At 52.9% G+C, this 115,343-nt stretch carries 87 protein-coding genes, 2 pseudogenes and 1 riboswitch (2 of these 90 running past the window's edge); of the genes and pseudogenes, 72 read left to right on the top strand and 17 right to left on the bottom strand.

Annotated features, from left to right (window positions below; translation table 11 throughout):
* The 3 genes from ACFQI7_RS03375 to ACFQI7_RS03365 all read right to left on the bottom strand — a co-directional run.
* On the bottom strand, positions 1-656 hold the 5' portion of the coding sequence (locus ACFQI7_RS03375; protein WP_218097478.1) for a right-handed parallel beta-helix repeat-containing protein. Its footprint begins 418 nt before the window's first position; the window shows 656 of its 1,074 coding nt (coding positions 1-656); its start codon is at positions 654-656; its stop codon lies off the left edge, out of view.
* 100 nt (positions 657-756) lie between these two features.
* Positions 757-2,655 carry an ADP-ribosylglycohydrolase family protein gene (locus ACFQI7_RS03370; protein WP_218097479.1) on the bottom strand — a complete coding sequence of 633 codons (1,899 nt, stop codon included), beginning with the start codon at positions 2,653-2,655 and terminating at the stop codon, positions 757-759.
* A 384-nt stretch (positions 2,656-3,039) separates the two neighbouring features.
* Complete coding sequence (locus ACFQI7_RS03365; protein ID WP_218097480.1) at positions 3,040-3,255, bottom strand: hypothetical protein; 216 nt, start codon at positions 3,253-3,255, stop codon at positions 3,040-3,042.
* A 119-nt stretch (positions 3,256-3,374) separates the two neighbouring features.
* On the opposite strand from ACFQI7_RS03365, the gene ACFQI7_RS03360 reads away from it, so the two are divergent.
* On the top strand, positions 3,375-3,473 hold the full coding sequence (locus ACFQI7_RS03360) for a YjcZ family sporulation protein (protein WP_230414650.1): 99 nt from the start codon (positions 3,375-3,377) through the stop codon (positions 3,471-3,473).
* Between the two features lie 185 nt (positions 3,474-3,658).
* Positions 3,659-4,243, top strand: coding sequence for a DUF421 domain-containing protein (locus ACFQI7_RS03355; protein ID WP_218097481.1), 585 nt, complete (start codon positions 3,659-3,661; stop codon positions 4,241-4,243).
* Between the two features lie 136 nt (positions 4,244-4,379).
* Here the strand turns inward: ACFQI7_RS03355 and ACFQI7_RS03350 are convergent, their stop codons facing one another.
* Positions 4,380-4,868 (bottom strand): hypothetical protein, encoded by a 489-nt coding sequence (locus ACFQI7_RS03350; protein ID WP_218097482.1) that lies wholly within the window; start codon positions 4,866-4,868, stop codon positions 4,380-4,382.
* Positions 4,869-4,949: 81 nt separating this feature from the next.
* Here ACFQI7_RS03350 and ACFQI7_RS03345 point away from each other — a divergent pair, with 81 nt between their 5' ends.
* Together ACFQI7_RS03345 and ACFQI7_RS03340 are read left to right on the top strand one after the other, a co-directional pair.
* A complete protein-coding gene (locus tag ACFQI7_RS03345; protein WP_218097483.1) occupies positions 4,950-5,666 on the top strand; it encodes a DUF1906 domain-containing protein in 717 nt (238 codons plus the stop codon).
* Between the two features lie 355 nt (positions 5,667-6,021).
* A complete protein-coding gene (locus tag ACFQI7_RS03340) occupies positions 6,022-7,368 on the top strand; it encodes an ABC transporter substrate-binding protein (RefSeq protein ID WP_218097484.1) in 1,347 nt (448 codons plus the stop codon).
* An 83-nt stretch (positions 7,369-7,451) separates the two neighbouring features.
* Here ACFQI7_RS03340 and ACFQI7_RS03335 read toward each other — a convergent pair whose 3' ends face one another.
* The gene (locus tag ACFQI7_RS03335; protein WP_218097485.1) at positions 7,452-8,216 is read right to left on the bottom strand and encodes a DeoR/GlpR family DNA-binding transcription regulator; all 765 of its coding nucleotides are present in this window, start codon (positions 8,214-8,216) and stop codon (positions 7,452-7,454) included.
* A gap of 158 nt (positions 8,217-8,374) precedes the next feature.
* Here ACFQI7_RS03335 and ACFQI7_RS03330 point away from each other — a divergent pair, with 158 nt between their 5' ends.
* From ACFQI7_RS03330 to ACFQI7_RS03320, 3 genes are read left to right on the top strand one after another with little or no spacing between them, the layout of a single operon-like run.
* Entirely contained in the window at positions 8,375-9,529 is a 1,155-nt protein-coding gene (locus tag ACFQI7_RS03330) for an alginate lyase family protein (RefSeq protein ID WP_218097486.1), read from the top strand.
* Positions 9,530-9,578: 49 nt separating this feature from the next.
* Positions 9,579-10,346 (top strand): SDR family NAD(P)-dependent oxidoreductase, encoded by a 768-nt coding sequence (locus ACFQI7_RS03325; RefSeq protein WP_218097487.1) that lies wholly within the window; start codon positions 9,579-9,581, stop codon positions 10,344-10,346.
* A 31-nt stretch (positions 10,347-10,377) separates the two neighbouring features.
* Positions 10,378-12,993 carry a heparinase II/III domain-containing protein gene (locus tag ACFQI7_RS03320; protein WP_218097488.1) on the top strand — a complete coding sequence of 872 codons (2,616 nt, stop codon included), beginning with the start codon at positions 10,378-10,380 and terminating at the stop codon, positions 12,991-12,993.
* A 163-nt stretch (positions 12,994-13,156) separates the two neighbouring features.
* On the opposite strand, the gene ACFQI7_RS03315 is transcribed toward ACFQI7_RS03320, so the two are convergent.
* Complete coding sequence (locus tag ACFQI7_RS03315) at positions 13,157-14,662, bottom strand: NTTRR-F1 domain (protein ID WP_218097489.1); 1,506 nt, start codon at positions 14,660-14,662, stop codon at positions 13,157-13,159.
* A 271-nt stretch (positions 14,663-14,933) separates the two neighbouring features.
* A riboswitch (ZMP/ZTP riboswitch) is annotated at positions 14,934-15,012 on the top strand.
* 50 nt (positions 15,013-15,062) lie between these two features.
* On the opposite strand from ACFQI7_RS03315, the gene pabB reads away from it, so the two are divergent.
* The 11 genes from pabB (at position 15,063) to ACFQI7_RS03260 (ending at position 23,680) form a co-directional block, all read left to right on the top strand.
* Entirely contained in the window at positions 15,063-16,205 is a 1,143-nt protein-coding gene (gene pabB, locus ACFQI7_RS03310; RefSeq protein WP_218097490.1) for an aminodeoxychorismate synthase component I, read from the top strand.
* Positions 16,206-16,646: 441 nt separating this feature from the next.
* On the top strand, positions 16,647-16,742 hold the full coding sequence (locus tag ACFQI7_RS03305; protein WP_329958204.1) for a putative holin-like toxin: 96 nt from the start codon (positions 16,647-16,649) through the stop codon (positions 16,740-16,742).
* 440 nt (positions 16,743-17,182) lie between these two features.
* On the top strand, positions 17,183-17,668 hold the full coding sequence (locus ACFQI7_RS03300) for a DUF402 domain-containing protein (protein ID WP_218097491.1): 486 nt from the start codon (positions 17,183-17,185) through the stop codon (positions 17,666-17,668).
* A gap of 580 nt (positions 17,669-18,248) precedes the next feature.
* Entirely contained in the window at positions 18,249-18,710 is a 462-nt protein-coding gene (locus ACFQI7_RS03295; protein WP_377516609.1) for a hypothetical protein, read from the top strand.
* 204 nt (positions 18,711-18,914) lie between these two features.
* Entirely contained in the window at positions 18,915-19,505 is a 591-nt protein-coding gene (locus tag ACFQI7_RS03290) for a hypothetical protein (protein ID WP_218096966.1), read from the top strand.
* A 328-nt stretch (positions 19,506-19,833) separates the two neighbouring features.
* Positions 19,834-19,929: a putative holin-like toxin gene (locus tag ACFQI7_RS03285; RefSeq protein ID WP_329958196.1), complete on the top strand. Its 96-nt coding sequence runs from the start codon at positions 19,834-19,836 to the stop codon at positions 19,927-19,929.
* Positions 19,930-20,211: 282 nt separating this feature from the next.
* Positions 20,212-20,814, top strand: coding sequence for a hypothetical protein (locus ACFQI7_RS03280; RefSeq protein ID WP_218096965.1), 603 nt, complete (start codon positions 20,212-20,214; stop codon positions 20,812-20,814).
* Positions 20,815-21,254: 440 nt separating this feature from the next.
* Positions 21,255-21,824, top strand: coding sequence for a DJ-1/PfpI family protein (locus tag ACFQI7_RS03275; protein WP_218096964.1), 570 nt, complete (start codon positions 21,255-21,257; stop codon positions 21,822-21,824).
* A gap of 413 nt (positions 21,825-22,237) precedes the next feature.
* Complete coding sequence (locus ACFQI7_RS03270; protein WP_268966795.1) at positions 22,238-22,372, top strand: hypothetical protein; 135 nt, start codon at positions 22,238-22,240, stop codon at positions 22,370-22,372.
* Positions 22,373-22,376: 4 nt separating this feature from the next.
* Entirely contained in the window at positions 22,377-22,970 is a 594-nt protein-coding gene (locus ACFQI7_RS03265; protein WP_218096963.1) for a GyrI-like domain-containing protein, read from the top strand.
* Entirely contained in the window at positions 22,967-23,680 is a 714-nt protein-coding gene (locus ACFQI7_RS03260; RefSeq protein WP_218096962.1) for a nucleotidyltransferase domain-containing protein, read from the top strand. The genes ACFQI7_RS03265 and ACFQI7_RS03260 overlap by 4 nt, the downstream gene beginning before the upstream one ends.
* Before the next feature lie 503 nt (positions 23,681-24,183).
* Here ACFQI7_RS03260 and ACFQI7_RS03255 read toward each other — a convergent pair.
* Complete coding sequence (locus ACFQI7_RS03255; protein ID WP_230414604.1) at positions 24,184-24,825, bottom strand: cell wall hydrolase; 642 nt, start codon at positions 24,823-24,825, stop codon at positions 24,184-24,186.
* Between the two features lie 256 nt (positions 24,826-25,081).
* Here ACFQI7_RS03255 and ACFQI7_RS03250 point away from each other — a divergent pair, with 256 nt between their 5' ends.
* From ACFQI7_RS03250 to ACFQI7_RS03195, 12 genes are all read left to right on the top strand, one after another.
* The gene (locus ACFQI7_RS03250) at positions 25,082-26,344 is read left to right on the top strand and encodes an MFS transporter (RefSeq protein WP_218096961.1); all 1,263 of its coding nucleotides are present in this window, start codon (positions 25,082-25,084) and stop codon (positions 26,342-26,344) included.
* A 167-nt stretch (positions 26,345-26,511) separates the two neighbouring features.
* Complete coding sequence (locus ACFQI7_RS03245; protein ID WP_218096960.1) at positions 26,512-28,242, top strand: copper amine oxidase N-terminal domain-containing protein; 1,731 nt, start codon at positions 26,512-26,514, stop codon at positions 28,240-28,242.
* Between the two features lie 30 nt (positions 28,243-28,272).
* Positions 28,273-30,036 carry a stalk domain-containing protein gene (locus ACFQI7_RS03240; RefSeq protein ID WP_218096959.1) on the top strand — a complete coding sequence of 588 codons (1,764 nt, stop codon included), beginning with the start codon at positions 28,273-28,275 and terminating at the stop codon, positions 30,034-30,036.
* A 151-nt stretch (positions 30,037-30,187) separates the two neighbouring features.
* Positions 30,188-30,664: a hypothetical protein gene (locus tag ACFQI7_RS03235; protein WP_218096958.1), complete on the top strand. Its 477-nt coding sequence runs from the start codon at positions 30,188-30,190 to the stop codon at positions 30,662-30,664.
* A 33-nt stretch (positions 30,665-30,697) separates the two neighbouring features.
* Positions 30,698-31,471 (top strand): SDR family oxidoreductase, encoded by a 774-nt coding sequence (locus ACFQI7_RS03230; protein WP_218096957.1) that lies wholly within the window; start codon positions 30,698-30,700, stop codon positions 31,469-31,471.
* Positions 31,472-31,539: 68 nt separating this feature from the next.
* Positions 31,540-32,337, top strand: a complete 798-nt coding sequence (locus ACFQI7_RS03225; protein ID WP_218096956.1) for a helix-turn-helix domain-containing protein — start codon at positions 31,540-31,542, stop codon at positions 32,335-32,337.
* 131 nt (positions 32,338-32,468) lie between these two features.
* A complete protein-coding gene (locus tag ACFQI7_RS03220) occupies positions 32,469-34,139 on the top strand; it encodes a DUF4091 domain-containing protein (protein WP_218096955.1) in 1,671 nt (556 codons plus the stop codon).
* Between the two features lie 616 nt (positions 34,140-34,755).
* A complete protein-coding gene (locus ACFQI7_RS03215; protein ID WP_218096954.1) occupies positions 34,756-36,693 on the top strand; it encodes a chondroitinase family polysaccharide lyase in 1,938 nt (645 codons plus the stop codon).
* Between the two features lie 9 nt (positions 36,694-36,702).
* Positions 36,703-37,974 (top strand): polysaccharide lyase family 8 super-sandwich domain-containing protein, encoded by a 1,272-nt coding sequence (locus tag ACFQI7_RS03210; protein ID WP_218096953.1) that lies wholly within the window; start codon positions 36,703-36,705, stop codon positions 37,972-37,974.
* Between the two features lie 51 nt (positions 37,975-38,025).
* Positions 38,026-39,381 carry an ABC transporter substrate-binding protein gene (locus tag ACFQI7_RS03205; RefSeq protein ID WP_218096952.1) on the top strand — a complete coding sequence of 452 codons (1,356 nt, stop codon included), beginning with the start codon at positions 38,026-38,028 and terminating at the stop codon, positions 39,379-39,381.
* A 122-nt stretch (positions 39,382-39,503) separates the two neighbouring features.
* A complete protein-coding gene (locus ACFQI7_RS03200) occupies positions 39,504-42,692 on the top strand; it encodes a chondroitinase family polysaccharide lyase (protein WP_218096951.1) in 3,189 nt (1,062 codons plus the stop codon).
* A 154-nt stretch (positions 42,693-42,846) separates the two neighbouring features.
* Positions 42,847-44,163, top strand: a complete 1,317-nt coding sequence (locus ACFQI7_RS03195; protein ID WP_218096950.1) for an ABC transporter substrate-binding protein — start codon at positions 42,847-42,849, stop codon at positions 44,161-44,163.
* Between the two features lie 153 nt (positions 44,164-44,316).
* On the opposite strand, the gene ACFQI7_RS03190 is transcribed toward ACFQI7_RS03195, so the two are convergent.
* Both ACFQI7_RS03190 and ACFQI7_RS03185 read right to left on the bottom strand, forming a co-directional pair.
* Positions 44,317-47,658 carry a DEAD/DEAH box helicase gene (locus ACFQI7_RS03190; protein ID WP_218096949.1) on the bottom strand — a complete coding sequence of 1,114 codons (3,342 nt, stop codon included), beginning with the start codon at positions 47,656-47,658 and terminating at the stop codon, positions 44,317-44,319.
* Between the two features lie 75 nt (positions 47,659-47,733).
* The gene (locus ACFQI7_RS03185) at positions 47,734-49,110 is read right to left on the bottom strand and encodes an extracellular solute-binding protein (protein WP_218096948.1); all 1,377 of its coding nucleotides are present in this window, start codon (positions 49,108-49,110) and stop codon (positions 47,734-47,736) included.
* A gap of 198 nt (positions 49,111-49,308) precedes the next feature.
* Between ACFQI7_RS03185 and ACFQI7_RS03180 the strand changes: the two genes are divergently transcribed.
* The 12 genes from ACFQI7_RS03180 (at position 49,309) to ACFQI7_RS03125 (ending at position 66,701) form a co-directional block, all read left to right on the top strand.
* Positions 49,309-51,051, top strand: coding sequence for a polysaccharide deacetylase family protein (locus ACFQI7_RS03180; protein WP_218096947.1), 1,743 nt, complete (start codon positions 49,309-49,311; stop codon positions 51,049-51,051).
* On the top strand, positions 51,032-52,300 hold the full coding sequence (locus tag ACFQI7_RS03175) for a DegT/DnrJ/EryC1/StrS family aminotransferase (RefSeq protein ID WP_218096946.1): 1,269 nt from the start codon (positions 51,032-51,034) through the stop codon (positions 52,298-52,300). The genes ACFQI7_RS03180 and ACFQI7_RS03175 overlap by 20 nt, the downstream gene beginning before the upstream one ends.
* A 34-nt stretch (positions 52,301-52,334) precedes the next feature.
* Positions 52,335-53,576, top strand: coding sequence for a DegT/DnrJ/EryC1/StrS family aminotransferase (locus ACFQI7_RS03170; protein ID WP_218096945.1), 1,242 nt, complete (start codon positions 52,335-52,337; stop codon positions 53,574-53,576).
* Between the two features lie 225 nt (positions 53,577-53,801).
* A complete protein-coding gene (locus ACFQI7_RS03165; protein WP_218096944.1) occupies positions 53,802-54,923 on the top strand; it encodes a GerAB/ArcD/ProY family transporter in 1,122 nt (373 codons plus the stop codon).
* A 214-nt stretch (positions 54,924-55,137) separates the two neighbouring features.
* On the top strand, positions 55,138-56,697 hold the full coding sequence (locus ACFQI7_RS03160) for a glycoside hydrolase family 28 protein (protein ID WP_218096943.1): 1,560 nt from the start codon (positions 55,138-55,140) through the stop codon (positions 56,695-56,697).
* Between the two features lie 2 nt (positions 56,698-56,699).
* Entirely contained in the window at positions 56,700-57,788 is a 1,089-nt protein-coding gene (locus ACFQI7_RS03155; protein WP_230414603.1) for a pectinesterase family protein, read from the top strand.
* A 197-nt stretch (positions 57,789-57,985) separates the two neighbouring features.
* Positions 57,986-59,305: an ABC transporter substrate-binding protein gene (locus tag ACFQI7_RS03150; RefSeq protein ID WP_218096942.1), complete on the top strand. Its 1,320-nt coding sequence runs from the start codon at positions 57,986-57,988 to the stop codon at positions 59,303-59,305.
* A gap of 90 nt (positions 59,306-59,395) precedes the next feature.
* Positions 59,396-60,508 (top strand): glycoside hydrolase family 88/105 protein, encoded by a 1,113-nt coding sequence (locus ACFQI7_RS03145; RefSeq protein WP_218096941.1) that lies wholly within the window; start codon positions 59,396-59,398, stop codon positions 60,506-60,508.
* Between the two features lie 236 nt (positions 60,509-60,744).
* Positions 60,745-61,761 (top strand): helix-turn-helix domain-containing protein, encoded by a 1,017-nt coding sequence (locus tag ACFQI7_RS03140; RefSeq protein ID WP_218096940.1) that lies wholly within the window; start codon positions 60,745-60,747, stop codon positions 61,759-61,761.
* Positions 61,758-63,602, top strand: coding sequence for a sensor histidine kinase (locus ACFQI7_RS03135; RefSeq protein WP_218096939.1), 1,845 nt, complete (start codon positions 61,758-61,760; stop codon positions 63,600-63,602). The genes ACFQI7_RS03140 and ACFQI7_RS03135 overlap by 4 nt, the downstream gene beginning before the upstream one ends.
* A 114-nt stretch (positions 63,603-63,716) precedes the next feature.
* Positions 63,717-65,255: an extracellular solute-binding protein gene (locus ACFQI7_RS03130; protein ID WP_218096938.1), complete on the top strand. Its 1,539-nt coding sequence runs from the start codon at positions 63,717-63,719 to the stop codon at positions 65,253-65,255.
* 132 nt (positions 65,256-65,387) lie between these two features.
* Complete coding sequence (locus tag ACFQI7_RS03125; protein WP_218096937.1) at positions 65,388-66,701, top strand: ABC transporter substrate-binding protein; 1,314 nt, start codon at positions 65,388-65,390, stop codon at positions 66,699-66,701.
* An 87-nt stretch (positions 66,702-66,788) separates the two neighbouring features.
* On the opposite strand, the gene ACFQI7_RS03120 is transcribed toward ACFQI7_RS03125, so the two are convergent.
* A complete protein-coding gene (locus tag ACFQI7_RS03120) occupies positions 66,789-66,983 on the bottom strand; it encodes a PLDc N-terminal domain-containing protein (RefSeq protein ID WP_218096936.1) in 195 nt (64 codons plus the stop codon).
* A 182-nt stretch (positions 66,984-67,165) separates the two neighbouring features.
* Here ACFQI7_RS03120 and ACFQI7_RS03115 point away from each other — a divergent pair, with 182 nt between their 5' ends.
* Complete coding sequence (locus tag ACFQI7_RS03115) at positions 67,166-69,589, top strand: HAD family hydrolase (protein WP_218096935.1); 2,424 nt, start codon at positions 67,166-67,168, stop codon at positions 69,587-69,589.
* Between the two features lie 42 nt (positions 69,590-69,631).
* On the top strand, positions 69,632-70,351 hold the full coding sequence (locus tag ACFQI7_RS03110; RefSeq protein WP_218096934.1) for a glycerophosphodiester phosphodiesterase: 720 nt from the start codon (positions 69,632-69,634) through the stop codon (positions 70,349-70,351).
* Positions 70,352-70,490: 139 nt separating this feature from the next.
* Here ACFQI7_RS03110 and ACFQI7_RS03105 read toward each other — a convergent pair whose 3' ends face one another.
* Positions 70,491-71,324 carry an SDR family NAD(P)-dependent oxidoreductase gene (locus ACFQI7_RS03105; RefSeq protein ID WP_218096933.1) on the bottom strand — a complete coding sequence of 278 codons (834 nt, stop codon included), beginning with the start codon at positions 71,322-71,324 and terminating at the stop codon, positions 70,491-70,493.
* A gap of 237 nt (positions 71,325-71,561) precedes the next feature.
* Here ACFQI7_RS03105 and ACFQI7_RS03100 point away from each other — a divergent pair, with 237 nt between their 5' ends.
* The 13 genes and pseudogenes from ACFQI7_RS03100 (at position 71,562) to ACFQI7_RS03040 (ending at position 87,231) form a co-directional block, all read left to right on the top strand.
* Positions 71,562-72,938, top strand: coding sequence for a GGDEF domain-containing protein (locus tag ACFQI7_RS03100; protein ID WP_230414602.1), 1,377 nt, complete (start codon positions 71,562-71,564; stop codon positions 72,936-72,938).
* Positions 72,939-72,959: 21 nt separating this feature from the next.
* Positions 72,960-73,826: a sugar phosphate isomerase/epimerase family protein gene (locus ACFQI7_RS03095; protein ID WP_218096932.1), complete on the top strand. Its 867-nt coding sequence runs from the start codon at positions 72,960-72,962 to the stop codon at positions 73,824-73,826.
* Positions 73,827-73,888: 62 nt separating this feature from the next.
* A complete protein-coding gene (locus ACFQI7_RS03090) occupies positions 73,889-74,668 on the top strand; it encodes a glucosamine-6-phosphate deaminase (RefSeq protein ID WP_218096931.1) in 780 nt (259 codons plus the stop codon).
* Between the two features lie 6 nt (positions 74,669-74,674).
* Complete coding sequence (locus ACFQI7_RS03085; RefSeq protein ID WP_230414601.1) at positions 74,675-75,835, top strand: N-acetylglucosamine-6-phosphate deacetylase; 1,161 nt, start codon at positions 74,675-74,677, stop codon at positions 75,833-75,835.
* A 36-nt stretch (positions 75,836-75,871) separates the two neighbouring features.
* Positions 75,872-76,888, top strand: a complete 1,017-nt coding sequence (locus ACFQI7_RS03080; protein WP_218097000.1) for an NAD-dependent epimerase/dehydratase family protein — start codon at positions 75,872-75,874, stop codon at positions 76,886-76,888.
* Positions 76,888-77,955: a dihydrodipicolinate synthase family protein gene (locus ACFQI7_RS03075; protein WP_218096930.1), complete on the top strand. Its 1,068-nt coding sequence runs from the start codon at positions 76,888-76,890 to the stop codon at positions 77,953-77,955. Before ACFQI7_RS03080 ends, ACFQI7_RS03075 begins: the two co-directional genes overlap by 1 nt.
* Before the next feature lie 21 nt (positions 77,956-77,976).
* Positions 77,977-78,654, top strand: coding sequence for an L-serine ammonia-lyase, iron-sulfur-dependent subunit beta (gene sdaAB / locus ACFQI7_RS03070; RefSeq protein WP_218096929.1), 678 nt, complete (start codon positions 77,977-77,979; stop codon positions 78,652-78,654).
* Positions 78,651-79,559 (top strand): annotated as a pseudogene (gene sdaAA / locus ACFQI7_RS03065) (L-serine ammonia-lyase, iron-sulfur-dependent, subunit alpha); the annotation flags it as partial. The gene sdaAB and the pseudogene sdaAA, both read left to right, overlap by 4 nt.
* A 273-nt stretch (positions 79,560-79,832) precedes the next feature.
* The gene (locus ACFQI7_RS03060; RefSeq protein WP_218096927.1) at positions 79,833-81,014 is read left to right on the top strand and encodes a M20 metallopeptidase family protein; all 1,182 of its coding nucleotides are present in this window, start codon (positions 79,833-79,835) and stop codon (positions 81,012-81,014) included.
* A 100-nt stretch (positions 81,015-81,114) separates the two neighbouring features.
* Positions 81,115-81,894 (top strand): alpha/beta hydrolase, encoded by a 780-nt coding sequence (locus tag ACFQI7_RS03055; RefSeq protein WP_218096926.1) that lies wholly within the window; start codon positions 81,115-81,117, stop codon positions 81,892-81,894.
* A gap of 158 nt (positions 81,895-82,052) precedes the next feature.
* Positions 82,053-83,378: an ABC transporter substrate-binding protein gene (locus ACFQI7_RS03050; protein WP_218096925.1), complete on the top strand. Its 1,326-nt coding sequence runs from the start codon at positions 82,053-82,055 to the stop codon at positions 83,376-83,378.
* Positions 83,379-83,467: 89 nt separating this feature from the next.
* Complete coding sequence (locus tag ACFQI7_RS03045; protein WP_218096924.1) at positions 83,468-84,178, top strand: SGNH/GDSL hydrolase family protein; 711 nt, start codon at positions 83,468-83,470, stop codon at positions 84,176-84,178.
* Between the two features lie 89 nt (positions 84,179-84,267).
* Positions 84,268-87,231, top strand: a complete 2,964-nt coding sequence (locus tag ACFQI7_RS03040; protein WP_218096923.1) for a hypothetical protein — start codon at positions 84,268-84,270, stop codon at positions 87,229-87,231.
* Between the two features lie 81 nt (positions 87,232-87,312).
* On the opposite strand, the gene ACFQI7_RS03035 is transcribed toward ACFQI7_RS03040, so the two are convergent.
* A complete protein-coding gene (locus tag ACFQI7_RS03035; RefSeq protein ID WP_218096922.1) occupies positions 87,313-88,713 on the bottom strand; it encodes an extracellular solute-binding protein in 1,401 nt (466 codons plus the stop codon).
* 311 nt (positions 88,714-89,024) lie between these two features.
* Here ACFQI7_RS03035 and ACFQI7_RS03030 point away from each other — a divergent pair, with 311 nt between their 5' ends.
* The 7 genes from ACFQI7_RS03030 to ACFQI7_RS03000 all read left to right on the top strand — a co-directional run bounded on the left by ACFQI7_RS03030 (position 89,025) and on the right by ACFQI7_RS03000 (position 97,682).
* Positions 89,025-90,410: a hypothetical protein gene (locus ACFQI7_RS03030; protein ID WP_218096921.1), complete on the top strand. Its 1,386-nt coding sequence runs from the start codon at positions 89,025-89,027 to the stop codon at positions 90,408-90,410.
* A gap of 48 nt (positions 90,411-90,458) precedes the next feature.
* Positions 90,459-92,237: a hypothetical protein gene (locus ACFQI7_RS03025; RefSeq protein ID WP_218096920.1), complete on the top strand. Its 1,779-nt coding sequence runs from the start codon at positions 90,459-90,461 to the stop codon at positions 92,235-92,237.
* On the top strand, positions 92,215-93,231 hold the full coding sequence (locus ACFQI7_RS03020) for a zinc-dependent alcohol dehydrogenase (RefSeq protein WP_218096919.1): 1,017 nt from the start codon (positions 92,215-92,217) through the stop codon (positions 93,229-93,231). Before ACFQI7_RS03025 ends, ACFQI7_RS03020 begins: the two co-directional genes overlap by 23 nt.
* Before the next feature lie 14 nt (positions 93,232-93,245).
* On the top strand, positions 93,246-94,151 hold the full coding sequence (locus ACFQI7_RS03015) for a Gfo/Idh/MocA family protein (RefSeq protein WP_218096918.1): 906 nt from the start codon (positions 93,246-93,248) through the stop codon (positions 94,149-94,151).
* A 32-nt stretch (positions 94,152-94,183) separates the two neighbouring features.
* The gene (locus tag ACFQI7_RS03010) at positions 94,184-95,212 is read left to right on the top strand and encodes a Gfo/Idh/MocA family protein (RefSeq protein ID WP_218096917.1); all 1,029 of its coding nucleotides are present in this window, start codon (positions 94,184-94,186) and stop codon (positions 95,210-95,212) included.
* Positions 95,199-96,482: an AGE family epimerase/isomerase gene (locus ACFQI7_RS03005; RefSeq protein WP_218096915.1), complete on the top strand. Its 1,284-nt coding sequence runs from the start codon at positions 95,199-95,201 to the stop codon at positions 96,480-96,482. The genes ACFQI7_RS03010 and ACFQI7_RS03005 overlap by 14 nt, the downstream gene beginning before the upstream one ends.
* A 168-nt stretch (positions 96,483-96,650) precedes the next feature.
* The gene (locus ACFQI7_RS03000; protein ID WP_377516597.1) at positions 96,651-97,682 is read left to right on the top strand and encodes a ComEC/Rec2 family competence protein; all 1,032 of its coding nucleotides are present in this window, start codon (positions 96,651-96,653) and stop codon (positions 97,680-97,682) included.
* A 122-nt stretch (positions 97,683-97,804) separates the two neighbouring features.
* On the opposite strand, the gene ACFQI7_RS02995 is transcribed toward ACFQI7_RS03000, so the two are convergent.
* On the bottom strand, positions 97,805-98,680 hold the full coding sequence (locus ACFQI7_RS02995; RefSeq protein ID WP_218096913.1) for an AraC family transcriptional regulator: 876 nt from the start codon (positions 98,678-98,680) through the stop codon (positions 97,805-97,807).
* 136 nt (positions 98,681-98,816) lie between these two features.
* On the opposite strand from ACFQI7_RS02995, the gene ACFQI7_RS02990 reads away from it, so the two are divergent.
* Positions 98,817-99,590, top strand: a complete 774-nt coding sequence (locus ACFQI7_RS02990; protein ID WP_218096912.1) for a phytanoyl-CoA dioxygenase family protein — start codon at positions 98,817-98,819, stop codon at positions 99,588-99,590.
* A 99-nt stretch (positions 99,591-99,689) separates the two neighbouring features.
* Here ACFQI7_RS02990 and ACFQI7_RS02985 read toward each other — a convergent pair.
* Positions 99,690-99,821 (bottom strand): annotated as a pseudogene (locus ACFQI7_RS02985) (MFS transporter); the annotation flags it as partial.
* A 122-nt stretch (positions 99,822-99,943) separates the two neighbouring features.
* Positions 99,944-100,234, bottom strand: coding sequence for an ArsR/SmtB family transcription factor (locus ACFQI7_RS02980; RefSeq protein ID WP_218096911.1), 291 nt, complete (start codon positions 100,232-100,234; stop codon positions 99,944-99,946).
* Positions 100,235-100,480: 246 nt separating this feature from the next.
* On the opposite strand from ACFQI7_RS02980, the gene ACFQI7_RS02975 reads away from it, so the two are divergent.
* The 4 genes from ACFQI7_RS02975 (at position 100,481) to ACFQI7_RS02960 (ending at position 108,364) form a co-directional block, all read left to right on the top strand.
* Positions 100,481-104,386 carry an OmpL47-type beta-barrel domain-containing protein gene (locus ACFQI7_RS02975; protein ID WP_218096910.1) on the top strand — a complete coding sequence of 1,302 codons (3,906 nt, stop codon included), beginning with the start codon at positions 100,481-100,483 and terminating at the stop codon, positions 104,384-104,386.
* 215 nt (positions 104,387-104,601) lie between these two features.
* Entirely contained in the window at positions 104,602-105,510 is a 909-nt protein-coding gene (locus tag ACFQI7_RS02970) for a LysR family transcriptional regulator (protein ID WP_218096909.1), read from the top strand.
* A 119-nt stretch (positions 105,511-105,629) separates the two neighbouring features.
* The gene (gene metE, locus ACFQI7_RS02965; RefSeq protein ID WP_218096908.1) at positions 105,630-107,912 is read left to right on the top strand and encodes a 5-methyltetrahydropteroyltriglutamate--homocysteine S-methyltransferase; all 2,283 of its coding nucleotides are present in this window, start codon (positions 105,630-105,632) and stop codon (positions 107,910-107,912) included.
* Between the two features lie 116 nt (positions 107,913-108,028).
* Entirely contained in the window at positions 108,029-108,364 is a 336-nt protein-coding gene (locus ACFQI7_RS02960; RefSeq protein WP_218096907.1) for a VOC family protein, read from the top strand.
* A 125-nt stretch (positions 108,365-108,489) separates the two neighbouring features.
* Here ACFQI7_RS02960 and ACFQI7_RS02955 read toward each other — a convergent pair whose 3' ends face one another.
* Together ACFQI7_RS02955 and ACFQI7_RS02950 are read right to left on the bottom strand one after the other, a co-directional pair.
* On the bottom strand, positions 108,490-109,551 hold the full coding sequence (locus tag ACFQI7_RS02955; RefSeq protein ID WP_218096906.1) for a Gfo/Idh/MocA family protein: 1,062 nt from the start codon (positions 109,549-109,551) through the stop codon (positions 108,490-108,492).
* Between the two features lie 129 nt (positions 109,552-109,680).
* A complete protein-coding gene (locus ACFQI7_RS02950; protein WP_218096905.1) occupies positions 109,681-111,456 on the bottom strand; it encodes an ABC transporter ATP-binding protein in 1,776 nt (591 codons plus the stop codon).
* 268 nt (positions 111,457-111,724) lie between these two features.
* Here ACFQI7_RS02950 and ACFQI7_RS02945 point away from each other — a divergent pair, with 268 nt between their 5' ends.
* The 3 genes in view from ACFQI7_RS02945 to ACFQI7_RS02935 are tightly spaced (at most 19 nt apart) and all read left to right on the top strand, a layout consistent with a single transcriptional unit that may run on beyond the window.
* Complete coding sequence (locus ACFQI7_RS02945; RefSeq protein ID WP_218096904.1) at positions 111,725-114,070, top strand: glycosyl hydrolase family 28-related protein; 2,346 nt, start codon at positions 111,725-111,727, stop codon at positions 114,068-114,070.
* An 18-nt stretch (positions 114,071-114,088) separates the two neighbouring features.
* Positions 114,089-115,120, top strand: coding sequence for a Gfo/Idh/MocA family protein (locus ACFQI7_RS02940; RefSeq protein WP_218096903.1), 1,032 nt, complete (start codon positions 114,089-114,091; stop codon positions 115,118-115,120).
* 19 nt (positions 115,121-115,139) lie between these two features.
* Positions 115,140-115,343, top strand: partial view of a Gfo/Idh/MocA family protein gene (locus tag ACFQI7_RS02935; protein WP_218096902.1) — the start only. The gene runs 801 nt beyond the window's last position; the window shows 204 of its 1,005 coding nt (coding positions 1-204); the start codon lies at positions 115,140-115,142; its stop codon lies beyond the right edge, outside the window.

The following is a 115,343-nucleotide window of genomic DNA, read 5'->3' as shown; positions in this document are numbered from 1 at the left end:
CCCGGGTGGTCGTTCACGGTGCATCCGTCGACCGTGCTATGCTCCGGAAGCCGCAGCACGGCGCCGTGGACGGAGCTGTTCAGCACGCAGCCCTCCAGCTTGAGATGATGGGCGCGCCGCGCGGAACTGACGCCGATCAGGCAGCCGGCGGTGGTGACATGCTCCAGCGTGATGCGACCTTTGCCCGCGGCGACGGAAACCGCATTTTCATTCGCTTGAAGCGGGTTTCCCGCCACTTTCAAGCCGTAGACGAACACGTCATCGCTTTGAATCGATAATACGTTTTGCTGCGTATGGCCCGCTTGAAGCGCGGCGCCGTAGCCGACGAGCACGACGGGGGAGGAAATCACGACAGTGGACGAACATACAAGCTGCGTGCCGAAAGGAACAATGACGACGCCCCCTGCAGGGAGGTTTTGCAGCAGTTGTATCAGCTCCGCTCCGCCGTCCGCGCCGTCCGATTGCACGACGTAGGCGCCGCCCGCAGGACCGCTCATCGCTTCGACGGGCGAGGTGTGAGCGAGCGGAGGGAGGGCAAGCAGCGATAGCGCCGCCAGCCCGAGCCCTCCGATCAAATGCCGACGGCTTACAGTGGACTTGCCGCTGACTAGATCTTTTTCACCTTGCCATTCGAACTTTTTGTCCTCTTGATCCAATAACCTCACATCCTTTTCCACAAATGAATAGTGCTTGCTTAGCTAGTGTCATAAGTTATGCCCTGCTGCACCCGTCGAATGATAGCGGCTTGCGCTGAGTTCAGCTTTCCCCGTCGGTCTTTGCGATAAATAAAACATCGGAATAGTAATAGAACGATCCGGGCGTACCGGTCGTCCGCTGCGACACGGCCAACACGTAGAGTTCCGGAGGATCCTCACTCTGCGCCACTTCGATCTCCAGCAGATGCTCGCCCCGAGGGAGTGTAAGTTCTGCCAGCTGCTTCGCAGGAGCACGATGGAAAGCAGGCATGAACGGCTGCTTCACCGGACTATTGATGATCAAGCGGCCGTTCAGCCAGGCTTTGACGGGCTCTACCGTTGCTGTAATCAGGCGGACGTCTCTGTCGCTGGGGATGATCATGGTCGTCGACGCTCGATAGGAGCCTGTTTGACCGAGCTTGGGCAAATCCTCGAAATGAATCCGGTTGCCTTGGAACACGGCTCGCTTCGGCTTTCCGCCATCCGCCCCGATCGACCACTCGGTTGCGGCTACAAGCCGGAAATCGACCGTTTCCGTGTTCCACTCGTGTCCGTCATGCAGACGAACGATATGTGCGGACAGCCGATACACCGGTTCCGTTTTCGCATCGGATCGAATCGTCCAATTCCCTTCCATCTCGGCGCCGGGGGGCAAAGAAAAGCGTTGCTCATCCGACCCTTGCCATCCCACAGGCGTATCGAGTCTTACTACGCCTTCCCATGCTTCCTTCGAACGGTTCATCAACCGATAACCGATCGTTTTGCGCTGCTCCAGACCGATCGCAGGTCCCTGCAAGCCGTAATCGACGGTCAGCTCCAGACCGAGATTGCGGCTTGTTCCTTTGGGCAAATAATATACATTCGCGCTTGATTTGCGATTCCATAATCTTTTTACGTCGTATTCGTCGTCATCGGCTTGCCACTCGCCTGCAGCAGCCCAGTGCGTAACAGCGTCCTTGTCGATGATCAGCGGCAAGTTCCATTCCGCCGCGACGCGCTTGCCGATCCGCACGGTCCGCTCCGTCAGCTCATCCAGGGTGCGGGGAGCGGGGAACCCTTTGATCGGCGGACTGACCGCCACCCCATCGCCAACCGGCTTCACCCAATACTCGGGCAATTGATCCGCCCCCTGAATAATGCCCAGAATCGCTCCCAGCGTCGCGCCGGTACAGTCCGTATCGTAGCCGCAATTGACCGCCTTCAAAATGGCGTCGCCGAAATCTTCGCCGTACAACCACCCGAGTACCGTGAAGGCGATGTTTTGCGGCGCATCGGTGAAGTTGGAGCTGCCGTGCCGCTCAAGTATAAGCTCGCGCGCCTCGAGCCATGTTTTGCCTTCCGCATGCCAGACGAGCAAGTCTTTCACCGCCCGAGCCGTCCGGCAATGATCCGGTATATATTGCAGGCCGGTCCGGATGAGACGATCCCGGTTGGAATCGGTAAAGGCCGCGCTCTCGATAGCCGCGAAAAACATTTCCCCGTATACGCCTTCGCCCCCGGCATGGTCGACTATGGCGTCCTGGTAAGCGTAGTATGCGGCGAGCTGCGGCGAGCCCGGCGTCACCATCGCCCATATTTCCGAGCGAATGGGCGAGCCCATGCAATGGGTGAACGGATTGTTGAACCATCCGGCAACCGGGGCGACAAGCCCCCTACGCAAGTTGGCCAAAGCATACCCGTACTCGTCATACGGGAAAAACACATGCTCCACCCATTCCTGCCCAAGCTCCGCTGCGGTAAGGCGGACTCCGTACTGCTCCAGCGCGTGCAGCCATACGAGCTGGAGATCCAAGTCGTCATTGGGCAGTGGCCCGTCCGGAAGACTCGGATAATAGGTAAGGTTCAGCAGTTCCTTTTTGCCTTCCATCGGCGCGCCTAACGTGCCTCCGATATTTTTGCCGAGCCACCCCCCGTATATTTTTTTATAGTATTCGCGCTCGTTTAACCGGCTGATTGCCATGCATTTCGTCCTCCTAGCGATAAGATATCGTTCAATTCAAGGGTATCAGCGGAGGGAGGACGATTCCATGAAGTATCCTTAGATCGGCATCCGTTTTTTTGCGGCAATTTTACAGGTAATGGGGGATCGGGCGGACGTTCGCCGGGCAGAACATTCGCCCTCGAGGAGCGCGTTAGTCAGCAGCTTGTCTTATATGGGAACTATGACAGGGAGGGAGGGAATACCCGGAGCATGGACAATTACTGATGGGGGTGCATCGAATTTTCCATGCCTGATAAACCGGGATGTGTGATTTTGTGCGGACATCGAATCAAAGGGGGTTGTACCACGCTCGATGGTGACGGGCTTCATGCCGGAAGCGGAATTCTTAATGCACAGCGCAAGTTAACGTTTTCTCATGCTGAAAAATTCGCATGACGTACGTGAATGATAGGCGATCTCGCTCACGCCCGATTGAATGACAACGAACTTTTCGTCGAACCGAATCACGATCCCGCCTGCATCGACGACATGATCGTTTTGAAATACGCGGATCGGAGCTTGCCGTTCCATCGCCTCTTGAAAATCTTGGTCGCTCACTAATTTGCGGATATGTGCCACATTAATCTCTCCTCAAGAAAAAATAAATTCATTCGGTATTTTCCCGGCTCCGGAACAAACGCACAGACACTTTGTCGATCATGACATAAACTGATCAGGTAAACAAGGAGGTGAAAAGCATGAGCTGTGCAGCGGGATTTGGCGGTTTTACTTCGACTGGAGTGATCCTTGTTTTGTTTATCCTTCTGGTTATCGTATCGCGTGCTTTTGTAATCTAATTATACCAAACAACTAATAAGCCGAATTCCGTTTTCGAACGGAATATCGGCTTATCCATTACATACCAACGCGAGGGTTCCAGTCAAGCGCTCTTGTTGCGAAATTTTCGCAGCGTTTGCTGTATAAATATGGTTGGTTCCGCAAAAAATGAAGTTGCAAAGCACTGCAAGGAGGACGCTGTCGGATGAGTTACATATGGGAAGCACTGGTCATTTTACTTATCGGCTTTGGCTTGATGCGGATCGCCGGCAAAAAAACGGTATCTGAAATGAACGGGCCGGAAATCATTACGCTGCTCGCAATTGCGTCCGTGATCGGTGATGCGGTCTCCATGAAAGGGTTCTGGGCGACGACGGTGACGCTTTGCATTTTTGTGGGTCTCCTCATACTGCTCCAATATATGAGCGTCAAATGGCAGCCGATCGAACGGTTATTTATGGGGAAAGCGACCCCCATTATCGAGAATGGACAGTTGATGACGAAAAATTTGTTGAAGCTGCGAATGTCTGTGGATCAAGTGGAGAACAGGCTGCGGGAAAACGGCATCACGTCGTTCTCCGACGTAAAGCATGCAACCATTGAAATGAACGGTCAGCTCGGCTACGAGCTCATGAACCATGCCAAACCGGTGACGGTCGGCGAGCTGGAAAAATTGCTGGCCCGGCTTCATATTCCTCCGCCGCCTCAAGCGCCGACCAAACAGCCGAATTTGTTCGACGAAGTGATGTACGGCAACCACGAGGAACCGATTCCCGGACAATTGAAATAACAATGCAAAAGAGCCGCGCCGCGGCTCTTTTGCATGTCACTACACATGCGGACACCGCCGATTCGCAAATGCAAATAAGCTGGATCATTCGGGCTCTTGGTTCGCTGGGGCTCCATTGTGCAGAAGGACAATGGGGTCAAGAGGAAAGCATTTTATCGACCTGCGCTTTCATAGAAGCTACGACCGTTTTTTTGTACCGGATCGCCATGAAGAGCAGCTTGATTTGTCGGGCTCGCGACAGTCGGGAAAAGCGGGGTTCTCGCCTGATGAACGTGCGAATGATCGACCAGCTTGCCGGCTTCATTTCCTGTATGGATATGGTAGGGAACTGCTGCAGCAAGCGGACCATTGCGTTTCGTTGAAACGGCAGCTTCATCAGGACGGATGCTTTGTGCGTATCGACCAGACAAGGGGCGTACTTTTTATTCGTATGTTTTGTAAGGTACTCGTAACGATCAAGTCCGCTGATGACGATGTAGCTGCCGTCTTTCCGGTTTTTGCGGACGGCGAGCAAATGCATGCAGTCCCACATCCGCTTCCGTATATTTTTGATATGCTGGGTCAACGGGATGGTCGAATCGGCTTTGATTTTGTGCAGAGGTATATACTGTACCGTAAATCTCATACACATCCTCTCCTTAATAGGTCAGTATATGTGAGGCACTCATTGTCCTATGTGCATAAAATATAGGGGAGGTGTCGAAAAATGGCCAAAGGATTCGACTGCGCAACACCTTTAACGGCTGAAACGGCCGCATCGTTCGCTGCGGACGGCTACTCCTTCGTATGTCGATACCTTGTTCCGACGGGATGGAAGCGGCTTACGGCCGAGGAGGCGGCGGTCATTAGCGAAGCAGGCCTGAACATCGTCTCCGTATTCGAAACGACGGCGAATCGTCCGCTCGGCGGACGGTCGGCAGGTCTGGCAGACGGTGCAACGGCCGCGCAGACCGCTTACAGCATCGGACAGCCGCCGGGCAGCACCATTTATTTTGCCGTCGATTTTGATGCGACTTCGGAACAAATGCAGACGGTTATCGATTATATTCGGGCAGCCAGCGAAGCGACTCCCGATTTTAATACGGGGGTGTACGGCTCTTATTCGGTCGTCGAGGCGGTCAGCGCCAGCGGCGCGTGCTCGCGATTTTGGCAAACGTATGCTTGGAGCAGCGGAAAGCTGTCCGATGCCGCTCACCTATATCAGTACCGGAATAACGTTCAGGTCAACGGCATTACCGTCGATCTGGATGAATCTTACGGAAACGAAGGATGGTGGAATCTGATGGCGGAACCTTTAACGGTGGAAGATGCAAATCAGCTGATCGAGATTTTGAAAGGGCTGTATAATGCGGGGATCGGCCAGGACGAGGCGCATCGGCTCGCCAACGCGCTGCGGCGTGCGTCCGGACAGCCGGAAGAGTAGGATCGTGTTGGTTTAGGGAGAAAAGGGCTGCAGCGATGCGGCCTTTTTTCTATGTTTCGGGGGATAAGTTTTCTTCCTTTATTTTCTCATTATGTTTGAAAATGTTCGTTTTATATGCTAAAGTAAGGATAGCGAAGTGAGCTTTGCAGGCAGAATCGTACGTATGCAAATGTAAACGCGTACATTGACGGTTGAACCGATTGTAAGCGCGCACATCGGCAGCGTAACGCAGCTTCCTTTTGAGCGAATGCATGGCAATAAGCCGCTTGAACGGGGCGCTGACGGTCCGCAGGCTATACGCTATCCGGGTCTAATTCGCCCGGCGGTTCATTATTAGAAACATGGAGGGGTTCAGATGAAAGCTGCAAAGAACATGGTTGGGTCATTGGTCGTACTGACGCTGCTCGGATCTACGCTTGCCGCCTGTAGTAAGGAGGCGGCGCCGACCGTAAAATCGAACGTGCCGTCGGAAGCGGATCTGCTGAAAGAGCCGGTCACGCTCGTCTTCAAGTCGCAATTCGACGACAGCATGGAGAAGTTCAACGAACGATACGGAGACCGGATTCGCGCGAAATTTCCGAACGTAACCGTCAAGTTTTTGCCGCGTGAGAAAGACCTCGATATTCGCGAGCTGGTTGCGGCCGGCACCAATCCGGACATTATGTACGGCAATACGTCGCAGATCGACCAGTTTCTTGTCGAGACCGGACTGGCGTACGATATGACGGAACTGATCAAAAAATATAATTACGATTTGAATCGTTTCGAACCTGCATTGCTCGATAATCTAAAAAATGTAAGCGCTCCCGGAATGCTATACGGGCTTCCGATGCCTTGGGCCGGCGCGCAAATTATGTATTATAACAAGGCGTTGTTCGACCGGTTCGGCGTGCCGTATCCGAAAGACGGCATGACATGGGATGAAGTATACGAGCTGGCGAAAAAAATGACGAGAGTGAACGGCGACGAAACGTATCGCGGGTTCAGCTCGTTCATAAGCGCGGTGCTGCGGGATAACCAGCTGTCGCTGCCGTACCTCGATCCGAAAGCGGATAAAATGGCGGACAACGAGAAATGGAAGCGCCTATTCACCAACCTGTCGAGATTTTATGAAATTACAGGCAATAACCGGGATACGAAGAACCGCTCGCAAAATACCGAATCGCAGGCGTTCGAAAAGGGCAATGTAGCGATGCAGATCAACCAGTTCAACAAATTTCCGACGTTCCCGCCGAACCTCGAATGGGATATGGTATCGATGCCGGTGTTTGCGGACGGACCGAAAGTCGGCAGTCAGGCCGCTTCCAACTATTGGTTCATTACGAAGACGAACCAGCACAAAGACATCTCGTTCCAGATTATCAAGTATTTGCTCTCCGATGAACTGCAGCTCGAAGCCGCCAAGTCGGACGCAACGCTGCCTTCGCTGAAAAAAGGCTCCGTCAACCTCGAGGTACTCGGTCAAAATGTGCCGGCGCTGAAAGGAAAGCATACGCAGGCGGTATATTATTACGCTCCTGCTCCGGCAATGCCAAGACGCGAGCCGAACCTACCCGGAGCGGACCCGAACGTGCTGAAAACGACGATGGAAGAAGCGTTCAACCGCGTCGTCATCGACAAGCTCGATGTCAACTCGGCGCTGCGCGAAGCATCCGATAAATTCGACAAAGCAGCGGCGGAGAAGAAGAACAGCTCCAAATAATTCGCTGCAAAAGGAAGAAGGGGTGCCCCCGCGAAGGGAACACCCTCTTCTTGTTTACAGGCGTCGTACGCTTTTGTGCGCGGTCACCTTTCGGCGCGAACGACCTGAATCCCCCGCTGCTCGAGTTGTTCGATCGTGGCGCTGCTCGCGTCGGCATCGGTAATGAGCATATCGATTTCCTCCAGCGCGGCAAACGATACGAGCGCCGTGCGGTCGAATTTGGAATGATCGGCAAGCAGCACCACTTTCTTCGAAGCTTTCATCATCCGCTTCTTGAGCTCGGCTTCTTCGCGGTGAAAGATCGACAAGCCGCGCTGCAGGTCGATGCCGGTACAGCCGAGAAAGGCGATGTCCACGTTGAGCTCGTCCATCATCTGAATGGCGCTCGGACCGATGATCGTATACGTTCCTTTACGGCGGTAGCCGCCGAGAATGCACAGCTCGATCTGATTGCTGCCGGCGAGCAAGTCGGCTATCTTCGTATCGTTCGTAACGACGGTAATATGGCGGTCCTTGATCAGCGAAGCGAGCTCAAGCGTAGTGGAGCCTGCGTCCAGCAGTACGATTTGACCGTCCTCAATCCATTTGTCCGCTTCCTCGGCGATTTGTTCTTTTTCCGGGCGCTGCCGGACCCGCCGCTTCAGGATCGGCAGCATCGAGTCGTCATGCTCGACCAGGACGGCACCGCCGTGCACACGCTTGAGTATGCCGCGCTGTTCCAGTTTTTCCAGGTCTTCGCGAATCGTTTTCTCGGTCACCTGGAACGATTTGCTAATATCGGATACTTTGACGGAACCTTCTTCGTTTAACGCTTCAATGATTTTGGCGTGCCTGATTTCCGGTAACATGATTCACCTACTTTTATCTATGGTTTACGGTGCATTTCCTAAAAAGTATGAAAAAGTTTGATAAAGTACGTTTTATGTGTTAATTTTATAATGAACATTTCAAGTATAGCAAGGTTTTGTTGGAAAATCGAATATTTTGCAGCGAATGGGGGGCTTATATGGGGTTCGTTTTCGTAGATAAGCGGTTTGTGCACGGCGTGCTGCTCAAGATGACGCAAGCGGAAGGCGTATGGCGAAACATCCGGCGCGATCTGGCGGAAAAAGCGGATGAAGCGATGGGCAAAGGTCCATGGAGCGTAACGTATTTCGGCAGCGCTGCACCGAGCGGCAATCCCCACGACTACTACAGCGAAGCGCCTTACTGGTGGCCGGACCCGGACAATCCGGATGGTCCTTACATCCGGAAAGACGGCGTCACGCGGCACGACCGGTTCATGGGGCACCGCCAGTCGTTCGACGAACTGGCGAACACGATGCTGACGTTGTGCTATGCAGGCTTTTATCTACAGGAAAAGCGCTACCTGGCGCGCGCGGCGGAACTCTTGCGGGTATGGTTCCTGAACCCGGACACCCGGATGAATCCGCACATCGAATACGGCGAAGCGATTCATGGGATTTGTACGGGCCGCGCGGCGGGCGTTATCGTGCTGCGGCAGCTGGACCGAATCGTCCATGCGCTCGGCTTTATGGAAGAGGATGCCGAGTGGCAAACGGAAATGCAGGGCATGCGCGAATGGCTGTCACAGCTTCTCGAGTGGCTCACTACAAGCACGATCGGAGTGAAGGAGAGCCGTTCCGGCAATAACCATGCCATGTGGTGGACGACGCATGTTGCCGCCTATGCCGCATTTGTCGGGGACGAGTCGAAGCTGAAGCTGGCGTTCGATCATTTCAAGCAGGTGATTGTACCGGGGCAAGTAGCCCCAGACGGAAGCCTCCCGAGGGAGCTCGACCGGACGCGTTCGTTTCACTACACGATGTTTCAACTCGATGCATCCGCATTATTATGCGAAATCGCGCATCATCAAGGCGTAGATTTGTGGAACTATGAGACGGCGGAAGGGCAAAGCTTGAAGAGTGCCATCCAATTTGTCATCCCCTATCTAGATCATCCGTATTTGTGGCAATGGCCGCAAATTGACGGAGAAATCCCGGATGAGCATCTGTCCATACAACTCGCTTCGCTTCGATTGGGGATGCCCGAATGTTCCCAGGTGAACATGAAACGGCGCGGTGACGGCAAGTGGTTGAAAGACCGCGAGGAAGTGCTGGGGCCGCTCGTGTTTATGCCGGGACATCCGTTTCATAACTAAATAAGTTTATAAATTTTTTTTAAAAACAAAACGACAGGAGAAGATGAATATGAAAATCGATTTGACGAATCAGGTTGCTTTAGTTACAGGGTCGAGTGGCGGTATCGGGAGAGCCATTGCGATCGAGCTGGCCGCATGCGGCGCGAAAGTGATCGTTCATTACCTGAGCAACCGCGAGGGTGCGGAAGAAACAGCCGGTGTTATCCGGCAAGCGGGCGGCGACGCGGTCGTCATTCAAGCGGATGTCACCGATCTGGACCAAATCGAAGCGCTCGTCAAGCAGTCGGAGCAAGCGTTTGGTACCGGCATCGACATTTTGGTCAACAACGCCGGCAATCTGATTGAACGGCGAACGATTGAAGAAATGACGCTCGATTTGTACCGCAGCATCATCGACGTGAACCTGACTTCCGCCGTGTTTGTAACGAAAGCGGTCATTGCGGGCATGAAAGCGAAGGGCGGCGGCGCCATCCTCAATTTGAGCTCGCTGGCGGCGCATAACGGCGGCGGCCCCGGCTCCAGCATTTATGCAGCATCGAAAGGCGCCATCCTGACGTTGACCAAAAGCATGGCCAAGGAGCTGGCTTCGTACGGTATTCGCGCTAACTGCCTGGCACCCGGATTTATTGAGGATACGAAATTCCATTCGACGTTTACTTCGGCGGAAGCCCGCAAGGCGACGATTGCCAGCATTCCGCTCGGACGCGGCGGCGTTCCGCAAGACATTACCGGTATCGCGGCATTCCTGGTTTCTTCGCACAGCTCGTTTATTACGGGAGAAACGATCGAAATCAACGGCGGAGTATTCATGAGATAAACATTGTTCTCAAAGGTTAGGGGATCATGCCGTGAACGTATACAAGACGGCCGTTTCATTATTATGTATGATTGCACTTATCTCGACCGTTTCGGCGCCGGCGTACGTTTATTCGGCTGAGCCGGTCAAACGTCCGGATTATAACGGCTACAGCGGCTTTACCGTCTCGGAAGAACCGATGCTTCCGAAGACGGAAACGCATCCGAAGCTGTGGTTCGACAGCTCGCAAGTCAAGACGATGTACGACAAACGAGGCGCCGACGCTTACGCCAAGTCGTTATGGGATCAGATCGCCGCGAGTCCTTATACCTCAATGAATCTTCCTACCGCTCCGGGGTCCTGCAAGGATCCCGGTCTTCATAATTATTACGGAACGGTGGCGCGGATCGCCAAGTACAGCGCGTTTGTGTACATCATGACGGGCTCCGAGACGCACCGTGACCGGGCTGAAGCCGCTTTGCGACAGGCTTATGACGGGCCGATCTATTCGTGCGACCCGACGGATGACGGGAGCGAAGTGGATGAGACGTATCGCGGCAGTTGGGCGCAGCATTTCGCCGCGGCGTATGACTGGATACAGCCTTCGATTGCCGGTACGGAGAAGGATGCGGTCATTCGCGCAAAGCTCAAGAAGGAAGCCCAGGCGCTGTTCGCCAATCTCGAGAAGTGGTCGCCCCGGCCGCACAACCATTTGTCCAAGCCGGCTTGGGGGCTGGGGACACTTGCGTTGACGTTATCCGGGGAGCCGGAAGCGGGAGCGTGGCTGCGCAAAGCGCTGCAGGCGGTCAACGCGAACACCAAGTATTTTTTCAGCTCGGATGGCATTTATCGTGAAGGCGCTTTCTATTACATCTATTCCCTTATCAACATGGTGCCTTTTCTTTACCATTACGCCAACGTATCGGGTGTCGATCTGTTCCCGTCGTACAAGCCGGCTTTTCTATGGGAATTTTATTCCTCCAACAACAAAGGCTGGATGCCGTCGTTCGAAGATACGTTCTTGCGGCACAATATGCTTATGATGGTGGCCGGAAAGTATATGGAGGAAAAGGACGTTAGCGAAGCGAACCCGGAGGCAAAATGGGGCAATCTGTTTCAGTGGCGGTACGTCAACACCGACAAATCGCCGCAGGGAGGGGAGTTCGGCAACAATACCGGAGCCTCAGAAGACGATTCCATCGATATGGACAAATACTTGACGTATGCGCCTGCCGTGAAACCGCTGCCGCCGACGGGTACGGCCACAACGTTTTTGAATGAGGGCGGACAGTCGTTTTTCCGGAATCATTGGAACTACAACGACCCGAGCGCAAGGTATCTCGCCTTTCACGGCGTTGCGGAAACGGATAACCATAACCATTTCGACACGCTGAGCTTTACGATTCATGCGGAAAATCAGATGATGGCCTCGGTGCCGGGCTATTCCAAATCCGGATACGGCGACGCGGTAAGGCGATCGTGGTACCGCACCGCCGCCGCGCAAAATACGGTTACGCTCGATGGAAACTGGCCTGTCGATATGGCGATGAATGCGACGCCGGTTTCCAAATACGGCATCGATACCGATTTCTTCGATTTTCAGCAAAAAGAGGCGCGTTTCATCCGGCAAACGAACGATCCCAAAGCGAGCGAGAATCCGCTATCGTTTCCACCAGATGAAGAGAGTCTCGGGTACATTTCACGCGCTGTGGCGTTTCCGGGACAACAGTATTTTGTCGTCACCGACCAACTGAAGGCCAAGGACGCCAAGCCGCATGCATTTGAGCTGTACTTGCATGGCGGCCGGGGAACGATGAGCGGTAGCGGGAATCACCGGCTCTGGACGTACAAGAAAGACAAATACGGCGCGGAGGCGAAATTCGCGGCGTGGATTTTTTCGGACAAAGCCGGCTTGACCGATGCCAAGGGCGAGGTGACTTACATTAAGGGCTACGCTGCGCCGTTCGGCTATGTCAAAGCGTCCGTCCATGCACCCGCAGCGAATTACATGCAATTCTTAATCCCGCTGTCGCCCGATGAGGCGCTGCCGACAGTAACCGAAATGAGCGATGCCGCAAGAGTGGGCGGTACGGTGTTGAAAGACGGGATGCTAGACACGTATATTGTTCAGCAAGGCGCAGGCAGCGTATCTCTTGGAAAGCTGACGCTCGCCGGGGAATTCGGCTATGCCCGGGACGGTGGCGGCCTAAAGCAGTGGGCCGTGAAACAAGCGACGACGGCCGCATACGACGGAAAGCGGATCTTCGCTTCGTCCCTGCCGGTTACCGTGGCTGTCGATACGAGCAGCGCTTTGCAATATAAGGGATACGTCTCCGGCGATTCCGGCGGAGGGCAGGTGGAATTGGAGCTCGCCAATCCGACCGGCCGCGAGGCGGTAGGCGCGACATTCAATGGAAGCCGTGTTGAGGTTGTGAACGGGAAGGGCTTCGTCCATTTGACGGTATCGAGCAGCGGCCATTTCGTTATTGACTACGGCAAGCCGGCTCTCGTGTCCCGGATACCGGTGTGGGGGTATGCCGCTGCAGCTGTGCTGCTGGTCCTCCTCGCACTGCTATTCAACTTGATTCGCAAGAGGAAGTTTGCTGAAGACAATCGCGGGGCTAACCGATCTGCCAGCCGGTGGAAGTTTGGCAGCGAACGTATATAGCTACTGAGAGCTTCGGAAGCGGCTAAGATGAATAGGATTTTAAAAGGCGGTACCGGCTTGCTTCCATCGTTGGAAGCAAAAGCGCGTACCGCCTTTGCATGCAGTGCGACGGCGACTAAGCGACGTCTTAACTCGCAATCGGGATTCGTGTTTGTTGGACAATTTACGCATCGATTGCAATGGCCGATGGCGAAGTCCCGATCGGGATCGTAGCGGTTACCGTATTCGTTGAAGTATTGATGACGCTGGCTGAATCGCTGCTGAAATTCGTTACATAGATCCGGCTTCCGTCCGGTAAGCCGGCCATTTCTACAGGGGACAGCCCGACACCGATTTTTTGGAGTATCGCATTCGTCGCGATATCTACTACGGTGACGGCATTTTCACTTGCGATGGCCGCATAACAGAGGGCGCCGTCGGGCGATAGCAACAGCGCTTCCACTCCCACCCCGATCGGAATCGTTCCGGTTATCGTATGGCCGGACGTTTCGATGACGGTTACGAAGTCGCATCCTTCGTCGCTTGCAACATATAGGCGAGTCCCGTTCGGGGCCATCGCGATTTTTTTCGCACCGCCGACATCGGCCACGGTTGCAACGACCAGGTTCGTTGCCGCATCGATGACCGTAACGGTCCCGGCGACCGAGCTCGCGACATAGATGCGGCTGCTATCCGGCGAAACGATAATGCCTTGCGGCGAACTAGCGACCGGGATCGGCGGATCGATGGTGGCATTGGCAGCGGTATCGATGACGGAAATTGTATCGTCGGATGAATTGGACACATACACCCGCGATCCGTTAGGGGCGGCGGCGAGATAGGCGGGCTCCCATCCGACCTGAATCGTGCGGATGGTTTTATAGGTAGCCGTATCGATCACGGAAACGGTATTGTCCAGGAAATTCGCTACATAGATTCGATTCAGCTTAGGAATGATTGCGATTCCGCTAGGCGCGCTTCCAACCGGAATCGTCTTGGCGATAGCGCTCGTCGACGTGTTGAACACCGTGACCAAATTGACATATGAATTGGTCACGTAAGCCAATGGAGCGTTTCCGTCCGAAGGGTGCGAATGCTGCAGGCCGGCAGACTTTCCTTGAACCTCCGCCGTTCCGGGTGCAGCTTGCATCCCGGTCGCCGTTTGTTGCAGGCCGCCAGTGCTTTGCGCTCCTTCTGCCGGTGACGCCCCTGCAGCGCCGTGAGCGCCCTGCAGCTCCACATCGTCCGCGAGTATGTCCGGACTGCCGATTTGAGGCAGTTTGTTCACGATCACGAGCGCGGACGCCGTCGCTGCCGGTGCGGCGCTTGTCAACTCGCGGAAGTCATACCAGACTCCCGAGGCGGCAGGAGGGAGTCTATCGCCCGGTACATATGCAATTAGACCCGATTCGAGAAATACGCCTGCAACCGTATAAAACAAAACCGAAATGACGACAGGCGCGCTTGGAGCCGAACCCGCTATTGCCAGAGACAGGCGAAGCTCGAATGTTTCCCCTGGAAACGCTGCCGTAAACTGCTGAATGTAGGCGTTCCAGGTTCCTCCCTCGATCCGGGCTGCGTATGTGCCGGTACGACTGTACTTGTTCGATACGCCAGCGTTCACGCCATACCACGGCAGCAGAGAAGCTGCTTCATATCCGCCGTTAATGATCCGGTTACTCGATGCCAACGCCATTCACCTCCCCCAATAATTGTTATGCAGCGGCGGCGTCTTTTGATCGTGGAAGGTTACAGCGTGCATTAGCACATTTTTCTCGGTTGTTGATTTTGAGCCTGCAGTGGGAGATTTGTAATTTGTGCAACGGCTGGAGGATACTCTTGCGAGAAGTTAAAACACTACAGCTGAAGAAATGGAAAAAACCGATGTTAAACGCAATTTGAGAACGGCTCCAAGACAACATTGACAATTACCGCATACATTCCATATGATGTATTCAATAAACAAAGTGTGTAACTGGCGGAACATGGGGAACCATGAGGGAGCACACGGGACCAATGCCGTACGCCTGGGCGAGTACTTAATCGAAAGATTAGGTACTCTTTTTCTTATGACTGGGAGGAGATACTTATTGAATGCAAATCCGCTGCTAGTGTTCGATTTTCATGGAAATCGAAAAATTTTCACATCGCCGATCGCTGTTTATTGCACTTATGACCTTAGCGAAGTTCAATCGATTTTCGATAAAGTTCAGGAAGCGATAAATGCCAACTATTTTGTGGCGGGCTATATTTCTTATGAAGCGGCTTCTGCGTTTAGTCATCATTATCGGGTAAAAGAAGGCACCCACCTACCTCTCGTATGGTTCGCGGTTTTTGAAAACCCGGCATCCAGCCACGAGCTGAAGGAGAGCCATTATCAGTTGAGCCGTTGGAAGTCCACTACGTCAAGGCAGCAGTACAATCAAGCAATGAAGCGCATCAAACGTTTCATTTCGAATGGAGAAACGTATCAGGTCAATTATACCGTTAGATTGAAATCTTCTTTTCAGGGGGACCCTTACACCTTTTATCAATATTTGCGTTCCGTTCAAAAGGCATCGTATTGCGCATATTTGCATTTGGGCCAGTACAGTATTTTGTCGGCGTCGCCGGAATTGTTTTTTCATTGGGACGGAGACAACATCACAACCAAACCGATGAAAGGAACGAGTCGAAGAGGCGAAACGGGCGAAGAAGATCGCCGGTTGGAACAATCCCTGTTTTTATCTGAAAAAGACAGAGCTGAAAACGTGATGATCGTCGATCTGCTGCGTAACGATTTGAGCAAGATCGCAAAAGTAGGCACCGTGAAAGTCCCTGCTCTTTTTGAGATCGAAACGTATCCAACCTTGTTCCAAATGACATCCACCGTTAAAGCCATCACCAAAGAAGGCTTGTGTCTATACGACATATTCGAAGCGTTGTTCCCTTGCGGTTCCATCACCGGTGCTCCCAAAATAAGAACGACCGCGATTATTTCCGATCTCGAACAATCTCCTCGAGAGGTGTATTGCGGAGCGATTGGCCTCATCGAACCTGGAAATATTGCAACATTTAATGTCGCCATTCGTACGGTCATCGTTGATTCCGTATCCGGTACAGCAGAATATGGGGTAGGGGGCGGTATCACATGGGGATCATCCGACACTGACGAGTATAATGAAGTCCTGACGAAAGCGAAGGTCGTTACCGAAGCAATGAAACGCAAAAATGAAGCCAGCACAGAACGATAGTTGGATGACGTGAAAATGGCCGTTGATTTACCGCGTAAATCGCGGTTTGTTTTTTTGGGTGTAATCTTATTTTGCCATAGTGTGACGGGGGTCCTCTAGCTTGTCGTTAGGAGTAACTAGGGGAGTGAGCATCCACCTGAGCATGGCGCTGACTGGACGTTGTGGATGTCACTGATTTGAGCTGGACGTGCGGTTACGCATGGGGAGTTCAGCTTTTATCCATAAAAAGGATATTATGCGAAATTCGCGAATACATACATGAAGCAGGGATTTACGAAGTTCGTGAAAAAGGCGTTATAGGAAATTCCGGCAAGGCGTATGAAAACCTATAAACATTAAAACGAACAAATATTCTATCCAGCAGTATCTTGATGTGGTAATATATAGAAGTACAATTGAATCTTGGGTGGGCATGGTTTCCCTTCGAAAGGAGGTGAGACCATGGAGTTGAAAGATGCAATTACTATCATGATTCTATTCGCTACATTTATCATAGCTCTTTTAACATACATCGGGAATAACTACAAGAGAAAGTAAAAACCCACCCCAAGGTTACCGAGCCGAAGGTGGGTTTTTGTCCTTTTGACTAGAAGGGATAACCCTATCCAAGCCAATTGTATAGCCGAGTGTTCGCTGCACTCGGTTTTTATTTAACTCTATAATAACACATTAAAAATCCGTTGAAAACCTGGAATTGGAAAGACTTAAGAAAAGGACTAATGAAATGACTTGAATAAAGACTCAAACCCTTAAAAAGAAATTTATTAGCAAACTCGATGAAGGCCAGAACATCCTATAACACCGTATTCTGCCAGATGCAAAATCGAGGAGAATACTCAGGCAGACAATCCTGCATGGCTAAGTGGCAGAGCCACCCAGTCGCTACGCTCCTTTAAGCCTTCCGGATTCGTGAATACAATAACGTTATATGAAACTGGGGCAAGATAAACAAGAAAAACGAGAGGAGTGCGAAAGTAGTGGAACCAATTACAATTGAATCAAGATTAGGAACGATGAAAGGATACGGAAATGATGAAATCGTATATTTTGATCGATTTGATCCAAAATCAGATAAAGAGATTCGACACTTCATTCTCATGAATGAAGGAGTGAAAATTATGTTTGAACCATTCGGATGGAAGAATGAGTGGTATGTAGATTTAATTAAAATAGAAAGATGCGATGAAAATACAATTTCACTAGAGGATATGTATATAGATGTAATCGTAGAAGGCAATGGACCAACATATAGAATAGTCGATTTGGATGAATATGCAGATGGCGTGCTGGAGGGGAAGGTATCACTCACAGAGATGAAAACGCAAATGCTGCAAATACAAACATTCCTAATAAAGTACATTCACAAAGGTAAAGAATTTCCGCCTGAAATCATAAAAGACCTCATGCGAAATACAGGAAGAGCAGAAGAAAGCGAATTCAAGGAAGGCCCCAGCATCATATAACACAGTATTCACGCATCGGGTTGGCTGCGCCGCCCCTCGGTCGCCGAGGCGCAATTGCAGAGAAGCGGAATCAGGCGACACACCGCACTCCCTGACCGCGGTCGCGGCCGGACTCTGCGGGTCCTTAAGGAGTGGGCGTCGTGAATACGAGAACGTTAGATGAAACCAGCAAAATCATTAAGAGTATGTAAAGAGCAAGTTCCAAAACATATAACTGCTGAGCCAAACAATATTCTTTTATACATTCCTTGGGTCTATGTTCAGTATTAGATATATTAGCAATAGATTTAACAATTAAAGTGATATAAATATAATACTAAGAACTTCTTATAAGTATTTCGAAGGAGTTGCTGGCATCATCTAACACCGTATTCATGCTGCGGTCGCTACGCTCCCTTGGTCTGCCCGAGGTTTTTCGGAGATGTAATATCAGGCAGACAACCCTGCACTGGCTAACCGCATCGCGGCCGGCCCAACGGGCCATAAGCCAGTGAGGGTTCATGAATACAAGAACGTTAGGCGAAATCCCTCAAACCATAAGTTTAAAGAATATTAAATATCTGTATGGAAGTGAATCCACATGAAGTCAAATGATGAATTAAATGCTTTTATTCAAGAACTAACACAAATATTAAATGAGCGTTACGAGAAGTCATATTGTAAAGGATATGATGATGTAACGACCATTTTCAACAAAGGATGTTCATTTGCTTATTACGATGTATTAGACATAATTAAACAGCAATTAATAGTAATAGGAAACGATTCTAATGATTTTGGTTCTACTGTACCGACTTTAAAACCCGGAATCTATACTTATACGGAATTTGTCAATGATCTAGGTATGGGTAGAGAGATTGAATTTTTATATAAGAATTCGAAATATTCGATAACAAATACTCCAAACGGGCATGTCTTTTCAGAATATAATAGTAATTTCAATACTTATCAAACAATAGAAGAACTAATCAAGAGAACCAGAATTGATAATAAAAACCTTAAAGAGCTATGGGAAGAAATAACTATTGATTGCATATTCTGAGAAGAGAGGGACTTCGTCTAACACCGTATTCACGCTGCGGTCGCTACGCTCCTTTGGTCTGCCAGATGATAACTCGGGGAGTCGTATCAGTCAGACAACCTAAGCCCTGACGGACCCGGCGCTACCGCGCCTTAAGGTTCTCGGGTTCGTGAATACAAGTACGTTATAAGAAATCCCCGCAAACCGTAAATGAAAGGAGTATTTATGGACCGTAAAGTTCTACGACGAGCCATATTCCTAATAGTTTTGTTATCGCTGATAATTTATATATTTAAAAACTCTGGGTATTCTATTATCGATAATAAAGTCATTAGGAATTCATATCCTTCGAAAGATGGTGAAGTGATATATGAAAAAGATTATGAAAATAAGAAAACAGTTATATGGAAGACTGATACTGGCTATTATGTAAAACTGGTGGAAGCTAAATGGGGTATCCTGTATCACGTACCTAATGTAGCTGAGCTACAACCCATGTCACCACTGATTGGGAAAGAGGGAGACATTAAACGGACATGGTCGGCGAGTTTAAATTCAAATAAGATGTATGATACTATATTCGCAGTCGAATCAGATAATCCTGAAATTAAAAGTATCATTGTAAGTAATGATAATATCGAACGCGTAATTTCATATGATTTTGATGAAATAAAAGAAAACTCAACTGTATTTATCGAATTAAATTTAGAAGATGGTTTCGCAGCATCTTACAATGAACTAAATACAAAGGATGCTGGAGGATTTATATTTAGAGGAGTAAACGAAAAGGGAGAAATAATAATATTAGGAAGATAAGAGCTTAATTAAGCAATTTCAAGAAGGCGGGGACATAACACCGTATCTATGCTTCGTCGCTAACACTCCTTGGTCTGCCCGAAGAAGTAGTTCAGGTAGACCCCCTTGCGAGCATAAGTCCTGACGGACCCGTCGCCAACCGCGCTTTAAGGCTCTCGGACTCGCGATTACAAGAACTTTATAGGAAAGGCATGCTAGCCTGTATTAATGAATCTAAAAACCTATTATAATCAATACGAACGCTTGTGCGTAAAGTATAATAAAGGTACAATATAATTACAATTGAATCTTGGGTGGGCATGGTTTCCCTTCGAAAGGAGGTGAAGCCATGGAAATAAAAGATGCACTTACGATTATGTTCCTTTTTGGAATGTTTATCCTTGCTCTTTTAACATACATCGATTTAAACAACAAGAGAAAGTAAAAACCCACCCGAAGATTGAGAGCCGTAGGTGGGTTTTTGATTCCTAAATGACTTAGAAAGGGAATTTACCAACCAAGCCAATTGTATTGACCAAGTGTTAGCCCACTTGGTCTTTATTAATAATAATATGATAACACACCATGATACTTGCATCAATTGATTTAAATGAATTTTCGAGATGGGAATTATGATAAAGACAATCCAAATGTAAAAGCAGAATTGTCTTTACGATGCGGGAGACAATCCCCTTGGTCAGCCGAATTATGTATAAAGGAAAAGTTCATGTTTAAGAAGATATTCGGATCAAAGAATAAAAAAGAAAAATCGGAAACACTCATTATCATTCAGTTGAATGACAAAATTATGCCAATGGATAGAGGAGTGCTTTACGAGGAACCCCTGGATGAATTTTTGCGTTCAAACCGTTATGGTGAAATCACTGGTGGAGGAACCATGCAAGCAGAATCCGGCGAAATCGAATTTTGCGACATGGAAGTTCTAATTTATAAAGGAAACGACTATAGGTCGATCATCGGTGAAATTATTTTGAAACTAGAGGATTTAGGTGCACCTAAGCGATCACATGTGATTTTAGAAAATACAGAAGAATGCATTGCGTTTGGCAAGAAAGAAGGATTAGCAATTTACTTAGACAGCGTAAACCTTCCTGAACGTGTATATGCACAATGTGATTTAAATGTTGTGCTCACCGAGTTATCTAGGTTAATTGGGTATGATGGAGAAGTTGAAAGGTATTGGCAAGGCACTACGGAAACTGCTTTTTATTTCTATGGAGATTCATTTGAGGATATGAAAAACGCAATATGGTCCCTCACGGAGTTATATCCATTATGTCAGAATACTAGAATCGTTCAGATTGCTTAACAAGTCGTTCTGGAGTAGTACAATAAATAGAATGAAATCACTTCAGCTTTTGAATCATCATATTTAGGGGAGAGACCAATGACAGAACACGAGGAATTACTTCTTAGGCTAGACATCGAGAGAAAAGAATACGTTAAAGAATACATTAGAATCGAGTGTAGAGGAAATGTGATTGACTTAGTCGGATTTTCAAGAGCGTTTGAAGAGTACATACAGCAACGGCCTTTAAAGAAAGATGGTTATAGATCGATTTCTTTAAAAAGTTTTCGTGATTTTTTAACATTACGGATTACTTTAAAAAAGGTGAAGTTCGTATAAATACATACCCATCTTATCAGGTTTAATTGAACTTGATGTTTTGTTATTTTTAAGTTCGTTCGAAGGGAAACATGATCCGCATCCAAACAATATGCGAATTTAATTCGAAGGTGGTATAAAAGATGGGGAAAATCATTTGTTTTATATCGGAAGACTTCGCAGATTTTGAAATTACGTTAGCTTTCCATAAAATAAGAAATATTGGAAAAAGAGAAGTTCTATCAATGGGATACAATGTTGAAACCGTCGTGAGTGAATCTGGTTTGTACTATAAGCCAAATGTCACAATTAATGAAGCAATGGAGCTTAGCGATATTGAAGGGCTCATTATCCCTGGTGGCCCGATTCGAAATCAACGGAAAGAGCTAACCGATTTTATAATTAAACTGGACCAAGAGGGGAAAATGCTTGCTGCCATATGCAATGGGCCGCAATATTTGGGAAGAGCCGGCATCTTACATACATGTAAGTTCACCACATCCTGCTCGATCGAAAGCATCAATAAATTGAAAGTAGAAGATCCGTTTCCACGGGAGAATTATATAGATAAGCGGGTAGTTAGAGAAAGACATGTCATTACTGCCAAAGGTCGTGCTTTTGTTGATTTTTCTTTTGAAATCTTTCATTATCTTGGGGTTTATCAAAACGCGGATGAAGAAAGAGAGCTATTTCATGACATCATGAACAGATAAAGTGGAATTTCATTTATAGATGCAATGAAAAGTTGTTTATCATTTCATACTCGGAGTGATTTTTTGCCGTTTACTTTTGCTCATCCTTTGTATGTTCAGATCTTTCTAATCGTATTGTTATTGATCAAAACCCCATATTCAACGAAGGCCTTTAGAAAAGTAGATTCGAGTAAAAAGCTCATTTATTGGCTAGTCGTATGTATAATAGCGATCGTCGCCGTAACCGCAAAGCTAGCCTTTACTTCAAGCACGAATATACTAGGAATCATTATTGTCTCTCCGATATCCGGCTTGATTCTTGGACTAATCGTTACAAGTCTCATTTTTCGAAAGAAAGTAATACAAATGTAACTTGAAAGGTAACGCCGTATCCCGCTATGGGATTGGTGGCTCCGTGGGAGAGGGAAAACTATATGCATGTAAATTTAAGTACGGTAGAACCAGAGGAATTAATGGGATTACTACTGAAAGCTTGGCAAAGCGCAGCACCGGAAAAAGTAGTTAAAGCTTATGGTGAAAGAACTAACAATTTCATAAAAGGTGGTTAGCAAGATGAGATCATCCCAAATTGTCAAAGATGATATGAAAAAGCAGCTAAAGGGTGTATACTCCACAGGGGAAAAGAGTAAGCAAGTAAGAATACACGAGCTGCCGGATTTGAAATACATTGTTACAACGAGGCAAGGACAATTTGATATCCGAAAACTGAATGATTCCAACAAAATCTACAAATGTTTGAATCGAATCAAACATTACACGGCGAAAGAGCTGAATAAAAACTTTATTATCGGTCCTACGGAATTCCAATGTGAGGATAGGGCCGGCAATGATGCGTCCATTACTATCATGATTTGCGTACCCGATTATTTGGAGGAACGGCAGCTTCATAATGCGATGATGGACAGTTTAGGTGGCATGGAGCATTCGATATTTTTTAAGACGATCCCGGGCGGCACGTTTGCTCAAATTTTACACGAAGGTTTATACGACGACATTATACATACGAAAGCCAAACTTGTTGAAGAAATTACGGCCAAAGGATTTGTGCCGACAGGTGCTTCTACCGAGATCGTTATGAATCCAATGCTTCATCACAATCATTGTAAAATCATTATCAGGCAGCGGGTTGAAACAAGCGCTACATGAAAGGGAATAAAACGTGGACGGTTGACCCCAAAGTAAGGGAAATCATCGATGCGTACATTGCGAATGAGTTGTTGGTTAATTCAGATCTTGAAGCTATCATTTTATGCGGATCGCAAGCTGCTGGAACGGCAACGGCTCATAGCGATATTGATCTTTGTTATATCGGGAAGTTTTCCGAATTTAGACGAGAGTTTAAATATTTTAACAACTATGAATTTCAAATCATGATCGCTCCATGGGATTGGTATAAAGAAGTATTAAATGGTTACGAGAGGAAAAGCAATATAGGGACAATCACAACAATGCTGGCGAAAGGAGTCTGTTTGTGGAGTAATTGTACAAAGAAATGGATTGAATTGCATGAAGAGGCTTCAGCCTATTATGCATCAGGCCCGACCCCGGCTTCTCAAGAGGAATTGACCCGGATTAGAAAAAGAATAACGGAACTATGGAACAATTTCATGGATGCAGACAATGAAGTCACCTCGGCATGGATCCGAAATCAGATTTTGCAAAGCTGCGTAGATGCGCATTTTATTATTCATCATTGGTGGGCTGTAAAGCCGAAGTATCAAATGAACGAACTGCGGCGTAGGGATCCATTATTGGCGGATTATATAGTGGAATGCTTACATAAGTTGGATGTGAAGAAGTCATTGCAAACAGTATGTGAATATGTATTAAATCCGATCGGTGGGTTGCTAAAGTGAAGGGCTGAAGAATAGGTATTAGAACGGCGGGAACTTTAGCTGGAAGTGGATTTGTGGGCGTCTCCCCGCAGGCTGCTAGTTTTTACTTGGAGGACAAAGATGAGACAACATAATAGAGAAATGACTAGGAAAACAAAGTATTACATGTACTCCGGCTCAGCATTATATGCCTTATCCATCGTAATAAGAATTCCATACCTATGGAGGTTTATATTACTAATCGCACTAACGCTTTTACTAACGGTTATAATTGACGAGCCCATTAAAGGTTTTTTGAGGAAATTGTTTACAGTGTTTTTATTTTTGTTTTTTGTAGGTACGCTGATGGGGTTAATTCTCACTTTGATTAAGATGATGCTAATCCGCAGCTAAATCTTACGAGAACCATGCCTTCGCATGCATCAAAAACCTACGCCGCTTAATGAACAAAAGGACAGCCTGGATGCTGTCCTTTTGCATGAGGGGATGATCGTTACTTTTGCCCTTTTGAGATATGCGGTATGTTATCGCGTAAACACGTGGTTGCCGATTTTGGCGATTTTGGGACGTGCTTTGCTCCAGGACGCTTTTGCCGTTCTGGGGTTGTAGTAGTAGAGCGCTCCGTCTGTCGGGTCTGAGCCGTTCAATGCTTTTTTCGCCGCTTCATAAGCGGTTTCATTCGGGGTCAGCTCGAACTGCCCGTCTTTCACGGCCGAGAACTGGCCGGGTTGTAAAATCACTTCTTCGATCGTATCGGGAAAAATGTTGGACTGTACGCGGTTTAATATAACGGCGCCGATCGCGACTTGCCCATCGAACGATTCGCCTCTCGCTTCGGCGTAAATGATGCGCGCCATTTGGTCGAGCGCCGTTTCTTTCGGCGCAACCGACTGTTTCAGCGAGTCGACGGTCGTATCGTCGGCCACTCCGTCGGCCGTAAGTTTTTGCGCGGTTTGAAATTTGCGGACCGCTTCAGTCGTCAGGACTCCGTAATAGCCGGTAACCCCGCCTTTCAAATAACCTAGTGCGGTAAGTCGCTCTTGCAAATCAAGCACGTGTTCGTTCTTGGCTCCTTTCTTCATCGGTTCGGCGGATGCGGTTCCGGATGCGGTTACAGCTCCTGCCATCCCGGCAAATAAGGATAAAACTATCGCGGCTTTGTTCAAAATCCGGTTACCTCCTCTTCTTCATGGGTCCGGCAAATGCGCGGACGTTGCTGCAAAAGGGCGTTAATCGGTTGCGGAAGCGGCTCGTCTACACTTTTCGGAGACAGGTTTAAAATTTTGTCCATAGTCGGAAAATTGGTTCAATTTGGGAGGGGAAACGCACGTATTTCGGATCCGTTTTGTCCATGGACTTGCCACTGAATTATGTTACATTGTAAAAGCACATAACAAATCGACATCAAAGAAGGAAATTGGAATGGACGCCTGGAAACGCAATTTGTACATCTTATGGTTCGGCAATTTTTTCTGTACCGCCGGGTTCAGCATGATCGTCCCGTTTTTGCCGCTTTACGTACAGGAGCTTGGCATCCATGACGAGAAGCAGGCTGCACTGTGGTCTGCCTTGATCTTCGGCATCAATCATGTGATGGTTGCACTCGTTTCGCCTTTCTGGGGGAAGATGTCGGATACATACGGGCAAAAGACGGCGATGATCCGCTCAGGTTTCGGTCTTACGATCATTATTGTATGTATGGGTCTCGTCCATACGCCTATGCAACTGCTGCTGCTTCGCGCCGTTTTCGGAACGATGGCCGGGTTCTCGACATCCTCTGTCGCCCTAATGGCAATTGAGACGCCGAAGAGCGAGGTAGGCCGGGCGTTAGGGACGCTGCAGACGGGCCAGGTGACGGGACAGCTGCTCGGGCCGCTCCTTGGCGGGCTGATGGCGGAATGGTTTGGCATGCGCAACTCGTTTTTTCTCACCGGACTGTTTATCTTGACCTCAACCGTTCTCGTGCTTTTTGGTGTGAAAGAAGCGAAGAAATACGAGAAGTTCCGATTCCGGAGGTTTTTGAAGAGAGATCAACCGGTACAAGCGGAAACGGACAAACCAGTGCAAAAAACGATGCTGCGCGAAGCGATCAGACAGTCGCCGGTCATTCTTGTATTATTCGTATCGACGTATTTGATTGCCGCCAGTTTGCAGAGCATCAGCCCGATTATTTCGCTGTATGTCAAGAGTATGCATGTTGAAGACCATATCGAGCTGATGGCCGGTCTCATCTTCGCATCGAGCGCACTCGGGACGGTGATAGCCGCACCGTACTTGGGCAAATTGGGCGACCGGTACGGACATATGATCATCCTGCTAAGCTGTTTACTGCTGATTTCGATTCTTTACATACCCCAGGCGCGCATATCGAACCCTTGGATTTTGATGGGTACCCGTTTCTTGACAGGACTGTGCGTCGGAGGACTGATTCCGTCGATCAGTTCGCTGCTGCGCCGGTTGACGCCTGTGAACATTCAAGGCAGCGTATATGCTTACAATGCAAGCGCCAATTCATTAGGAAATGTGTCCGGCGCCTTATTCGGCGGGATCGTGGCGAGCAACTTCGGCATTCCGATTGTATTCTATATTATCTCGGGTGTACTTTTCATCCATTTTCTACTTCTGACCCCTCAATATGGAAGGATTGGGAGAGAAGCGATAAAACGGGGGAATACGTCCTATTAGACGATCCATCGCGTAAATAAGCAATAAGTTGTGACAAATCGTTTAAGAAGGGTGATTTTTCCGGAAAACCGTGCTACATTGGGCATAGCACGGTTTTTTTGCGAGCTCAGAATGGTTAAGTACGCTAGAATGTTTTTTTATTTATGACAAAAAGGGGAAATACGGCTTTGAAAAAGAAACGGCTTATTACATGGTCGCTTGCCTTGTCGATGCTGGCGGGGAGCGCGCAGGCAGCCGGGGTACAGGTCTCCGGCACTACCATACATCTGCTGTTTACCGACAACCAAGCGACCGCGGAAGTGAACGGCTCTGCGGTTCAACTGGACGTCCCGGCGCAGAAGGTGAAAAACAGCTTTTTTGTCCCGATCCGCTGGGTTGGGGAGCAGCTTGGATTTCCCGTCACTTGGAATTCCGAGCGCAGATCGGTCGGACTTACGGCGCCGAAAGCTTATGTGGAGTGGGAGCTCGACCGAGGCATAGCATCCGTCAACGGGACGGAAAGTCCATTGCCGGAAACCGCTGTTCTGGCGGATGGGACGCTGCTGGTAAAACTGGACTGGATTGCACCTTATATGAACGCAACGTGCGTTTATGATTCGAATCGAAGCCGTGTGGAGCTGATCTACGTTCAGCCTACCGATCGGGCGTATCGCGAATCGCATTATCCCGGGGACACACAGCCGAACTCTCGGCCAATCGCCATCTTTGCGACGGATAAAGCGGTGTACCGGATCGGCGAACCGGTCGCTTATATCGATTTAAGCTATGATCCGGATTCCGAAGGATTGCCGAAGTACGAATGGACAGGCAATAAAGAAGCTTTTTTCGAGCCAGGAACTTATCCGGTGTCGCTGCGGATAGCGGACCCCCACAGCGAATGGAGCGAGACGTTCACGCATGAGGTGACCGTCATTGATGAAGTGCTCCATACCAAATCCGAATATCCTTGGTATGCGAAGCCGGTCGGTTCTTTCGTCAAGGACGAGTCGGCGGACTGGAAACGGCAGTTGGCAGAGGCACGTCAGCTTCCTGCGATCGTCACGATACCGGAGGAGCGCAAGCTTGTTATAAGCGGCAACGCCCCCCATACGATCGACCGCACCGGGATCGTTTATCAGGAACGGGTTAACGGCAAAGCCCGGATCGTATTGCATCATGTGAACGGGATGGCGCAACCGGTACGATTCGCTGCGGTCGTCCAAAATCCGGACACGCTCAAAAAACTTACCGTTCGCGTAACGCGTACGGGCGTGATGCAGCCGACGCTGCTGCATCGGTATAATGCACGAGAAGCGACGGTCGATTTCTTGACCAAGGCGGCAGCGGACGAGCAACTCGAGATCAAACCGGGAGAAACCGTAACGTTGGAGCAGTATACGCTGTCTGACGGACAAGGGTTCGCGAGCATCAGCGATATCGAAACGGACGGTCCTGCGAACGTCGGTTTTATCGCGGCGAAGCCGAATGAGCCGCTCCCGCCGCTGCCTGCTGCAGGAAAAACGGAGCAGGGACAAGCTCAAGGTCAAAAGAGCGACAGCGCGTATTCCGCCGTTCGGATGGATGCCGATGCGGATGCGCAGCACTTGACCGGACTGTCGCAATGGTCGTTTGGCGAGCAGAGCGACTTCGGAGCAGGGATGACCTACTCGCTGCACTTGTACCACCCGCGTCAGGCGGCGCTGGCGCTGCTGGTCAAGGACGGCGTCGCGGATGGGACGCTGAAAGTGAACGGGACGGTCGTACCGCTTCCGCAAGGAGGGATTACGGATCAGGACGGAGCGTTCCTGTTCTACCGGGCAACCGGTCTCGAAGCTTCGGTCGATATCGAGTGGATGCCTGCGCCGGGGAGCAAACAGCCGGTGCAATGGCTTTTGTATCCGCTTGAACAAAAAAAGTAATTTTGCAGACAGAAAGGACATTGTTTACTCATGCGAACATTACGACAAATGCTGCTGACCTTGAGCATCGCAGGTTTACTTACCGTAACGGCCGGACATGCCGCCGTCGCAGCCGTTCCGGAAAATACGCATCTGCTGCTCTATCCAGGCAGTTCTACTGTTTACGTGAACGGGTCCAAATCGGAAACGGACGTCGGTTTGGCGGAACGCAGCGGACGTTATTATTTGCCCGCAGCCAAGCTGCAGGACTGGTTCGGGGTTCCGGTGAAATGGAATGGGGAGAAAGGTGCCGTTCAGCTCACGACCCCTTCGGCATTCGTAGAAGTGCTTCTTCCGGGGCAAGAGCTGCTTGTCAACGGGATAAGCCAAAAGCAGAATACGGCGGTGCTGGTAGAAAAAGACCGGTTGTACTTTGAGCTAAAATGGCTGGAGCAATACATTTCTTTTCGCTCGAACGTAGACTCGAAGCTTCAGCGCGTCGAGCTGCGGTATATCAAACCGGCGGATAGCGCGTTGTTCCAGAACGATACGCTGCCGAACATGAAGCCGGTTGCGAAGTTTTCGGTGGACAAGGATTCTTACCGGATCGGCGAGCCGATTCGTTACAGCAATCTCAGCTACGATCCGAAGGGGACCGGGCTCACCGAGATCGAGTGGACGGGCAATGCGGAAGCGATCTTTACGCCGGGGCTGTACAAAGTGTCGCTTCAGGTGAAGGACGGCGTCGGCAATTATAGCGATACGTTCTCCCGCAACGTATTGGTGAAGGACGAACCGTTCCTGGATGAGTTCGAATACAAGGTTTACCACGAGCCAGTTGGCACGTACGTGCATGAGGAAGAAGCGGTGCTCCGCAAATATTTGCGCGACATTCCGCAGCTGCCGCTGGAAGAGCACAAACCGACGGATCGGCCGCTCATCGTCAGCGATAGTCCGGAGACGTTTACGGAGAAAGGCATCTTATACCAGGAGAAGGTAAACGGGAAAGCGAGGCTGTATGCGGATCATGTGAATGGATCGGGCAAAAAGATGAAGCTCGCCATCCTCGTCCGAAATCCGAATCCGGACCGCTCTGTCACGATCAAGACGACGAATAAAGGGGAAGTGTATCCATCCATCTACGCTAACCTGATCGGCAACGAAGCGACGATCGAATTTTTGCAAGGGGAACAGGCGCCCCAATCGATGGTGCTCAGACCGCAGGAAACCGCCTATTACAAAATGTATCCCGGCTTTTATCCCGATCAAGGCATGAATATAATGTATGACGTGGAAACCGACGGAGACGTCTATTTCTCCTTTGTGGCGATGGAGCCGGACGATGAGATTAGCGATGTCAGCTTGTATCCGCAAATGCCTTACAAAGGCAACGTCAGAGGGACGTTCACCGGTTCGGAAGTGCAGTGGAAGGTCGATGCATCGAAGTTCAGGAAGCCATCAAGCTTCCAGCTCGGCGACGGGACAAGCGACCGGTTCGTGACGGGCTATGACTTCTTCGAGAAAAGACCGGCGCTCAATTTGGGCAATTACGGCGTCGTCTACAACATTCATGTCGAGCGGCCGCAAGCGATGTCGGTGTTGATCCTGCCTCGCGGCGGCGTGTTCAAGGGGCCGTTCAAAGTCAACGGCAAAATCGTGCAAACCCCGCCATCCGGCGTTATGACGGATTATACCGGTTACACGATCATTGCCAGAACGAACGGAACGGAGCCGTCGCTGGACATAGCGTTCTCGCCTGCGGCAGGCTCGGCCTTTCCGATTGACATTATCTTCTATCCGATGGATCGCAAGTAAACATGCAATCATGTATACTTCATCAATAGGGCTTGGACGGCAAAGGGTGCGGAAATTCCGCACCCTTTGTTGATGTGCAGCTATTGCCATCGTTCCGTTGACTGTATACAATCGGACTTATATAGGCCGCGTTAGCCGGGGAGGGTTGCGCTTGTCCGCTACGAATATCTCGGGGGTTGTCTGGATTCTCATGATCATAGGGGCAGTTGTGCTGGCGGCCGGGGCGGTCGTAAGCTTATCACGACGGCGATCAAACCCGGTGGCATGGAAGCGCATCGGATGGACTGCGTTGTCGGCAGCCGCCTTTGCGGTTGCTTTCGTTCAGTATGGCCCATTCATTGGAAGAGCGGTCGGCATGGAGTATCCGTTATCCGTGCCGAAGGCGCTTATTGCCCTCGAAACCGGGAAGGCACGGCTTGTTCCGCTGACTTCGGACGCGGTCAAGCTGGTCGGGAGAAGAGGCCCCACCGAGCGGGAGCTGACCGTTTTTTTGTCGGAACGCGGCTGGCAGTTCAAGGAGAAAACCGATAATGAATTCACTTATAGAAAAGAAGACGCTGTGCTCACGGTTCATTCCCGTTTCCGGCGTGGGTATTGGTGGTATGATTTGGATCGGGCTCCGAAGTGAAAACAAATACGAATACCGGAGGGTTTACATGATATGGGAAAACTTAACGGTCGAATTGCCATTGTGACCGGAGCGAGTCGTCGAATCGGGATCGGCACGGCCATTTGCCAGGCGCTGGCAAAGGAAGGTGCAGACATTTTTTTTACCTATTGGCGGGCGTATGACCGATCGATGGAGTGGGGAGAAGACCGTGATTGGCCGGCACAGCTTGCTCATGCGCTGCAGCAGGAAGGCGTCCGCGCGGCAGGCATGGAGCTCGATCTGGCTAATCCGGAAGCACCTGCACAGCTGTTGGATAACGTGGCGGAAATGTTGGGGCAGCCATCGATCCTCATTAACAATGCAACCCACTCGACGAATGACGGGTTCCGGCGGCTAAACGCCGAAATATTGGACGCGCACTATGCGGTTAACGTACGCGGCACTTGCCTGCTCTGCTCCGAGTTTGCACGCCGGTTCGATCATCCTGCGGGCGGACGCATTGTGAATATGATTTCCGGCCAGGATAAGGGGCCGATGCCGGGTGAGCTGGCTTACGTTGCGACGAAGGGAGCGATCTCCGCATTCACCGTCACCTTGGCTGTCGAGTTGGCTCCGCTTCGGATTACGGTAAATGCCGTCGACCCCGGCCCCACCGATTCCGGTTGGATGAGCGATGAAGTCAAGCGGTTCTTATTGCCGAAATTTCCGATGGAGCGTATCGGGCAACCGAGCGACGCGGCCCGGCTTATTCAGTTTTTGGCATCGGATGACGCAGCTTGGATTACAGGGCAAATCATTCACTCCGACGGCGGTTTTCGCGATTAGATCGATCCCCCGCTCGGAACCGGTTGTGCTATACTTTGTTGTGAGATGGGGATTAGGGAGGATGCAGGTTGAATACATCGTTCGACATACGAAGCTTCATCGGTTCGCACAACGAAGATTGGTTCGATGACCGGCTTCATCAGCATTCCACCGTAGAATTCAGCGTCGTATTGGAAGGGCGCGGTTTGTTTGTAACGGCGCTGCGCGAATATCCGATCGAGGTCGGGCACGTGGTCATCATTCCGCCGAATTACGAGCATCGATTTGCGGCTGTAACGAAGGTGCGCTTCGGCGTCATTCATTTGAGCTATATTCCGGCTCAGTTAAACGATATGCTTCAGAAGCTCGGCTGCTACGGAGAGCATCCGCGAATGGTCGCGCTGTCGAGAATCGATAAAGACCGGTTTGAACGGCTGTTCCGGGAATGGCTATTTTTAAAGTCGTCGTCGTTCAAGGACAAGCAGCGAAACTACATGGCGTGGATGGAAATGTTGCTGCTGTTCCTCTACGAGCATTCGCAGACCGACTTGCAGGCGATGACGGTGACGAAAGCCGCCGACTACATACGCGAGCATTTGCGGGAAAACGTGCATATCCGCGACTTGGCCGAATTGACGGGATTGACGAATGCCGGTTTCCGCCGGTTGTTCGAGCAAATTTACGATATGAGCCCGAAGCAGTTTCAGCAGCAATGCCGGATGGATGAAGCCAAATGGCTGCTGAACTCATCGGATAAAAGCATCGAGGAGATTGCGGAGAAAGTCGGTTTTTTCAAACTGCATTCCTTCTCGCAATGGTTTAAAAAAAAGGAAGGCGTATCCCCGACCGTGTGGCGTAAAACGCAGCAGATTGACATGCTGAAGTAATGCTTGGGAGCCGATGTGTTTTTTGCGCAAATTCTGTTTCGATATCGGTAAATACTTTTCATTCGCAAAAATTTATACTTTGAGTTGAATAGGACCGAAAAAACGCAAAATCACATTGGAGGATCGCTTGGATGGATAATAACGTACTTGAACTGAAAACAAGATGCTTGAGCTCGCTCACGAAAGTATTTGCCGACGAGGAGCTTTCGGAATCCGCTTTCGGACGGGCTACCGCGCTGTTAAACGAAACGTTCTCGTTCCAGGTTGCTTATTGCTCGAATCTTTTAGTGAAACCGCTGTTCGTATCCGTAAAATCGGAGCTCGGGGACGTTGTGTCCGTTCGTTCGGTTGGCCTTGCTCCATCGGAGCTGCCGTGTTTTCACGATTACGACGAGCACGTTCTCCGCACGACGCCCGGCTTGTATCCCGATCCTCTCTATCCGTTCGACGCAGCGGAGGGGCTTATCGGCATTCCGGGGCAATGGAGGTCGGTTTGGATTCAAGTCGAAGCAAACGATTCGCTGAAGCCCGGCGTATTCCCGATTGAAATCACTTTCACCAACGCGAAGGATGAGATTCTCGGAACGGAACGGTTCGAGCTGGAACTGCTGCCGGCGCTGCTGCCGAAGCAAGAGCTCATACATACGGAATGGTTCCATACGGATTGCTTGGCCACGTATTACAACGTCGACGTGTTCAGCGATGCGCATTGGAAGCTGATCGATCAGTATGTCGAGACGGCCGTACGTCATGGGATGAACATGATATTGACGCCGCTGTTTACTCCGCCGCTCGATACGGCAGTGGGTGGAGAACGGCCGACGGTTCAGCTGGTTGACGTGGAAGTGCGCAACGGGGACTATGTTTTCGGCTTCGACAACTTGCGCAAATGGATCGATCTTTGCTCAAGCAAAGGGATACTCTACTTCGAGTTTTCGCACTTGTATACCCAGTGGGGGGCGAAGCACGCGCCGAAGATCGTCGCCCGGGTCGACGGCAGTCTGAAGCGCATATTCGGCTGGGAGACGGATTCCATCGGAGAACAATACCAGAGCTTCCTCGCCAAATTTTTGCCGGAGCTGGTTGTGTTCATTAAGGACAACGGGCTGGAAGAGCGAAGCTACTTCCATATCTCGGACGAACCGCGCCGGGTCGATCTTGAGCAATATCGCGCCGCCGCCGAACCGGTTCGGCAGCTGCTCAGCGAATTCAAGATGATTGACGCTTTGTCGAACTTCGAGTTTTACAGTCAAGGCGTCGTGACCAATCCGATTCCGTCCAACAACCATATTGAACCTTTCATCGAGAATAACGTGAAGCCGCTGTGGACTTATTACTGCGTATCGCAGCGGGTCAAAGTGTCCAATCGTTTCTTCCATATGCCGTCGTACCGCAACCGGATCATCGGCTATCAGATGTACAAATTCGAGGTAGAGGGCTTCCTGCATTGGGGCTACAATTTCTGGTACTCGCAGTATTCCAAGAAAAAGCTCGATCCGTTCCGTAATACGGATGCCTTGTGCGCTTTTCCGTCAGGCGATCCTTTCCTCGTATATCCGGGAGAAGACGGACCGTTGGAATCGATCCGGATGGAAGTGTTTTATGAAGCGCTGCAGGATCTTCGCGCCCTCAAATTGCTGGAAAGCATCATAGGCCGCGAGCAGGTGTTGGCGCTGGTGGAGGAAGGACTCGAACAGCCGATCACATTCAGCGAATACCCGCATTCGATGGAGTGGATGCTGAACAAACGCGAGCAGATCAATCAAGCGATCCTGCTTCATGCCAATGCGTCGAAGGTGTAAAGGAAAGCCATAGAGCGATAGTTCGAAACTGGAATAAGCAGTTAATTCAATAACGTTTACTATTTGCCGCTGTGCCGTCGTGAAGATGGTGCGGCGGTATTTTTTTGCATGTCGCACGCAACTTATGTAAAGATTTAGCATGAACTTATGTCGTAAAGCGGAAAATATTCGATTAAAGCTAGGTAAGCGATACTGCGAAAGGAGCATCTGCTTACCAAGAGAGCTTCAGGATGGCGTCGGTTTATCCCTTTAACTGCGGGAACGCTCACGGAACAAGGTACGTTTCGGACCATTGTGACGCAGTACGCGATGGTTTCGTCGAAAATGGCCTGTGATGGAGCAGGTGACAACCTTCTCGAAGTAATTTTAATTTCTTAACAATAGATGGCTGTGATAATCGCATACAGCCCCAATTAATAGCGTGAAAAAATATATTTACATAAACTTAATCTAAATATTGACAAAAGATAGACGCCCATTTATATTGGGGTTGAGGAATGGCGGAATTTGGAACAATACGGTGCCGGGTCACACATTCTTTTGTATAAAAATGGAGCGGGGATCTACGCCGAAGCTGGACGTTAACAAAAAAATAATACGTTGCTGGGGTGAAGCTATGCATAAAATACGTTTCAAAGGGTGGGTCACAGGCGTTGTTACGGTTTTGTTAGTTCTAGCGCTGGCTGCAGCCGCTTCGATTTGGAATCGCTTACAAAACGACGCGCTTGAGCCCCAAGAGCCGCAGCCGAGTCCCGCGGTCAAAGCGCAAAAAACAGCCATCCGCGACGACGGCTCGTTCAAAAATGCGGAGTCGTTCGAAGGCGAACAAATTCCTGCAGCCTGGCATACGGAAGGGGGAGGGCGGCTCTCGCTGTCGGAAGCGCATTACAAACACGGCTTGCAGTCCCTTTTGTGGCAATGGGAGCAAGGAGCGAAGCTGGCAATCCGCAAACCGCAATATTTGGAGCAAGCGGGCAGCGGCAAGCGGGGAGGGATGAAGCTGTGGCTGTACAACGAGAAGGCGGTCGACGGGAAGGCGACCTTCAGACTCGGCTCGGAACAGGACATGGCCCGCAGCGATCCGCGATACGTTTTCGAGATTGGGCTGAATTTCACCGGATGGCGGGGTATGTGGATTCAGTTCAGAGAAGACGGCGCGAGTGAAAGCTATAAAGGCGACGGTAAAGCGCCGCTGGAAGTGATGGACATTTTGCCTCCGGCAGTTGCACCTGCAGGAAGCCTGTTCATCGATGTGGTGGAATTCGCCGAGACGATTCCCGTGACGCGATCTACCGATTATCAAGTGCCGTATGACCGCAAACGATCGAACGGCGGGATCGGCGGGACGTGGGACCGCAGCTACTTCTGGAGCGGGCTGAAGCCGGATCTTCCGCTCCCGGACCGGATTACGCCGGAAGAAACGCGCGCTTTCGAAACGATCGCGAGGCGGTACGAAAACTGGATCTACGGAGAAAACCCCGATTTCACACAAGAGCCGCTGCAAATCCGCCGTCAGGCGCTGCAGTCGTTCATTGCCAAAGGGCTGCAAAAATATGAGCAGCTCGGCTTAAAAAGGGACGGGAACGGCTACATTACCGGAACCCCGCTGTTTTCCAGCCGTTCCACCCACGGGCCGGAATTCGGCGAAGATGTGGCGCGTGCGATTTTTTTGCCGCTCGTGTTCGATTTCAAGATCAACGGGCGTCAGGAGAGCCTGAAAAAAACGCTTGATCTGTTCGATTATTTCCACGATCAAGGATGGGCTGACGGCAGCGGGCTGGAGACGCTCGATCACGAAACGAACCGGACGAACGGTTATTTTCATACCGTTTATTTAATGCGCAAGGAGCTGAAAGAAACCGGAAGACTTGAACGCGAGCTGGCTGCCGTACGCTGGTACACGAACTTCGGAAAAACGTACGCGATGGATACCGGAGAGACGACGGCCGACGAAGTCCGCACCAAATTAATGTATGAGCTGCTTTACGTGCTGGCGCTGGACGACGGTCCCGAGAAGGTGCGCGAGATGAAAGGGCTTGTGCGCTGGATAAATAACGCACTGACCGCAGCTCCCGGTTTCGCCGGAACGATCAAGGAAGATTTCATGGGCTTTCATCACAGAGGCGTCTACATGAGCGCTTACGCGCCGCAAGCATTTCATATGGCCGCATTGATCGCATATTTGCTGCACGATACGCCGTTTGCGCTTTCCAAGCAGACGACGGACAATGTGCGCGGCGCTTTGCTGACGTTCCGCATAGTGTCGAACAAATACGATGTGCCGGTCGGCGTCAGCGGACGCTTTCCGACCAAAGACGGCATAGCGAACGAAATCATTCCCGCTTACGCCTACATGGCGCTTGCTGCCGAGCCCGTCGACCGGGAAATGGCCGGAGCGTTCATGCGGCTGTGGGATCCGAAGTCGCCTTATTTGAAACAGGGGCTGTTCCCTAGCGCAGACAGCAGCGATGTGTCGTACTTGGACACGATCGGCGGGCTCCAGCTTGCCCTGAAGCTCGCCGGCATGGGGGTTCCGGCGGAACAAAGCCCGTAAGGCTTTTGGATGAAGCCTTCGGCAGCCCTCGGTATCCTGCGCCGGGACGATTGGATGGTTTCGGTCAAAGGCTGGAGCCAATATGTGTTCGATTTTGAGTCGCAAGCGCCAAAAGCGGCCGACGCTGCGCAAAAGGCGCAGGGCGGGCAAAACGTGTACGGCAGATATAGCGGCTACGGCGCGATGCAAATTATGGCAGCCGGCGACCCGATCAACAAGAAGAACAACGGGTACGGCTTTGACAACGGATGGGATTGGAACCGTTGGCCCGGCGCTACGACCAAGCATTTGCCCTGGACGGAGCTTGCGGTATCCAAGGATCGCCCGCAATCCCGTTCGTTTACGGACGAAACGTTCGTCGGCGGAGTGGAGAGCGAAGGGAATAACGGCATATTTGCGATGAAGCTGCACGATACGGTATACGACAAGACGTTTCGCGCCGAAAAGTCCGTATTTTTTTTCGATAATGAATTGATCGCGCTAGGGTCGGGCATTGGCAATGACGATGACAAATACGCGACGGAAACGACGCTGTTCCAGTCGATGATGACCGAAACGGCGATGCCGATCCGGGTTCAAGCCGAGCAGCCGGTAACCGAATTTCCTTACCGGTTCGAAGTGACGAAGGACGAGAAGGCGTGGTTGATGGACCCTTACGGCAACGGCTATGTCGTTCCGCACGCAAACGGTCTCCGCATCGAACGAAAGACGCAATCGTCGCCGGACCAAAGCGGCAAGAAAACGACTTCCGGCGCCTATAGCACCGCATGGATCGACCACGGGCTGAATCCGAAGGACGCGGGCTACGAATATGCGGTTCTCGTGCAATCTGCACCAGACCAAGTGAAACGGTATGCGGAAGCTCCGAACTACGAAGTGCTGCGCAAAGACAGCAGCGCCCATATTGTGAAGCATTTGAAACAGCATGCGATCGGCTACGTCATTTTTGATGAAAAGACGGCAATCGAGGGCGGGCACGTCCGCAAAACAAGCCGTCCGTCGATTATCATGGAGAAGGAAACAGGAGGAGGCATCGTGCTTAGCGTTGCGGATCCCGATCTGAGGCTGCCAAAGCTGCCGGACCAGCGGATGGACGACGATGTCGCGTTGACTCCCGGATCGACGGAAACGGTGCGCGTTGAATTGACGGGAAGCTGGCAGCCGGGGCAATCGTTGCCGAGCGGCATACGCGTAATAAATGGAGGCGCCAATCTCACGGTGCTGGAGTTTGACTGCAGGAACGGAAAGACGGCGGAAGTGGCATTGACCAAGACGAAGTAAGCTTCTGCCTGCGTTTATATAACCATACCGGTATATAAGGGGGATGCAGCAATGTACAAAAAAACTGCTATTGTATTAGCCTCAGCTAGTCTGCTCTTTACGGCAGCAGCCTGCTCCAACGGCGGAGGAGCGGGGAAGCCGGCCGAAAGTCAAAGCCGCGACGGCAAAAAGGCGACGCAAAGCGTACAAACCACGGAGCCTGTAAAGCTGTCATTTTACTCGTTCGGCGTATCGCTTACGGATGCGGACTTCGATTATTTGTTCGTGCAGCCGCTCAAGAAGAAGTTCCCGAACGTGACGCTCGACTGGATCAAAAGCGGGACCGGTGCGATGCCCGAAGACTTGGTTGCGGCGGGGAATATCCCCGACATCGTCTTTACGCCCAGCCCCCGGCTGTCGAACTATTATAAGCTCGGCATCCCGTACGATTTGACGGAGATGGTTAAGCGCCAGGCGACCGATCTGAACAAATTCGACTCCGTCGTGCTGGACAACATCAGGCAATACGCAAGCAAAGGAGAGCTGCTCGGTCTGCCTTATACGGTTAACTATGCGGCATTATTTTATAACAAGGATTTGTTCGACAGCTTCGGCGTCAAATACCCGGTCGACGGGATGGATTGGGAACAGACGCTGGACGTGGCGCGGAAAATGACGGGGATGCAGAACGGAAAGCAGATTCGCGGGCTCGACCCGGGGCATCTCACCGCCGTCGGCTCCGCTCTCTCGCTTTCCTTCGTCGATGCCAAAACGAACAAGGCGCTGATCAATTCCGACGAATGGCGAAGGGCAACGCGGTTGATCGAAGATATGTATCGCATCCCCGGCAACGAGTTCGGCAAAGACCGCGATACGCCGAACAAGTCGCGCAACGCCTTTCTGAAAGACCGTAACATTGCGATGTATGCGTATTGGGCAAACGGCATGCTCGGCTTGTTTGAGGAAATGGAGCAAAAAGGCGAGAAGTTGAACTGGGATATGGTGACGCTGCCTAATTTCAAAGAAGCGCTCGGCAAAAACCGGACGGCCAATTCCCAGCTTCTATCCATTTCGTCGACCGGAAAAAACAAGGAGATCGCCTTTCAGGTGATCGACTACTTGACGTCGGACGAAGCACAAACGATTCTCGCCCGCACGGGGCGGCTGCCCGCGGTAAGCAAGCCGGAAATTTTGAAAAGCTACGGTGCGGATTTGAAATCGCTGCAAGGGAAAAACGCATCCGTCGTCTTGAAGACGAAGCCGGCAAGCTTTCACCCGACTGCATACGACGATATCGTAAATACGATTTTGGAAAATGCGATCAAGGACGTAATGAGCGGCAAGAAGGATGCAAACACCGCGCACCGCGAAGCGGAGGAACAGGCTAACAAGGAAATTGCCGCCGAAGCGGCCAGAACCGCGAAATGAAGCATCCCGGAACACCGGGCACTTACGGGCGTTGTCGGTCCTTGGGACGTAGCTGAAGTGGCGCACCCGGAGCATCGGCTTGGTAAAGGAAAAGCGGTGTAAAGATGAGGAGGAAACGGCGAATGAACCATGAATTACGAACAGTCAATGGCGAGTTTTCGGATGTATCCGGCACGGTAAAGACGGATGAACTGCAAGACGACGGTACTTTCGGGCAAGCCGAATCGTTCGAGGGAGAGACAGTGCCTATACTGTGGCAGGCAACCGGGGGAGGCGATCTTCAGCTTTCGCGAGCACACTATAAGCACGGCCGGCAATGCTTGCGCTGGCAGTGGGCACAGGGCAGTGCGCTGACGGTCACCCGTCCGCCGTATTTGGATGAAGCGGGCGGCAGCCGAAACGGCGGCATGAAGCTGTGGATCTACAACGAATCGCCCGTTGACGGCAAGCTGTCGTTCCGATTCGGTTCCGAGCGGGAGATGGATGATCGCGGTCCACGGTATGCCTTCGAGATCGGGATCAACTTTACCGGATGGCGCGGGTTCAATGTTCATTTCCGCGAAGACGGGATGATCGAACGTTCACAGCAGGAGAACAAAGGAGCGGCAGCGGGGCGCACGGCTAACGAAGATGAGCAGCTGGAAGTGATGGAAATCGTTCCGCCGGAGGGAGCGGCAAGCGGAAGCATCTTTTTCGACGCGATTGAATTTGTCGAGCATGTGCCGGCATCGCGTTCGTCCGATGATCAGATGCCGTTCACCCGGCAGCGAACGAACGGGGGCAAGGGCGGGTCATGGGATCGCTCCTTTCATTTCAGCAGACAGCGCCCGCAGCTTCCGCTCGATGATGCCGTCACGCCGGAGCAGCTCCAGGCGTTCGAGACGATTGCCCGCCGGTCCGAGGAATGGGTATATGGCGTGAGACCGGACGTAACTCGCGAGCCGATCCGCATCCGGTATGAGGCGCTGCAGTCCTTTATCCGTTCGGGCTTGAATAAGTTTGAAAGTCTCCGGTTGCGAAGAGACGAGAACGGATGTATGACCGGCATGCCTTTATTTTCCAGTCGGTCGGCTCACGGTCCGGAATTCGGCAAATCCGTCTCGCGAACGATTTTTTTGCCGCTTGTGCTCGATTATAAAATGAACGGCAATCCGGAAAGCAAACGTAAGGCGCTCGATCTGTTCGATCATTTCCACGATCAAGGCTGGGCGGCAGGGAGCGGCTTGGAGACGCTCGACCACGAAACGAACCGCAATTCGGGGTATTTTCACGCAGTTTTCCTGATGAGAAAGGAGCTGCGGGAAACGGGCCGTCTAGAGCGCGAATTGGCCGCGATGAACTGGTTTACGAATTTCGGCAAAACGTACGGAATGCCGGGTGTCGATTATATGGAGACAACATCCGACGAAGTGCGCACGCGGTTTCATTACAAGCTGCTGTATGTACTTGCGATGGACGACACGCCGGAGAAGGTACGGCGCATGAAAGGGCTGCTCCAATGGATGAACCACGCATTGGCGATCGCGCCCGGCTACGCGGGGACGATCAAGCACGATTACATGGGCTTTCATCACCGCGGCGTGTATATGAGCGCTTATGCTCCCAATGCTTACCATACGGCCGCTTTGATCGCCTATCTGCTGCACGGTACGCCGTTCGCCCTATCTCCGTCGTCAGTGCATAACGTGAAGCAGGCGCTGCTAACGCTGCGCACCGTGACGAACAAATACGATGTGCCGGTCGGCATTAGCGGCAGATTCCCTACGAAAGGCGGAATCACGAACGAGATGCTTCCCGCTTACGCTTATATGGCGCTGGCCGGCGACCCGGTCGATCCGGACATGGCTGGCGCATTCATGCGGCTGTGGGACGATGAATCTCCGTACTTGAAGGAAAAGCTGTTTCCCCTAGCCGATTCCAAAAACGTCCAATATACGGACACGATCGGCGGATTGCAGCTGATGCTGGGGCTGGCGGATGAGGGCTATTCGCCGGAGCGGAGCCCGCAAGGGTACTGGTTCAAGCCGTCGGCTGCACTTGCCGTACTGCGGCGCGACGATTGGATGGTATCGACCAAAGGATGGAGCCAGTACGTATTCGACTTCGAAGTGCACGGTAGACGAAACGCCGAATCGGCGTTCAAAGTGACGGAAGGCGAAAACGTATACGGGCGCTATGTAAGCTACGGCGCGATGCAAATCCTCGCTTCGGGCGATCCGGTGAGCGCGGAGGACAGCGGTTATGCCCTGGATCAAGGCTGGGATTGGTGCCGCTGGCCTGGGGCAACGACGAAGCGCCTTGCACTTGAGGCGATGGAAGTCGGAAAAGGCGGCTCGAAAAACGGCATGTTCAACGAAAATACCCGTTCGTTCAGCGATGAAACGTTTGTCGGCGGCGTTGTCAGCGAAGGAACGGACGGCGTGTTTGCGATGAAGCTTCACGATACGGTATTCGACCCGAGCTTCCGCGCCGTGAAGTCGTATTTCTACTTCGGCCGCGAGGTGATCGCACTCGGCTCGCATATTCAAAGCGACGACGGCGTGCATCGTACGGAAACGACGCTGTTCCAGTCGCACATGCCGGACACGAGTATGCCTATTGTAGTCAATTCCGCTGAGACGACGGCATTCCCGTACAGCTTCCATCCAGCCGAAACCGGTCCGGTTTGGATTATCGATCCTTACGGCAACGGGTATGTCGTACCCGACCCGCAAGGGCTGCATCTCGAGCGCGGCATGCAGCATTCCATGGATCACAGCGGCGGCAAGCCGACGTCCGGGGCGTATTCAACTGCATGGATCGATCATGGGACGAAGCCGGATGGCGCGGGTTACGAGTATGCCGTCCTCGTGCAGGTCGCGCCGGAGGAAGTTGAAACATATGCCAAGACGCCGCCGTACCGGGTACTGCGCAAGGATGAGCAGGCGCATGTGGTCGAGCACAGAGGAGAGCGGGCGATCGGTTACGCCCTGTTCGACCCGGGGGCGCATTTGAGTTACGGCATCTTGCGAAGCGCGAGCGTTCCGGTCCTTGCTATGGAGAAGGAACGTGGCGGCGAGCTTGTGCTAAGCGTATCGGACCCGGATTTGCGGCTGCCGAAGCTGCCGAATCAGAAGATGGAGGATCATATCGCCTGGACGGCGGGGACGGCATCCCAAGTGCGGATTGAACTCGCTGGCCGCTGGGAGCTGCGGACGGATCGGCCGAATCCGTCGATCCGATCGATCCAATCGGATGCGCAGTCAACGATTCTGGAATTGGAGTGCGCGAACGGCGTTACAGTGGAAGTAACGCTGACGAGAGCAAACTAAATAAGAACCGCAATCGCATGCCCTCTGCAATCGACTGAATAGACGCTCGAACGGATCAGCCTGCCCGTCTGAAACACCGGGTTGGTTCAGCTTCACTCAAAACGAATAAATTGGGATGTTATTAAAAGGTTTTCCATGGAGGGGGAACTTGAACATGTTGAATAAAGCCGTATGCGTCGCGCTGTCTCTCGCTTTGCCCACGGCGCTTCTCGCCGCCTGCAGCCATGCCAAGGATACGACGAATAAAAATAAAGAAGAAAAGCAGCAGCCCGTAACCTTGAAGTTTTATACGGGGGACAAAGACTATGAGACGCGGTTCAAAAACGAAATCGCCGATAAAGTCAAACAAAAGTACCCTTATATTTCGTTTGAGTTTCAAGGGGCGGATAAAGGGAAAGAAATACAGGATCTGGTCGTCGCCGGAGACAGCCCCGATATTTATTACCAAGGGTTATCCGCGCTGGACAACAATCTGGTGAAATTCAATTTGCAGTACGACTTGTCCGATTTAATCAAGAAAAACAATTTCGAGCTGAGCCGGATCGACCCGGCTTACCTCGAAATTATCAAGAGCGCGTCGGCGACTTACGGAGGGAGCTACTACGGGCTTCCCGTAACAGGCTATACGCCGGTGCTGTTTTACAACAAAGACATCTTCGACAAGTTCGGCGTTCCTTATCCGAAAGACGGCATGACATGGGATGACGCTTACGCGATCGCCCAAAAATTGACTCGGGTGGAAGACGGCGTGCAATACCGGGGCATGACGATGAATTTTACTTATTTGCTCGACAACAACCAGCTGGCGGCCCCGTATTTTCTACAGAAGGAAGACCGGGCGGCGATCCAAACGGATGCGTGGAAGTCGATTTTCACCACGCTGTCGAAGTTTTACCGGCTCCCGCTCGACAAGCCGTTGGACGACCGCAGCCGCGTCAAGGAAGTAAGCGCCTTTACGAAGGAGCGCACGTCCGCCATGCACGCGGATGTTACGGCGGCGATCGAGAGCTTCCCGGACGATTTCATGCATTGGGACATGGTGTCGCTGCCGACGATGAAAGAAGCGCCGGGCACGAACGCGATGGTCAATCCGAGATTTTATTATATTATGAGCTCTAGCAAAAATAAGGAAGCGGCCTTTAAAGTCATTGATTTCGTACTGTCCGACGAAATGCAAATGGCAGCGAGCAAGACAGGTAAAGCGACCGTCTTGAGCAAGCCGGACATTCAGAAAGCGTACAGCCAGGATTTCGCCGCCATGAAAGGCAAAAATACCGGGGGTGCGCTGTACGTCAACAAATCGGCGAAGCCGGCTCCGCCGCGCGATCCGAAACTGACCACCGTTTCCACGGCCGCGCCATTGAACAAAGAGTTCAACAATGTCATCAAGGGGATCAAGGATGTCAACACCGCCTTGCGCGACTTCGAGGACAGCGTGAACAAATTGATCACCGCGGAAAAAAGCAAGTAAGCGGCTGCATGCTGTTCGAGAGACGGCAGCTCGACGGGGCGGGCACTGTGGCATGCTCCGCCGGACGCGGTTGCGGAATCGACGCTGGCCCAATAAAACGGCTTGACCTGCGGGATATTGATCTATCCCAGATACAGGTCAAGCCGTTGCTTGTCATATCATCAATATTTCCCGCAAATCCGCCTCTGTCAAAGTGGACAGCGATTCCTGGCCGGGCTGAATGACTTCCTCGATGAGATGCTTCTTTTTTTGCTGAAGCTCGTACATTTTCTCTTCAACCGTGCCTTGCGTCACGAGCCGGATCACCTGCACGACGTTCTTCTGTCCGATACGATGGGCGCGGTCAGCGGCTTGCTGTTCCACGGCGGGGTTCCACCACAGGTCGTAAAGGATGACGGTATCCGCTCCGGTCAAGTTCAGTCCGGTGCCGCCGGCTTTTAAGGAAATCAGGAACAAATCCCGCGCCCCATCGTTAAACTTGCTGCACAGTTCCACCCGCTCCGCCGAAGGGGTTTGGCCGTCCAGGTAAAAGAACGGTACGCCCCGGTAACCGAGCTCACGGCCGATCAAGGCGAGCATCTCTGTAAATTGCGAGAAGACGAGCATCCGTTTTCCTGCGCTGATGCATTCCTCCACGATTTCCAACAGCTGCTCGAATTTGGCCGAGCTTCCGGCATAATCTTCGACGAATAGGGCCGGATGGCAGCACAGCTGGCGAAGGCGGGTTAGGCCGGCCAATATTTTGATCCGGTTTTTATGGAAGGCTTCTGCGTTCAAATGCTTCAATGTCTCCTGCTGCAGCTTTGAAAGATAGGCGGCATACAGCTTCTTCTGGTCGGGCAGCAGATCGGAAGCTTGCAGCGTCTCAATCTTCTCCGGCAGTTCCTTCAGTACGTCGGATTTCACCCGCCGCAGCAGAAACGGACGAGCCCGTCTCGCCACGGTTTCCCGTGACAATTCGTTGAATGCCTTCCGCCCCGGAAACAATTCGGGGAACACGGCATCGAAGAGGGACCACAGCTCCTCTAGCGAGTTTTCCACAGGCGTTCCGGTCAGGGCGAAACGGTATCGGGCCTGAATGCTTTTCACCGCGTGCGCCGTTTGCGTAGCATGATTTTTGAAAGCTTGCGCTTCGTCCAGGATGAGCGTATGGAACGGTTGGGCGGTATACAGCTCGATGTCCCGGCGCAGCAGCGGGTACGACGTAATGATCACGTCAACCAGAGCTGCTTCATGGATGGCGTGGCTGCGTTCCGCCTTGCTTCCGTCGGCGATGACCGCGCGAATGTCCGGAGCGAACTTCTTCAGCTCGTTCCGCCAATTGTATACGAGCGAAGCGGGACAGACGATGACTGCCGGCAGCTTCTCCTCACGGATGCCGGGCAGCACGGAGACGAGAAAGGCGATGCTTTGCAGCGTTTTGCCGAGCCCCATATCATCGGCAAGGATGCCGCCGAATCGATAATACGCCAGCGTCTTCATCCATTGGAACCCGTATTTCTGATAATCCCGCAGCACGGGAACAAGCGGCTCGGGAACGGGGAAATCAAGATTGTCCGGGTTGCGCATGTTATCGAGCAGCTGCCGGAACGACTTTCCGAGCTTGACCGCATGGCCTTGCTTCTCTGCATCGATCAAGCGAAGTCCGCGGATGGCCGGCAGACGAATGTCCGCCGCTTTCAGATCCTGCTGGCGCAAGCCCACTTCGTTCATAAAGCGGACAATTTCCTGAAACTCCGCCGTCTCCAGCGGCATCAGCGCTCCGTTCGGGAGCCGGTAATATCTGCGCTTTTCATCAAGCGACTGCAGCAGTTTACGGATTTCCGCTTCGGGAATGCCATCCAGATCGAACTTGAACTCGAGCCAGTCGGTTCTCTCGTCCACGTTTACGGTAACTTTCGGCGGCGTATTCCCGACGTACAGCCGCTCTTTTACCGCGGTTGTGGCGTATATGTCGGCCAGCTTCTCCAATTGCGGAACGGTATGATACAGAAATTCATACTCCGCATCCTCGTCATCCAGGAAATAGCCGCTTTCCGTTTGGGCGAAGTCACTTTGCTCCATCAGGTACAGGATTTGCGCTTCCCGCTCGCCGTCCCGCATCAATATTCGGCCTTCTCCCCGTCCGGAGCCGGCTGCGTCGAGCGGGTTCACGACGATATCGCCGTATTGAAACTCAAGTCCGGCCAACAGCCGGTCTTTGACCCGATCCAGGTACAGCCTCGCCTTCAGCGGCGATTGCACGATGCGATCGGACACCGCCTGAGCGATCCTTACGCTTCCCAGCTTCATCAGACCGGGGACGACCTTTTCCATAAAGGGCTCCATCTGCTCCGGAGGAATCCGGATTTGCTGCTTGCGTGAAGTTTCGAGCATTTGTTTCAGCTCCGTCAACTGCCGGCCGCTGCCTTCCTGCAGCTTCAGCAGCTTTCCATCATGGAGGACGGCGCCGTAGGATTCCATCACGATAATGTCGTCCAGCCCGTGAATGTCCAGCTCATACCCGTCCGATCGCGCTTGATCGAATTCGAAGCGGAGCGGGAGCGGCTCGTCGGACAGGATGATGCCGTCGAACGTTTTGCCGCCTTGCTCCAGTTTGACCGACGACGCTTCAAGCAGCCGGGGGAGAAGCGTATCCCACAGAAAAGGAGGGATGAGCAGCATCCGGTCGCCGCCCGCCGCATGGGAAGGATGCGCATAGGGGTTCGACGATTCGCGATACATTTTCTCATGATGGAGGATTTCGATTAATGTACGGATAACGGCATCGTCATGCTCTTGAAAGCAATGCAGCTCCGGCTCGTACAAAAATTGCTTCGTAAAGGTGAACGCCTCTCTCCGCTCCACGCTGGACAAAAAATCCCTTATTTTTTGCACGATATACAGCCGCTTGGGACCGACTTTGAGTTCTACTCCGAACATGTGTTTGCGGTATCCGTAAGGAAAAAGCTTGCAGATGAATTCCACGTCAAGCGGCGTTCTGGCATCAAACCGTGTCCGCATCCCGCTTGGCCGCGGCGACCGGTTGCTGAACAGCCCCAGCACGCGAGTCATCAGCAGCGATTCATTCGGCGATATTCCCGAATATCCCGGTTCCGGCGAAGGGGTGCTCCGTGCGTATCTCGGGGTTAAATGTCCGTCTTCTTGCGGAATCCGGTTTTCGGGATGCAGCAGGGAAGGATACGATCGGCCTGGCGGCTTGCCTGCCTGCAGCTCATCATAAATATGGAACAGCACACCGGCGATATGTTTGCAGTAGTTGTCGTAGGAATCGTAAGCGGGGCATTCGCATTCCGCGTCCACATCGCCGTCGGCATCGATCCGGACCGTAACCTCGTACTTGCTTTTCCCTTTGACCACTGCTTGGTACACGTTAGCATCATGATCGGAATTTATAAGGCTCACTTTGCCTTCGTGATAATAGCCTTCTCCCCGCTCATAACTGAGATTGCCGCAAAGCTGCCTAATCATTCGCTTCGTCAGTTCAAAACCCATCGCTTACTTCCTTCCTCCGGAGCCTGTAATGGAACATGTTGTTGGAGGACTCCAGCTTTTTCTGCATACCGCTGCCTAGCCTTGCTTGCGGAGCAACCGTTCGGCCGCGGCATTCGCCGATTCAAGTCCTGCCCAATACAAGCCGAGCGCCGCATCGAGCTCTTCGATCCGGCTCGAATCGGGAATCATTTCAAACAGGAAATGGCTGTTTTCGATCCGGTCGTCCTTAATGTTGAGCGACTCGAGCGTCTCTTTGTCCCACAGCTCCTCATTGACCGTTCGGAGCACGGATAAAAATTGAGAGCTTCGGCCGATCGACTCCTGCAGCCCCGGATCGAGCGCGGTTCGCACGAATTCTACGGCCAGCTCCGGGTCGCTGCAGCGGGATGGGATCATGAACGCATTGGCGATCAGCAGCGTCGCCTTCTCCTCTCCGAACGGCAGGGGAGCCACCTGCGCCTCAAAATCAAGCTGATCGTTACGCCATCCGGCCAGCTCGATCGAGGTGGTCAGCACCATGCCGGATTTGCCGCGAACGAAAGCATCGGAGTTTCGCAGAAATTTGGCGGAGTTCGTAGCGACCCGGTATCGGTACAGAAGATCGTGAATAAAGGTAAGCGTCCGGATAAGCGGCTCTTTATCGTCTGCGTTGTCGAACCGTACGCCATTCTGCAGCGCAATGACGGGCCAGCGGTTAAAAGATGAATTCACGGAAAAACCATATTGATCGACAATGCCGTCTCCATCCGTATCTACGGTCAGCTTGCGGGCCGCTTCGACAAAATCATCCCGCGTCCAGTTCGGGCCCGGCCTTTCGACGCCGTATGCATCAAACAACTGCGGGTTATACGCCAAGTAGACAGTGGAGAAAGTGACCGGCGCGGCGATGACCGCTTGCCCCTGACGAAACGCTCCTGCCATTCGAGGGTACATCGCTTGCAAGCTTTGTTCAAGCGGCCCTTGCAGATCAAGGAAGGCGTCCTGCCCCAGATCGGATTCGAGGCACTGCCGGTCCCCGGCAAAAATAACGTCGGGCTGCAGCCCCATGTCGCTGCTGGCACGGATCGACTCCCAGAAATCGAGCGTCGGAAAGCTCATGAATTTCACGTCGACGTGACTGTATTTTTGCTGAAACACATCGATAATGTGCTGCATGCAGCTGTCGGCAAAATGGGATGGAGAGGTGGCGAGCACGCGCAGCACCTTGCGCTCGCTGACGGGAACGACAAGATCGGGAGACACGACCGTGCCTTGCCCGACTTTTTTGACGATCAGACGATCCTTTAGCAGCTGGTCGAGCGACTTTCGAACCGAAGTGCGGCTCATGCTGTAATGTTTGCATAGTTCGTTCTCGGACAGCAAATATTCGCCGGGCTTAATATAGCCGGATAAAATTTGCTCGCGCAAAATATTGGCAAGCTTCGTATACCGAAATTCATTTTCGCGTCTCATATCGATCATTCTTCCATTCTATTAGTAAATATGACTCATTATATATCAGATCCAAGCGAATATAAACGGAAAGGGGGCGAAATACACAGGCATCCGATTTTTTTGCGGTTACATATGGTATTTCATGGCGAATTAAAATATAATACAAGTATGATACATATATTTAATTCATAACAGCAACTGGAGGGGATGGTTTCCATGAAAATGGCCCGACTAGGGGTGCTCTTTGATCGCAAAGCAGCGGAGCGCCGGTGGCATTACGGGTTGAATGCATTTGATCGTTACGTGGGCGAACTGTTGAACGACGCAGGCATTCCGTTTGAATGGCTTGAAGATGTTGAACAGTTGAAGCAGCGGCCATACGACATTGTAATTGCGGCGTTGACGGAAGAAAGCGAGCATACCGTTTCCGTCCTGTGGGATTACGCCGAGCAGGGCGGGTCGTTGATTTCTTACGGCGGTGTGAATGCGCTTGCCTCCAAGCTGGGCTATGCCTCGGCCAGTCCTGTCGGGGCGGGGTATGCCATGTGGGGAGAACATTATTCGAAGGCCGAAGCCGTACGGTTTCTTCGGGCGCAGCCGTGGCGTGAAGACAAGGAGCCTGCGGCTTGCAGCGAGTTCGGGACCATTGCCGTCTCGCAACCGAACGGCGTAAGCGCCGGCGCGGCGCGGCACAGCTTCCGGATCGGCGCCGGCTCGCTCGACCGCTTCGCCGTCGACGTGATCGATACGATCGTCCGGCTGCAGCAGGGAGGCATGCCCGTGCTCGAAGACGGCGCGCCTGCACCCGACGGAAGCGCTCCGCTCAACGACGGAATATTGAAAGCGGACGATCAGACGGCGATGGATTGGGAATGGGACCGGAAGACGACGGAGACCGGCGTGCCCTACTTTGCCTATCCCTATGCCGATTACTGGCGCGAAATCGTCATCGGCCATTTGCTGCGGCTCGCCGCCGGAAAAGGATTGACGCTGCCGTTCATCGGCTGCTGGCCGGAAGGCGTCGACCGCGTCGCGATGATCTCTCATGACAGCGACGGCAACAAGGACGAGTACGCGCAGGCAACGCTGGAGCTGATGAAGGAGGTCGGCGTTCAATCGTCGTGGTGCATGCTGGAGCCCGGATACAGTAAGCCGGTGTACGAGCAAATCAAGAGCGACGGTCACGAGCTCGCTTTTCATTACAATGCGCTTGAATCGCAGAAAGGCCGGTGGGGCGCCGAGGAATTCGCCCGCCAATTCGCATGGCTGACGGAAGCGGCGGAGCTGACCGAAGTCGCCTCCAATAAGAATCATTACACGCGCTTTGAGGGCTGGGGCGAGCTGTTCGCCTTTTGCGAGGCACACGGCATTCAGAGCGATCAAACGAGAGGGCCGAGCAAGAAAGGCAACGTCGGTTTTTTATTCGGCACCTGCCATCCGTATGTTCCGATCGCTTGGTCGAACGACCGAAATCGTAGTTACGACGTGCTTGAAATCGGCTTTTTGACGCAGGATCTGGACTTATCCGACCATTGGGCCGACAGCAGCGTCATTGCTCCGTTTTTGAACGGGGTCGCCGGCGTAAACGGGGTTGCGCATTTTCTGTTCCACCAGATTCATATTTATAAGCAGGAGTCTGTGCGAAACGCACTGCGCCGCGTCGTATCCGAAGCGAGGAAGCACGGATTCGTATTCTGGACGGGCAAACAGATCAACGATTGGCAGCGTGCACGCAGAAAGCTGAACATTACCGGCCTGGACGATCAGGGAGCCGTACAAGTGGCCGGGCAGTCTATTCCTGCCGGCGCAGTGGCCTGGGTTCCCGTGCCCCATGGAACGGCGGAGAAGGAAGAAGGCACGGAATTGCATTTCGGCGTCGTTTGCGTAAAAAGACCGCTTCGTTCCGAAGCCGGATCTATCGAAAGAGAGGATGATTTGCATGTCCAAACTGGCCATTGAAGGTGGTACACCCGCGCGCAGCAAGCCGCTGCCTCCGAACTATCCCGGCGCTTCGGTAATGGGAACGGAAGAGGCGGAGCAAGCGTCCAAAACGATACTCGCCCGGTCCCCGTTCCGGTATTACGGGCCCGGTATGCAGCAGTCGGTTCAAACGCTGGAAGAGACGATGGCGAGAGACCTCGGTGTCCCTTACGTGCTCGGCGTTACGTCCTGCACCGCCGCCTTGATCGTAGCGCTGAAAGCGCTAGGTATCGGTTACGGGGATAAAGTGATCGTCCCCGCCAAGACGTTCCTCGCGACACCAGGCGCCGTCGTCTGCGCGGGAGCCGTGCCGGTGTTCGTCGATGTCGACGAAAGCCTGAACCTCGATCCGCGCGATCTCGAGCGGGTCATGGACGATGAAGTGAAGGCCATCATCGCCGTTTCCATTCTCGGCAATCCCGTCGATATGGACCCGGTCATGGCTTTTGCGCGCAAGCACGGCCTGTATGTCATCGAAGATGTCGCACAGTCGTGCGGCGCGAAATATAAAGGATCGTACACCGGCACGATCGGAGATATCGGCGTGTTCAGCTTCCAAATGAACAAAATCATAACGGCGGGAGAAGGCGGCGCCCTCGTGACGCGCGATCCCCAGTTATTCGACAGGGCGGTGCGCTACCACGACCAAGGGATGTTCCGGCAAAAAGCCCGTTACGACATGGATTCTCCCGAAGAAACGAACGCGTTTATCGGCCAAAATTACCGGATGAGCGAATTGACGGGAGCGGTCATGGTAGAGCAGTGGAACAAGCTGGACGGCATCGTTGCCGCGATGAAGAAGCAATGCGGATTCATCCGGGAATCGCTTGCGGCGGAGCTGCCGACGATGAAGTTCCGTAAGCTGGCGGATCCTGACGGCGATATCGGTTCGAATCTCGGCATGATTTTGCCTTCCGCCGAAGCGGCGCAGCAGTTTGTGAAGGCGCTCCATGCGGAGCGAATCGGCGTGTATATATTGTACGGCGGCAAACCCGTTTATATGATTCCGCAGCTGTTCCATCAGCGGACGGCGGAGAAAGACAGCTTTCCGTTCAATTACCCGTTCGAACAGCCGGTCGTCTATACGGAACACATGTGTCCGAATGCGGTCGATTTGATACCGCGAACCGTCTATTTGCCCGTCAGCCCGACGCTGACGGATCAGGATGCTCGCGAAATCGTGGAAGGCATCGTAAAAGTATATAAGCACTTTTTCGTTCAGGTATAATTACGAATTCGTACAGGGGCAGGGAGGGATCGGGATGGAAAACCGGGAGCGTAAGCTGGCGCTGCATGGAGGGGCGAAAGCCAAAACGTCGCCGTTCGGCAAAGGCAAGCGATTCGGGCTTGAGGAAGCGAAGGAGCTGCTTGAGGCACTCGAGCAAAACACGTTGTTTTATCACGGCGGCAAAAAAGTAAAGCAATTTCTGCACGATTTCAACGAATTGTACGGCGTCCAATACAGCGTAGCCGTTTCTTCGGGGACGGCGGCGATCCACGTCGCCCTCGGCGCAGCCGGGATCAGCGTCGGAGACGAAGTCATTACGAGCCCGATTACGGATCAGGGGACGATTGTCGGCATTTTATATCAAAACGCAATTCCGGTCTTTGCGGACCTGGACCCGCATACGTACAACATGGACCCGAAATCCGTAGAGGCGCGCATTACGGACAAAACGAAAGCGATCGTTGCCGTACATTTGGCCGGCAATCCTTGCGATATGGATGCGATCATGGATATCGCGCGCAGGCACGGCCTGAAAGTGATCGAAGATTGCGCGCAAAGCTATCTTACCCGGTACAAAGGACGGCTCGCCGGCACGATCGGTGATTATGGGTGCTTCAGCACGAACGACTTTAAGCATATGTCGACCGGCGACGGGGGCATCGTAACCGTCAACTCCGGCAGCGAGGCCGATTACTATGTCGCCCATGCCTTCGCCGATAAAAACTATCAGCGGTTTGGCGACGCGGTATCTCGCGACTTGACGTATTTGGCGCCGAATTATCGGATGACGGAGCTTCAGGGGGCGGTCGGCATCGCCCAATTGAAGAAGCTGCCGTGGATATGCGAGCAGCGGCACCGGTACGGCGACCGGCTGACGGAAGGCATTCGAGACTTGCCGGGGATTGAGCCGCACCGCATTACAGAGGATGCCTGGAGTTCCTATTGGTTCTATATGCTGCGGGTGGACGAGGCGAAGCTCAGCTGCACGCGTAACGAGTTTTCCAAGGCGCTGGCCGCGGAAGGCATTCCGAATTCAGCCGGCTACATTCCGAAGGTCGTCTATATGCAGCCGTTGTTTCAGAACAAGCAAGCTTATTTAAACAGTCATTTTCCGTTTGAATTGTCGACGGCCTCTTACGAGCAGGGGTTGTGTCCGGTGGCGGAAACGATCTTGGAGACGGCGGTACGCCTGCCGGTCAATGAGTTTTATACCGAACAGGATTTGGAAGAGACCGTTCAAGCCATCCGGAAGGTTGCGGAATATTACAGCCGGTAACGTGCGAAAAAACGCATATTGCTTATAGAAGTGATTTTTTTGATAGCTGCTGAAAGAGAACTCCTTCTGCAATGGATGGGCAGGCTGCCGAACAAGGCACCTGCCTTTTTATGTTTGGGCAAGCCTGTGTTTATCCGATCCGCTTATGGAATGGGAAAAATGGGAAAACTATATCGTACCGGATTCAATGCGTTTCGGGGAAACAGCGAAAGGGGGAGAGCGAATATGAAACCCTTTGAATACGGCAAAGACAATGATATAGGCTACAGGGAAATTTTATATTCCATTCCTTCCTGGGTTATTGCCGTAGGCTTGCTTACGATTCCGAATACGGTGGCGAGCACATCGCATTCGTCGGACGGTTGGATTTCCATCCTGATCGGCGGACTGGGCGCCATTGCGTTTTGTCTGATTAATATTTTGCTCGCATACCGGTTTCCCGGTCAAAGCTTGCTGGCATACGGGTCTGCTTTACTATCCAAACCGGCGGCCTTTTTCATTTGTATGGCGATGGCCGGTAACTTCTTAATGTGGGTATCGTACGAGACGCGAGCGATGGCGGAAATCGCTACGATGTATTTATTTCACCGAACGCCTCCGGAAGTGATCGCGCTTGTTTTTTTGCTGGTCGTCATCTATGCGGTGGCTGGGAAGCGGGCGGGATTATTCCGGCTTCATTTGATGTTCCTGCCGATTATCATTACGATCGCACTCATTGTTCTTGCAATGAGCATTAGATCTGTCGAGACCGAACGATTGTTGCCCTTCTGGACGTCAAGTTGGAAACAAATTCTCGAGGGTGTGAAGGTTAGCTCGTTTTCGTTTGTCGGCTTTGAATTTTTGCTGTTTTATATCCCGCTGATGAAACAGCCCCGGAAACCCGTGAAACTGGCCGTTATCGGCATGGGCATTCCGGTTGTACTCTACCTCGTTTTCTTTTTGGTTACGATAGCGGTTCTGGGACTGGAGGTGACGAGCAACGTACCGTTCCCGTCGATCGAACTGGCGAAATACAACGAAATTCAAGTGCTGGGCATGATCTTTGAACGGTTTGAATCCGTGTTTTTCGTCGTATGGATTATGGCTATCATCAGTACGGCGATGATCGGTCTGGACGTGGCCGTTGTCGGTCTGCAATCCGTTTTTCCGCGCATGAACAAAAGAAACTGGATTTTTATGCTGACCCCGTTTGTTTATGTGGCCTCCTTCGTGCCGAAGGATCAAAGTGAATTGAACGCTTTCGGCAACTTTCTCAGCTATACGGGCCTGGTCACGGGCTGTGTCATTCCGACGATTCTGCTCATCGTCGCACTCAAAAAAAACAATAACAATAGCTCCAAAACATAATTTGGCGGACCCCGGAATTTGCGACAACGTTTCTGTTCGAGAAGCGATTGTCGCTTTTTTTTGTGAATCGCTTCCGTATCCATGTTCCGAATCGCCGGTGGAAAATGAACAAGTATTTGAAATAATTGCGGCGAAATGACAATAAGCAGTAAAGATTTTAATAAAAAATTGACCTACAATGAAAGCGGATAACAGAAAAGGGAGGAACTCCACGATGCTTGCTGTCCCGTCTTTCCAAATGCCCGAGGTTCGGCTTCCGCGAATTCCGAAGGCAGAATTTCATATTACCGATTACGGCGCTGTCGGGGACGGAATCACGATAAACACCGCAGCTTTCGCATGTGCGATCGATGCTTGCGCAGCGGCCGGAGGAGGAAAAGTCGTCATCCCGCCAGGTATATGGCTTACCGGCCCGATCGGGCTGAAAAGCTACGTTGAGCTGCACGCCGAGCGCGGCGCACTCGTTACGTTCAGCCCGAACGCCGAGGATTACCCGCTGATCGTATCCCGCTGGGAAGGGAATCAAGCGGTAAGGTCTACGCCTCCGTTGCACGGAACCGGGCTGGAGCATGTCGCGATTACAGGTGAAGGGATATTTGACGGCAACGGGGACGCCTGGAGACCGGTCAAACGATTCAAAATGACGGAAATTCAGTGGAATGCGCTGCTTCGCTCCGGAGGAGCGGTCGACCAAGAAACCGGAATTTGGTGGCCGAACGAAGGAGCGATGCAGGGGGCAAAGGCAGTTGCGGAGCTGACCGCGTCGGGGAATCACAATCCGGACGATTATGTTCCGTACCGATCGTATTTACGGCCGGTGCTGCTCAGTCTCAGAGGCTGCAAGCACATTTTGTTAGATAGTCCGACGTTCCAAAATTCACCCGGATGGAACCTGCATTTGTTCGACTCTGAACATATAACGATCCGCCGCGTGACCGTTCGCAATCCATGGTATTCCCAGAACGGCGACGGGCTGGATTTGGAATCTTGCCGCCATGCACTGGTCGAAGACAGCGCGTTTGACGTCGGGGACGACGCAATCTGCATGAAATCCGGGAAGAACAAGGAAGGCCGGCTGCTCGGCAAACCGGTCGAATATGTCACGGTGCGGCGCTGCACGGTGTTTCACGGACACGGCGGCTTCGTTATCGGCAGCGAAATGTCCGGCGGCGCGCGGTATATGGACATTTCCGATTGCGAGTTCGTCGGCACCGATTGCGGGCTTCGCTTCAAGAGCACCCGAGGCCGCGGCGGCGTCGTGGAGCATATTCGTATCCGCAATATCCGCATGAAAGATATCGGCGGTGCGGCGATCAGCTTTAATATGTTTTACGAGCAAAAACAGCGCGATACGAGCGAAGTGCCCGTTTCGGAAGAGACGCCCGTATTCCGCGGCATGGACATCGAGGACGTGCACTGTGTCGGAGCCGGTACGGCCATTGAACTGAAGGGGCTTCCGGAAATGCCGATACGGCATCTGTCGTTCCATAACGTCCTGATCCAGGCGGATCACGGCGTTGAGTGTAAGAATGCGGCGGATATCGTGTTCGAACGGGTGACGGTACTGCCGAAGTCCGGCACGGTGTGGGACATTACGGACAGCCGGAACGTGACGTTCCGGGAATGCGGCACGGCGGGGCAAGCCGATCTGTTTGCTTCCGTATCCGGTTCGAAATCGGAAGGCATTCAATTCTCGGACTCGAAGCTCGGGGAAGCGGCGGCGACGCTCAGGCTGGCGGGCGACGTAAAGCCGGGTGCCGTGAAGGGGTTGTAGCAATGGGCCCGATCCGCTGGAAGCCTGTGCGGCGAGCCGTGATTTGCGGTCTTTGTCTGATCGCCGTATCCGGCTGCGCGAATGAAAGTTCAGAACCGGTGGGACAAGGGGCCGTTCCCGCGGAAGCGGCCGACCCATCCCCGTCACAACAAGGAGGAGTGCCCAAGATGAGCAAACGTTATGTCGTCGCTGCCGACGGTACGGGCGAATACCGGACGGTTCAATCGGCGGTCGACGCCGTTCCTGCCGCGAATCGGGAGCCGGTTACGATCTATATTAAAAACGGCGTGTACGAAGAAAAGCTAACCGTTCCTGCCGGGAAACGTTTTATTCGCTTCGAAGGAGAAAGCAAGGAGCGTACCGTTCTTACGTACGGGGATTACGCATCGAAGAAAGGGGCGGATGGAAAGGAACTCGGGACGACCGGCAGCTCCAGTACGTTTATTTACGCGGATGATTTCACGGCGGAAAATATAACGTTCCGCAATACGGCGGGACCTGCCGCCGGGCAAGCGGTGGCGCTTTACGTAAGGGGTGACAGAGCGGCCTTCCGCAGCGTAAGGATCATCGGGCATCAGGATACATTATATACGCCAGGCGAGGGCCGCCAGTATTACAAAGACTGTTACATCGAAGGCACGGTCGATTACATCTTCGGCTCGGCAACCGCCTTTTTCGATCAATGCGTCATTCACAGTACACGATCGGGATTCGTTACCGCGGCCAATACGCCGGAAAACGCCGAATACGGGTACGTGTTCAAGGATTGCCCTCTGACAGGCAATACGGAAGCGGCTAGCGTCTATTTGGGCAGGCCGTGGCGGCCGTTCGCCCGCGTTGTATTCACGAACGCTTGGATGGATGCGCACATCAAGCCGGAGGGCTGGCACAATTGGGGCGATCCCGAGAAGGAGAAGACGGCGAAATACGCCGAACACCGAAGTACCGGGCCTGGAGCGAATCCCGATGCGAGAGTCGGCTGGTCTTCGCAATGGAACGATGAGCAAGCCGCAAGTCTGACAGTGCACGAAGTGCTGGGCGGAAAGGACCATTGGAACCCGGCGCAGGCGTTTCGAGATCCCGTTTCGTAAACGCATACAGAAAACGCATACATAATTAATGTCGATTGTTTGGCGGCACGGGCGATAAGAGAACAATTATCGCAAATTTTCTTAATAAAAGCGCAAATTTCACTAAAGATTGGCTACTTTTATTATGTTACTGTTAATTTGTGCTTACAAATAAAGCGCTTTCCAGAGGGTTTCAAATAAAAAAGGGAGGTTTATTCATGATAAGAAAAAGTTTGTTGGTTTCATCCGCAGTACTCATCGCTTTGCTGTCCGCATGCAGCGCCAAGCAGGAGCAGCCCGGGGCAGGATCGACGCAGCAGCCTGCCGCTAGCAAGGAGCCGGTGGAGCTCGTCCTTTATTCGACGGCGGCCACCTCGGAGGAAGAGGTCAAAGCGAAATTCACCGATCCGATCGAGAAGCAGTTTCCGAACATTAAAATCAAATATATTAAAAAAGGAACCGGGACGAATATTAACGAGCTGATCGCCGCCGGGCAGACGATCGATATTTACTATGAAAGCGTTAACTTCTTCAATACGGTCAATACGTACCAGATCGGATACGACATGACGGATCTGCTCAAAAAGCACAATGTCGACGTGAACGCTTTCGAGCCGACGATGATCGACTATGCGAAAGCGATGTCCGGCGGAAAAGGAATCTACGGCATCCCGGTTTGGTCGCAGAACGTCATTCTGTTCTATAATAAAGACATTTTCGATAAATTCGGCGTATCGTATCCGAAAAACGGCATGACGTGGGACGAACTGACGGAAACGGCCAAGAAGCTGACGAGATCCGAAGGCGGCAAGCAGTATTTAGGCTTTGTGGGATCGCCGTCGCATTTGCTGAGAGCGAATCAATTCTCGCTTACGATGCTGGATCCGAAGACGGACAAAGCAACCATCAATGCGAATGAAAAATGGAAGCAAATTTATCAAACGTACTTCGTGAACACGTCTACCGATCCGGGATACCAGAAAGTGATGGAAAGCATCAAAAATAAACTGCCGTACAAGGATCAATGGAACAAAGACCGCAATTTGGCCATGTTCGCATACTTGTCCGACTTCGAGTGGGCCACGACGGGGACCGATGGATTGAACTGGGACATTGCCGCGCTGCCGACCTTCAAGGATGCCCCTAGCATTGGTTCACAAGCGTATCCGTTCTATTGGGGCGTCACGGCGCAGAGCAAATATAAGGACGAAGGGATGCAGGTCATCAAATTTTTGACCGACAAGGATTACCAGACGAAGCAAGTGAAGAGCGGCACGATGACTTCCCTTAAGGACGATGCGATCAAGAAAATGTTGGGCCAGGACAGCAAGGTCAAAGATAAAAACTTGAGCGCGGTCTTCTTCAACAAGTATGCGCCGATGCCGACCAAGTCGAATTATGAAGGGGACGCGCAAAAGCCTTACGAGGATGCGATTCACGAAGCGGCGCTCGGCAGTACGGATATGAACACGCTGTTCCGCAAAATCGAAGAGACGGCGAACAAAGCGGTTAACGATGTAAAGTCGAAAAACAAATAATACCGGACCGGCAGGCATTCGGATAGAGAAGAGAGGGGCTTTCCTTCATCAATACAAAGCGGAAAGCCCCCGGGGAGGGAAAACAAACTTATGGAGCAACAAACATCATGGGCCGTGCAAACGGCGGAATCGATCATGTCGGCGTCCGATCCGCAGGGATATCATCCCGAGCTGGCGAAGCGGTGGGCGTATGTGCCCGGCATGACGCTGCTTGCCTTTGCGCGCTTATGGCGGCAAACCGGCGAGCGGAAATATTACGACTACGTGAAGAAGCATATGGATTTGTTCTTACAACCTGACGGATCGATTCGCGGCTATACGATTGAAGAATACAACCTGGATCAGGTCAATCAGGGCAAAGTGCTGTTCCCGCTGCTTCACGCTACCGGCGAGCCGAGGTTCGAGAAGGCAGCGCATTTGCTGGCGGCACAGCTGAAAGGCCAGCCGAGAACGAGCGAAGGCGGTTTTTGGCACAAGAAGGTATACCCGTTCCAGATGTGGCTTGACGGACTGTACATGTCGTCCCCGTTTCTGGCGGAATATGCGAAGACATTCGGCCGGCCGGAGCTGTTCGACGAGGTTGCCACCCAGATTTTGCTGGTGGAGCGGAATACGCGGGACCCGAAGACCGGACTGCTGTATCACGGTTGGGACGAGAGCGGGGAGCAGCGGTGGTGCGATCCGCAAACGGGCAGATCGCCCCATTTCTGGAGCCGGGCGATGGGTTGGTATACGATGGCCGTCGTCGACGCGCTTGAGCATTTTCCGGTCGATCATCCGAAGCGCGGCACGATTTGCGGCATTTTCGAACGGATGGCGGGCGCTTTGGAGGAGGTGCAGGATCCGGAAACCGGCCTGTGGCATCAAGTGCTCGATTGCGGCGGACGAGAGGGGAACTATCTGGAAGCTTCCGGGTCCAGCATGTTCGTGTATGCGATCGCCAAGGGCGTCCGTCTCGGCTACTTGTCGCGTAAGTTCAAGTCCGTTGCAGGCAAAGGCTTCCGGGGCTTGCTCGAACGTCTCGTGGAAACAAACGACAGTGGGCTTCATCTGCACCGGATTTGCAACGGAGCCGGTCTGGGCGGCAAGCCGTACCGCGACGGCAGCTATACGTATTACGTCAACGAAGCGATCGTCAGCGACGTGTTCATGGGTCTCGCCCCATTCATGCTGGCGAGCATGGAGATGGAAACACAGCAATAATTATGACGTTATTCAAAGCTGTGCAGCCCGGCATGTCCATAATGCCGTATATCTAAGCGAAGCCGCAATGAAAGCCGGCACCTGTTCTTCACAGGTGCCGGTTTTGTTTATTTCCATTTTTCTTTGTCGTGAGTCCCAACATCGTATATCATAAAAGTACAATGATCCCGATATGAGACGAGCGTTCTGACTGACTGTAAGAGATGCGGGATTTTAACGATTAGGGGGATGGAACGGTGTACACGGTCTTAGTTGCCGAGAACGAGCCGTGGGTGCTGAAAGGCATCGTCGAGATGGTGGAAGCGGCCGGCGAGGAATTTGAAGTGGTAGGGGCATGCAGCAACGGGGAAGAAGCCTGGAGCATGATCCAGGAGGTGTGGCCCATGCTGCTCATTACCGATATTATGATGCCCGAGCTCGACGGGCTGTCTTTGATTAAACGGGTTGCCGAACACCGTATTCCGCTCGGTTCCATCATTATTAGCGGTTATGACAATTTCCAATACGCCCAGCAAGCGATCACCTACGGCGTTGCCGAATACATGCTGAAACCGGTGGAATTCGGCGACCTGATCGAGTCGTTAAACCGCTGCAAGGAAAAGCTGGAGTCCGTTAGGGGCATGAATCAATACATCGTGAAATTTCAAAACTTGCTCGACAACAGCCGGGGCATGCCGCCCCAATGGGCTATGCAGAAGCAGGAGGAACTGATCCGGTCCATTCTTCGAATGAATTCAATGAACAAGCATGCGCGATTGAATCTGCTGCATATTTTCGAACAAAAAGTGAAGCAGCTGTTGAAAGATTTCGGCATCCGCTTTCATGACTTGCCCAGGGGATCATTCGAAGACGACGCTGCCCTGGTGAATTACCACAAAGCTTTGCTGGAAAAATGGTATTTGGAATATCCGAAATCGGTCAAAGCGAGTATCCCTATCGCCATCGAGCGTTCTTGCCAATACATTGCCGAACATCTCAGGGAAGAGATTACGCTAACCGAGATGGCCGAGCGTTCTAACTTTAGCGTCTCTCATTTCAGCAGTTTATTCAAAAAGCATACCGGGAGCTCCCTTGTCAGCTATGTCAACGGACTTCGGGTGGAAGAAGCGAAAAAACTGCTCCTGTCCTCGTCTTATGCCGTGGCCGAAATTGCGGACATCGTCGGCTTCTCGACGACGCCTTATTTCACGAGAACATTCAAAGCCGCGGTAGGGGTGTCTCCTCTCGAATACAGAAAGAGGCTCAGTCCATGAAGAGATGGCGCAACTGGCACTACCGCTGCTCGATCAAGACGAAGATATTGACGCTTGTGCTCTCGGTAAGCTTTCTGTCGATTGTGATGATGGCGGCATTTACTTCTCATTACTACACGGAAGCGGCCAAAGCCGATTTTTATGTGATGGCTCAAGACTCGACGGCGCGAATCAATCACCAGCTGGACCGGTATTTCAAACAATTGGCGCAATCGACTTACGCATCGATTGCAGGTCCGCTGCCGTCGCAATGGCTTGATCATAACCCGGAGAGCGGAATGCTGCAAAGCTGGCTTCAGGACGGCGGCCGATTTAACCGGGAGCAAGAGGCGCTTGTGGAAGGCATCATGACGAGGTACATCGCCATCAATTACTCCAATATTATCGGCATCGTTCTCCGCTCGACGGACAATCGTCTTGCTTACTCGAAAGACAATTCGCTGAATGTTTCCATGACCGGCTCGGCACCGTGGTTTAAGAGCGGCTTGTTCGAAAACCTCACGGTCGTCCCGTTTTACTACAATCCGAACAGCGTTTATGCCGCATACCCCTTAATTACGCTGATCGTTCCCGTCTATGATCCGGATTCGCTGAAGCTGACAGGCAATCTGAACATTGCCATGTCGATCACCGAGGTTCAAAGCATTCTCGGGCAGGCGCGTCTGGGGCAAACCGGTTACTTCTTCATTGTCGATTCCAAGGGGGAAATCGTTTACCATCCGGATGTGGAATTGGCAGGTCGCGCCTTGCAAGATACGTATCTGAGCGGGCTGAAGCTATCGGAGAAGAATGATACGTACGAGAAGAACGGAGAAACGATACTTGTGTCGCACAATCGTTCGGAGCTGACCGGCTGGAATATCGTGGCCTACGTGCCGATGAGCGAGATGGCCACGGGGCTGAACATCGCCAGAAATTCGACGCTGGTGATTTTGTCCGGCATCGTTTTGCTGTCGCTGCTCTTTATTCCTCGGCTAGTCGATTGGGTAGTGCGGCCGATTATTCGGTTAAGAAACTTGATGAAGCGGGTAGAACGCGGGGATTTATCCGCGAGCGCGGAGGTCCTTCCAGGGAAAGACGAGATTCAGCAGCTTAACGGCAGCTTCAACCAAATGACGGCAAGATTGAGGGAACTCATTCATACTGTTCACGATTTGCAAATGAAGGAAATGCAGCAGCAATTGAGGCAACGGGATGCGCTGATCCAGGCGCTTCAAAATCAAATTAATCCCCATTTGCTCTATAATACGCTCGAAATAATCAAGAGCATTGCATTTATCGAAAAAGTGCCGACCATCGAGAAGATGGCTACCAATTTGGCCAGCGTGTACAGGTACACTTCGAAGATGCCCCGTTCGGAGGTGCTGCTGCGGGACGAACTTCGCGTTCTGCAAAAATATCTTGAGATTATCCGCATCCGGTTCGGACATAAATTCAAAAGCGAAATTATCGTCGATGAACAATATATGGAGCTGCATATCATAAAGCTCTCCCTTCAGCCTATTGTCGAGAATTGCGTCAAGTATGCGGTTGAGCCCAAAAACGGCAATGCGACGATTCGCATTACCGCTTACGAAGAAGAGGACGTTTTGGTGCTTGAAGTAGCCGATAACGGAAACGGATTTTCCCGCGAAGCGCTGCAGTCGCTCCAAGAGAATATGCGGTATGCCGAGGAGCCATTCGGACCTGTACCCGAAGAGCAATCCGTCGGGATCGCGAATGTGCATGCCAGAATGATTTTGAATTACGGGACTTCATATGGTGTCCGTGTCCATTCGGTGGAAGGCATGGGAAGCATACTGTCTCTTCGATTTCCGAAAAGGGTCCGTGCAAGTTCATAAAATCGGATAAAAAGACCGTAATTTTGTGAAAAAGCGTATTTTTTGCAGTGATATAATGGAAACTGCGGAGGAAACATATAACAACCCAAACGATAACGAGGGATGTTAACAACGATGAAAAAGATGTTTTCAACGACGATTGCAATCAGTCTCTTACTTGGCGTGGCAGCCGGATGCGTTCAGAGGGACGCGAATCTGCAAAACGCAGATGTTAGCACAGAGGAACCTGACGAAATGTCGGAGAACATCAGGATCGATATGGTGATCGCATCCTGGAAGGGCGGAGGATGGCCGGATAACAATCATCCTACGATCAAGTATATCAATCATAAATTCAATGTGGACTTGCAAATTCAATGGGTTCCCAACGCAAACTACGCCGAGAAGCTCAATGTCATTGCAGCGTCGGGCAAAATGCCCGATGTGATCCGGATCGACAGTCCCAATTTATTCCTGAAATGGGCGAATCAAGGCGTGTTTCTCGATATCCAGCCGTATTTGCCGCAATATCCGCAATTGAAACGGATCTCCAGCCCGGAGGAATGGGGCATCTTGAATCCCAAAGGGAAAATATACGGCATCCCGATTCACGCCACGTCCCAAAATACGATTTATGTCCGCGCCGATTGGCTCCATAATCTCGGCATCGAGTTGCCCGGTAACGACGAATTTACGATCGACCGATTTTATGAAATGGCGAAAGCTTTTACCACGCAAGACCCGGATGGCAACGGTAAGCAGGATACCGTGGGATTCTCCGTGCTTGGCAACTCGATTCATATGGGAATGCCGGAGCTGCTGGCATCGTTCGGCATAGCTAACGGCTGGCAAGAAAAGGACGGACAGCTCATTCCGACGCAAATCCAATCCGAGGAGTGGAAGTCTTTTCTCACTTTCATGAGAAAAGCATATGAGGAAGGCGTCCTTGACAAAGACTTCATGACCAACACGAACTTCAATGAAAAGTATGCTCAGGGGAAAGTCGGTTTCGCGGATATGCATTACCAATTAAGCCGGCAAACGAATCAGCAGCTTCAATCGATCGCGCCGAATGCCCGGTTCGTCGAACTTTCCCCACCGATCGGGAAGAACGGCATGCGAGGTAATACGACGCCAACGAGCGGCATGATCAAGGTTGTATTGAGCAAAGACGTGAACGAAAAGAAACGCAACCGTATTTTGAGCATGTTCGATTGGTGGGTATCCGCCGAGGGAGAACAGATCATTAAGAACGGGATTGAAGGATACCACTACAAGAAGCTGGCCAACGGCTCCTATGAGATGACCGACGCGTTGAAAGCGGAAGGCGAAGGCCGGCAAAGTCTTCTTTGGAACTGGGTTTTGCGGAGCAATTCGAATACGTTTAACATTTACCGCTGGAGCGATCCCGTTTGGGCGAAGGAAATGGAGCAATCGATCGCCAATGCAGGCAAGTATCCGTATAAAAACGCAGGCGACGCCTATATCGATTCGTCCGCTTCCTTCGCGGAAAAAGGCAAGCCATTGGCCGACAAATTCCAAAAGACGTTGATCGAAATTATCGCCGGCAAAAAGCCTGTGGAAAGCATCGACGATGCAATTGCGCAATGGAAGCGTGACGGCGGGCAGAAAATCATGGATGAAGTCAATGCCGCCTATAAGGCAAATCAATAACTCTGACAAGAAACAACTCCCCAGCGGCCATGAGCTCTCGGAACCGGGGCCGCTTAAATTAGGGTAGTAAGGTTGTGCTTAATCAATACAGGTATCAATCAGGTATTAATAGAAATTAGGGAGGGGTTCGAAGTGGACAAGACGTTTCGTATCGCATTATCGCTGTTTCTCATTCCCGGCATGATCGGGTCTCTTTTCGGATGCAGCAGTAAAGAAGCCGCTGGCCCGAAAAGTCCAAGCGACCAGGCCAATGTAAGGGAGTATAAAGGGGGTCCGGCGGAGCTTGTCGTGCTCGATTACAGCACCGGAACGACGGAAGAACAATTTCAGAAGTTTTTCGTTGAACCGGTGAAAGCCAAATTTCCCGAAATCAATCTCGTTCAAACGAAAGATTCGCTTGAAAAATTGATGACGGCCGGTTCCTTTCCCGATATCATACTGGTCAGCAACGTTTCGTTAATCAATATCCTCGACATGGCCATTCCCGAAGATTTAACGAAGATGATCGAAACGTACAATATCAATCTCGGACAGATCGAACCGGCGGCCGTGCAGCAAACGAAAAAGCTAGGCGATCAAAAGGCGTTTTACGGAATGCCGTTTGCCATGAACTACGGTGCACTGGTGTACAATAAGGACATTTTCGACAAGTTCGGGGTCGCTTATCCGAAAGATGTCATGACGTACGAGGAAGCTCTGGAGCTTGGTAAAAAGCTGACACGGTCTGACGGCGGCACGGACTATATTGGTATCATGCCTCCCGACTTAAGGCAAATGTATTGGCAGTACGGCGTTCCCGTATTTGACCGGGCATCCGGAAAAGCGGTATTGACTACGGATCGTCATGCCAAGGTGTTTTCGCTGCTGCAGCAATTTTATTCCGTCCCCGGCTACGTGGAAAAAGGAAAATTCAGACATTCGACCGACGTCTTTTTCAAGGATCAGCGAATGGCCATGTATACCGGCTGGATTGCCGCCGCTGTCCTTTATTTTAACAAAGCCGGTTCGAGCGATTTGTTCAAATGGGATTTGGCCGCTCACCCGGGGTATAGCGACCGTCCGGGTTTTGGCAAAGAAGTCGACTATCATATGGCTGTCGTCAACAAAGAAAGCAAGTATAAGGAAGCTGCTTACATGGTATTGACGACCTTGTTGAGCGAAGAGGTACAAACGAAGATGAGCAAAGCCGGGAGGGTATCGGTGCTTAAAAATGACGAGATTCGCAAAGCTTTCGGCTCGGACAGCGATTTGTTCAAAGGAAAAAATTTGCAGGCGATCTTCAAAGTGAACCCTTCGCCGCTGCCGGACGCTTCCAAATACGATCCGAAAATTAACGCCATCGTGAACGGGGATGTAAGCCAGGATGTCGCGGTGAAAGGAGTCGATATCAATACGGCGCTGCGCAATGGAGAAGAGAAGGCGAATAAGGAAATGACGATTCAATAACTGCTCCCGCTAGTAAAAGCCCGACTCCGGCTTTCGGCCGAATCGGGCTTTACGTTCGTCGTCTGTAGACGACTGCTGCCGGTATCTTTACTGGTTACGAATGATAAGATAAACGATCAAGCCCATAACCGGGAAGATCAATGTCAAAATCAGCACGAGCAGCGCAAACTCCCGGCTTCGGCCCTTCGATAAACAATCATTGTACGCCCACACGCTTGTAATGATATTCAAGGCAAAAAGGATGAGCATGAATAATAAGCCGACGCCGATAATGGACACCATCAATATCACCGCCCTTTATCTATATAAAGTTCATACGAAGGCGAAATGAGAACGTTTCGGCCGGTTACATTTATCCGCTATAACTGTTATACGCTGCTGCTTCGAAAAGGAATAGTCACTGAATGGCTAATTATGTATAATAACAAATGAAATGTAGCTTGTTTGGCGAGAGGAGTCCTTCCGTGCTACGTAACTCCGATTTCGAAATCAGCACACATAACATGGAACTGTGGAAATATGATCAATATTTAAGCGAGTTCGTTCCTGCGGCATCCGATGTTCGCCTGCTCAGCCTGGATGTGTTCGATACGTTGCTGCTTCGGGCGTGCGGCAAGCCGTCAGACGTTTTTTTGCATATCGCGGAAGAAGCGCACCGGCAAGCGGTGCTGCTTCCATCCGTGACTCCAAATGAATTCGCGTCCATGCGGATTTCGGCCGAATCGCAGGCCAGGGATAAGCAGTGGGCCGCGCATAAGCATTCGGAAGTTACGCTTCACGAAATATATGAGCAGTTCCCCTCCCATGTCGGCGACAGGGAGCAATTGCAATTTTTGGAGCTCGAAGCGGAAAAGCGGTATTGCTACTTAAACCCCAACATCGTCTCATTGATGCGATGTTGCCGCAATCAAGGAACGAAAGTTGCGCTCGTCTCCGACATGTATTTATCCGCGGTGCAGATGGCGAACTTATTGGAAGCGGCCGGACTCGACATGACCATGGTCGATCGCATTCTCGTTTCTTCGGAAACGAAGGGCGATAAGGTATCCGGGCGATTGTTCGACACGCTGCTGGCAGCGTTCCCGGCCGTTGATCGTTCCGCTGTGATTCATATTGGCGACAGCTACCGCGCGGACATCATGGGGGCCGAGAGCCGCGGCATTCGTTCCGTTCACTATAACGTCATCCCCGAGACGTTCGAGAGCGCTTATCATTGGGAGTCGATCCGACACGGGGAGGTGCTGCCGGAATTACGGTCGCTTCGCAAACTGGCCGGCGCCTCGCTCGTCTCGGGCGATTACGACGAAAAGCAGCGGCACTTTCATGCGCTTGGCGCCGGGATGTTCGGACCTTTCCTCCAGGCGCTGTGCGACTGGGTTATCGATATATGCGTTCAAGAGAACCGAACGGCGATACATCCGCTTATGCGGGAAGGATACTTGCTTGGACCGATGCTCCAAAGGGCCGTCCGGTTCAGGGGACTGGACATTCAAGTCGTTCCGATTTATGTTTCGAGGCAGGCGGTCTATTTGCCTTCCTTAAGCGGCTTTGGAGAAGCGGAGCTCGAGTCTCTTTTGCAAAAAGGGGTTACGGTGAAAGAAGCTTTCGACTTGCTGCAGATTGAAGACTGCTTTCAGACATTTGCATCGATGCACAACCTTTCTCCCGAAGCGTGCGAACGGGAAGCGGCGAATGCCGACCCGATCCGGGATTTGCTTGCTGCGTATTTGAAGCTTGATCCGGTTTCCGCCGCCATCAACGCAGCGATCGTGAGCGAGAGAACCCGGTTTATCGCCTATCTCCATCAGACTTGCGGCGAAGCGCCGGAGCTTCTTACGCTGGACATCGGATTCCACGGCACGATTCAAACGGGGATCGACGCGATATGCCGGCTGGCGAATAAGGCGATGCGTCCGATTCATCTTCTGGCCGTCGGCACTTCCGGAACTGCCCGGCTGCTGGCGAAGGGACATGACGTGCGCTGCTTTATCGGCAGCAGCGGGGAGCATGCTGATCTTGCTGCGGCGATCTCCCGATCGCCGGCGTTTCTGGAAGAGCTGTCGATGGGCTCGTTCGGCTCGACGCTCCGTTACAGCGAGACCGGCAATCATATAATCGAGCCGGTCACCGCTTCTCTTGACATCGATCCGGAACAGTACCGATACAAGGATGCTTGCCAGGAAGGCATATATGCCTATCAACTATATTACAATTATTTTTGCCGTAACCGGCAAGCCGTATCGGCCGATCATCGCGCCTGGATGCTGCCCTTTCACCGGCTTATCGATCTTCCGACACCGGGAGAGGCGCAATTGCTGGGCGATTTAACGCATCAAGACAATCATGCAACCGAGCAAACTTCGATTTGCGAACCGGTGGATGAAAACTTTTATGCGCATGGCGCGACCGCATTTCTGAATGCGTGCAACTACGGCCCATCCACCTTGAACGTATTTTGGCCGCAAGGCATGGCGGCCCGCCGGTTTCCTTACTATTTATATTTGTACCACTTGCGGCTGAAGGATTCGTTCGGCGGACTTGCCATGTTTGTAAATATGATGCTTCAACTGAAACGCAACCAAATCACGCATGTGCATGTGTACGGACAAGGGGGAATGCTGGATCAAGTGATCGCTTTGCTCTACAATCATGGGTTGACAGCAGATTGTGTTATTGACACGGCTCGTTCGTCCGGCGATCGTCCGTGGGGATCGTTCCGGTACGTTTCGTTAATGGAAGCAAGCAGGACAGGAAATCATGTGTATATCGTCGCATCACTGTGGGATACAGCGCTCAAACAATCCGACATCGAGCGAGCATACGAAGGCTTGCCGGATCGACCCGTCATTTTCACGCCTTCACCTGAAGAGCCGTTTTTCCAATGTTAATCCAATATACGTAACCATGACGAGAGGCAGGTATTTTGAACTATGACAGCACCCAAATATGTGGCCCACCGGGGATATAGCATGATGGCGCCGGAAAATACGATTCCTTCTTTTGAGCTCGCAGGCCGTTCCGGTTTCTGGGGCATCGAATGCGACACTTATTGCACGGTGGACGGAAGGTGGATTGTCCATCACGACCGTACGGTAGACCGGATGACCGACGGCACCGGCAAAGCAAAAGATTTTACTTTCGAAGACATCCGGAAGCTAAAGATCGATTCGGGTCATAATATCGACGACTACCCTGGCTTGAAGGTGCCGACTTTGGAAGAAGTGCTGGACGTATGCAAGCAATACGGGATGCATGCTTTCGTGGAAATCGAGCATTACCACACCGACGCCGATTTGGAATCGCTCCTTGCCATTGTGAAGAACAGCGGCATTTTCGAAAAATGCTGTTTCATTTGCTTCAATGCCGACGATTTGCGCAAAATGCGAAAGCTGAACAGCGAAGTGCCTTTGGGTTATTTGTCGGCTAAGCGCCCGACGCCGGAGGACTTCGAGTTTGTAAAGGAACTGGGCAATGCGTTTCTCGACTACTGCTACAACGAAACGACGTTCAAAGATATCGAAAGATCCCACGAAGCGGGGATCGAAGTATCGGTATGGACCGTAAATACGAAGGAAGAAGCCGGATTGTTCATTAAAGCCGGAGTCGATTACATTACAACCGATACGATGCTTCATGACAATCAAGGATAAGGCTCCATAACATTGATCGTTCAAATTGCTATGGAAAAGCAAAACGCCTCACGGCCTTTAAGGTCGGAGGCGTTTTTTATTCGTGAAGCGCTGTGCGCGAATGAGAGCTTCCATACCGAGTGAAATGCGGCTCGTCAAGTTAAATGATAAACGGAGGAACGGTTCGTCCATCGATATCGGTGAATCCGTATTCATCCGCAAGCTGACCGACCTGCAGCACTTGACCGCTTTTTCGCATCACTTGCGAGTCGCCGGCCAGCGCGCAGACCGCCCGCCCAATATAATACGGCGATTCCGACCGTTCCAGTGCCCTCACTTCCTTCCAATGTTCTTCATCCGTCTTGTAATTCGCCAGTACCAATTCCGTGCGCATCCATCCCGGCGATAAAGCGACAACCGAGATGCCGTCTTTCCGCAGCTCCGTTGCCAAGCCGAATGCCATGCGGCATAACGCGTTTTTGGCTAGGTCATAATAGAAGGTCCCGGTATATTTATCCTGATCGCGGAATGTCGTATGGACGATCAGTCCCGATTGCCGCTCGCGCAGGAGGGGGATGGCATAATGATTCGTAACGAGCTGGGCGCGAACACCGCCATGAAACATCGTATCCCAATGCTGTAAGGGCAGCTCCCAGAAAGGCTTCACCTCCATGGGCAAATCATGCCCTCCCCAGACGTTGTTCACGACAATATGAAGCTGCCCTTGTTCGCGACGAATGCGCTCAACGACCGCCGCCGTTTCCTCGTCTTTCGTGTGATCGCAGCGGCAGGCATAGGCGGTTCCGCCATAAGCGCGAATTTCCGCTGCCGTGTCGTCGATCGTACCCGGGTAATTATGAGTGGAGTTGCCCTTCACGCTTCTTCCGGTTACGTAGACGACGGCTCCGGCTCGGGCCAACTCGATTGCAATGCCTCGTCCCGCGCCTCGGCTCCCGCCGGTTACCAACGCAATCTTACCTTGCAGCCCGTTCATGTCACAACCTCACTTTTCTAAAATGTAAAATGTAAAATGCATGTTTTGATGCAAGTGCGATGATTCTGCTTCATTGTACGAGGTAACGATGACATCCGTTGTCATAGTAAGAAAAGTTTTTCGAAATCATCCGCCTGATCTTTTAAAGACAATTTAAAGATTTGTCATGTAAATAAATGATCCGGTACAATGGCAATATGAACGACAATTGCACTAACGATCCGGAGGGTTGGCGATATGATTCAAGGCTCAATGGATACCGAACAAGTACATGTACATAAGAACAGCATAGCCGTCGGCGTCATTTGTCCCGAAGCTTTTTTCGGTACGGTGTCGGATGTGCTCAAATCGTTTCCGTCGTTTTCTCCGGAAATTTTAAGCTACCGGGACGAGAACGAGGCGCCGGTATTGGCCGAGAAGCTGGCGGAACGGGCGGAGGTGCTGTTCTTCACCGGTCCGATTCCGTACTCACGAGCCAAAGAGCAAATGACATTTCCGATCCCGGCTCATTACGTTCCGATGAACGGAACGGGGTTGTACCGGTCGTTGCTCGACGTACAAATCAAATATGGCGGAGGCATCGCCGTTTCGATCGATACGGTGACGCAGCAGACCGCCGAGCGGTGCGCCAAGGAATTCGGCGAACGGCTGCCGACGCTCGTTTGCATGGCTGAAAGCGTTCGCATGGGACGAGAGGAGATCGTCGAATTTCACAGCCGGATGAACCGTTCCGGACAAACGAGTGTGGCGATCACGGCAATCCGGTCCGTGTCGGAACAATTGACGCGGCTTGGCGTGCCAAACGAATGGATGGTGCCGACGGAGCAGGATATCATCGTCTCTCTGGAAAGGGCGCTGCTTGCTACCGAAACGCGACGCAGCAAAGAATCACAGATGGTGATCGGACTGATCAACATCGACAATTTTTCCCGTACCGCCGAACGTCAGGAATCCGAGCACGATGTGCAGAGGCTGAAGCTCGACATTCACCGCGTGCTGCTCGGTTATGCGGAATCGCTCGATGGGCACTTTACCCATATGGGCGGCGACGAGTATTTGTTTGTGACCACCCGAGGCATCTTCGAACGGGAAACCGGAGGGTACAAACGGATTCCGCTCAACTGGGAGCTGGACAAAACATTGGGGTTGTCGTTAAGCATCGGGATCGGTTTCGGCTACTCCGCCAACCAGGCCGGTACACATGCGCGGATGGCGCTTAGGCAAGCCAAGGAAGCGGGGGGGAATGTCGGTTTTATCGTTCGCGAAGACCGGGGCGTTATCGGACCGCTCGAAATGACGGAGACGTGGAAGCTGGATTTGTCGTTTTTAAGTCCGGAATTATTGAAAAAAGCCGAGCTTGCCGGCATGCATTACAAATATTTGAGCAAGATGGTCGTCGACGTGAGCCGGAGGGGGAAGACGGAATATAAAACGCAGGAGCTTGCCCAACTGCTCGGAGTCACAACCCGAACGGTGCACCGGCTGCTCGTCGTATGGCAGGACGAAGGTTTGGTGCACGTCGTCGGCGAAGAGCGCACGGCGGGGAAAGGACGGCCGAAGCAAATATTCAATATGAGCTTTCTGTCCGATATGGTCCGGAAAAGCATAAGATAAAATCCACATGGGGTGAAGACGATGAGAGCATTTAAATTAGGCATTATTACCGATGAAGTATCGCAGGATTTGGACGAGGTGATCGCTTTTGCCAAGGCGTACCGGCTCGACACGATCGAGATTCGCTCGATCTTCGACAAACCCGCACATACGTTAAGCGATGCGGAAATCGAACAGATCCGTCAGCGGACGGATGCCGAAGGAATGAACGTTTGCGCGTTATCCGCACCGATCTTCAAGTGCGATTTGGATAACGCGGAAGAGCTTGCGCAGCAATTTGCCATCGCGCAGCGGTGCATCGAGGTGGCGAAGAAGCTCGGAGCCGGAATGATTCGTGGCTTCAGCTTTTGGGCGAAAAAGCCGTTTGAAGAGGCGGAGCCCGCCATTGTGGAGCAGCTGCGCAAGATGGCCCGGCTGATGGAAGCGAACGGCCTGCTGCTGATGCTGGAATTCGACCCGAGCGTATACGCCAGCAATGCGCAAAAGACGCGCCGGCTGATCGATCAAGTGAATGAGCCGAATTTGCGCGCCTTGTACGATCCGGGCAACGATCTGTGGGATCCCAAACAGGAAAAGCCGTTTCCCGACGGATATGAGTATTTGAAGGGAACCATTGCGCATATTCATCTGAAGGATGCCGTACGTACGGCGGAAGGTCCGGAAGGCGTCGCCATCGGGCGCGGTGAGGTCGATTACGAAGGGCTGTTCCAAAGGCTCCGGGATGACGGCTACGACGGATACCTTATCGTAGAAACCCATTACCGTCTGACATCCAAGCTGACGGAAGAACAGCTAAAGCGTCCGTCCGGCAGTTCGTTTTCCATCGGCGGAAAAGAAGCGTCGGAGGAATGCATGGAATCGCTGCTTGCAATGAAGTATTTTCACTGATTTCGTATCATAGTTTCATAGTTTTCATACTCGTTACGATGAACAAAGGAGTGATTTTTCGTATGACGCAGCAACCATGGAAATCGTTCAAGGTACAAAATTTACAAGTGGAAGTATATCCCGACCGCCAGACCATGGGATCGGCGGCTGCCGAGCAGGCGATTGCGCGCATCAAGCAGATGCAGCGTGACAAAGGGGAGCTGCGGATGATTTTTGCCGCAGCGCCGTCCCAGAATGAGTTTCTCGCTTCGCTTGTGGCGGCCGAAGGCATCGATTGGTCGAAGATCACGGCGTTTCACATGGACGAATACATCGGTCTGCCGGAAGGGGCACCGCAATCGTTCAGCCGCTTTCTTTGCACCAAACTGTTCGATCTCGTGCGCCCGGGTACGGTTCACTTGATCGACGGGACAAAACCGGCCCAGGAAGAGTGCAAGCGATATGCCGCGCTGCTCGCCGAAAAGCCGATCGATATCGTTTGTCTCGGCATCGGCGAGAACGGACACATCGCCTTTAACGATCCGCCGGTGGCTGATTTCAGCGATCCTTACCTCGTCAAAATCGTGGAGCTGGACCAGGCGTGCCGGCAGCAGCAAGTTAACGACGGATGTTTCCCGGGGCTCGATGACGTCCCTACCCATGCGATAACTTTGACGATTCCGGCGTTGGTGTCCGGGTCCCATCTGTTCTGCATGGTTCCGGGTCCGACGAAACGCCAGGCGGTGACGGAAACGTTGAGCGGCCCGGCAGGCACGCATTGCCCTGCCACCGTGCTTCGCACGCATTCCGATTGCACGCTGTACGTGGATCAAGATTCATGCGATTACGAAAGGTGGACGTGATTGCCGGTGGGACAGCCAATATCGGTCAAAGGCAGACATTATAAGACAGGACAGCCGGTTGAAGTTACGATGGAGGAAGGACGGATCACCGGCATATTGCCGTGGGCTGCGGACGAACCGGTAAGCGGCATCGCCTGGGTCGGCCCGGGACTCGTCGATCTACAGCTCAACGGGTATCGGTCAATGGATTTTAACGCGCAGCCGATTCCGTCAGGCACGACGCACAAGGTTACGCGCGCTTTATGGAAAGAAGGCGTCACCGCCTATTTTCCGACAGTCATTACCGGAAGCGACGAACGAATCGAATCGGCGGTTGCCGCGATCGCTGCCGAAACGGAAGAAGATCCCATCACGCGGTCGTGCGTGGCGGGCATCCATCTGGAGGGGCCGTTCATTTCCCCGGAAGACGGGGCGAGAGGCGCGCATAACAAAGCCTATGTAAAAGCGCCCGACTGGGATTTGATGCAGCGCTGGCAGGAAGCGGCGCGCGGCTTAATCCGCATCGTCACCGTCTCGCCGGAGTGGCCCGAGTCGTCCGAATTCATCCGGCGCTGTGCCGATGCAGGCATCGTCGTGTCCGTTGGGCATACGAACGCGACGCCGGAACAAATCCGTTCCGCAGCCGAAGCGGGGGCGACGATGGTTACCCACTTCGGCAACGGCGCGCATCCCATGCTGCCGAGGCATCCCAACTATTTGTGGGAACAGCTGGCGAGCGAACCGCTGTGGGCTTGCGTCATTGCCGACGGCTTCCACCTTCCGGACGCGGTGTTGAAGGTGGTCCGGAAAGTCAAGGAAGAGCGTATGCTGCTCGTCAGCGACGCCGTCTCTTTGAGCGGCATGCCGCCCGGCGCCTACGATATGCCTGTAGGCGGCCAGGTCGTACTGACCGAAGAAGGGCGGCTGCACCTGGCACACGATCCGAGGCTGCTGGCCGGCTCTGCGCAGCTTCTGCCTTGGGGTATCTCCCACCTGATCCGCAAGGGTATTTGCGATCTGGCCGGCGCATGGGATGCGGCATCCGTGCATCCGGCGGCGAAGCTCGGTCTTCCTTCTGCCCAGGGGCTGCAGACCGGAGCGCCGGCCGATCTCGCCGTTATGGAATGGGACGGCAGCTTCCTTCGTCCGTCGGCCGTTTATAAAGCGGGAGAGAAGCAATACGGTTAAAGTTTCATTCGAAAAAGAGGAGCGTTGATCATGAATATAACGTCAATCGAACAATTGGAAAGTAAGCTTGCCGAACCGTCGGAAGCGTTGGTGCGGGACATTGCGCAAATCGACGGCGACATCATGCTTCTCGGCGTCGGCGGTAAAATGGGACCGAGTCTGGCCAGGCTGGCCATGAATGCACTGAAGCTCGCCGGGGTGCAAAAAACGGTATGGGGCGTTTCGCGTTTTTCCGAAAAAGGGCTTAAGGAGCAGCTCGAGCGGGAAGGGGTGCGCACGATCGCCTGCGACCTTCTCGACGACCGTCAGGTCGAGCAGCTTCCCGACGTCAAGAACATCATTTATATGGCCGGCAACAAGTTCGGCACGACGGGACGGGAATATTTCACTTGGGCGATGAACTCGTACTTGCCGGGCCGGGTCGCGGAAAAATTTCGCCAGTCGCGGATTGTCGTCTTTTCCTCGGGCAATATTTATCCTTTCACCCCTGTTGCTTCCGGAGGCGCAACCGAAGCGACAGCGCCGGCACCGGTCGGCGAATACGGCCAGTCGACGCTCGGGCGTGAGCGGGTATTTGAATTTTTTTCGCATAAATATGAAATCCCGATGGTGATTTACAGATTAAATTATGCGATTGACTTGCGTTACGGCGTACTGCTGGAAGTGGCGAAGGCCGTCAAGTCCGGAAGTCCGGTCGATGTGACGATGGGGCATGCCAACTGCATCTGGCAAGGAGATGCCAACGAAATCGCGCTGCGCAGCTTGAATGTGTGCTCGAACCCGCCGAACGTGATCAATGTAACCGGCCCGGAAACGATGTCGATGCGATGGATTGCGCAGCAATTCGGCAAGCGGTTCGGCGTCGAGCCGGTGATTACCGGGCATGAATCGGATACGGCGCTGCTCAATAATGCCGCCAAATCGTTCCAGTTGTTCGGATACCCGAGGGTTTCCCTGCTGCAAATGATCGATTGGATCGCCGCGTGGGTTGAGCAAGGGGGAGAGACCTTGAACAAACCGACGCATTTTCAGGAGCGGGAGGGGAAATTTTAATGACACAGCGCAGAGAGTTATCGGCCGAGAAGCTGCAGGCGCTGCGTGAGGGGCTGGTCATCCCGGCCCATCCGCTCGCGCTGAATAGCTCGCGTCAGCTGGACGAACGTCGCCAGCGCGCTTTGACGCGCTACTACTTGGCGTCGGGAGCCGGCGGCGTCGCGGTCGGCGTCCATACGACGCAGTTCGAAATTCGGGACAAAGAAGTAGGCTTGCTCGAGCCGGTTCTGCGAATGGCCGCGGAGGAAGTGGACCGGGCGCAGCCCACGAGGCCTTTTCTCAAAGTCGCCGGCGTTTGCGGACCTACCGAGCAGGCGCTTGCCGAAGCGGAGCTCGCCGCATTGCTTGGCTACGACGCAGGATTGCTCAGTATGGGCGGGTTGAAGGATTGGTCGGAGGAAGAACTGCTGCGCCGCACGGAAGCGGTAGCCGCCGTCATTCCCGTGATCGGCTTTTACTTGCAGCCCTCGGTCGGCGGACGCATATTCAGCTTTGACTTTTGGCGCAAATTCGCCGAAATTCCGGGCATCGTCGCGATCAAGATCGCGCCGTTCAACCGATATCAGACGATCGACGTCATCCGCGCCGTCTGCTATTCGAGCCGCAGGGACGAAATTGCGCTTTATACGGGCAATGACGACAACATCGTAAACGATTTGCTGTCGGTGTACCGGTTTCAGGTGGACGGGGCGACGGTCGAAAAGCGGATCGTCGGCGGCCTGCTCGGTCACTGGGCGGTATGGACGCAAAAGGCGGTCGAACTGCTTGAAGAGATCAAGCGGGCGCGTACGGAATCTTCCATCGATGCAACGTGGCTTACGCGCAATATCGAGGTCACCGATACGAACGCGGCGTTCTTCGACCCGGCTCATGCGTTCGCCGGATGCATTGCTGGCATTCACGAAGTGCTGCGGCGGCAAGGGCTGCTGGAGGGAACGTGGTGCCTGAATCCGGAGGAAACGATGTCTCCGGGGCAACCGGAGGAAATTGACCGGATGTACCGCGATTATCCGCATTTGCACGACGACGCGTTCGTCCGCGCACATCTCGCAGAGTGGCTGCGTTAATCAGGAAAGCGAGGCGTCAAGATGCGCTTCAAGGATGTGTTTTCGATTATCGGTCCCGCCATGGTGGGACCTTCCAGTTCGCATACCGCAGGAGCGGTCAGGCTCGGCCGGATCGCCCGCAGCCTGCTCGATGCGGAGCCGCAATGGGCCGAGATCGGGCTCTTCGGCTCTTTCGCGGATACGTATCGCGGGCATGGAACCGATCTGGCGCTGATTGGCGGGCTTCTCGGGTATGACCCTGACGATGCCCGCCTCGTTCGTTCGGCGGAAGAAGCCCGGCAGGCCGGTTTGCAGGTTACGATCGCGCCTAGCCATGGACTGGCTGCCCACCCGAATACGGCGGAAATCCGGCTTGGCGCCGCGGATTCTGTCATCACCGTTCGCGGCGCGTCCATCGGCGGAGGCAATGTCGAAATCGAACGCGTGAACGAGTTCGACGTGCGGTTTACCGGCAGCTATCCGACGCTGCTCGTGTTCCATGCCGACCGCAAAGGGATGATCGCCGAGATTACGGGCCTGTTAAGCGGCAGCGGCATCAATATCGGCAGCATGGACGTCGACCGGGCAGGCCGGAACGGCAATGCACTGACGGTGATTGAATCGGACTTGGTGGTGCCGGCATCCCTGCTTTCGAGCATCGCCGCCTTGCCCGACGTTCAGACGGTAAGGATGATCGATATTATGGAGGGAATGCGATGAGATTTCGGACGCTCAAGCAGCTAGCCCGTTTGTGCGAAGACGAGGGGAAGCCGATTTCGCAGCTCATGCTCGACGAGCAGGCGAGGGAGTCCGGCCGGACCGCCGATCAGGAATTTGCCAAGATGGCATCGTATTATGACATTATGAAAGAAGCGGTCCGCAAAGGCTTAACGGAGCCGACGCGTTCACGCAGTGGATTGACCGGCTTCGATGCGCAGCGCATGTCGGCTTATGCCGCAGGCAGCGAGCCGCTGCTTGGGGAAGCGAGCGCGCTATCGCTCGCCTATGCGCTTGCGGTTTCCGAGGTGAACGCTTCGATGGGACGCATCGTTGCCACGCCGACGGCAGGCTCGTGCGGCATTATTCCCGGGTCGTTCGTCAGCGTGCAGGAACGATTCGGTTGGCGCGACGAACATATGGTCGCCGGTTTATTCTGTGCCGGGGCCATCGGCTACGTGATCGCGAACAACTCGTTCGTGTCCGGGGCCGAAGGCGGCTGCCAAGCGGAGGTCGGGTCGGCGATCGGCATGGCCGCCGGAGCTTTGGTCGAGTTGCGCGGAGGGACGCCGCAGCAGGCGGTTCACGCCGTAGGCTTGGCGCTGAAAAATACGCTTGGCCTCATCTGCGACCCGGTCGGCGGCCTGGTCGAAATTCCGTGCATCGTCCGCAACGGCTTCGGGTCGGTGACCGCGCTGGCGGCTGCCGATATGGCGCTGGCAGGCGTGCGCAGCGTCATTCCGTCGGACGAAGTGATCCAGGTAATGCTGGAAGTAGGAGGCAGCATGCCGGAGAAGCATCGCGAGACGGCGAAGGGCGGACTTGCGCAAACGCCGACCGGGCGGAGGATCATGAAGGATCTGTACGGCAAAGACGGCGCTGCCAGAGGGACGTCCGGAACCGCAGCGTCCGGGACAACACAGTCCGAAACGTATGGAGCGGCGGAAGCCGGGACAGCAAGAACAGCGCGGTCCGGAACTTCGGAAGCAGAGCAAGCCGAGACGGCGAAAGCGGCGCAGCTCGAAACATTGGGGGCAACACAGCCCGAAACGCCGAGATCAGCGCGAACCGCATCATCCGGCGCAGATCAAAGGGAATCATCCGATCCTGCACACTGACAGCGGCATCTCGCAAGATGCGGATCGTCCGAGATCGGCCGCCGATTCGAAAGGGGAATCATCATGAAATCGTTAGCGGAAAACCTGCTGCTGCAGGGCAAAGAGCTGGAGGATAAGCTGACGGCGTTTCGCCGGGACTTGCACCGCTTCCCGGAGCTCAGCGAGAATGAAGCGGAAACGGCGCGCAAGGTGGCGGCCGAGCTGCGCAAGCTCGGCTATTCGCCGACCACTGGCGTCGGAGGACACGGCGTTGTGGCGGAGATAGCCGGAGAACGTCCCGGCCCCGTCATTGCGCTGCGCGCCGATATGGATGCGCTTCCGATCCAGGAAGAGACCGGGCTGCCATACGCCTCAGCCCGTCCTGGAGTAATGCACGCCTGCGGCCACGACGGACATACGGCCATGCTGCTCGGAGCCGCCGAGCTGATCATGCGCAACCGGGACCGATTGGCCGGCTCCGTCCGGCTGCTGTTTCAGTCCGCGGAAGAAATCAATGCGGGAGCGAAAGCGATGATCGCGGACGGCGTACTTGAAGGCGTCAGCGAAATATACGGGCTGCACAACCTTCCGACGCTGCCCGCCGGGCAAATGGCCATCCGGTACGGCGCATTAATGGGATCCGTCGACCGGATCGAATTGACGCTGGAAGGCAAGGGAGGCCACGGAGCCATTCCGGACCAAAGCATCGATCCGATTGTGGCCGCATCGGCGATTGTGATGGGGCTGCAGACGGCCGTGTCACGTGAATTGTCGCCATTCGAGCCTGCGGTCGTCACGATCGGCAGCATTCATGCCGGCGAGGCGAATAATGTCATTCCGCATCAGGCGAAACTGACGGGAACTGTACGTACGTTCTCCGAAGCGGCGAAGGAATCGATGCCCAAAAGACTCGAGCGTCTGATCGGCGGAATCGCCCAGGCATACCGGTGCAAGGTAGATTTGCGGTATATTCCTCAAACGGCCGTGCTCGTCAATCACGATGGTCCGGCGCGTTACGTGGAACGAACCGCGGACCTCGTATTAGGTGAGCACAACCGGAAGACGGCGGAGCCGACGATGGCCGGCGAAGACTTTTCCGAATATTTGCTGCATGTGCCCGGCGCTTTCTTCTGGCTCGGTTCCGGGCCCGATCGCGATGCGGATCGCGCATACGGTCTGCATCATCCGAAATTTACGCTGAACGAGGCTTGTCTGCCTTACGGTGCGGCGCTGCTGGCGGCCATCCCGTTATTGCGGAACGAGTAGCCGCAAGCCCGAAAGTGGGTACGACGAACCGTTGGCGATACATGGCGGCGGTTTATAATCGTACGTCTTTCGAAGACAATGGACAAAGGGGTGTCGCTTCATGGAACATTTGGAAACGGTCTATAGCAGCGATTACGCGGAGCACCGCAAAATCGATCTTTTTTTGCCGGAGAGCCCGAACGGCGCCTGCCTGTTCTTTATTCACGGGGGAGGCTGGTCCGCCGGCAATAAGCAGCAGTGGCACGGCGTAGCCAAATACTTCTGCGAACGGGGCTACGTTTGCGCATCGGCGGGATACCGATTGGCTCCGGACTATGTTTTTCCAAGCCAGCTGGAGGACGTGCGGCTTGCGATGCAGTTTGTGAAACAGCAAGCCGGACGATACGGCTATGCTCCCGATGCCGTGGCCGTCGTAGGTTCTTCGGCCGGCGGCCATTTGGCGGCGATGCTGGCGACGGTGCCGGAAGACGACCCGCTGGGCGCGACGGCGGAATTGACGAACGCCGATACCGTTCCCCGGGCGGCCATCTGTTACTGTCCGGTAACGACGCTGTTCATTAAGCGCGATTTTGTGAACGTGTTCATGGCGGCAACCGCGGAAGCGGAACCGGAGCTGTTCCGTACGGCATCTCCGGTGCATCGCGTACATCGGATGAAAGGCGGTTTGCCCCCCTTCCTGTTTATTCAAGGGGATAACGACCCGACGACAACGCTTGCGGATACGTCCGAAATGTGCCACCGGATCAATGCGAGCGGCGGGAACGCCGATCTGATCGTACTGCCGGGCGTGAAGCACGGGTTCGGCTACGGTACGGATACGCCTGCGCAGCGGCTCAGCGTTCGGCATATCGAATTATTTTTGCAAAAACACGGTCTATAAGTCGATCTTATCAACAAAAAAATTTGAAATTCCTCTCTTCGTGCCAACGTATTTTTCGACATTTTATCGCAACCCGAAACCATTGTACTCGCTTACAAAGCAGGATATGCTAGGGAACAGAATGATACTTAAGTGCATGAAGAGAGGGGTAGTCACAGATGGAGAAAAAGAGAACGCTGTTGGTTTCTTTGCTGTTGCTCGCAGTCATTGCGGCGGGCTGCAGCGGAGGCGCTCCGGCGAATCCCGGCAACAAGCCTGCAGGAGACAAAGCGGGCGGGCCGACGAACGCCAAGTTCAAAAACGATCCGGTCGACATCACGTTTTACTTGACGAGCAACAACATTACGGAAGAGAAATTCATGGAGCAGTACGGCAGCAAAATCAAGGAAAAGCTGCCTCACATCAACGTCAAATACATCATGCAAAAGGACAGCAAAACATTGCCGGAGCTGCTGACGGCCGGACAGTCGTTCGATATTATGATCAGTTCCGTCGGGCTCACGCAAAACTTTTTGACGACATACGATCTGCAATACGACATTAGCGATTTAATCAAGAAATACAATTTCGACATCGGCAAGCTCGAACCGAGTACGGTCGAAATCCAGAAAGGCTTTGCGAACGGCGGCATTTACGGGATGCCTGTAAGCACCACTTCCGGCGCGCTGTTCTACAACAAAGATTTGTTCGATAAATTCGGCGTTGCGTATCCGAAAGACGGCATGACTTGGGACGAATTGTACGAACTGGCCCGGAAAATGACGCGCAACGAAGGCGGCGTTCAGTACAAAGGGCTGACAATGTCTTTCCAGCATTTGCTGCTGCTTGACCAAAACTCGGTCAATCCGCTCGATCCGAAGACGTTCAAGACGAATATTACGAGCGAAGATTTCAAGAAGTCATTCGAGAACTTGGCCCGGTTCTTCAAAATCCCCGGGAATGAAGTGCCGGGAACGAAATATGCACTGGCGACCCAGACCGATCCGTTCCTGAAAAATATGACAGCCGCCATGTACGCATCGTTAAGTGGAACGCGGCCGGAGGGAATGAACTGGGACGTCGTGCAGCTTCCGTTCCTCAAAGAAAAGCCCGGAATCGGGCCGCAATCGTATCCGACGTATTTCTACATCACGCAGACAAGCAAGAACAAGGATGCAGCGTTCCAGGTGCTCGACTACATTGCGTCCGAAGACTTCCAGAAATACATGGTTAGAGCGGGATCCGCGAATACGATATTGAAGGATGGGTCGAAGTTGGCCGCCGACCTAGGAGTGGACGATCCGAAGCTGAAAGGGAAAAACATTAAGTCGTTGTTCCCGCAAACGTATGCGGCGCCGACGATCAAGACGAAATACCAAAGCTTCGTCGAGACCGAGCTGTTCACGGCGCTGATGGATTATCAGAAGGGCACGGACGCCAATACGGCTCTCCGGGCGGCGGCGGAACGCGCCGACAGCAAGATTCAAGCCGAGATGAAAAAATAATCGCAAGCGCAGCGAAGGGCTGTTTCAATCCCCATTGAGACAGCCCTCATGCCTTGAATGTACGATAAACCGTTATGGAGGGATAAACCGTGAACGATCAAGCATCCGCTAAGGCGGGGAAGACGGAAGCTGCTTGCATATACAGCAGCAAGGAAGCGTGGGACGCCGCCCTGAACGTCAATCAGAAAGACAGACCCGAATTTCAATATGTGGAACTCGATCCATCGCTCGAGCATGTGCTGCTGATCGGCGACTCCATCTCGATGGGATACACGATACCGGTTCGACAAGCGTTAGCGGGGAAAGCGAACGTATGCCGCATACCTGTAAACGGCGGAGACTCGGCCCGGGGGCTGCAATGGCTCGATAAGTGGCTCGGAAGCAAGAAGTGGCGGATCATTCATTTCAACTGGGGCTTGCACGATCTGAAATATTTGCAGGACGGCGCGCTCGATCTTGCCGGTCGTCTGGTAAGTACGCCGGAGCAATACGAACAACATCTGCGCACGCTTGCTACAAGGCTGCAGCAGACCGGTGCCCGTCTCATATGGGCGTCAACTACACCCGTACCGGAAGGCGCGGTCGGGCGTGTACCCGGTTCGGAGCTGACGTATAACGACCGTGCGGCGAAGGTGATGAATGAGCTCGGGATCGCCGTCAACGACTTGCATGGGCATGTGGCCGACCGGCTTGACGGGAACCAGCTTCCGCGCAATGTACATTTTACCGACGAAGGATACGCACTGCTCGGGGCAAAAGTAACGGAATTGATCGAGCAGCAGCTTCAAACCGATCAGTAGAAAACCCACACTTGTTTCGAGAATGGTTATAGGATGGAAGTGCATCTTGAGGCTTACAAAGTATCTATTTTAAGAGAGGAGAATGCGGGTTGAGCGATCATCCTCAAGATCGGGAGCCGGACCAACCGGAAGTATCGCGAAGAACGATCAGCAGACGCAAGCTTCTCGCGTCGATCGGGTTAACGGGTGCGGCGGCCGTTGCTGCAGGCTATGCGGGGTTCATTCAGTCGGGAAACGACACTCCCAAGACAGACACGGCCGAAGAACCGGAGAGGAGGAAGGAAATGAATTATTTCCTGACTGTAGGCGAACTGAAAGCTGCCGCTTCAGGGCTTTCGGACGGAATGCTCGTACGGACGATGGGCTATTATGAGCCCGGAGACGGGGGAGGTGCGGAATACGTCATTGCTTCCACCAATGTTCCCGAGGACGGAGGAGCCGTCCATAAGCTGCAGGGAGGCTTGATGGCGCGACTGCTTCCCGGCCCCTATATTAACTATAAAATGTTCGGCGTCGTCGGCGACAAAACGAATGATGACGGCGAACAGATCAAGAAGGCTCATACATACGCAAATCTGCGCAAGCTGCCGGTGTGGAACCCGAGCGGCGAATACTGGATCAAATCGGCGCATACGATCCCGATTCAAACCCCCGTGCAATGGGGCAGTTCCATCTTCCATATCGACGAGAGTAAGAGTACGAAGGCGAATCCGCGGTTCGTGGTCAATCCGTCGAAAAATCCGATCACCATCACCTTGAAACCGGAAGAGAAGACGGCGCTGCTCAAACGGTTAAAGCCGGGCACGACGCTGATCCCCGAGCTTGCCCAATATAAAAATTGCCTGGTGGTTGTCGCCGACAAGAACGATTTGATTGGTGCCCGCAGCGGCTATGAGAATCAGACGGGCTGGGCGCGCGAAGATTTCTTTTATGTCGATGAGTACGGCCGCATTATGGGCGATTTGGCTTGGACGTTCAAAGACATTACAAGCCTTACGGCATATCCTTGCGATGAAAATGTCCTGACGATCGAAGGCGGGACGTTCCTCGTTTCCGGCAACTTGCCCGGTCAAAAGTACGACGGGTACTACTGGAGCGGCATTCAAGTCAAGCGAAGCCGGACCGTCTTACGCAATCAATTCGTTGGGCTTGAGCCGGGAATGAAAGATATCTCCATGCAGGCCCGGTTCGGCTTTTTCTATTTTAATCTCGTCTATGATGTATTGCTGGAGAACGTGAAGCTCATTCCGTGGGAACAGGACCGCGGAGGCCCGGGAAAAGACGTAGGCGCCGGAACTTACGGGATCGGGGGGGCTCGCGTGCTCAATCCGGTATTTCGCAATGTCACGGCGGAAGGAAGTCTGGTGCACTGGGGCGTATTTGGAACGAACCTGATGAAAAATTTCCGAATCCAAAATTGCCGGCTGAACCGGATCGACGTGCATTTCCACTGCTGGAATTTGTATATTCAGGAGACGGAGGTTGGGTTCCGGGGCATATCCGTGACCGGCGGCGGCGATTTGATCATCGAGAATTCAAAGCGGTACGGAGGCGGCCAGTTCATTAATTACCGCAGAGATTTCGGGGCCAAATGGGACGGACACATACGAATCCGCAACTGCCGGCTGCTCCTGACGGACGATGTGGAAGCCTGCGTGCTATATCACACGCCGGCGCAATTCAATTACAAATATCCGATCGGCTTCGGACGCAGTATCATAATCGATAATTTCATTTTCGATTACACAGCGGTTCCGCAGGCGGTCAAACCGGCCTGGATCATGAAGCTGCCTGCTTTCTCCAGAACGACTCCGGAAGACCGTTTGTTTTTTCCGCAAACGATTCAATTCACCAATGTGCTCGTGGACGGAAGGGAACGGGGCGTACGACTGTTTGAAATTAAAGATTCGGCGGGATACCGGTTGTCGCGCAAAGGCGGTTATACATCGTCCGAAGGGCTGAAACCGAACTGTCTCATGAAGTTCGATCACGTGATGCTCGATGAGCAGGCTCCCGTGTCCCCGGAGCAGACGGACGGGGCGCATCTCATCATGCTGTCGCCGGATAACGCGGAACGGGACGAATACTCGCTGTATCCGAAAATAGAGCTGAAGCATTGCTCCAACCTGTACGCTGTCGTTCAGGAGTCGCCGGCCGATCTGTCTTTGGATGAGTGCGGCATCCGCGGTTTCCAGTTATCCGGCTCGAAAGGGAAGCCGCATCAAGGCAGGCTTACGATGGAGAACTGTGCGTTCGAGGCTGCTTTCGCGCAGGACAAAGGAGACTTTTGCAAGCTCGAGTCCGAAGGCGGAACATCGTTCCTTCATTGCGTTATTCGCACCCCGGTCATCGCCGGCCTTGCCAAGCCGGAGCTTTTGGACCGGTACGGCTTCATTGCCTATAATCAATTTCTAAAACATAGCCATCTGCGGACGAGATTGTCTGATGGCTTGCTTCGATCCAAACCGAAGCTTAGACCCGAGTTCGCCTCCATGCTGAACAGCCGTTCGGAGTCCGATCCGATTCATCCGATCCGAACGTCAGGCGTTTCTTCCGAACGGCCGGACGCGGATAGGGATGGTATTGCCCTCGGCTTCGTGTATTACGACACGGATTTGGGCCAGTCGATCGTGTGGGACGGAGCGAAGTGGAAAGAGCTTGGGAGGACGGTACAGACGCTGCAATATTATGCCGAAACGAAAGAGAAGTTCGTATCCGGCGTGAAGATGAAGCGGTCCGAGCAACATCCGACCGGCGAATATGTAATGGCGGCGGATGGTCGAGTAGAAACGTATGCGGCTGCGTACATCAGCGGTGAATCAGCAAATGCCGCCGCGTTCGAATTGACGCTAACGCGCAATGGGTCACCTTGGATTGAAGGCGTCGGAGGCGAGGTTGCCGCGAACGGCACGGCGGTAGGAAACGTTAGCGGCGACACGCAGTTCCAGGCCGGGGACCGTATCGGTGTCGTCGCAACGAATTTCAGTGCTGACGGGGACAAGGGAGCTTTCTTTTCAATCGAGCTTGGCGTCATTGCGTTTCGCACGGTGTAGCGAGCCGGGCTGCAAGTCCGTGTAACACAAATAAAGGAGCATGCCTGACCGATCATCTTCTCGGTGCAGCAGCTCCTTTTTCTATTGCAAGAAATACGCACTGCCGATGTTCGCTACCCGTTCGCATATGGAACGCTCATCTTCCATATGAGACCAATACAGCTTCAGGATGACGTTCAATTCACCTAGCTCCATCAGGCTCAACTGCAGATCCGTATACAGATGAAACGTGGGGATGATTTCCCGGTACATGTGGAAACGGTACGGCTCCTTATCGCGGGATACTTCCGTCCACTCCGCCGAGGTTCTTCGCGCGGGCAGCGTCAAAGAGGAACTGCGAATCATTTGCTGGCCGTCGCGGCCCGCAATAAATTCCGCGAGCATTTTCGCCTCCGGTTTGACTCGCGATCCGGCGTTAACCCCGATCCCGAGCGTCAGCAGCATCGTGATCGGCTGCTCCGAATATGGCAGCGGTGCGATATCCATCGGGAAAGAGGCCGCTTTCAACTTGTTCAGACTGAAATAGGTTGTCATGATCATCGATACTTTTTCGTTCAGGAACAGCACTTCCGCATCCGAATCGTTCTCGGAGAGGTAACCCGGCAGCACATTGCGCTTCTGCAGCAGCTCCCTGCAAGTCCGAATGCCGGCAATGAATTTGTCGCGGTCAAAGGACAGCCCGCCCCCCGGCCTGCGTTCGAACCGGACGCCGCTTTGCATAAGAAAGATCGGCCAGCGGTTGTAAGAGAACAGATGAAAATAAAAGCCGAGCCGCTCCTTCGGCAGCTCCAGCTGCTCCGCGCAGCGGAACAAATCTTCCCACGTCCAGCTGCTGTCCGGCTCGCTGAGCCCGCTCTGTTTAAAATGGTTTTTGTTATACAGCAGCACAATCGGAGAGAACGCAACCGGCTTCACGTAGAGCAATTCTTCATGCGCGTATGCCTTGTTCAAAAACGGATACGCATGCGTGTCCGGCTCGAATGGTTCAAGGCTGGCCAAGCCGTCGTGCTCGACAAAGTCGATGTAGTCCCGGTACGACATGGTGAACGCATCCAGCATGCCGCTTGTCATGTATTGTTTGGCGGTTTTGTAATACCGCAGCGACGGCAAGGGGATGAGCTCGACCTTGATGTTCGGATGAAGATGCTCAAAGGCGCGGAGCAAGGAAGAGAGTTCGATATCGCGTTCGACTACGTTTTGAGCGCCGAGTCGTACCGTAACAGGTTGCGGATTCGCAGCCGCACGCGGATTCGTTATTTTATTTCCGACACGAGGTATTTTCTCAACGAGTCCTTCATTGACAAGTACGGCAAGAGCTGCGCGCACGGATTTGTTGCTGAGGCCGAATTGCCCGGCCAAGCTTAATTCGGAAGGAAGATAGTCGCCCGGCTTTCGATTGCCGCTAACGATCTCGGCCCTTAAGCTGGCGATCATCGAATCCAAGCGGTGTTTAAACGATTCGCGGTCCAAGCTCTGCTTCATGGAATCCTCCTGCGATGGCATGGGTTAGGGAGAACGGGTAACTTAAGCATACACAAATCGATAACGTTCATCAATAAAATTATAAACTACATATAAACTACATAACGACATAAAAATGATTTGACAGCGATTGAGAGCGATAAATATAATAAAAAACATAAAGCAGAAATGAGTCACATATGCTGAAAATGATGTCGGTAATTGTTCTGTAGTTTCTAAGTCGTACATTAGATAACGAAGTCTGATGTATCGACCGAAAGGTTGATCGTTCGTCTGCCCCAATCATTACGAGTTCCGATAGGAGGGTCTTCATGGATACGAATGTTTCAGACCGTACAGCTACGGCCGTTGTTTCTTCGAATGCAGGGGTGAAAGTCGGGATCGTTTGTCATGAAACGGTATTATCGAATCTGCAAACGGTGCTCCGTTCGGTTCCCGCTGCGGTGCCGCTGTTCCAAACGTACCGTCACCGCGACCAAGCATTGGAAGCCGCCGACAAGTTGGCCGGGAAAGCTGAGGCGCTTCTTTTCTCGGAACCGGACGTATATCGGGAAGCGGAAAAACATATCGCTCTGCACATTCCTTCGGACTGCGTTTCGCTGTCCGGAACGAGTTTCATCCGGGCACTGTATAAGGCTGAGCGAAAGTTTGCGGGAACCGGCTTATCCGTTGATACCGTTACGAAACGTCAAGCGGAGCAAATCTGGACGGAGCTCGGAGAGTACTCGAGACCGCTTTACTGCTGCGACGAGGAGCTGCTGGCGGATCCGTTCAAAGTCATGGAATTTCACCGGTATTTGCTGGCGCAGGGAAAAACCGGTATGGCGTTGACCGGCATGCGGCAAGTTGCCGACGAACTGACCCGCCATGGAGTGCCGAACGAGTGGATTTCTCCCTCCGATCAAGATGTAGCAGGTTCCTTGAACAATCTCATCGCCGCCGTCGGTCGGCACTATCAGCAGTCTCAAGTGGTCATCGGGATTGTTCGGCTGGAGCCGCAGGCGCACGAACCGGCGAATGCGTCTGCTGGAAGCGCTCCCGGCGTAACAGGACGGGAGCATGATATTCGCCGGTTGCTGGTTTCCTTCGCCGATTCGCTCGAAGGGGAATTCACACAGCTGAACAATCAGGAATACATGTTTGTTACGCTGCGCCGCCCGTTTGAGAAAGTAACTCACGGCTGCCGCAAAATCCCGCTGGCCAAAGAGATGGAGCAGTTGTTCGGCCTATCGCTGAATATCGGAATCGGTTTCGGTTTTTCCGCCCGGCATGCAGGAGCGCATGCCAGGATGGCGCTGACCCATTCGCTTCAAGCGGGCAGCGGCACCGGCTTTATCGTGCGCGAAGATCGCGGCGTCATGGGGCCGCTTGAAATGACGGAGCCGCCGAAGCTCGATTTGACGCTGATTCCGCCGGATCGGATTCGGCGCGCGGAACGCGCAGGTATGTCGGCGGCTTATTTGAGCAAGCTCATGGTCGATGTGATCCGCAGCGGCGAGACGCGGTATACGGCGGATGAACTGGCGGAACTTCTCGGCGTTACACTGAGGACGGCGCACCGGCTTTTGGTGCTGTGGATGGACGACAAGATGGCGACAATTGTCGGAGAACAGCGTCCTGCGGGGAAAGGAAGGCCGAAGCAAATTTTCAATCTCGTGTTTTTAGCCGAGATGACCAAAGGCATGGTGTCCGCCTGATGCATAAGCCAGAGAGCAGGAAATCGATATTGGATACGGAGGTTCATTATGGCGGCCATTAACGGCTTACGAGCGAATATACGGCATGAAATGGAGCAGGTGCTGGCCGAATTCGTTCCCGTCCTGCAATCGTGGACCGATAACGACACCCGTCGTCTGATCGATCCGTTCGAAACCGTCTACAGCGAAAATTACGCACCGGCGAACGCTGCGGTCATTTATGCTTCGATCTACCGCAGCTCGGGGAACCCGGAGCATCTGCATGGCTGCTTGACGATGGTCCGAAGATCGGCCGAGCTGCTGCGGATTCGAACGGGAATAAGTCCCTTTTGCCGAGTGTTCCTGTACCATTACAGCATGATGGCGCTGCTGCTGCTGCCGGATGAAGCGCGCAGCGGCATTAGCGGCGAATTCTCGGAATTTTATGCATGCTATGAGGATGATTGCAAGCAGTTGAACACGAATTGCGCCGCATTGCAGTGGGGAACGGAGTTGTATTTGCAAAGTCTCGGTTTCCGCGGAGCGGACGTGAGCAAGCTGGAGCATTTGCTTCATTATGTAGAACAAGCGCAAGCCCCGGGAGGTTTTATTAACGACGAAGTTACGCACTCCGGGACGCTGGACGGCATGCCGATCGCGTATCATGCTTTTACGTTATTTATATTGTTCTCCTCCGTCGTAGCGGTTGCCGATCGCTGGCCAGAACAACTGGAAACGTACCGAACGCGGTCGCTTGCGATCATCGGTCGCGGATTGAAGTGGCTTACGTACTGCACAACGGAGGACGGCACTTACGCCATGATCGAACGCAGCAGCCACCAAATGTTCACTTGGGGCGTTTACGTAGCGCTGTTAAGCGGAAGCACGGCCGCCGAGAGCAGCGCTCTATTCCGCCATGCATGGGAATATTGGTTGAACTTTCGCCATGAGGACGGAAGCTACGGCTGTACCCCAAACTGGCTCCCGCACGGGCTGCGAACCGGATTTGAATCGTATACGCACGTCAATATGTACAATAATCTTGGCTTGACCGGCATAGCGGTGGCGCTGAAGGTGCTGGAAGCCCCTAAAGTCTGGCGCGACAAGCTGCCTCCGGTTCAGGTGTCTAGTGAATGCGCATACATCGATGAAGATAGCGGATACGCGTTTTACCGGAAAGGAGCGCATTATTTTGCATGTTCTTTGCGCATGCACAACCGGAAGTATGCGCCGGCTTTGCAGGGCTTCCATTACAGGTTGAGCGGCTGCCGACTGCCGCTGGCCGAGCCCAGATTCAAAGTGATCGATGCGGACAATCGGCAGTTTTTGGCGGAGGGCGCATGGGAAGGATTTCTGCTCAAGGACGAATCCGGTACATTGCATTTTCCCGATTCGACGGACAATGCTAATGCGCAATTCACGGACACGGGCGTCGAGTTGGTTCTCGATACGGTGCAGTACCGCTGTACGAAACATATTTCCGCCGTGGAGAACGGATTTTCCTGGAGATACCGCCTGGAGTTGAAGCAGGCTATTACGGACTGCTGGCATGTACTGCCTCTGATCGTACATGACGGCCGAAACGGCACCAAGGTCGTTGAGAAGTCGGCATCGCGAATGGACGTGGCGTATCAGGGGCAAAGCTTCTCCATAACCTACAGCCGTTCGAGTCAAATCGGCATGCAGCTCCATCGCACGCTGCTGTCCGTTTCCGGTGCGGCAGCAAACGTGCATGCCGTCATAACCGGGCCCTATGAGGCCGGAGCCGTATTGGAATGGGAGACAAGGCTGCAAGTACAGCGCGAACAGGAAGGAGGGGGAGGAAATGAAGGCATTATTCGCATATGAGGGAAATGTTGTCGTCAAGGATGACGCAGTGCCTGCGCTTCAAGGCGAGGATACGGTTTTGATTCGAACGGCTTACTCCACGGTCAGCCCGGGGACGGAGATGACGGCAGTAAGGCGAAGCAAGCAATCGCCGTTACAGCTTGGGTATTCCGCAGCGGGCGTCGTGGTGCAGGCGGGAGTGAAAGCTGCCGATGAATTTCCCCCGGGACAGCGGGTTGCCTGCTATGGCGGTCCGTATGTTAGGCATGCGGAATATTTGGCGGTGCATAAGCATCTGGTGGCCCCCGTACCCGATCATGTCAGTTTGGCAGAAGCATCGACGGCGGGTCTGGGAACGATCGCCGTTCACGCGGTTAGACAAGCTTCGCTGCAGTTTGGCGAAACGGTCGTGGTCGTCGGGTTGGGCATTCTCGGTCAAATTATCGCCCGCATCTGCCGTGCCGCTTGCCTGCGCGTCATCGTGTGCGATCTGCTCCCCGAACGGCGCAAAGCGCTTCAAGGAACAGCGGGGATTCATGTCTGTGACGGACCGGATGAAGTCAGCCGGATCGTAGCAGACGTCTCGGGAGGATTCGGCGCGGATGCGGTGCTGTTATGCGCAAGCGGGAACCAGAAGGAATTGCTCGATACGAGCTTCGACTGGATCCGCGACCGGGGGAAAGTCGTCATTGTAGGCGATTTGAGCATGGAGTTCACGCGCGCCAAGATGTTCAAGAAGGAGGCACAGCTGCTCATCTCCAGAGCCGGAGGTCCCGGAAGGTATGATCCGATGTACGAGGCAAGCGGCTTTGACTATCCTGCCGGCTACATCCGATGGACGGAAGGGAGGAACTTGCGGGAGTACATCCGTCTGCTGGCCGGCCGGCATATCGATATCGGTCCTCTGCTCAACCGCAGCGTTTCGCTGACGGAAGCTTACTCGGTATACGGGATGTACAAAAACGATCCAGGAAGCATTTTGGGCGCTGTCATTGCATATGAATCCACAAACTAAAGGAGTGCTGAACGTTGGAACAGTTAAACATCGGTCTGATCGGTCTGGATACTTCGCATGTACTTCATTTCTCCAAGCTGTTGAACGACAAGAGCCATGAATACCATGTGCCTGGAGGCAGGGTAACGGTCGCGTTCCCGGGCGGATCTCCGGATTTCGAGTTAAGCCACACGCGAGTCGAAGGCTATACGGCGCAACTGCGCGACGAGCTGGGCGTGCACATCGTCGCTTCCCCGGAAGCGGTAGCCGAAGCAAGCGACGCGATTATGCTCGAGTCCGTAGACGGACGCGTGCATTTGGAACAGTTCCGGGCGGTCGCTCCGTTCCGCAAGCCCGTCTTCATCGATAAACCGCTGACGGTACGCTCGGATGAGGCGCAAGAAATCGCTGCGCTTGCGAAACAGTACGGCATTCCGGTGATGAGCTCCTCGGCGCTGCGATTTGCGGAAGGGATGAAAGAGGCGCAGGGCAAGCAGGAGCTTGGAGATATTATCGGCGCCGACTGCTTCGGACCTATGGCGATTCAGCCGACCCAGCCGGGCTATTTCTGGTACGGCATCCATTCGATCGAGATGCTGTTCGCTTTGCTCGGAAGCGGCTGCGCCGAGCTGACGGCCCATGCCAACGACGATCATGACCTGATTACGGCGGTATGGAAGGATGGAAGAATCGGCACCGTACGCGGCAACCGTAAAGGCAACAACAAGTTCGGCGGAACCGTGCATCGTCAGAAGGCTTCCCATTTTATAGACGTTTACGCCAACCCGAAACCGTATTACGCGAGCTTGCTAGAAAGCGTCATCCGGTTGTTCCAAACCGGTACGCCCGATGTCTCCCTGGAGGAGACATTGGAAATCATTCGTTTCATCGAAGCGGCCAACGAAAGCCGCAGCACCGGGAAAACCGTACGACTCGGCTGAACGGCCGTACATTACATGATGAGGTGATAACAATGGAAAAAAGAACGCGCTTCGCACTGGTCGGAGCAGGAGTCATTTCAACAAGCCATGCCAAAGCGATAACCCCGAATCCGCGAGCCGAGCTCGTGGCGGTGTGCGATGTCGATAAAGATAAAGCGCAGAAGCTTGCCGATACATACGATATTCCGGCCGTATATCAAGATTTCGAGGAAATGCTGAAACGCGACGATATCGATGTCGTCAACATTTGCCTGCCAAGCGGCATGCATGCCGATTTCACGGTGGCTGCAGCCCAAGCCGGCAAACATGTGTTGTGCGAGAAGCCGCTCGACATTACGAAAGAAAAGATGGATTTGATGATCGGCGAAACGCGCAAACGCAACGTAAAGCTCGGTGTCATCTATCAACGGCGTACGTTCCCAGCCGCTATTGCAACACGCAAAGCGATTCAGGAAGGCAAACTTGGCACGATGGTGCTCGGCGACGCCTATCTGAAATATTACCGCAGCCCGGAATATTACAAAAGCGCGGGCTGGCGCGGTACATGGGCGCTTGACGGCGGCGGCGCGCTGATGAATCAAGGCGTGCACGGCATCGATCTGATCCAATGGATGATGGGCGATATTCATTCCGTGTTCGCCCATTCGAAAGCGCTCGTGCGCGATATCGAAGTCGAGGACACCGCCGTGGCGGTCGTCAAATATAAGAACGGCGCATTCGGCGTAATTCAAGGTACGACCTCCGTTTATCCGGGGCAGGAAACGCGCTTTGAGGTGCATGGGGAGCGCGGGTCGATCATTTTCGGCGACAGCGGATTCAAGCAATGGAAAATGCTGGACAGCGACGAGACCGCGCCGCAAGTGGAAGGTACGGCTTCGGCCAGCAGCGACCCGCGCAACATTTCCTCTAACGGGCACTTCATTCTAGTGGATGATATGATCCAGGCCATTATGGACGACCGCGATCCGATGGTTACAGGGGAAGAAGCAAGAAAGGCCGTCAGCGTCATCTTGGCGATTTACGAATCGGCTCGCGAGGGGAAAGAAATTGTTATCGGCTGAGGGTCTTCCGGATCGTGCGGAGCTTGAGCGCTTTTACCGCGATCATCTGGAGCAGCAGCTGCTGCCGTTCTGGCAGCGGGCGGCGGATACGGAATACGGCGGGGTGTACACCTGTTTCTCCAATGACGGCTCCGCGCTGACCGCTACGGACAAATATACGTGGTCGCAAGGCCGGTTTCTATGGCTGTGGTCGCGGATTGCGGAGCTTTGCCGGAAAGGGCTAATCTCCGGTAGCGAGCAGGACTACTTGGAGCAGGCGCAGAAAACTTGCGAATTTTTGATCCGCCATGCGTTTCTACCGGACGGAAGCACGAGTTTTTTGCTCACCAGGGAGGGCCAGCATAAAGAGTCGATCCCCGGCATGGGTTACCATGTAAGCTTCTACGCGGACTGCTTTGTCGTGCTCGGCATGGCCGAATTTGCACGGGTATCCGGTCAAGCGAAGGTGTTGGACGAAGCTTTCGTGCTGTACTTTGACATCGAGCGCAGGCTTCGGGAAGGAACGGTGCGCAGCGAGCCGTATCCGGTTCCGGAGGCGTATGACGCGCACGGCTTCAGCATGATCATGCTGAATACGAGTCAAGAGTTGGCCGGCGCGATGGAGACGCTTGGCGATAAACGGTTCGCCGTCGTACGCCAGCGCAGCGAGGCTTATATGGAGCAAATCATGGGCCGCTTTTGCGACAGCCGGCATTTGATGCGCGAACTGGTTCCCCGTGTCGGGGGCGGTAGCGAGCAGGATACGATGCTGACAAGGCACGTCAATCCCGGGCATTCGCTCGAATGTATGTGGTTCGTCATTCACGAGGCGGTTCATTTGCAAAGACAGGATGTGGTGGGGAAGGCGGTTCAAATCATCGAGCGGTCGTTCGATGAAGGTTGGGACCGTGAGTACGGCGGCCTTCTGCGTTATATCGATAAGGACGGAGGTCCGCCGGCAGGAGTTCCGGATCATTCGCGGTTCGGTTCGCTGGTGCGCGATACTTGGGATATGAAGCTGTGGTGGCCTCATTCGGAGGCGCTGTACGCCTTGCTGCTCGGCTTCGAACGGACGGGAGAGAAGCGGCTGTGGGACAACTACCGGATGCTGCACGAGTATGTGTTCCGCACGTTTCCGAATCCCGACAAGGAAGTCGGCGAGTGGATTCAGATCCGTGATCGGCAGGGGAAACCGATGAACACGGTCGTTGCACTCCCGGTCAAAGACCCTTATCATATCGCAAGAAACGTACTGCTGATCATCGAATTGCTTGGAAAGAACGAAGCATAAAGAAGAGTGGGAGCCTGCGGCGATATGCCTCAGGCTCTTTTTCTTCAGATTCATTTTGCTTAAACACTGCCGCAACAAGGCCCATAATTGTATTGTTATAACATTGGATACATGGTAATATAATTTAAATTGACAAATTAATGGTATTATTTTTGAGAAGCAGGGAGGTTGGAATTTTCGTACATGATGAATCAAATGAAAAAACATGGGATAAAAATGGCAGGCTTCCTCGTTGTAAGCGCTTTACTTGCGACCGCTGCCTGCGCCCAAGTCAATCCGGAGCCCCAACAAACGGCAGCCCCGCTGCCGAAGGAGGAGAAGGCGGATGATGCGCCGCAGCTCAGAACGAAGGAAGTATTCGATACGGCCAAATACAAGGGCTTGCTGCAGATTCATTATTTCCATCTGAAGGATACGAAGGTGGGGACCGGGGACAGCTACCTGATTACGACCCCCGACGGAAAAAACATGTTGATGGACGCCGGGATTGCCAGTACCGGATGGCAAGTTGTCAGATACCTGGATCAGCTCGGGATCAAAGAGCTTGACGCTGCGTACAACACGCATCCGCATACCGACCATCTCGGTGGCTATGCCGAGGTGCTGAAAGCGAAGGATGCCAAAATTTATTACAGGCAAAGTCACGAGTACACTGATTCCAGCCAATATCGTAATACGATCGCACAAGTAGACAAGAAGAAAATACCGCAGAAGATTTTGAAAACGGGAGACACCTTCATGCTCGGAAACGAAGTGAAGTTCGAGGTGCTTAGCCCGAACGTGGATAACGTAAATGCGGTTATCAAAAACAACGAAGCCTCGTCGATCAACTTCTATTCGCTTGTCGTAAAAATGACTTACAAGGATACGTCGTTCATCTTCCCGGGGGATATTTACAAGGATAGGGAAGCCGAGCTGGTGGAAAAGTTCGGCAACAAGCTGCACGCCGATTTCGTGCATGCACCTCACCACGGTAACGCCACCTCCTCTTCGCCGACTTGGGTGGATGCTGTGGTGCCGAAAGTAACGGTGCTCAGCTCCAACATTTTCAACAACCTGGAGGTTCTGAAGCGCTACGAAAGAAAAGGTTCCGAGGTATACTCCACCGGACTGAACGGCAATATTTTGATCACTTCGGACGGCAAAAAGCTGAATGTGGTCACCGAGAAGGATCGGGTGGATACCAAAAATATTAGATAATCGGATTGTCATAAACCAGTTTTGTCGTTTTTCAGAAGTTAGCCCAAATCCCTTACGGGGTAAAGATTCTTACCGTGCTGGTAAGAATCTTTTTTTCGCAATCACGCAATAGGAGCACAGTCCTAGTCCCCCTGATGCGCTTGTTCCCGATACTTGGCGGGAGTGATCGACATTAAGGAATGGAATGTTCTTGTAAAATAATGCACCGACCCGAAGCCGGTCCGGTCTGCAATCTCTTTGATCGAGCAGTCGCTGTTTTTCAGCCACCACGCCGCCTGTCGGACTCTCTCCCTACGTAAATACGAGCTGAATGTCTCGTGTATTCCAGAGGAAAACAAGCGGGATAAATGGCGTTCGGATATGTTCAGCGAAGACGCGACGATCGGTAACGTGAGCGGCTCGGACAAGTTATCGCGTATAAACAGTCGAGCTTGATTCAGCAAAGCGCTGGTTGAACTCGGCGGCTTGACATTTCCTGGCGCCATGCCGCCGAATAAAGGCAGAAACGACAAAATCAGCGCCATGGCAGCGTGGGGCAGGGCGGACGCCGTCAGTGGAGGTACGCTATCCTCGGGGATTAGGAGCGATTTCCACAACAGCGAAGCGGGATGCTCGCCACCATTCCTCTCCATGACAATGATATCCTCCTGCTGGGCCATTCTCCGAAAGCCATCCGCAATGGTTTGGTCTGTGACGCTTTCATCCACCTCAAAGGCGACAAAAAGCAAAGCAAGTCCCTCTGTTACGATCTGGTGATAAATGCCGGGCCGCGAGCAGAACCACGTCCCTCTGCCGATCAGATGGACGGTCTCCTGATCCTGATAGGTTCCTTCTCCGTTCAGCACGTAACATATCTCAAAGAAAGAATGTTTATGGTACGGATTAGACAAAAGCCTGCCGGATACGCCCCAATAATGTACTTTGAACGAAGCGCCGGCCCCCCGCAAATCAAATGCGTGCCTGCGCAGTCGCGCTTCGCTTTCTTTCCAACGGAACATGCATGAATCCCCCTCAAAAATGGCGTAATCGGACAAAAACATGACCTCTCCAGTCAAAGACGGCTTATCCCGAAACTCTTTATAATGCAGAGGAAATCGTCGATCAACGACATGTTAAGCTTGGGAGGTTTTTTCCATGATTAAACCACAGGATGTTCAATTTTACAATGAAAACGGGTATTTGCTCGTCCGCGGGGTGTTCTCTAAAGAAGAAGTCGAAATTATGAGAGGAGCGGTGGACCGCATCATCGAGCGGGCCGCTGCACTGAAGGCGGGGCAAAATCATGCATGGCAGGGGGACTTTATGCCTCCGGAGGAGCTGAAGAAGCTCGTGCTCAAAGGATTCCACGATATGCACTATCATGACTCCTGTTTTTTGCGCGCGCTGGCACATCCGAACATGACGGCCGTTTTGTCGCAGCTGATCGGACCGAACGTTCAGCTTCACCATTCGAAAATGCTGGTGAAACCGCCGGAAAACGGCGCCGCTTTTCCGATGCATCAGGACTATCCTTACTTTCCTCATGAAAAACATTCCATGCTGGCGGCAAGCGTACATCTGGATGATGCGGACGAAATGAACGGATGTCTTCGGGTTATCCCAGGCTCGCATAAAGAAGGGGCGCTTCCACATGTAGGAGCTCATTATTTGGATCACCGGCAATATCCCATCTCGATGGGGACGCTTTGCCCCGCAAAGGCAGGCGATGTGTTATTTTTCAATTATTTGACGATCCACGGCTCTGATGTAAACCGCAGCCAGCGAACAAGGCGGAATGTGCTGTTCCAATACCGTGATGCATCTGATTTTCCTGTGAAAAATACGCATTTCGACTGGGGGATGGGATTGATGGTAAGCGGAGAAAATCCGCATTTCGATAAAGTGAAGCCGGCATACAAGATCGTCTGATTTACTAATTGAGAACAGCCTGACGGGAGTATGCTCCCGTCAGGCTGCTTTGCGAGGCGGGCGTCAATCGATGAGATGCCGAACTTCCGGACGGTTCACGAAGCAGACCATGCCGGAAAGCATCACTTTTTTCCGATCCCATCCATCCAAAAGCGGACTTGCTATCAACGCAAACATGACATAGCCCAAACCGTAGGCTCCTATCATCCAACCGGAAATTTCAGTAGGGATATCAGGAAAAACAAAGCGAGCAACTTGTTCATTGTTTATCTTCTCTTATAGTTAAATGGCTAATATTAGTTTTTGTAGTTGAATAAGTATTGAACTAGAAGATGAAAAAATAGGATTTCTTTCTACAGCGTATCCAGAAATCCGGGCAAGTAAGCTTGAAAAGTTTCCATATCGATGCTCATATACTTCGTTTGCGCTTCTTTCCGTACCCTAATTAATTTCGCCTCCCTTAGTGTACGAAAATGATATGACGTGTTCGACTTCGATGCCTCGCAAATATGCCCTACTTCCCCACAGCTCATCTCCTTGCTGCCCAAATACAGCGTTCGAATGATCTCCAATCTTGTCGGGTCGGCCAGAGCCTTGAATATAGCGACTCGCTGCTCATTGTTCAATGCCATTGTAGTAGTCATGAAAATATTGTACTACAGTGAGGGATGAAATCAAGTACATCCCGTACATCCGTTCATTCCACCCTATATTCCGATTAGATTGACGCTGGCAAAGGTGTCTCGTTTGTCCGATTCTCGCATTTTGGCGAAAATCGATCTTGAATTTGAAAGCGGATTCAAAGTATAATTTACTCGTTCAAACTTGAAATATATCTGAAACATTTCACAGTAAATCCCCCAGCCGATGGGGAATACGAAAGGCTGTTTATGATGATGGCATTTGTCGCTTTTATCGGTATTGCGGCGATCTGCGCCGGAGTCGGCGTCGCGCGCTTGTTATTCTCCGGTGTCCGCAAGGTTGTTCCGCGCAAACGTATTATTGTGTCCTCCGCGTCGTTATTGATTTGCTTCGCACTGCTGCCCCTCCCTCGGGCGCAGGCTGCCGGGCCGATGGTTATTGACAGCTACGAAGGCCCGATTACACAGAACGAAATCAATTCTTTCAAGGCGTACATTCAAACCGTGAAGCCTGTCGTTTGGGGCGAAACGACCAACATGAACAATGAATACGCTCAAGGGAAGAGCGGGGAAGCCATCAAGGCGATGGGGCTTATGTATGAGCTGACGGGCGATACCGAAATTCTCGACCGGATGATCTACTTCTGCGATGTGGTGCTCTCCCAGCGCAACGACATCCTCCCAGCACCATACGGCCAGCGCATAGCTTGGACCAGCACGATCGCTCCCGTATGGCCCGGCAGTCCCAAGGATCCCGCCGGAGCCGACTCGGCAAACGGAGACCACGTCGGCCATCTCGCCTTCTGCGCAAGGCTGATTCTCCAAACGCCGTCGAGCTGGGATAAACCGGTTCCCATCGGAGACGAGTTTGGGCACGGCGCAACGTACCGGGAGCGAGCCGCTACGTTTTTGACGCAGGCCGATTACGTCGTGAACGAGTTCTTTTTCCCGTATTTGCTCGATTTCTCGCACGCAAATAAATACTACTTCTCAACCATGTCGCCGTACAAGACCGGGGAGCCGCTGCCGTGGAACCAGCAAATGATGATCACGTACGGGTTTCAAAATTTGGCTGTTGCCCACGAATTGGCAGGGGATAATCCGGCGCTCGTAGCAAAGTACGACAGGATTGTTCAGACGAACATCGACTGGTTTTTCAAAGATAACACGGTGAAGAAAGTGTATACCAACAGTGCAGGCAATACGACTTACAACTGGGGCTATGCGCCGACCAGCTCGGGAGGGGAAGATTCCAATCACGCCAGTCTGGATGTCGCCGGTTTTTACCGCGCATACTTGAGCGGCCGCTACGGGATTACGTCCGAGATGATGAAGCCGTTTGCGAATATGTATGCCGATGTGATGATAAGAGGACCCAAAGATTTTGCGGGCCGCGTCGACGGAAAAGACGGAACGGGCCACGCAGCGCCGACGACGTATGCCCGGAGCGGCAATATTTATTTAGCCGACCTGCGTCCGGATATGTATTACGACTTGGCCTATGCGGATTTGGCAAGCAAGACGACGACGGGGCTGGATATGTTCTCCCGCTTTATGTGGGCGAAAAACGAGCGGTACAAAAAAGGGTACAGCATCGAGTTCAACCCGGCGCCGCGTCCGTCGACTTCGGCGCAAACCGTTTCGTTATCGACGTCGCTGAGCGGCGCGGCGATTCGCTACACGACTGACGGCAGCATGCCGACACCGACGCACGGCACGCTCTATACTGGACCGGTTACGGTATCCAAAACGGCGACAGTTAAAGCGGTAGCCTACACAGCGGCTACTACAAGTCCCGTATCCTCGGGCAAATACACGGTTGCGCCGACAGCGCCTTCGAATTTGACCGCTGCAGCCGTATCCAGCAGTCAAATCGGGCTAAGCTGGACGTCATCGGACGGGGGCGGCGGAGCGCTTACCTATGATGTGTATCGGGGCGCAGAACGGATCGGTTCGACTGCGGCGACGACCTATAACGATACGGGACTTACCGCTTCAACTGCCTACAGCTACACGGTGAAAGCGAAGGATGCGGCGGGCAACGAATCGGCAGCAAGCAATAGCGTCACCGCTACGACGTTCTCCGATACGATATTAGGCATTTCTGAATGGAGCTATACGATCAACTCCGGCGATATTACGCTGCAGATGCAATTGAACGGAGATACGCTGGCGTCGATCCGAGACAATGAACGCTTCTTGACGGCGGGCACCGACTATGTGAACAACGGAACTTCCGTCACGCTGAAAAAAACATACCTCGGCACCTTGGCAATCGGCCGCTACCCGCTTACGTTTTCCTTCGGTTCCGGAAAACAGGAAGTGCTCACGCTGAAGGTTGCGCAGGGAAGCTTAACGCTCAACAAGACGTACTTTGCCTCCTCGATATGGAACAGTTCGTACAGCGAAAAGTACGCCTTCGACTCGAACGCCTCTACCCGTTGGTCGGCGGCGAAGGGGCAGGTGGCCGATCAATTCCTCGGCGTTAACTTTGGAAGCGAGCTGGAGTTCAATAAAGTCGTTCTCAAGGAAATTACTTATCCGCGCGTTAATGCGTTCGTCCTGCAAGCGTCGAATGACGGCGTGCATTACTCCGATATCCCCGGTACGGAAGACACGTCGATCGGCGCACAGAAAACGATCACGTTCGATCCGGTGACCGCTCAATATGTCAGGTTGTGGATGTATTCCACAAAGCTGGAGTCCGGGGCAAGCAAGGAGCCTACTATTAACGAGTTCGAAGTGTATAATGACGTCGATACGGAGGCTCCGGTCCTTGTTGTCCCCGGGGATATGACCGTCGAAGCGACGGGTGAAAGAACGCCGGTTTCGATCGGGACGGCCACTTCGCCGGACGAGGTTACGATAACAAGCGATGCGCCGGCCGATTATCCGCTGGGTACGACGATCGTCACCTGGACGGCGACAAAGGGGAACGGCCTTTCCAGCACGGCGAAGCAGGCGATTACCGTCGTCGACACAAGGCCCCCGGTCATAACCGTAGAGACGACTCCATTGCCGAACGGCAATGGTTGGCACAACCGCGATGTGACGGTTCACTTGGCCGTATACGACAGCGGTTCGGGATTGACTTCGGTTACGCCTGATATCGTCATAACTGCGGAAGGCGCAAACCAGACGGTAACAGGTGCCGCAGCCGACAAAGCGGGTAATCAGGCGAGCGCAACGGCAACGATCCATTTGGATAAAACGATGCCTGCGACGCTGGCCGCTCTGACGCCATTCGAGCCGGAAGGAGCGAACGGCTGGTATGCGCATCCGGTAACAATGCAGTTAACCGGAACGGATGTTCTGTCCGGAGTAGAGCGGACGGAATACAGCACAGACGGCGGCACGACATGGCAGCCGTATACGGAACCGGTAACGATTCGTGAGGACGGCCGGTATACGGTAAGTTACCGCTCCACGGACAAAGCGGGCAATCAGGAGCAGCCCAAGTCGATCCGTTTTCAACTGGATACGACGGCACCGGTCATTGCAGTGAGTTCACCCGCAGCCGGAAGGAGCTACCCGGATGCCGGCGACATCACGTTCCAGTATACGACAACGGATGGATTAGCCGGCGTTGACGGAAGCCGCACGTCCGCTGCGCTTAACGGCCAGCCCATTGCAAATGGGGCGGTTGTACCGTTGTACGCCTTGCCGCTGGGCGTAAACACGATACAAGCGACGGCCGGCGACTCGGCGGGGAACGTCCAGACCGTCACGGTAACGTTTGCGACGTACGCCGATCTCGATTCCATGAAAGCTTTGGTAACGCGCTTTAACGGTATGAGCTGGATCGATAACGCAGGCATTGCGGACAGTTTGCAAAGCAAGCTGCAGCAAGGCAATTTGAAAGCGTTGATGAACGAAGTGAGGGCGCAAAGCGGCAAGCACATCTCCAAGGAAGCGGCCGATTATTTGCTGCGTGACGCGCAAGCGATTCTCGACGCTTTGACGACGATGGTAGCGAAATATAGCGGCGACCATTCGATTGGGCGACCGGAAGTGGCTCGTGAATTGCTGGACGCGCTGAAAGACGGCAATCTCAAAGCTTTTGCGAAGAAAGTAAGCGGGGAAGCCGGGAAACAGATCGCTCCCGAGGCGGCAAGCGCGATGCTCCAAGGGCTGCAGCCGCTGCTCAAGGACTAGCGGGAAGACGTTGCCGATGGATCGAAGGCCATAGCGCTTTTTATAAAAGTGAACTGTACAGACCTCCAAAACCGTGCTCATGCGGGGATGGAGGTTTTTCGTTACCCCGCTTTCGAATGATGTATTGCGCAAATGATATAATGTCATTATAGTTTTACAAAAAGCAACAAACGTACATGCAGGCAATGGTGTAGAGAAGCAGAGGGGGGATTTCATTGACTTTGCAGCAATTGAAATACGTGATCGAGGTGGCGAACCAAGGTTCCATTAACGAGGCGGCGAAGCGGTTGTTTATTTCTCAGCCGAGCCTTTCCAATGCGATCAAGGATTTGGAAGAAGAAATGCAGATTGCGATTTTCGAACGATCCAATAAAGGGATCTCCTTATCCAAGGAAGGCGCCCAATTTCTCGGATACGCGCGCCAGGTCGTCGAACAGGCCGAACTGCTGGAAAGCCGGTATCTTAACGCCAAGCCTTCCCCGCAGCATTTCTCGGTATCGACGCAGCATTACGCTTTCGCGGTCAATGCCTTTGTAAATTTGATCCGGGAATATGGTCAGGAGGAGTATGACTTTGCGCTGCGCGAGACCAAGACGTACGAAATTATCGAGGATGTCAAACGGCTGCGCAGCGAAATCGGAATCTTGTATTTGAACGAATTTAACGGCAAAGTGATCAACAAATTGCTCAAAGAGGCGAACTTGCAGTTTACAAGCTTGTTTACGGCGAAGCCGCACGTTTTCATCAGCATTCGAAATCCGCTGGCCAAGCAGTCGATCGTTACGCTCGAGCAGCTGCAGCATTACCCGTATCTTTCGTTTGATCAGGGAGAATATAATTCGTTTCATTTCTCGGAAGAGATTCTAAGCACGATGACCCGCAACAAAAGCATTCGCGTAAACGACCGCGCGACGCTGTTTAATTTATTGATCGGACTGAATGGATATACCATCTCGACGGGCGTGCTCAGCGCGGATTTGAATGGCAACGAGATTATTCCCGTGCCGCTCGACTGCGAGGAAACCATTAACGTAGGCTGGATCTCGCACCGCAACGTGTCGCTATCCAAGCTCGGAATCGCCTACGTGCAAGCGCTCCAAGACGTACTTCATAACCCGAATTAATATAGTCTTGGACTATGACCAGGTATAGTTTAATCGAGTTACGCTATAACTGGCGATCCGTGGTATCGTTCTTGTAAACAACCGCAAGGTTCAACTATTCGATGCAGAGGTGTTTACAAATGACGAAAAGCAGTGTGTTGGGGTATCCGCGGATCGGTGCGGATCGGGAATGGAAGAAAGCGCTTGAAGCGTTCTGGTCGGGAAAGCTGGAGGAACCGGAGTTTCACCGTCAGCTGCAGGAGATTCGTCTGAATCATTTACGCAAGCAGCAGGAGAAGGGGATCGATCTGATCCCGGTCAATGATTTCAGCTACTACGATCATGTGCTGGATACGGCTGCCATGTTCGGTATCATTCCGAAGCGATTTGATTACGAAGGCGGCGTTGTACCGTTATCGGTCTATTATGGGGTGGCTCGAGGGACGAAGGATGCGGCTGCAAGCGAAATGACCAAATGGTTCAATACGAATTATCACTATATTGTGCCCGAGCTGGATGGGGCGACACTGGTGCTTGCGGAGAATAAACCGCTCATAGCCTATCGGGAAGCGAAGGAACGGCTTGGCATTGAAGGAAAGCCGGTCATCGTGGGGCCGCTCACGTTCCTGAAGCTGTCCAAAGGGTACCGTTCTGAGGAATTAGATGTTTGGCTCAGCCGTTTGCTTCCGCTTTACGTGCAAATGCTTCAGGAGCTGGCACGAGAAGGCGTGCAGTGGGTGCAGATCGACGAACCGATTCTTGTGACGAGCGTAAGCAACGATGATATCCGGCGGTTGAAAACGATCTATACGACGTTTGCCGCATCCGTGCCGGACCTGAACATTATGATGCAAACGTACTTCGAATCGGCAGAGCATTACAGCGACATCGTCGCGCTCCCTGTCAAAGGCATCGGGCTGGATTTCGTCCATGGTCTCTCCGGCAACTTGGCGTCGATTCAAGCATACGGCTTCCCGGCGGACAAAGTGTTAGGTGCGGGAATCGTCGACGGCCGGGGTATCTGGAAAGCGCCGCTTCGCGACAAGCTGTCGCTGCTGCACAAGCTTGCCGAGACGGTATCCCCGGACCGATTGATCGTACAATCATCATGCAGTCTGCTTCACGTCCCGGTGACGGCCAAGTCGGAAACCAAACTCGCACCGGAACTGAGGCATGCGCTCGCGTTCGCCGAGGAGAAGCTCGAAGAGCTTGCGCTGCTGACCAAGGCGCTTACTCATGACGAAATCGCGGTCGCGGACGAGCTGGAGCGGTGCGATCGCGCGCTTCAGGCGCTTAAGCTTTCAAGCGAGCGCAACCGCAGCGACATTCAGCAGGCCGTCTCTGCCGTTAGCGCAGCAGATGCAGGACGCAGCCGCCCGTTTGCCGAGCGTCATCAAGAGCAGCAGAAGCGATGGCAGCTGCCGCTCTTTCCGACGACGACGATCGGCAGCTTCCCGCAAACCGCCGAGGTGCGCAAAGCGCGCCAGCAGTGGCGCAAAAGGGAATGGACGAGCGAACGGTACGCCGCGTTTATCCGGGAGCAAATCGAAGTTTGGATCAAACTGCAGGAAGAAATCGGCTTGGACGTGCTCGTCCACGGCGAATTCGAGCGGACCGATATGGTCGAGTTTTTTGGCGAGAAGCTCGCAGGCTTTGCCTTTACGCAGAACGGCTGGGTGCAGTCATACGGCTCCCGCTGCGTGAAACCGCCGATCATATTCGGAGATGTGGCCTTCGAAGGAGCCATGACCGTTGAAGAGACCAAATATGCGCAGTCGCTGACCGAGCGCCCGGTGAAAGGGATGCTGACCGGCCCGATTACGATCATGAACTGGTCGTTCGTCCGCGAAGACATTTCGCGCGAACAAATCGCCTACCAGCTCGCTTATGCGCTGAGGCAAGAGGTGGAGGCGCTGGAGGGGGCCGGCATCGGCATGATTCAGGTCGACGAGCCGGCGGTTCGCGAAGGGCTGCCGCTCAAACAAGCGGAACAAGCCAATTACTTGGCTTGGGCGGTCAAAGCGTTCCGCATCGCCACATCCACCGTGAAGCCTTCTACGCAAATTCACACGCACATGTGCTACTGCGAGTTCCATGACATGATCGATTCGATCGAGGCGATGGATGCGGACGTGATCTCGATCGAGACCTCACGTAGCCACGGCGAGCTGATTCACAGCTTCGAAACGAGCACTTACAAGCTGGGCATCGGTTTGGGCGTGTACGATATACACAGTCCGCGGGTTCCGCGCGTGGAGGAAATGACCGGCATGATCGATCGCGCCTTGCGCGTGCTCGACCCGAAGCTGTTCTGGATCAATCCGGACTGCGGACTCAAAACGCGCGGATTCGAAGAAACCGTCGCTTCCTTGCGCAACATGGTGGAAGCGACGCAACTCGCTCGCAGAAAGCATGCAGAATGAAAGCTTAAACTTTTTATACCCTGCACTCCCTCTTTGGAAGGAATTCAATGGAAAAAATAGAATTGGATTAACGTCAAGTCAAATTGTACCAACATCCGGAAAAGAGGGAACCGCCTGTGGGAAAAGTAATTGGATTTGAGCTAAATAGCCAAGATAGCGAAAAATCTGTGGAATTTTATTCCAACGTGTTCGGTTGGAAAGTGGCGGAACCGCGTTGGGGCTACCGCGAGGTCGACACCGGAGGAATCAAGGGAGGCATTTCACAAGGACCTCACGATTACCCTCATGGTACTCGCATCCAAATTGAAGTCGATTCGATCGATGTAGCCATTTCTAAAGCTAAGGATTACGGAGCCATGATTGTGCGGGACAAAATGGAGTTCGACGACTTTTACCTCGCCTATTTGGTCGATCCAACGGGACTCGGCATTGGTTTAATTGAAAAGAAGTAATGGTCCGTAGTAGCGAATAAACATGAAGAACGTTAGCGCCAAAAAACGTCGGCAGTCCGGGACTTACATGTCCAGAGGCTGCCGATGTTTTTATATATTTTAGCCGCGGACAACTGCAATAGAAATTACAGCTTCACTTCCGAACCGGTGCGGGCTGATTCGTAAATCGCCGACAAAATCTTGATCATATCCACGCCGGTGTCCGGCGTATTGATCGGTTCGGCGCGCCCTTTGACCACGTCGATAAAATGGTGGAGATGCTTCTCATGGCCTCCGATGTCTTTTGGCAGTCTGGGCGCAATGTCACACAACACCCCTTCGATTTCCGAGAACAGCTTCAGCTCGCCTTTCTTGAAGCTGGCTCCCGCTTTGCTGCCCCGCAGCTCGAGAAAGTTCATTTCCTCCTCGATATTCGAAGCCCAGCTGAATTCGATTTGCAGCGTTGCGCCGTTATCGAAACGGATGAAGCCGGTGGCAAGGTCCTCCACATCGAACGTTCCGTCTTCCCGGCTTTCGCCGAACTGGCTGTGCACGGAATCCGAAACGACGCTTCCGGCAAATTTGCAGTATGTCGCACCGACGACGGATACTGGTCTTGGATTACCCATGAGCCATACGGTCAAATCGATGAAATGCACGCCAAGATCGATGAGCGGGCCGCCGCCGGACAGCTCCTTGGTCGTGAACCAGCCGCCTTTGCCCGGAATGCCGCGCCTGCGAATCCAGCCGCACCGGCCGGTGTACACTTCTCCCATATGGCCGTTCTCGATATACGCTTTCAAAAACTGCGACGCCGGACGAAACCGGTTGTTGCGCATGACCATCAGCGTTTTGCCCGATTGCTTTGCCGCATCGGCCATTTTTTGCGCTTCCTCGGGGTTGACCGCGTCCGGCTTTTCGCAAAATACGTGCTTCCCGGCCTTCAAAGCGGCGACCGCGATTTCGGAGTGAAACAAGTTCGAAGTGGAAATATCGATGATATCGATCTCTTCCATCGCCAGCAGCTCGCGATAATCTTCAAAAACATGCTTTACGTTGTACTGCTCTGCAAGCGTTTCCGCCTTTTCCTTGACGATATCGCATACGGCGTACAGTTCAACCTCGGGATGATCTTTCCAGCCTCGCATATGAACGCCTCTGAATATATTGCCAGTTCCGATCGCGCCAAGCTTTAATTTTTGACCCACAGCAGTTTCGCTCCTTTTCCATACGTCATATGGTCCAATTCCATTGTATTATTCGTGACGCCGCGATCATTCCCTTTTTCATTTATTGCTTTACCAAGTTCTAAAAATGGACGAAAAATGAGCCGGATTTCACGGCGATAGGCAAAATTGCGTACGATACAGCTTCGAATATAATCCGTTTCGGGCTAGCAGCTCCGGGTGGGTGCCGGATTCCACAACCGATCCCCGGTCGAGGACAATGATTTGATCGGCCTTGACGATCGTTGACAGGCGATGCGCGATGACAATCGTGGTGCATTGTTTCATCACCTGTTCAAGCGCCGCCTGCACGAAAGACTCCGATTGCGAGTCCAGTTGAGATGTAGCTTCGTCAAGAACGAGAATATCCGGTTTCTTCAAGATCGCCCGTGCGATACATAACCGCTGCCGCTCGCCTCCCGACAGTTGATAGCCCCTTTCGCCGACTATCGTTTCATAACGCTCAGGCAGCGATTGGATATATTCGTGAATATGCGCTTTTTTGCATGCGTCCTCCAGCTCTTCTTCCGTGGCGTCCAAACGGGAGAACATCACGTTTTCTTTGACGGATGCATGAAATAAATACGAATCCTGCGTTACGAAGGCAAGCCGGCTTCGCAAACTTTCGATCGTCACTTCGCGCAGATCGTAGCCGTCGATGACAATGTTTCCGGATGTCGTGTCATGCAGCCGGGCCAGCAGGTTGATTAAAGTAGACTTCCCGGCGCCGCTAGGACCGACGATGGCGACCAGCTCTCCCGGGCGAGCTTCAAATGAAACGTTGCTCAGCGCAGGTTTATCCGGACTGTAACGAAAAGTAACGTTGTTAAAACGAATTTGTCCTTTCAGTGGAGGCAGGGTACGGGCTGTGATGGATTCGAGTACTTCCGGCTCCATGTCCGCATAGTCGAATAGTTTTTCAAAAACCGCCAGTGAGGCGACCAGGTCCGAATGCAAATTCAGGAGCTGCTGCGTCGGGTTATACAGCCTGCTCAAATAGGCGGAAAAGGCGATAATCCCGCCCACCGTCATCGAACCTTGCATCGCGCTGTAACCCCCGTATACGTAAATGAGGAGCGTGCCGATCGACGGCAGCGCGCCGTTAAACATCGCGATCCAACGGCCGACCAAATTCATCTTGAGGTCGATCCCCGTCGCTTTTTGGCTCAGCTCGAAAAAGGTACCGGCCATCTTCTTCTCCCTGCAATGCATCCGGATTAACAAAGCGCCGGAAATGCCTGTCGTCTCCGCAAGATGCGAAGCGATGTCGGATTTTACTTGCTGGCTTTCGGCCAGTATTCGTTTGCGTATTCGGGCCGTTTTCCGGGCGGGGACAATATAGAAAGGCAGCAGCAATAACGCCAGGCAAGCCAGTTTGAAATCGAGCGTCAATAACAGCAATACGGAGGTCATCCATATCGTTGACTGCGTAACCGCGGTCACGGCGCTTCTGGTGACGACAGTCTGAATCATCTGGATGTCGCCCGTAAACCGCTGGATGACTTCACCGGAACGGGAGCGGGTATAAAACGACATCGACTGCTTTAACAGTCGGGTGTACATATTCATGCGCAAATCGCTCATGATCTTTTGTCCGACGATGTTCTCCAAATGGTGTTGAAGTACGTCCAGCAGTCCCGATAACAAGTTAACGAATAAAATTCCGCCGCCCAGCAGCAGCAGCAATGCAACCTTTTTCTCCGGAACGGCAACATCGATGATCGATTTCATCAGCAGAGGGGGAATGAGCGAGATCAGCGATCCTGCGATAGCGATGGTAGTAATCCAGACGGCACGCATCCTGTAAGGGGCAAACAGTGCGAAAACCCGGCGCAGCGTTACCTTCTTTTCTTTGTCGTTTGACGGCGTTGCCTTTGCTTTGTTCATCGCTCGCACCTCTTTGCATCATTGTCCATGAACGGATCAGTGATCGGCTCGTTTCCGGATGTTCACTCTCCATTTCCGTGCCGTTTGTATTGCCAAAATATCATGGGGTGTATGGAAAACCAAGCAAACAGCGGTTGCTCCAAACGACAAAATACAAATAAATCGGATAAAAGTGTAAACGACAATGCAAAAACTGTGATAAAACGTCTAAAGATTGTGTAAAGGGTTCGGGTTACGATGATGTCAATACATGTTGGAGGAATGAGAAATGGACCACAGCCCGATCCGTCCTCAAGAAGAATCTGCAGAAATGAGTGAAGAAAAGGGACAAAACGACAGTGTGAAAAAAACGGGCGTTTCCAGAAGGGAAATGCTCAAATACGCCGGAGCCGTCGGGGCGCTGGGACTGACCGCGCTTGGCTTGGACAAGATCACGCGGGCTTCTTATACGAAAGACGGCAACTTCAACGGGGCCGTATATGGCCCAGACGGGAATCCGAATCCGGCGCTGAACCGGATTTGCATAACACCCCGGACGATCGCTGAGATCCGGAGCTTTTCCGCCGTTCCGAAGCCGGGAACCGTTTTTTATGTGTCGGACCGGGGGCAAGAAGGTCATTTTCTGTACGACGAAACGGATACCGTCACAAGAGACAATACCGGCCTCGTGCTTGTAACGAGTTCGGGTGCGCGTTTCAAGCGTCTGATCGAAAACAACCTTGCAAGCGTTACCTGGTTCGGGGCGAAGGGAGACGGCGTACAGGACGATCTGGATGCGATTCAACTTGCCATCGATGCGGTCGCTCAGCTGCCGGGCGGGAACGGGGGGACGGTGTTTTTCCCGCGGGGCGTTTATATCATTGCGCCGACGAAGGAGAAGTGCATTCTGCTTCGCAGCTTCGTCAAGCTGACGGGGGAAGGCCGCTCGTCGGTCATTAAAGTGAAGGATAATGCCGGAGACTACTTCCGCATCTTCGGGAGTTTGTTCAATCCGGCCGTTGAGCACGTGACGATCAGCCATCTCCGGATTGACCAGAATGCGCGCAACAATCTGAGCTGCAATATCGATTCCTCGCTTAAAAATATTTACCAGTTTGTCGTCGGTCTGTACAACTACCGCCATATTCAAATCGATTCCGTCATTTTTGACGAAACGTGCGGCGTCAACACGATCACCTTGAATAACGATAACGGGGAGTACGCCTCCATTACGAACTGTACGTTCCGTTTCGTACGCGGGAAAGGCGACCCGGATTACGACAATTCCGCCATTTATGTGAACGGCCGCTATCACACCGTATCCGGGTGCTTCTTCTATTGCGATCCGAAGGAAAAAGGAAGGGGGGCCATCGAGACGCATACGGGCCAAAGCGTCATTGCGAACAACGTGTCCGACGGCTACTTTACCGGCGTTAACCTCCAATCGAGCGCAACGAGCGGAACGCACTGCGACATGACGATTACGGGCAACACGTTCACGAACGCAAACCAAGGCATCCAGCTGTGGCCATATAAGAATGTTCCGATTCACAATGTAACGATCAGCGGGAACACGATCAGCTTGAAAAATCTTACGCATTTGCGATCGTTAACGACGGGAATTTCGACGGCCGGAGGTTCAGCGGAAACAGGCGCTTTTGAAAATATAACGATTACGGGAAACACGATCATCTTCGAAGAAGAGTTCACCAGAAGATCGAACTTGGGCGTGAATGCGTTCGGCATCGGCTTTGCGCGCGAAAATGCGGTCAAAAACATCGTGATCAGCGACAATCTCATTCAGAACGCCCCGGTCACCGGCATACGCATCGGTTATTTGGATAAAGCGAAAAGCTACGCGGAGAACATTAAAATTACCGGCAATATGATCGTGGGTGCGGGCCACTATCCCGCATCCTCCGAGCTTTACCGCGCAGCCATACTGCTGCGGGGGACGGTCGTTAACGCGCAGGTAACGGATAATTTCATTTCCGATGCGTACGATCAGCCGAAAGGTTTGTTCTCAATACGTGTGCACGACTCGGACGGATCGTATACGAACGTACAGGTCGGCAATAACCTGATATCTACCAAGCAAGGCGGTTTGTGGTTGAGCCTCGGGGCATCGGTGCAGAACAGCCAGGCGGGACCGCCGGTGAAAATGACGGGCGTATTTCCGCCGGTTCGCGACACGTTTCATGAAGGCGATATCGTCTTTTACAACGGTTCCTCACCGGCTCCCGGCAAAACGACGGCAGCCTACGTGGTGACCAAGAAAGGCACCGCCGGCACGCTGAGCGGAATTCGAGCGGTCACGTTTACGACGGATGCCAAAGACGAAGTCGAGGTGAACGACGCAGCGGCGCTTGAAACGGAACAGTGGGTGCTGGTCGGCGGACAAAGCCGAAAAATTGTACGCATATCGGGGAACCTGGTGCGGCTGAACAGCGCTATCGCCACCGTAGCTTTGCCTGCCGCCGTCGCTTGGGAGGCGCCAAGCTTCGCGCCGTTCGGTAAGATCGGCAAGCTGGCGCCGATCGAAGATACGGCCGAAGGGACGCTTGCCGATCTGGAGCAGGAACTGAACAAAGTAAAACAGGCGCTGCGCGATTACGGCGTGCTGTCAGCGCAATAGACTGGGGGAGAACCACAGATGGAGAACGAGAAGTATCCATTCGGCATTCTGGAATGCCGTCACGGCCATATCGCCATGTTTATTGAAGAAATGATGGCGCTCGGCCATCCATGCGTCGGCATATGGGAACCGGAGCAGCCGCAGCTGGCCAAAACGTTAAGCAGCAAATTCGGCGTGCCGCTGCTGGAGGAGGAAGCGCCGTTATGGGAATCGGCGGTTCGGGTCATCGGAACGTCCGCCGTCAATAACCGCAAAATCGGCATTATCGAACGGTGCGAGCAGCACGGCAAGCACGTCATGGCCGATAAGCCTGCCGTTACCGACCGGGCGCAGCTGAAGCGTCTGGAAGCGATCGTCCGGCGGGGGCGCATTCAAGTCGGGATGCTGCTCACCGAACGGTTCCGCCCGTCGATCCTGAAGCTGAAAAGCGAAATCGACGAAGGACGCCTCGGGCGAATTGCAAGCATTACGATGCGCAAGCCGCACCGTCTCGCGCCGAAAACGCGCGAGGCCTGGCATTTTCATAAAGAGCAAAACGGCGGTATTATCATCGACTTGTTTATTCATGACGTCGACCTCGTCCGGTATTTGACCGGACAGGATATTGCAAGCCAGCACAGCGTCATGACGAAGCTCGGGCAGCCGGAGCATCCGGATTTTTACGATGCGGCCGGCATGCAGCTGCTCCTGAGCGGCGGCACGATGGCGCAGCTGTATGCGGATTGGCATACGCCGGATCAGAGCTGGACCTGGGGGGACTTGCGAATATTCGTTACCGGGACGGAAGGGACCGCCGAGCTTCGTTTGAACGGGGACCCGGCCGTCGTGAAGGAGGAGCTGTATTTCCAGGTGACGAACGGGGCGCCCTTTGCAAGAGTGGAGCCGGACGTACCGGCGCAGCAGGCGAGCATAACCGGCGACTTTTTGCGGCGGCTCGCCGGTGGACAATCCGCGCTGACGCATTACGACCTGCTCGCGGCGAGCGAAGCGGTAATTAAGGCGGATGAGCAAGCTGAATTGTTCGGCTTGGAGCAATCGCACAAATCGTAAACATGGGGGAATCAAAGAGATGGCTGGCAACAACAAAATTCGATTCGCGATCGTAGGGTGCGGGGCTATATCGTCCGCTCATTTTACCGGCATTGAGCGGGCGGAGGAAGCGGAGCTGGTCGCCGTATGCGATGCGGATCCGAACCGGGCGGAGCAGCACGCCCAGCGGTATAACGTTCGGAAATATACCGACTACGGGAAGCTTCTTGCCGACCCGGATGTC

The organism is Paenibacillus allorhizosphaerae, assembly GCF_042659105.1.
GTDB classification, from domain to species: Bacteria; Bacillota; Bacilli; order Paenibacillales; family NBRC-103111; genus Paenibacillus_G; species Paenibacillus_G allorhizosphaerae.
This window is presented reverse-complemented; position numbering and strand designations above follow the sequence as displayed.

Bases quoted from the DNA above. Each gene is read 5' to 3' on its own strand.
- ACFQI7_RS03370 (WP_218097479.1), bottom strand. From the start codon at position 2,655: ATGGCAATCAGCCGGTTAAACGAGCGCGAATACTATAAAAAAATATAC.
- ACFQI7_RS03360 (WP_230414650.1), top strand. From the start codon at position 3,375: ATGAGCTGTGCAGCGGGATTTGGCGGTTTTACTTCGACTGGAGTGATC.
- ACFQI7_RS03355 (WP_218097481.1), top strand. From the start codon at position 3,659: ATGAGTTACATATGGGAAGCACTGGTCATTTTACTTATCGGCTTTGGC.
- ACFQI7_RS03350 (WP_218097482.1), bottom strand. From the start codon at position 4,868: ATGAGATTTACGGTACAGTATATACCTCTGCACAAAATCAAAGCCGAT.
- ACFQI7_RS03345 (WP_218097483.1), top strand. From the start codon at position 4,950: ATGGCCAAAGGATTCGACTGCGCAACACCTTTAACGGCTGAAACGGCC.
- ACFQI7_RS03340 (WP_218097484.1), top strand. From the start codon at position 6,022: ATGAAAGCTGCAAAGAACATGGTTGGGTCATTGGTCGTACTGACGCTG.
- ACFQI7_RS03335 (WP_218097485.1), bottom strand. From the start codon at position 8,216: ATGTTACCGGAAATCAGGCACGCCAAAATCATTGAAGCGTTAAACGAA.
- ACFQI7_RS03330 (WP_218097486.1), top strand. From the start codon at position 8,375: ATGGGGTTCGTTTTCGTAGATAAGCGGTTTGTGCACGGCGTGCTGCTC.
- ACFQI7_RS03325 (WP_218097487.1), top strand. From the start codon at position 9,579: ATGAAAATCGATTTGACGAATCAGGTTGCTTTAGTTACAGGGTCGAGT.
- ACFQI7_RS03305 (WP_329958204.1), top strand. From the start codon at position 16,647: ATGGAGTTGAAAGATGCAATTACTATCATGATTCTATTCGCTACATTT.
- ACFQI7_RS03295 (WP_377516609.1), top strand. From the start codon at position 18,249: ATGAAGTCAAATGATGAATTAAATGCTTTTATTCAAGAACTAACACAA.
- ACFQI7_RS03290 (WP_218096966.1), top strand. From the start codon at position 18,915: ATGGACCGTAAAGTTCTACGACGAGCCATATTCCTAATAGTTTTGTTA.
- ACFQI7_RS03285 (WP_329958196.1), top strand. From the start codon at position 19,834: ATGGAAATAAAAGATGCACTTACGATTATGTTCCTTTTTGGAATGTTT.
- ACFQI7_RS03280 (WP_218096965.1), top strand. From the start codon at position 20,212: ATGTTTAAGAAGATATTCGGATCAAAGAATAAAAAAGAAAAATCGGAA.
- ACFQI7_RS03275 (WP_218096964.1), top strand. From the start codon at position 21,255: ATGGGGAAAATCATTTGTTTTATATCGGAAGACTTCGCAGATTTTGAA.
- ACFQI7_RS03270 (WP_268966795.1), top strand. From the start codon at position 22,238: ATGCATGTAAATTTAAGTACGGTAGAACCAGAGGAATTAATGGGATTA.
- ACFQI7_RS03265 (WP_218096963.1), top strand. From the start codon at position 22,377: ATGAGATCATCCCAAATTGTCAAAGATGATATGAAAAAGCAGCTAAAG.
- ACFQI7_RS03260 (WP_218096962.1), top strand. From the start codon at position 22,967: ATGAAAGGGAATAAAACGTGGACGGTTGACCCCAAAGTAAGGGAAATC.
- ACFQI7_RS03250 (WP_218096961.1), top strand. From the start codon at position 25,082: ATGGACGCCTGGAAACGCAATTTGTACATCTTATGGTTCGGCAATTTT.
- ACFQI7_RS03240 (WP_218096959.1), top strand. From the start codon at position 28,273: ATGCGAACATTACGACAAATGCTGCTGACCTTGAGCATCGCAGGTTTA.
- ACFQI7_RS03230 (WP_218096957.1), top strand. From the start codon at position 30,698: ATGGGAAAACTTAACGGTCGAATTGCCATTGTGACCGGAGCGAGTCGT.
- ACFQI7_RS03220 (WP_218096955.1), top strand. From the start codon at position 32,469: ATGGATAATAACGTACTTGAACTGAAAACAAGATGCTTGAGCTCGCTC.
- ACFQI7_RS03215 (WP_218096954.1), top strand. From the start codon at position 34,756: ATGCATAAAATACGTTTCAAAGGGTGGGTCACAGGCGTTGTTACGGTT.
- ACFQI7_RS03210 (WP_218096953.1), top strand. From the start codon at position 36,703: ATGAAGCCTTCGGCAGCCCTCGGTATCCTGCGCCGGGACGATTGGATG.
- ACFQI7_RS03205 (WP_218096952.1), top strand. From the start codon at position 38,026: ATGTACAAAAAAACTGCTATTGTATTAGCCTCAGCTAGTCTGCTCTTT.
- ACFQI7_RS03200 (WP_218096951.1), top strand. From the start codon at position 39,504: ATGAACCATGAATTACGAACAGTCAATGGCGAGTTTTCGGATGTATCC.
- ACFQI7_RS03195 (WP_218096950.1), top strand. From the start codon at position 42,847: ATGTTGAATAAAGCCGTATGCGTCGCGCTGTCTCTCGCTTTGCCCACG.
- ACFQI7_RS03190 (WP_218096949.1), bottom strand. From the start codon at position 47,658: ATGGGTTTTGAACTGACGAAGCGAATGATTAGGCAGCTTTGCGGCAAT.
- ACFQI7_RS03185 (WP_218096948.1), bottom strand. From the start codon at position 49,110: ATGAGACGCGAAAATGAATTTCGGTATACGAAGCTTGCCAATATTTTG.
- ACFQI7_RS03180 (WP_218096947.1), top strand. From the start codon at position 49,309: ATGAAAATGGCCCGACTAGGGGTGCTCTTTGATCGCAAAGCAGCGGAG.
- ACFQI7_RS03175 (WP_218096946.1), top strand. From the start codon at position 51,032: ATGTCCAAACTGGCCATTGAAGGTGGTACACCCGCGCGCAGCAAGCCG.
- ACFQI7_RS03170 (WP_218096945.1), top strand. From the start codon at position 52,335: ATGGAAAACCGGGAGCGTAAGCTGGCGCTGCATGGAGGGGCGAAAGCC.
- ACFQI7_RS03165 (WP_218096944.1), top strand. From the start codon at position 53,802: ATGAAACCCTTTGAATACGGCAAAGACAATGATATAGGCTACAGGGAA.
- ACFQI7_RS03160 (WP_218096943.1), top strand. From the start codon at position 55,138: ATGCTTGCTGTCCCGTCTTTCCAAATGCCCGAGGTTCGGCTTCCGCGA.
- ACFQI7_RS03155 (WP_230414603.1), top strand. From the start codon at position 56,700: ATGGGCCCGATCCGCTGGAAGCCTGTGCGGCGAGCCGTGATTTGCGGT.
- ACFQI7_RS03150 (WP_218096942.1), top strand. From the start codon at position 57,986: ATGATAAGAAAAAGTTTGTTGGTTTCATCCGCAGTACTCATCGCTTTG.
- ACFQI7_RS03145 (WP_218096941.1), top strand. From the start codon at position 59,396: ATGGAGCAACAAACATCATGGGCCGTGCAAACGGCGGAATCGATCATG.
- ACFQI7_RS03135 (WP_218096939.1), top strand. From the start codon at position 61,758: ATGAAGAGATGGCGCAACTGGCACTACCGCTGCTCGATCAAGACGAAG.
- ACFQI7_RS03130 (WP_218096938.1), top strand. From the start codon at position 63,717: ATGAAAAAGATGTTTTCAACGACGATTGCAATCAGTCTCTTACTTGGC.
- ACFQI7_RS03120 (WP_218096936.1), bottom strand. From the start codon at position 66,983: ATGGTGTCCATTATCGGCGTCGGCTTATTATTCATGCTCATCCTTTTT.
- ACFQI7_RS03110 (WP_218096934.1), top strand. From the start codon at position 69,632: ATGACAGCACCCAAATATGTGGCCCACCGGGGATATAGCATGATGGCG.
- ACFQI7_RS03105 (WP_218096933.1), bottom strand. From the start codon at position 71,324: ATGAACGGGCTGCAAGGTAAGATTGCGTTGGTAACCGGCGGGAGCCGA.
- ACFQI7_RS03100 (WP_230414602.1), top strand. From the start codon at position 71,562: ATGATTCAAGGCTCAATGGATACCGAACAAGTACATGTACATAAGAAC.
- ACFQI7_RS03095 (WP_218096932.1), top strand. From the start codon at position 72,960: ATGAGAGCATTTAAATTAGGCATTATTACCGATGAAGTATCGCAGGAT.
- ACFQI7_RS03090 (WP_218096931.1), top strand. From the start codon at position 73,889: ATGACGCAGCAACCATGGAAATCGTTCAAGGTACAAAATTTACAAGTG.
- ACFQI7_RS03075 (WP_218096930.1), top strand. From the start codon at position 76,888: ATGACACAGCGCAGAGAGTTATCGGCCGAGAAGCTGCAGGCGCTGCGT.
- sdaAB (WP_218096929.1), top strand. From the start codon at position 77,977: ATGCGCTTCAAGGATGTGTTTTCGATTATCGGTCCCGCCATGGTGGGA.
- ACFQI7_RS03060 (WP_218096927.1), top strand. From the start codon at position 79,833: ATGAAATCGTTAGCGGAAAACCTGCTGCTGCAGGGCAAAGAGCTGGAG.
- ACFQI7_RS03055 (WP_218096926.1), top strand. From the start codon at position 81,115: ATGGAACATTTGGAAACGGTCTATAGCAGCGATTACGCGGAGCACCGC.
- ACFQI7_RS03050 (WP_218096925.1), top strand. From the start codon at position 82,053: ATGGAGAAAAAGAGAACGCTGTTGGTTTCTTTGCTGTTGCTCGCAGTC.
- ACFQI7_RS03035 (WP_218096922.1), bottom strand. From the start codon at position 88,713: ATGAAGCAGAGCTTGGACCGCGAATCGTTTAAACACCGCTTGGATTCG.
- ACFQI7_RS03030 (WP_218096921.1), top strand. From the start codon at position 89,025: ATGGATACGAATGTTTCAGACCGTACAGCTACGGCCGTTGTTTCTTCG.
- ACFQI7_RS03025 (WP_218096920.1), top strand. From the start codon at position 90,459: ATGGCGGCCATTAACGGCTTACGAGCGAATATACGGCATGAAATGGAG.
- ACFQI7_RS03020 (WP_218096919.1), top strand. From the start codon at position 92,215: ATGAAGGCATTATTCGCATATGAGGGAAATGTTGTCGTCAAGGATGAC.
- ACFQI7_RS03010 (WP_218096917.1), top strand. From the start codon at position 94,184: ATGGAAAAAAGAACGCGCTTCGCACTGGTCGGAGCAGGAGTCATTTCA.
- ACFQI7_RS02995 (WP_218096913.1), bottom strand. From the start codon at position 98,680: ATGTTCCGTTGGAAAGAAAGCGAAGCGCGACTGCGCAGGCACGCATTT.
- ACFQI7_RS02990 (WP_218096912.1), top strand. From the start codon at position 98,817: ATGATTAAACCACAGGATGTTCAATTTTACAATGAAAACGGGTATTTG.
- ACFQI7_RS02980 (WP_218096911.1), bottom strand. From the start codon at position 100,234: ATGACTACTACAATGGCATTGAACAATGAGCAGCGAGTCGCTATATTC.
- ACFQI7_RS02975 (WP_218096910.1), top strand. From the start codon at position 100,481: ATGATGATGGCATTTGTCGCTTTTATCGGTATTGCGGCGATCTGCGCC.
- metE (WP_218096908.1), top strand. From the start codon at position 105,630: ATGACGAAAAGCAGTGTGTTGGGGTATCCGCGGATCGGTGCGGATCGG.
- ACFQI7_RS02950 (WP_218096905.1), bottom strand. From the start codon at position 111,456: ATGAACAAAGCAAAGGCAACGCCGTCAAACGACAAAGAAAAGAAGGTA.
- ACFQI7_RS02945 (WP_218096904.1), top strand. From the start codon at position 111,725: ATGGACCACAGCCCGATCCGTCCTCAAGAAGAATCTGCAGAAATGAGT.
- ACFQI7_RS02940 (WP_218096903.1), top strand. From the start codon at position 114,089: ATGGAGAACGAGAAGTATCCATTCGGCATTCTGGAATGCCGTCACGGC.